Source organism: Aeromonas sp. s2 (assembly GCF_040907935.1).
GTDB classification, from domain to species: Bacteria; Pseudomonadota; Gammaproteobacteria; order Enterobacterales; family Aeromonadaceae; genus Aeromonas; species Aeromonas dhakensis.
Genome location: NZ_JBFOCR010000002.1, coordinates 1 through 113,237, shown reverse-complemented (window position 1 = coordinate 113,237; position 113,237 = coordinate 1). Strand labels below are relative to the sequence as shown.

Below are 113,237 nucleotides of genomic sequence, written 5' to 3'. Positions count from 1 at the left end.
ATGCGATAGCCCAGCTGGTTCGCCTCCTCGTCACGGCCGTAGCGCTCCGGCAGATTCTCCTTGTCCATCAGAAGGTTGACCGCCTCGGCCATGCCGTAGATACCAAACATGGGCACGAAGCGCCCCTCCTCCAGCAGCCCCTCCTGCACCAGGAAGCTGTCGAAGAAGCCGGACTCCTGGTGCAGGAAGGCGGCGCGCGCCTCGATCAGACGGGAGGCGAGGCGGCAGTAGTGGGGCAGCAGGCAGCCCAGGAAGTCGTCGATGCCGTGGGCCTGCTCGGCCACCCGCTTGAGGGAGACCCGTACCAGGGTGTTGGCGCCGCCCGCCTGGGGCAGGGCGTTGTAGCAGCTGACGATGCCGAAGCCGCGCTCGTCGAAGGTGTTGCGATGCAGCGGGTAGTTGGCGATGTGGGGCTTGCTGCAAGCCGCTATGTTCTGCACCCCCTGCAGCAGCAGGCTGTCCGGGGTCTGCGCCGGATCGTGGAACAGGGTGAGGTTGGGGGCCACCTGTTTGAGCTCGCCGTCAATGCGCAGGATCAGCCGGCAGAGACGGTTGTCGTCCGGCCCTATGTTGACGTGCATGAAGGCATCCGGCAGCACCCGGTCCAGATAGATCCAGAACCCCTTCAGCTTGCGATGGAGCGCCTCGTCATCCAGCTCACCGACGAAGGGCAGCAGCAGGTGGTCGAGCCGGCCCAGCCAGACCGGCATGCCGGTGACGGAGGGCACGTGGTGGTAGAGGATGCGCAGGGCATCGAGCGCCTCGTCAAAATCCTGCGGCGGTGCCAGCTCCAGCCAGGCGGAGCCCTGGCACAGAAACTTCTCGTAATCCGGCAGCACATAGCGCGGCTTGTAGGGGGCGTGCCCCTCGAACATGTCGCAGACAAAGCCCTTGGCCATCGCCTCGCTCACCTCGGCGGGCAGCGCGGGATAGGGCAGCGCATTCTCGGCGGCCAGCGCCAGGGCATGGCTCTTCTGGGCCGGTGACAACAGGGGATCGCGCACGATGCGCTGGCAGGTTTCGGTGAAGGACATGGCTCGCTCCTCGACGGATGGGAGCTAAATCCTCACACTTGAGAGGTGTTTTTTGAAGTGACATTCACAACATGGCGGATATCCAATGAAGACATCCGCCATGCAGGATCACGGGCCTAGCCCAACCAAGGCAGCAGCTGGGCCACGCCCCCCTGCCAGCGCAGCAGGAAGAAGCCCCCCATGCCGACCACCACCACCAGCAGGGTCGGCAACCGCAGCAGGGTCAGCGCCGTCACCAGCAGGGTGGCGACCAGGTAGTCCGGATCCCAGCTCAGCCCAGTGCCCGGCTGGTAGCTGAAGACGATGGGCAGCCAGATGGCGGTCAGCACCGACTGGGCCGAGAAGCTGAGGAAGGCCCCCATCTCGGCGCCCGGCTGATAGCGGGTCAGCCGCGAGAAGAAGGCGAAGCGGTTGAAGAAGGTGATCAGGGCCAGCAGGCCTATCATCAGCCAGCTCATGATTACCTCCTCATCCGGTGCAGCACATAACCCACCAGCATGCCGGAGAGCGCCGAGATGATGATGTAGACCTCCGCCAGCAGCGGCTTGGTGAGCAGCGCCATGGCCCCGCTCACCAGGGTGGCCGCCACCATGGGCAGGTTCTTCATGGCGGGAATGGTCATGGCGATGAAGGTAGCGGCGATGGCGAAGTCCAGCCCCATCTGATCCAGCCCGTCGATATACTGGCCGGCGGCGATGCCGAGCAGGGTCGCCACATTCCAGAATAGATAGAAGACGAAGCCGGCAATGAGCGCGTAGGCCGGATCGAAACGGCCGCTGCGCTCCCTGTCTTTGAGCGCCACAGCGAACATCTCGTCGGTCAGGAAGAAGGCGAGACTGGCGCGCCAGCGCAGGGAGAGCGGCAGCACGTCGCGGCGAAAGGTGAAGCCGTAGAGCAGGTGCTGGGAGGTGATGACGAAGGTGGAGCCCATGATGGGGAGCAGCGGCGTACCGGCCCCGAACAGGGTGGTGGCCGAGAGCTGGGCGGCGCCGGCATAGACCAGCAGCGACATCAGCTGGGCCTGCAGCGGGCTCAGCCCCACCTGCAGCGCCAGGGTGCCGCACAGGATCCCCCAGGGGATCACCGAGATGGAGAGCGGCAGAATATCGATGGAGGCGCGCCACCAGAGCGCGCGGGTACTCTCGGCCCCGACGGACGGAGAGAGGGTTGCTGACGGCATGGGATCATCCTTGTTGCGGCCACGGCGAGCCGGAAAAACTAGCACAGCACGGGGACGGATACCAAGAGGCTGCGGGTAAAGAAAGGAGGGAGCCAAAAAACAGAACGCCACCCGAAGGTGGCGCGCTGCAGAGAGTCAGGGCTGAATGATGATGGGAGTGCCGGGTTCGATGGCGTTCCACACTTCGTCCAGATCCTTGTTGAGCATGGCGATGCAGCCATTGGTCCAGTTGGACGGCTGCAAACGGGTGTTGCCTATGCTGTTGCGCTGACCGTGGATCATGATCATGCCGCCCGGTCGCACACCCATCTCGTTGGCCGCCTTGATGTCGTCCAGATTCGGGTAGTTGATGTGGATGGCCTTGTAATAGTTGGAGTTGGTCTTCTTGTAGTCGAGGATGTAACGGCCTTCCGGCGTGCGCTGATCCCCTTCCCGCTGCTTGTGCCCCTTGGGAGCCGGGCCCAGAGCGATCCAGTAGCGTTTGACCTCCTTGCCATCCTTCATCAGGGTCAGGCTATAACTCGATTTCTTCACCACCACCATATCGGCGGACAGGGTGGCAAAACTCAATGCGGGCCACAGCCCCAGCAAACACAGTAATACGGCTCTCATTCCATCCCTCGGCAAGCCTCTGGTAAGGGCTTTTCTGTTACCAAATCATCTGAACTGCACCGCCTGGTGTGGCGGGCGAGCGCCATCATATTGGATCGCCATCAATACTCAATATATCCAGAGAAACATATCCCGCGCCATCTTTTATAGATTGTTACAATTAACTGCCAAAACAACGGGATAACCCCCCTATCTCGGGATAGTCCCGGGCGGGACATTGGGGGAAGATAAGGCGCTTTTCACCTCTCAGGAACCTCACGATGCGATACCGACTATCCCTGCTGCTCTTGCTGATCTGCTCCCCCCTGCAGGCGGCCGAGCCACTCTGGCTGCGCGAGCCCGCCCTCTCCCCCGACGGCAAGCAGCTTGCCTTCACCTGGCAGGGTCGCATCTACCTGAGCGCGGGGGATGGCGGCCCCGCCGTGCCCCTCACCGACGGCAGCTATCTGAGCCAGCGCCCGCTCTGGTCGCCGGATGGCAAGCTCATAGCCTTTGCCGCCAACCTCTACGGCAACGAAGACGTGTTCGTGGTGCCGAGCCGCGGCGGCGAGATGGTGCGGCTGACCCGCGATTCGCGCCCCGATCTGCCCCAGGCCTTCAGCGCCGATGGCAAGCAGCTGCTGCTGAGCAGCCAGCGCCTGACCAACCCCGACGCCGATCACTTCGTAGCGGAGGGGTATCGGGCCAGCAACCTCTACTGGACGCCGGTTACCGGCGGCCCGCTGACCCCGGCCCAGCCCCTGCCCGCCACCCTGGCCCGCCCCCACGGCAACCAGCTGGCCTACCAGATGCCGGGCATGGATCAGCCGTTTCGCAAGCATCAGCATTCGTTCGCCGTCTCCCGCCTCTGGCTGTTTGACGGCAAGCAGCATCGCCAGCTGACCGAAGACAGGGTAGCCGCCAGCGATCCGGTCTGGGATGAGCAGGGCAAGCAGCTCTACTACCTGAGCGAGCGCAGCGGCGACTTCAACGTCTGGCAACGGGATCTGGCCAGCGGCCAGGATCGCCAGCTCACCCACTTCAAGGGTCACCCGGTGCGCGGCCTCAGTGCCTCCCGCCAGGGGGATCTGGTCTGGTCCTGGCAGGGGGAGCTCTACCGCCTCGATGCAGGCAGCGACACCCCGCACAAGCTCGCCATCCAGCCGCTGTTCGCCAAGGTGCCGGCCGAACAGAGCTGGCAGCCCGGCCCCATCGACGAGGCCATCGCCCGCCAGGACGGAGAAGAGGTGATCCTGGTCAGCCAGGGGGATCTCTACGCGGTCGACACCCGGCGCGAGCGGGTACGCCAGCTCACCCGCCACCCCAGCGAACAGTCGGCGCCGCGCTATCTGGATAAAGAGCAAGAGCTCATCTACCTCTCCGAACAGGAGGGGCCGGCGGCGTTGTATCGCCTCAAGAAGGAGCAGCCGGACACCCTGTTCAGTGCCCCCGGCACCCTGATCGAGGAGAAGCTGCTGGCCATCCCGGGCGCCGCCATCAGCGTGCCGACCCTCTCCCCCGACGGCAAGCAGCTCGCCTTCGTGGTGGATGGCCAGGCCGTCCATCTGCTGGATCTGGCCAGCGGCAAGCAGCGCCAGCTGGTCGCCGCCGAGTTCAACCCCTCCCGCCATGCGGTGGAGCTGGCCTTTGCCCCCGACTCGCGCCACCTGGCGCTGACCATCCAGCCCGACTCCAGCCAGCAGGAGATCGCCGTCATCGACACCCGGGATGCCAAGGCCAAGCCGGTCAACGTCAGCCTCAACGGCTATCGGGATGGTGAGCCGGCCTGGAGCCAGGATGGCGGTATTCTCTATTGGCAATCAACCAAGTACGGCGTGCTGGGGGCCGATGGCGAGCCCCTCGGCGGCAGCCTGCTCGGCCTCTACAGCAGCCGCGCCGCCAGAAGCGACTTCCTTGCCGAACAGGTGCCGCCCAAGACAGGTTACGGCTTCGAAACAGACCGGCTGGCACACCGGGAGGCGCTGCAGTTGCAGCCAGAAGGTACCGTCCTCGCCAGCCGCATCGTCGACGATCACCTGGTCTATCTGGTGGAGACCAGCGGGGCCAACGGCGAGAGCGAGATCAAGGGCTACGCCCGGGATCTGCGCAAGGGCGAGACCAAGCTGCTGTTTGCCGAACAGCCGGGGCCGGCGCTGGCCAGCCTCAACCAGGATGCCAGCCTCGCCACCCTGGTGCGGGAGGGGGAGATCGCCCTCATCGATACCCGCTCCGGCGAGGCCAGCAGCCACCCCTTCAATCTGCTGATCACCGCCAGCTGGCAGGATCGGATGACCGCCGCCTTCGACCAGATCACCCGCCTCACCCGGGACGAATTCTACCGGGCCGACATGAACGGGGTGGACTGGGACGGCTACGTGGCCGCCTATCGCCGCCTGCTGCCCAGCATCAGCAACGAGCGTGACTTCGGCAACCTGCTGGCGGAGCTGGCCGGCGAGCTCAATGTCTCCCACACCTGGGGCAGCGTCCCCGACTCCTCCCAACGCATGCCGGACGACACCGCCAGCCTCGGCGGCTACTGGCGCGAGCGGCAAGGAGCGGTCGAGCTGACCGCCCTGCTGGCCGGCGGCCCGCTGGAACAGGAGACGGATCTGGCGCCGGGCGCCCGCCTGCTGGCCATCAACGGCACCGAGCTACACAGCCTCAACGAGCTGGATGCCCTGCTCAACCATCAGGCCGGCCAGCGGCTGGCCCTCACCCTGTTGCCCAAGGGGGCCAAGGAGCCGCACCAGCTGGAGGTCACCGCCATCGACCAGCAGCAGGAGTATCAGCTGCAGCTCGACGGCTGGGTCGCCAAGCGCCGCAACCAGGTGGAACAGTTGAGTCAGGGGCGGGTCGGCTACGTCTATCTGCCGGAGATGAGCAGCGCCGTCTATGAGGAGGTGGTGGCCGACGCTCTCGGTCGCCAACGCAACCGCGAGGCGCTGATCGTCGACGTGCGCTTCAACAAAGGGGGTTATCTGGCCAACACCCTGGTGGAGTTCCTCACCGGCAGCGGCAGCGCCCAGGGCATGGCCAGCAGCTGGCCGCGCCTTGGCAAGGGAGAGACGGACGCCGCAACCCGCCAGTGGACCAAGCCCTCGGTGGTGCTGGTCAATGCGGGCAGCTACTCGGAAGGCTCGGCCTTTCCCCAGTACTACCGCACCCTCAAGGTGGGTCCCATCGTCGGCGAACCGGTACCGGGCACCGGCACCATGGTATACGGCCACACCTCCAGGCTGATCCCGGGCCTCGCCTACGGCATCCCGACCCTGGGGCTGCGCAACCCCGACGGCACCCTGTACGAGAACCAGGAGCTGATCCCGGACGTGCAGGTGGCGCTGACCCCGGCCGACATGGTGGCGGGGCGCGATCCCCAGCTGGCAGCCGCGGTGCAGGCCGCCCTCGCCCAGCTACCGGCGGCCAGATAAGCCCGCCATAAAAAGAGGAGCCGGCCGGGCTTGCCCGGTCGGCTCCTTTGACAGACAGACATCAAGGGCGCCCCGCCTGTTGCGGGGCGCCCTTGATGCATCAGGCCGGCTGCGTCTCGGCCGGCTGGCGGGCCAGCGCCAACTGATACCTGTGCTCGGCCAGCTCCAGCTCGCGGCGCGCCTCATCCACCTTGCCGTCGGCGCTCTTCACCGCCGCCACCAGCTGGTTGTAGCGATCCCAGCTGCCGTTGTACTCCTTCACCTCGGCCTGGTAACGCTGGCTGATCTCGTTGGACTGGCGAATGATGGCGTTGTTCTCATCGTGCAACTGATCGATGCGGGTGCTCAGGCCCGCCTGGATGACTCGGATCCGGCGATACTCTTCCGGGCCGTAGCTGCCGTTGTAGCTGTTGTGCTCGCGCACCAGCCGGTTGATCTCCTGCACCGTCTGGCGGTTGCGCTGGTTCAGCTGGTTCAGCTCGCGCTGGTAGCGATCAAAGTTGCCCTTGAGCGTCTGCTGGCGATCCTGCAGGGCGGTTCTGGCCGCCACCTGCTGGCTGTAGTGCTCCTGGGCCGCCGCCAAGTCCTGGCGCCGGGTTTCGAGGGAGCGTTCCAGCTCGCCCAGATCCGGCAGCGCTTCCGTCACCATGGTGGGGTAGAAGGCGGCGATCTGCGGCGTGGTCACCTTCAGCGCCCGCACCGCATCGGCCCCGTTGGCCTGATCCCGGTAATCCACGCCGCACGGCTGCCCCTTGCAGACCAGGTCCGGGCTGGAGAACTTGTACTCGTGGCTGTAGACCCCGAAGCTGGAGGGATAGGCCATCACGGTGGCGAAGGAACCCCGCACCCCGTGTCCCAGCGCATAGTGGTAAGTGCCCCCCGTGCCATCTTGCAGGCGGGAGTGGTTGAGCCCCATGTTGTGACCCAGCTCGTGTGCCAGCACCACGTCGCCACAGCCGGTGGCCGTGACATGGCTGAACATGCTGCCGGCATCCTGGGAGACATCCCCGTCGGCATACGCCTTGCGGCCATCGCTATAGGTCGCGGAACCACCAACCCAGGCCAGCCCGCAGCTGCCGTGGTCACCGGTCTGGGGGCGCATCAGCACCACCATGTCGGCGCCATAACGGGTGCGCAGGGTCGGTACCTGCTTGAAAGCCGGATCCTGCTGGTAGGTCACCGCGTTGAGCGCGGATTCGTCGGTGCCGCCATCCGGGTAATTGACCTGCTGGTCGTGCACGCTCCGCACCGTCAGATCCAGGCCGCTGGCGGCATAGATCTGGTTGGTGACGTTGATCATGTGCTGGATCCGGGTCTGCGCATCCCCCTGATAGCGGGCCGCCAGCCCCGGGCTGTGCAGCACCATCAGGTCGATGGTTTCCGCCAGCACGGGGGTCGCCCCGAGCAATCCCGCAATCATGATCCCCAAGGTAGTTTTCTGCATGTGATCTTCCTTTTCTGTTGTTATTGGTGAGTCGGGATCAGGGCGTCATCGCCGCCATGACCCAGATCCAGCGGCGGGTTCTTGTAAACCCAGCCCTTGCCTCCCAGGGTCTCGACGGAGTAACTGCCTTGCGGCGTGCCGATGAACCCGAAAGTCGCTTGCTTGCCGACGGTGAAATTGACCGGATAGCTGTCACCGTCGACCCGAATCTCCCCTTGCCAGTTGCGCTCCCCGCCCCGCTGCAACTCGACCTTGGTCACCCTGGCCTGCAGGGTACTGCCATCCGGCAGCGGCAGGGCTACGCTGTCACCCACCTGGGCCCGCTCCAGATCGCTGCCCTGCAGGGCGATCGGCTGGGGTTGCTCGACCGCATCGCCGGGCTCCGCCAGCGGAAAGTCCGCATCCACCTCGGCCGCCTGCCAGGGGATCTCCAGCTGCTGGCTGCCATCTTCCCGCAGCCGATCCGGCTTGGCGGGGGGCGTGACCGGCGCCGGCTTGAGCGCGGGTGCCGGCATGGCGGCGAGTGGCGTCAGCTCCACCAGCGGGGCCGACTCTGCCGCACGCGCCTCATCCCCTACCATCATTGCGCCGGGCGCCACCGGCTGCGGCCACAGCCACCAGCCGATCACCCCGGCCAAGAGGGCACACAACGCCAGCCCAAGCCCCCATTTCGCTCTCTTCATACTGATACTCCAGTCAAAAACAATCCTTATAAAACAATGAATTGCATTCAAAGTGAGGGGGCATGCTAGAAACTGGCGACAAGGCTGGCACCCCCCTATATGGGGCGTCTGAAAAATCGACGCTGGTGTTTGCACACATCCATTTGAGTCGACAAAGCCAGCGCTGGCGGGGGCTGAGGAAGGGTTCGAATGATGCTTTTTTGCTGCAGCAAAACGTCCGTGAAAGCGACCGGCATGACTCCCTTCACCCCATATGGGTTAAGCAAATTTGGCTGTACCGGGAGGCGGGCTGCGGCGTACCCTGATGGCATTGATCAGGTCAAGGATGTTGCATGAACGGTTTGCGAATAACGGCGCCAGCACTGGGCTGGCTGGCAATTTCATGGCTGGCGGCGCCGCTCGCCGCCGCCCCTCTGACCCTGCAAGGCGGGACTCAAAGTTACAGCATTGATCCCGATACCCTGGCCATTGCGGTGAACCGGATCCCGGTCAGCGCGGGCCAGCCCGCCCGCCAGGTCGATCAGCTGCAGCAGGATGACCAGCAGGCCAGCTGGCGCTGGCCCGCCCAGGAGGCCAGGGTGGAGGTCAGGCTGGATGGCGACGACCTGCTGCTGACGCTTGCCAGCGACAGTCCCCGTCAGCTGACCTGGTACAGCCTGCCGAGAAACCAGACCCACCTCTCCCTCGCCATCGGCGAGGGCAGCCGCTTCTCGGTGCGCGACAGCGACTGGCTCGGCTATGTCGGCGACGAGCTGGCCGAGCTCAACACCCACTACGACCTCAAGCTGCCGCTCTGGAGCCAGGATGCGGGCAAGCAGACCTACAGCTGGATCCTGCTGAGCCCCTACAACAACCAGCTCAAGTTCAGCCGCCAGGGGGGCCGGCTGCAGCTGAGCGCCAGCCACGAGTTCAGCAGCTTCAACGCTCAGGCGCCCATGGTGGTGCGGCTGAGCGTGGGGGATGACTGGCTGGCGGGGGCGCGCCGCTACCGAGAGTGGTTGCAGAGCGAGGGGGCCTGGCAATCCCTTGCCGACAAGATTGCCCGCGTCCCGGCCGGCCGGCGACTGATCGGCGCCAGCCATGTCTACCTATGGGGGGATGCCCTGCTCGATCGGCAGGACGTGAAGGCGTGGCCCGCTCTGCAGGCCAGATTGCAGCAAAAGCCGGAGTGGCTGCAGACCTTCAACGCCGAGGAGCGGGAGGCGCTGGCCGCCGCCCATCCCGAGGTCTGGCAACAGACCCTGATCATGGCCGGCCTCAACCGGCTGATTGCCAGCCAGCTGCCGCTGCCTGCCCAGCAGGGCCCGCAGGCCCAGAGCAAGGTGCTGGCCCTGCGCCAGCAGTGGGTCAAGGGTCAGCTGGGGGATCTGCTGGTGCCTCAGGAGCGCTGGGGCCAGGGGCTGTCGCTGCCGGTGATCGAGGCGCTGCAGCAGGCGGGACTGCGCAAGCTGTGGCTCGGCACTCCGCAGTGGACGGCGGCCCTGCAGCAGGGCTATGCCCTCACCGCCGCCCAGCGCCAGGGCTATCTGGTGGGCAGTTATGACTCCTACGACACCGCCATCGCGCCCGGCACCAACGACAGCTGGCTCACCGCCCAGCTGCCGCCGGAGATCGGCAAGCGCTGCGCCATCGTCGAGGCCAACGGCAAACCCAAGCCGGGCTTTGGCGGCGAAGGGGTCTATCTCAACCCCGGCTGCACCCTGCCCTTTGCCAAGAGCCGCATGAGCGAGCTGGCCAAGGCCAGCGGCATCAACAGCCTGTTCCTCGACGTGGATGGCACCGCCATGGCCTCCAACGACTACAACCCGGCCCACCAGCAGGGCAGTCAGGCGATGATCGCCGATCGCAACGCCCGCATGAGCTGGGTGGGGGAGCACCTCGGTCTGGTGCTGGGCTCAGAGGATGGCAACGCCCTCACCAGCAAGCCGCTGCTGTTTGCCCACGGCATCCAGAGCTGGGGCTTTGGCTGGGAGGATGCCGCCATGCGCAAGCAGGCCAAGTCCCCCTACTACCTCGGCAAGTGGTGGCCGGACGAGGCGCCGCAGGTCTTCTTCCAGCCCGCCCGGCTCAAGCCGCGCTACCTGAAGACGGTGTTCAATCCGGCGGATCGGCTGCCCCTCTATCAGGCGGTGTTCCACGACTCCGTGCTCAACAGCCACCACTGGCTGCTGGACAACCTGAAATTCCCCGGCATCAAGGAGGAGCGCGCCCTGCTCGGCCTGCTCTACAACACCCCGCCGCTGGTCAACCTGAGCCGCAGCACGCTGGCCAGTCGCCTGCCGGAGCTGACCCGGCTGAGCGAGCAGTTCGCCCCGCTGCACGAGGCGCTGTGGGACAAGGCGCTGGTGGGCTTTCGCTGGCGTGACGGGGTGGGCCGGGTGCAGGAGACCCGCTTCTCCGACGGCAGCCGGCTGGTGGCCAACTTCAGCCACAACTCCATCATGATCGACGGCCACAAGCTGGCGGGCCGGCAGCTGCTGGTGGCGCTCAAGGGCAAACCGGTCAGCGTGCTGAAGATCCAGGGCTAGGCCCGGCGGGGTGACGGGGGATCAGAAAGGGGCAGCCCCGCCGAGCGAGACGGAGGGCTGCGCATGGAGGTTGAGCCAGCGCCGGCGCAGGGTCTCCAGCGAGCCATCCTGGCGCATCTGGTCGAGGGCCTGCTGCAGGGCCTGCACCTTGGCCGGCTCCGTCGCCAGGTTGAGGGCAAAGTAATACTGCTCGCTGTCGTCATAGACAAACAGCGGGGTGAGCGCCTCGAAGCCGTGCCCCAGCTGGTGCATGTGGAAGGCCGCCCCCAGATCCAGCGCCGTCACCAGCTCCACCCGACCGCGCAGCAGCATGCGAAACTTGTCCTCCTCGCTGTTGACGCTGACCGGCGCCAGCCCCTGGCGGATCAGCTGCTGGGCCGAAGCCGAGTTGCGTACCACGGCGATCCGGTAGTCGCTCGCCTCCTGCAGGCTGCGGGGCTGGATGTCGGTGCGCGAGCTCAGCCGCCACACCCTGATGGTGCGCGGCCCGACCGGCCCCACCCACTGGAACTGGTGCTCCCGCTCCGGGGTGCGCGCCACCGAGAAGAGGATGCTGCCCGCCCGATAGCGGGCATTCTGATAGGCCCGCGCCCAGGGCAGCAGCTGGATGTCGCCGCGCAGCGTCAGGCCGCTGCGCGCCAGCAGGGCCTGCAGCAGATCCACCGAGAAACCGCTCACCGGCTGGCCGGCCAGCTGGTAGTTGTAAGGGGGCATCTGCTCGGTCAGCGCCTGCAGTGCCCGGGCCGGCTGCGCCAGCGACCCCGTCAGCAGCAGCGTGGCCAGCTGCCACCTCCACCGCGCTCTTGTTCCCACCCTCGACTCCTTCCCATGAAAAACAGACCCCTGCCGTGGCAGGGGTCTGACATAACACATGTTCACCGGCTTGCGCCTCAGTGACTGGTGGTCGCCTCCTGGTAGTGGTGGCGGATCCAGCGTTCGAAGCCGGCCAACATGGCTTCCTCTGAGTCGCTATTGTCGGCGATAAGCTGGTCGCCGTGAACTACCCGAATGCGGGCATCGAGCGGAGCCCCCTCGCCGGCCGGCGGACGCTGACGGGCCGCCGCCATGCAGGCCTCGGCCTGTTGCCACGCCTCGGCCACGCTCTGGTTGCACACCGCGGCCAGCGGGCCGGCGCTGAAGCCCTTGCCGGTCAGGCTGCGCAGGGTCTCGTCATGGGTCATGCCGTTGCCCGGCCCCCAGTAGTGGGCGGCCAGATCCGGCCCGATGCGCGGGTTGTCGGTGAGGTAGCCGTCGCGCTTCAGGAAATAGGCGCGGGTCTGCTCCACCGCCATCAGCGCCAGCAGGTAGCCGTGGTAGGCACAGGCCGACTCCTGGTTGAGCAGGTGCGGGATGGCCAGCAGCGGACGCGGGCTCTCTACCCCCAGGATCTGGCGCTCCCAGCGGCGGGCCAGCGCCAGCACGGCGGCCGGGGTGCGCTCAGCTTCGTCCATGGCGTAGAGATCCCGCTCGAAGTAGGCCACCAGCGCGATCTGGCGCTCGTTGAAGGCGCGAAACGGCTGGCGTGCCTCGATCATCGCCTTGATCAGCGCATCCGGGATCGGCTCCCCCGCCGCATTTCTGGCGTAGCGCTTGAGCCAGTCCGCGTCATCCAGCAGGCTGTCGCAGAACATCGACTGGGTCTCGGCGTAGGCCATGGAGGTGGGCGGGAACTCCTGGGAGAAGCAGGGGGCGTTGCCGGTGACATTGGCAAAGTGCGCCGCATGGCCACCCTCGTGGAACAGGGTGTTGAGCCCGCTCCAGCCGCTGCCCACCTGGGCCGGGTCGGCCAGGCTGGTGAAGTTGACCACCGCCGGCACCCACTCCCCCTCCTGCCAGAAGCTCGGCACCGGGCCGTGGCAGAAGCCGTTCTCGTATTTCCCCTCCCGGGTCAGCAGATCCAGAGTGAGGCTGGCGCCGCGGTACTGGATGCCGAGGCGGCGGAAACTCTCGACCCAATCCTGCAAAGCGCGGGAGAAGGGTACGTACGGATCGAGCTGGCGAGTCACGTCGCCGCTCACGCTGTAACGCAGGTTGTGGGGCAGCAGAGCCGCCTCCCCCTTGGCCGCTTTCAGCTCGGCCAGGCTCTGGTGCAGCCGCTGCTCGGTGCCGGCGATGAAGTCGTCGAGGATGGCGAACAGCTGCGCCGGGCTCATCTGCTCGTTCTTGTGCACCTTGTAGTCGAAGTAGTCGCGATACCCCATGGCCCGGGCAAAACGGTTGCGCAGCGCGACTATGGCCAGATAGCCGTTGTCGACCACCCAGTTCTCCAGGGTGTGGAACATGGCGAGCGCGCTCTGGCGCACCGCCTCGTTGCTACTGGCGGCCAATGCCGTGCTGGCGGCGGGCAGACTGCCGGCCACCTCGCGGCCCTGCTCGTCCAGCAAGGTCAGCTTCAGCTCCCGACGGCGGGCGAACAGCGCCGCCTCGGCGGCCACCAGCTCGTCCATCAGGGCGGCAGCGTCCGGCGCCTCGATGACGTTGCATTCGAAGAAAGCGATCCAGCCTGCCAGACCGCGCTTGAGCTCGGTCTCCTCGGCCATGGCATGCATCTCCCGCAGCACCGGCAAGCGCGTCGGGTCGGCGCAGAAGGCCTTGTAGGCCTGCTCGGCGGCGGTGAAACCGTCCTGATCGTCACTGGTGCCCATGTAGGTGGACCAGAACAGATCCTCCTTGCGCCTGTGCACCTGCAGGTAGTCGGCGTTGAGCTGGTTGAGATAATTCCTGGCAATGGAACTCATAAATTCCCTCTTGTTATGGGGCAGCACGGGGTGCCCACTCCTTTATTGGTGAAATGCTGACTCATTCACATTTTCTGCAAATAATCCGGCAAATGGTGCGCCGGGATGCGCGCGAACACGCTACCAAAAGCGAGGGTTTCTGTCTGCTGGCTATACTGGTGTCAAACTTCTCAATTGGCGTGCTGTCGCGCCAAGCCTTTGAAAGTTAATTAAATGTTAAATGAAAAATAATCAGGGCCAGCCGACAGACTGGTCACCACCAGACCCGCATGGGAAAGTTAAGGAAGAGACTATGTTCAAGCTCGGTGATATTGCCGTGAGCCGCAAATTGATGCTGTTGCTCTCACTGGCGCTGGTCGGCTTCATCGCACTGCTGCTCATCTCCGCCAGTGCCCTGCAGCGCAATCTGATGAGTGAACGGGAAGCCAGGCTGCAGGCCGTGCTGGATCTGGCCATGAGCCGGATCCAGGCGCTGGCCGCCACCCTGCCCGCCCCGCAGGCGCAGGCCGAGGCCAGGGCCATGCTCAACAGCATGCGCTTTGACGGTGACAACTACCTGTTCGTGCTGGACGAGAACCGCCGGATGCTGGTGCACCCCGTCCGGCCCGAGCTGGTCGGCCAGCAGATGGGCGAGAGCGGATCCGCCACCGCCGGCGCGCACTGGCAGCGGATGGTGGATCTCGGTAGAGGGGGTCAGCAGGGTCGGCTGGAGTACCAGTGGGTCTCCCCCTCCGGCGAATCGGCCCAGAAACTGTCGCTGGTAGCCGGCTATCAGCCCTGGGGCTGGATCCTCGGCTCCGGCGTGCTGCTGCAGGACATCCAGGCCACCATCTGGTCCCAGTACCAGCTGATGGGGGGCGCTACCCTGCTGGTGACCCTGCTGATGGGGCTGCTGGGCTTTGCCATCAGCCGCTCCATCGTCAACCCGCTGGCCGAGATCAACCGGGCCATGCAGCAGGTGGCCGCCGGCGATCTGGTGGTGAGCATCCCGGTGCACGGCAAGGATGAGCTGGGGGCCGTCGCCAGCTGCACCAATCAGGGGCTCAGCGCCATCCGGCACGCCCTGCTGGAGGCAAGCCAGGGGGCCGGCAACGTGGCGGATGCCGCCCTGCGCATCGCCGCCTCCGCCGAGCAGACCAACCAGGCGGTCAACAGCCAGCGGGATCAGCTGGCCCAGCTCGCCACCGCCATGAACGAGATGAGCGCCACCATCGCCGACGTGGCCGGCCACGCCGAGAACACCGCCCGCGACACCCAGGACGCCACCAGCGAGGCCGGCCTCGGCAACCGGGACGTGCACGCCAGCGTGCACGGCATCCAGGCGCTGGCCAGCGAGGTGGAGCAGGCCACCTTGCAGGTCAACCAGCTCAAGGAGGGGGTGATGCAGATAAGCGAGGTGACGGCGGTCATCAGCGCCATCTCGGAGCAGACCAACCTGCTGGCCCTCAACGCCGCCATCGAGGCGGCCCGGGCCGGCGAGCAGGGCCGCGGCTTTGCCGTGGTGGCCGACGAGGTTCGCCAGCTGGCAAGCCGCACCCGCCAGTCCACCGAGGAGATCCAGAGCACCATAGCCCAGCTGCAGCAGCGGGCGGTGAGTGCGGCCGACGCCATGGACGCCAGCCGCAAGCTGGCGGAGAGCAGCGTCGGCCAGTCAGAGAAGGCGGGCCAGGATCTCTCCCTCATCGTCAACCACATCCAGCACGTCAGCGACATGGCGACCCAGATCGCCACCGCGGCGGAGCAGCAGAGCATGGTGGCGGAGGACATGAACCGCAACGTCAGCGGCATCAACGACTCGGCGCTGGAGATGTCCCAGTCAGCCTCCCAGCTGGCTCAGGAGAGCGAGCTGCTGGCCGGACTCTCCCGCAGCCTGGACGAGCGGCTGGCCCTGTTCAAACTGGGCTCGGCCAGCCACCAGCCGGCAACCCAGCCACGGATGCCGCAACCGCCGCGGCAGGAGGATCACCCGCGCATCCGCCACTGATCCGTCCTGGCTTGTCGCAGCGCACGCCCCCGCCAGATCGGCTGGCGGGGGCGTTTTTCATTGCGAAAAAATGCCAAATATTTGCATCTTGTCGACCTGTTCGACGAACTTGATGCCGTGGCGCCGAGTTAATAGCCATTTAAAAACAGAAAGTTAAGTGTTTGCTCTACTCCGATGAGGTCAAGCTGTAAAGATTTACACTTAATTATTTAATCAAAAATAGTCATGATGAGTTGTCGCCAAACGCGACACCATGACCCTTTATGTAGTCATTTGGCAAACTGGTTGAAAGGCCAGGACGCAAAGCCTCCGGTCTAAAGACATGTCGTCCAGGATAGCGGGGTTGCCACACAGTGTTTCGGGGAACGCCCCTGCCAACTTGACTGCCCACATCTGTCGAACAGAGGAATGTATGGCAGCAAAAATCCAACTCAATCACGTCGCTGCGACGCTGGCCCTGCTGGTCAGTGGCAGCGTGCTCGCCCACGGCTACATCAGCCAGCCGGAATCGCGCAACTACCTGTGCAAGACCGGCGGCAACAGCCAGTGCGGCGCGGTGCAATGGGAACCCCAGAGCGTGGAAGGCCCCTCCGGCTTCCCGAATGGCGGCCCTGCCGACGGCCAGATCGCCTCGGCCGGCAGCGCCAGCTGGGGCGAGCTGAACGCCCAGACCAGCGACCGCTGGACCCGCCGCGAGGTACAAGCCGGCCCCTTCGCCATCAGCTGGACCTTCACCGCCAACCACGTCACCCGCAACTGGCGCTACTACCTCACCAAGCAGGACTGGAACCCGAACCAGCCGCTGACTCGCGCCTCCTTCGAGCTCACCCCCTTCTGCGTGGTGGACGGCAACATGACCCAGCCGCCCAAGCAGGTCACCCACCAGTGCAACCTGCCCGAGCGCACCGGCTATCAGGTGATCCTGGGGGTGTGGGAAGTGGGGGACACCAGCAACAGCTTCTATAACGTGATCGATGCCAACTTCAAGGGTGGCACCCAGCCACCGCTGGAATGGAGCCAGGGCGGCACCATCTACCCCTCCACCGAGCTGGCGGTCGGCGACAAGGCCAGAACTCTGGTGTTCGACGCCAACGGCGTGCGCCCCGATCTGCAGACCGAGCTGACCATCGCCAGCCCGGAGCAGGGCCAGAAGAACAACTGGACCCACGCCCTGGCGAGCAAGATCAATGCAGAGCAGAGCCAGATCCGCGCCGGCCAGCAGAGCGGTGAAGGCCAGTTCAACCCCGTCTATGGCCAGAACCCGGTCTACTTCAAGGCCGGCAGCGCGCTGGAGCGGGTCGAGATCCAGCTTGAGCAACAGCAGCCGCCAGTGAGCAACGGCGTCAGCGTGAGCGGCCTGGAGAGCGACTACCTGCTCGACGAGGGCAAACTCACCCTCAACTTTACCGTGGCCGCCGAGGGTGATCTGACCGTCACCAACACTCTGTATGATCACGGGGGGGCCGCCAAGGGACAGACCAGCGCCGACATCAAGGACAGCAGCCACAGCTTCACCATGCCGCTCACCGGGCTCAGCGCCGGTCACCACCAGCTGGTGATCGAAGGCAAACCCAAGGCCGGTGGCGATGCGGTGCAGCAGACCCTGGACCTGATGCTCAAGGATCCGGCCGCCGGCGGTGACTACCAGTTCACCTTCCCGGAGGGGCTCAAGTCCTACACCGACGGCACCAGGGTGCTGCAGCCCAAGAACGGCAAGATCTACCAGTGCAAGCCCTTCCCCTATCGCGGCTGGTGCAGCCAGTGGTCGGCCAGCGCCACCCAGTATGAACCCGGGGTCGGTAGCAATTGGCAGGATGCCTGGATCCTGGTCAACTGACCCGCAGGCGCAGCACGATGCCATCAACAAAACGGGGAGCCACTGGCTCCCCGTTTTCTCTGCTGTGACAGCTCAGATCTGGAAGTCGATGGCGGGCTCGCCACCCATGGCGCGGGCCTGAATGTCCGCCAGCGCCAGCTCAGGGTTGCAGAGCTGGATGAACTGCCAGGCGAAGTTGTGCTGGAACTGCCCCTGCTTAAGGCCGATCCAGGCGGTGTGGGGCGCAAACAGCCGGCTGCCGTCCAGCTGCACCAGTCCCTTGTCGCGCTGGGTGTCGAACGCCATGTCCGCCAGTATGCCCACCCCCATCTCCAGCTCGACATAGGTCTTGATAACGTCGGAGTCCTGCGCGGTCAGCAGGATCTGCGGGGCGATACCGGCCTCGGCAAACGCCTCGTCCACCCGCGCCCGCCCGGTCAGCCCGGCCTGATAGGTGATGATGGGCCACTGGGCCAGCGCCGCCAGGGTCAGCTCCTGCTCGGCACTGAGCGGATGCTGCTCCGGCACCACTATGTTGTGGTGCCAGCGGTAGTAGGGAAACGCCACCACCCCTTCGCTTTTGTCGAGCTGCTCGCTGCTGATGCCGATGTCCACCTCGCCGGTCTGCACCAGCCGCACTATCTCCTCCGGACCGCCCTGGCGCAGCTCCAGCTGCACCAGCGGGAACTGCTCGCGAAACGCCTTCACCACCCGCGGCAGGGCGTAGCGGGCCTGGGTGTGGGTGGTCGCCACCAGCAGCCGGCCCGAGTCGCGGTTGGCAAAGGTGCTGGCCAGCTTGCGGATGTTCTCGGCATCCCCGAGGATGCGCTCTGCGATCACCAGCAGCTCCTTGCCCGGCTCTGTCATGCCGAGCAGCCGCTTGCCGTAGCGGATGAACAACTCGATCCCCAGCTCCTCTTCCAGCTCGCGGATATGGCGGCTGACCCCGGACTGGGAGGTAAACAGGGCATTGGCCACCTCGGTCAGGTTGTAATCCCGCCGTGCCGCCTCCCGAATGATTCGCAACTGCTGAAAATTCACGTCATCGCCTCCTGCGCTGACCGGCCGGTCGGGGCTCTCCCCGCCGCCTTGTTGTTATCTTGTCTGGCTACCCGAGTCTGAACTCTGGCCGCCATACTGACCCTGTTGCATCCCAGGCGGGCAGACTCCGCCCTGGTCACGCAGCTTGCCTGCGCGGCCCCCCAGGGGCCTGCCACTTAAATCTGGTAATCCGGGTAGAGCTGGGCCTGTCTGGCCACCAGCCGCACCCCCTGGCCCGGGCTGAAGGCGCGGGCCGCCTCCTTGCTCAGCTCGGCCTCGAAGTGTGCACCGTTTGTATCCCCATTGCCACGCAGTTCCACCCGGATGCGCGGCCCCATGGGCAGCAATCGGGTGATGGTGGCGCTGATGCCGCCCGGCGCATCTGCCGGCACTATTTCCAGCTCGTGGGGACGCACATAGGCGACGGCCGCGCTGCCCTCCGCCAGCTGGGAGCTGATGGGCCCGCCCAGCAGCTGCTCGCCGATGCCGAACCCCTGCCCAGCCACCCGGCCGCGAAACAGGTTCACGCTGCCGAGGAAGCTGTGCACGAAGGAGCTGGCGGGCTGGTCGTAGACCTCGGCCGGGGTACCGATCTGCTCGACCCTGCCGGCGTTCATCAACACCACCCGATCCGCCACCTCCAGCGCCTCCTCCTGATCGTGGGTGACGAACAGGCTGGTGACGTGCAGCTCGTCGTGCAGCTCGCGCAGCCAGCGGCGCAGCTCCTTGCGCACCTGGGCGTCGAGGGCGCCGAAGGGCTCATCCAACAACAGCACCTTGGGCTGCACCGCCAGCGCGCGGGCCAGCGCGACCCGCTGACGCTGGCCGCCGGAGAGCTGGGTCGGGTAGCGCGCGGCCACGTGGCTGAGCTGCACCAGATCCAGCAGCTCCTTGACCCGGGCGCGGATCGCCGCCTCGGCCGGTCGCTCGCGGCGCGGCTTGACCCTAAGGCCAAACGCCACGTTCTCGAACACCGTCATGTGGCGAAACAGGGCGTAGTGCTGGAACACGAAGCCGACGTTGCGCTCGCGCACGTGCAGATCCGAGGCATCCTCGCCGCGGATGATGACGTGGCCGCTGTCGGCCTGCTCCAGCCCGGCGATGATCCGCAGCAGAGTGGTCTTGCCGCAGCCGGAGGGGCCGAGCAGCGCCACCAGCTCACCGTCGTGAAAGTCGAGGTTGATGTCGGCCAGCGCCGCGTACTGGTTGAAATGCTTGTTGAGTCCTTGTACCTGAATGCTCATGGCAGCCTCTTGAATTCGGTGATCAGTGAGAGTGAGTGGGCTGGGCACGCAGCCGGGCCAGCAGGGTTTCCCCCAGCAGGGTGAAGATCCCGAACAGGGCCAACAGGCTGGCTACCGCGAAGGCCGCGCCGGTCTGGTACTCGTTGTAGAGGATCTCGATGTGCAGCGGCAGGGTGTTGGTCTGGCCGCGAATGTGGCCGGAGACCACAGACACGGCGCCAAACTCCCCCACCGCCCGGGCGGTACAGAGCAGCAGGCCGTACATCAGGCTCCAGCGGATGCCGGGCAGGGTGACCCGCCAGAACATCTGCAGGCCGCTCGCCCCCAGCATGATGGCGGCCTCCTCCTCTTCCGGGCCGCGCGCCTCCATCTGGGGCAGCAGCTCGCGCACCACGAAGGGCACGGTGATGAAGGTGGTGGCCAGGATGATGCCGGGGGTGGCGAAAATCACCTTGATGTCGTGCTCGCTCAGCCATTCGCCGAACCAGCCGCGACTGCCGAACATCAGCACGAACATCAGCCCTGCGATCACCGGTGACACGGAGAACGGCAGATCGATGAGGGTGATGAGCAGTTGCCGGCCCGGGAAGCGGAAGCGGGCGATGGCCCAGGCGGCGGCGACCCCGAACAGCAGGTTGAGGGGTACCGAGCAGAGGGTCACCAGGGCGGTGAGGCCGAGGGCACTGAGGGCGTCCGGCTCGCTGATGGCGTGCCAGAAGAAGTTCAATCCGGGGGACAAGGCCTGGATAAAGACGGTGGCCAGCGGCAGCAGCAGCAGGGCGGCAAACCAGCCGAGGCCGACCGTGATCAGCAGCCACTTGACCCAGACCGGCTCGCGGATGACGGGGGGCTGGCGCACCGAGGTGGTCGGCGCCGCCTCGCCCGTTGCCAGCGCCAGGCTTGCGTTGGATGCGTTCATATCCGGCTCCCTCCGATACGGGCCCAGCTCCAGGCCTGCAACTTGTTGATAAGCAGTAACAAAATGAAAGAGATCAGCAGCATGACCACGGCGATGGCGGAGGCGCCGGCGTAGTCGTACTCCTCCAGGTGGCTCATGATCATCAGCGGCGCGATCTCCGATACCATCGGCAGGTTGCCGGCGATGAAGATGACGGAGCCGTACTCCCCCACCGCCCGCGCGAAGGCCAGGGCAAAACCGGTGAGCAGGGCCGGCACCAGGGTCGGCCACAGCACCCGGATGAAGGTCTGCCAGCGATCGGCGCCCAGGCTGGCGGCGGCCTCCTCCTGCTCGGTTTCGGCTTCCCGCAGCACCGGCTGCAGGGTGCGCACCACGAAGGGCAGCCCGATGAAGGTGAGCGCAATCACCACGCCGATGGGGTTGTAGGCGAGCTCGATGCCAAACGGGGCGACCCACTGCCCGATCCAGCCGTTGGGGGCGAAGATGGCGCACAGGGCGATGCCGGAGACGGCGGTGGGCATGGCGAACGGCAGATCGATCAGGGCATCCACCAGTCGACGACCGGGGAAGGTATAACGCACCAGCACCCAGGCCAGGATCAGGCCGAACAGGGCGTTGAGCAGTGCCGCCACCAGGGCGGCCCCGAAGCTCAGACTAAAGGAGGCGAGCACCCGCGGTGAACCTATCACCTGCCAAAACTCGGTCAGGGTCAGATTGTTCACCGCAAACAGCACCAGCGCCGAGAGCGGTAGCAGCACCAGCACGCCCAGATAGAGCAGGCTGAAGCCGAGGGTCGGGCCGAAGCCCGGCAGCACGGAGTAAGAGCCAAATCGCATAACGCATCCGTTTGTTATGAAAAACATTAGATACAGCGATTCTGCGCACTCCTGTCAGGGGCAACAAACACCAATAACGCCTTTGCTAAGCACTTTTTTATCTAACAACGACATACAAGGCTTTTAGAGCCATAAAATGAAAAAAAGGTATTTTATATAAATAAAAGACCTAAAAATGGAGCGTCGTGCAATGTACCAAGCTATCCAAATCAGACTGTCGTGGTATCGGCTGCCTGCCCTCCTTCTCTATTCCAAACCTGTGAGATCAACGCTCGCCGCTTAGCGAAAACTCAAGGCCGCCCGCCGCTCCCACACCGCCGGCGTCGGCGCCACCACCATCTCGGCCCGCCGATAGAGGGTGCCGAGCAGGTTGAGCCCCTGGTGCCAGTCGCCGTGGCCGGACTGGGCATTGAGGTGGCTCACCTCGCCGGCATCAAACAGCGGCACCTGCCACTGCCGGCTCCAGTATTCGGCCCGCTCGAAGCTCATCCAGGGATCGTTGCGGCTGGCCACCAGCTGGGCCGACACCTTGAGCGATCCTGCCAGCAGCTCGTCTGGCAAGCCGAAGCGAGCCGGATCCGCCGGCGCCACGATAAACAGCGAGGCCACCTTGTCGGGCTGCCGGCGCGCCGCCGTGATGGCTGCCAGCGCGCCGAAGGAGTGGGCCACCAGGTGAGCCCGCCCGCGCCGGCTTTTGAGCTTGCTCGCCAGCTTGGCGCTCCAGACCGTGAGGTCGGGCCGATCCCACGGCAGCCCCACCATCCGCTGCCAGTGGGGGAATTGTTGGTGCCAGCGGCTCTGCCAGTGATCCGGCCCGCTGTTGTGCAGACCGGGAACCAGGAGGATCTTGTTCATCTTGGTGCTCCTATCAGCTGGCACAGGGGCCAGTTTCAGTTGACGATGGCCGGTCGCTCAGCGACCCGGCTGATAGATCTGGTCAAACAGGGCGCCCTGGGCGAAGTGCTTCTTCTGTGCCTTGTCCCAGTCCCCTTCCAGATCCTTGACAGTGAACAGGGTAAGCTGCGGGAACTGGGCTGCGGTCTCCTTCAGGATCGCCGGATTGCTGGGGCGATAGTGATATTTGGCGACGATGCGCTGCCCCTCGTCGGAATAGAGGTAGTCGAGGTAAGCCTTGGCCACCGCCTCGGTGCCGTGCTTCCTGGCCACCTTGTCCACCACCGCCACCGGCGGCTCGGCCAGGATGGAGACCGACGGCACCACCAGCTCGAACTTGTCGCGATTGCCGGGCTGACCCAGCACCAGCAGGGCTTCGTTCTCCCAGGCCAGCAGCACATCGCCGAGGCCGCGCTCGATGAAGCTGGTGGTGGCACCGCGGGCACCGGAGTCCAGCACCTTCACGTTCTTGTAGAGATCGCCGACGAACTGCTTGGCCCCCTCCTCGCTGCCGCTCTTCTTCAGGGCGTAGCCCCAGGCAGCCAGGTAGTTCCAGCGCGCCCCGCCGGAAGTCTTGGGGTTGGGGGTGACGATGGCCACGTCCTTGCGCACCAGATCATCCCAGTCCTTGATCTGCTTGGGATTGTCCTTGCGCACCAGGAACACGATGGTGGAGGTGTAGGGCGCCGCATTGTTGGCCAGCCGGCTCTGCCAGTCGGCGCCAATCAGCCCCTGCCTGGCCACGGCATTGACGTCGTAGGCCAGCGCCAGCGACACCACGTCCGCCTCCAGCCCGTCCACCACGGCGCGCGCCTGCTTGCCGGAGCCGCCATGGGACTGGCTGACCACAACGTCGTCGCCGGTCTTCGCCTTCCACTCCCTGGCGAAGGCGCCGTTGTACTCCTGGAACAGTTCGCGGGTCGGATCGTAGGAGACGTTGAGCAAGCGGATCTCGGCGGCATTGGCCTGACCGAGGGCCAGCAGGGAGAGCAGGGTCAGGGCGGTCGTTCGCAGTTTCATGGGGATACTCCATATCTCGTTGGGTTGAGTTCAGCATGCCGCGGGCTTGTTATGCCGAGAACCAAGAAATAACGCTTTGCTTATCTCATTTGCTCATATCAGGAGGCCGTAGGCGCCATTCGCGCACTCTGTGAGCCAGGCCGCGCTGGCCCGATGCCGGCTGTGCCATCATGGAAACAAGGCAGTCTGATGACGAACAGGAAGTCGTTATGTGGATCAACGCAGAACCCGTCAATGGTGCCCTGGTGTCGCTGGCCATCGGCCTCATCATAGGGCTGGAGCGGGGCTGGCAGGTGCGCCAGCTGGGGGACAACCAACGCATCGCCGGGATGCGGACCTACGGTCTCATCGGCCTGCTCGGCGGGGTCTGCGCCCTGCTGCTTCCCACCCTGGGCCCCTGGCTGCCGCTGCTCGGCCTGCTGGCGGTGGTGACGGGCTGCGGCCTCTCGGTCTGGCTGGCCCAGCGCTGGCAAGGGGAGTTCGGCCTCACCAGCTCGGTGGCCATGCTGCTCACCTATCTGCTGGGGCTGATGTCGGTGCTGCTGAGCCCGAGCGAGGCGGTGGCCTGCGCCGTGCTGGCGGCCCTGCTGATGGGGCTCAAGGGCAAGATCCAGCAGGGGATGCTGTTTCTGAGCGAGACCGAATTTCACGCCACCCTGCGTTTTTTGCTCATCTCCCTGGTGCTGTTGCCGGTGCTGCCCAACGAGGAGATGGGCCCGCTCGATGCCTTCAACCCCTTCAAGATCTGGCTGATGGTGGTGGTGATCGCCGGCATCTCGTTCTGCGGCCACTTCGCGGTGCGCCTGCTCGGCACCCGCGCCGGGCTGGTGCTCACCAGCATGCTGGCCGGGCTCGCCTCCTCCACCGCCCTCACCCTGCAGTTTGCCCGCCTCAACAAGGAGCAGGGCGGGCTGGAGCGGCTGCTGGCCACCGGCATCCTGCTGGCGGGAGCCACCATGTGGCTGCGACTGCTGGTGCTGGTGCTGCTCATCCACAACGAGCTGGCGATGCGCCTGGCGGCGCCCCTGCTGCTGCTGGCGGCCACCGTCTACGGCTTCGCCTTCTGGTTCTGGCGCCAACGCGAGGAGCTGACCGACGGCCCGGTGCAACCCCAGACCAGCAACCCGCTCGATCTCGCCACCGCCATCAAGTTCGGCCTGCTGCTGGCGCTGATCGGCTTCATGGCCACCCTGTTGCAGAACAAGGTGGGCAACTCCGGGGTCTATCTGCTGTCGCTGGTCTCCGGCATCACCGACGTAGACGCCATCACCTTGTCGCTCTCCCAGCTCTCCCACAAGGAGCTGGCGCTGGAGGTGGCAGCCCGCGGCATCCTGCTGGCCGGGCTGGTCAACTCGCTGGTGAAGGGGCTGCTGGCCCTGGGGATCGGCGGCCGCCGGCTGGGGCTGCGGGTGCTGCTGCCCTACTTCGTCTCGGCCCTGCTGATCCTGCCGCTGATCTGGCCCGGCGCCTGATCTTGCAGCAAGTGACAGCCTGACGCCGCCAAAGTGCTCGCGTATACTGGCTCCTCTTGGCACATGAGAGGAGCGGTAGCATGGCAAGCGATTGGGACAAGGTACTGGCGGGCGGTGCCCTGGACAGCCAGAGCGAGGAGATAGCGAACGACCGGATCCGCGGTCAGGCGCTGCTGGCACAACTCAACGCCTCCCCGGCCGGTGACCAAGCCCTGCGCCAGCGCCTGTGCGGCGAGCTGTTCGGTCACTGCCCCGACTCCTGCTGGATCAGCACTCCCTTCACCTGCGAATTCGGCCGCAACATCCACATCGGCGAGAAGACCTTCTTCAACTTCAACATCACCATTCTCGACGTGGGCGAGGTGCACATCGGCAGCCATGTGCTGCTGGCCCCCAACGTGCAGATCTACACCGCCACCCACACCATGGACTATCTGGAGCGACGCAACTGGACCGCCTACAACAAGCCGGTGCGGATCGGCGATGACTGCTGGATTGGCGGCGGCGCCATCATCTGCCCCGGCGTCACCATAGGACCCCGTTCCATCATAGGGGCCGGCGCCGTGGTCACCCGCGACATCCCGGCCGACTCGGTGGCGGTGGGCAACCCGGCGCGCGTGATCCGCAGCCTGAGCCCGGACGCCCCCCGCGGCTGGGAGCTGGCCCTGTGATCTGGCTCGCCCTGCTTCCCCTGCTGTGGACGGCCTGGCTCGGCCTGGCCGACGCCAACTGGTGGCCGCTCGCCATCGTCACTACCATGAGCCTGCTGACGATGCTGGCCTACGCCCACGACAAGCGCCAGGCGGTGCGCGGCGGCTGGCGCATCCCCGAGTCCCGGCTCCACCTGCTCGAGCTGTTCGGCGGCTGGCCCGGCGCCCTGCTGGCCCGCCACTGGCTGCGCCACAAGACCCAAAAGGGGAGTTATCGCAGGGTATTCTGGTTCATCGTGCTGCTGCACCTGACCCTGTGGGGGCTCTGGCTCGGCCGTCCGCTCTGGCAAACGGTCTGACGCGGGCAAAACGGCCCCTCGACATTCCCGTCCACCCCCTTGCCGGCCATTGCAGCCGGCAATCGGGTATGAGACAACAGATGGCAACAAGGCTGTTTTCTCGTTTATTCATCGGCAAGGAGTCATTCATGACCATGTGGACCGGTATCGTGCTGATCGTCTTCATCAGCGCACTGTTCGGCTTTCTCAGCAAGCGGGCCCGCTACCAGTTGGGGGATGCCCGCATCACCGATCGTCTCGGCAAGCAGGACATGCTCATCAACGAGCTGCAGGAGCGCATCGCCAATCTGGAAGCCATCGTCATCGAGGAGGAGAAGCGCCGCCCGTTCAAGGAGCTCTGATCCGGCAGGCCGGGCGGCAAACCGCCAGCCCCCGGGCTGCAAGGGTTTGCCGCCGCCCTCTCTCGCACTCGCCCGCCCTCTGCCTGGCCAAAACTAAATTCACCGCAGGATCAGTCCCCTGCCACTCTAAGACTAAATTTTCGCCAAATTGGCCCGTTCCCTGCTCCGTCATGACATCAGTAGTACGGAGAGTGACATCATGATCGCCATCGGCACCCTGCTTCCCCTCGCCTCCCTCGCCCTCAAGCTCGGCAGCAAGCTGCTTGGGGACAGCACGCAACCGGCCCAGACCGAGCCCCCCGTGCAGGACGAGCGGCTCGCCCCCACGGTACAGAGCCTGTTCCAGCGCCTCGGCGTCAAGGATGCCAACAGCGAGCAGAACCGTCCCGCCATCAACCACTTCATGGGGGCGCTGATGCAGACCCTGGGGCAGGAGTTCTCGGGCCAGTCCCTGCCCCAGGCCATCGACGCCGCTCGCACCCAGCTGGCAAACGGCACCCAGAGCACCCGCCTCGATGCCCTGCAGGGCGAGCTCGACACCTTCAAGGGCTCCCTTGGCAACAGCGACCTCAGCCTCGATCAGCTGCTCTTCGCCTTCAAGCAGACCCTGCCCAATGGCAAGGGGGAAGGCGTAGGCAAGCTGCTCAATGCCAGTGCGTGAACGGCGGTGAGCAATAAAAAACGGCAACCTCCTGGTTGCCGTTTTTGCCGGGCCGAATCCCATGATGCCACGCTAGGGTAGTGAGGAAGGTGGAGTCAGCATCGCCTCTGCCAGCGCGCTCTGTCCGCGCTCCTGCAGGGCATTGGCTGCGCCCAGGCGATCCGCCGCCTCCTTGTTCTGACCCAGCTTGAACTTGCCGACCAGCCCGGTTATCTCGATTTCGATGCCGACGACCGCCTGCACCATGGCCTCGAGATAGTCTCGCGGCGCATCCGCCATCTTCCAGGGGGTCGTCTCCCCGGCCTCATGATGACGAGTCAGATTTGCCAGCAGCCGGCGCACGAAGCGGGCATCGTCGCGGATCTGGATGCGACCGTGAGCATGCACCACGCTGTAGTTCCAGGTCGGCACCAGCTTGTGATGCTCCTGCTTGCCCGGATACCAGCTGGGAGAGATGTAGCCATCTGCAGCCTTGAAGATCACCAGCACCTCGTCGCCGTCTTTCACCTCCTGCCAGAGTGGATTGTTGCGGGCAACATGGGCACGCAGGACGCCATGTTCCCCTGCTCCAGCATCGAATTCGAACGGCAGGTGGTTGGCATCCAGCCCCCCTTCACCATGGGTGATCAGAGCCCCCAGCGGATAGGCCCGGATCAGCTGGTGCAGCACCTCGGGATCGGTAACGGCAAAATGGGGTGGTTGATACATAAGGGCTCCTTGAGCGAGGTATTGGCGTCCATGCAGAAGCCCATTCTTGCGCAATCGGGAGTGGCAGGCGATGGCATAGACATAAAAAAGAGGGCCTGAGCCCTCTTCATTTCATTCGGCTTGGCAATCAGCCGCGCTTGGCCAGCCAGGCCTCGGCGGCGGTGAGGGCAGACTCGATCTGCTCGCGAGCGACGCCGCCCTTGGCGACCCGCTTGGCCAGAGTCGCCTCCAGCTCCAGGTTCGGGTAGACATCCTCCCCCACCACGGGGCTGAAGCGCTGGAACTCGGGGAGGGAGAGCTCCTCCAGGGGTTTCTTCACGCCGATCGCATAGACCACGGTTTCGCCGACGATATGGTGCGCCTCGCGGAACGGAATGCCCTTGGCCACCAGATAGTCCGCCAGCTCGGTGGCGTTGGCGTAGCCCCCCTGCGCCGCCGCCATGGTGCGCTCGCCATTGACCTTCAGATCGATCAACACCAGGGCCGCCATGTCGAGGCAGTCGTGCCAGGTGTCGAGGGCATCGAACAGCCCCTCTTTGTCTTCCTGCATGTCCTTGTTGTAGGCCAGCGGCAGCGCCTTCAGGCTCATCAGCATGCCCATCTGGGCGCCGACCACCCGGCCGGTCTTGCCACGGATCAGCTCCAGCGCATCCGGGTTCTTCTTCTGCGGCATCAGGGAGGAGCCGGAAGTGACCGCATCGGAAAGCTCCACAAAGCCCGCCTCGCCGGTGTTGTAGAAGATAAGGTCTTCGGCAAAGCGCGACAGGTGGGTCATGGAGAGGGACGCCACGTGCATAAGCTCCACCACGTGATCCCGATCGGAGACCGAATCCAGGCTGTTGCGGGTGGCACCGCTAAAGCCCATGTCCAGCGCCAAGGCTTCGCGGTCGATGGCGTAGGCGGTGCCCGCCAGCGCGCCGCAGCCGAGCGGGCTGGTGTCGAGGCGCTTGAGGGCATCCTGCAGCCGGGAGTAATCCCGCTCCAGCATCTCTACATAGGCCAGCGCCCAGTGGGCGTAGGTGACCGGCTGGGCGCGCTGCAGGTGGGTGTAACCCGGCAGCACGGCGGCCTGATTGGCACGGGCAGAGGCCACCAGCCCCTGTTGCAGAGCGGTGATGGAGCCGAGCAGCAGCTCGCCCTGTGCCTTGCACCAGAGTTTCAGGTCGGTGGCGACCTGATCGTTGCGCGAGCGGCCGGTGTGCAGCTTCTTGCCAAGATCGCCGACGGCGGCGATAAGCTGGCTCTCGACCCAGGAGTGGATATCTTCGGCGTCCGAGCTCAGGATCTGCTGGGGATCCTGCTGCACAGAGGCGAGCAGTACTTCCATCGCCTGCTGCAGCTTGCCCTGTTCACCCTCGGTCAACACGCCCACCTTGACCAGCGCTTTGGCCCAGGCCATGGAGCCCTGAATATCCTGCTCCGCCAGCCGGTAATCGAACCGCAGCGAATCGTTGAACTGCTTGAACCGGCTATCGGCTCCCTGACTGAAGCGTCCACCCCAAAGTGCCATACTGCTCTCCTTGAATGCGTTGTCGGCGGCGCCCTTGCGCCTGCCGTACTGGCGCAGCCCCTTGGCCTGCGCGCAAAAATCTTGCCCTGTATTTTTCTGCATAACAGTGCGGTGGTGAGCGACGCTGTTGCCGTTAAACATGTCACATCCAGCAACTACGAACCGATCCCCTCTCCCTCTGGGAGAGGGCTAGGGTGAGGGTAATTCCCCCTCATCCCCGCCCCTTCTCCCCTTGTTTTTCAAGTAGGCGGGAGAAGGGAGAAAATCCGTCAGCATCATATTCACACAGCCCCTGTTATCGCACAGAAGCGGCCGGGGCGCTGCCGCTCTTGTCACACCACCGATGATGGCTCAGGGGCCATGCCCTCTGCCTATAGAAGAGGGGGCCATGCCCCCTCAACGGAATCAACGGGTTATCGCGCTTGCTTAGCCGTGGGTATGATCACCACCGATGGCCTGGTGCTGCTCCTTCATGGCGCGGATCCGGCTGGCCAGGGTGTAGAGACGGATAAAGCCTTCGGCATGGCTCTGGTCGTACACCTCGTCGGCACCGAAGGTGGCGAAGTCTTCGGAGTAGAGGCTGTTCGGCGACTTCTTCTGCACCGCGGTGACTTGACCCTTGTACATCTTCAGCACCACTTCACCGTCGAGATCTTCGGCGATGGCGTTGGCAGAAGCGACGATGGCCTTGCACAGCGGGGTGAACCAGCGACCGTCATAGACCAGGTGGGAGAACTCGGCACCCAGCTTTTCCCGCCAGGCGCGGGTCGGGCGATCCAAGACCAGCTCTTCTACCGCGCGCAGTGCGGCGACCATCACGGTACCGCCCGGGGTCTCGTAGCAGCCGCGGGACTTCATGCCCACCATCCGGTTTTCGGTGATGTCGATGCGGCCCACGCCGTGCTTGCCGGCACGCTCGTTCAAGGTGGTCAGGATCTGGTGCGGGCTGAGCGGCTGGTCGTCAACGGCCACCACTTCACCCTGGGCCACGGTCAGCTTGACGTACTCCGGCTGATCCGGTGCCTGTTCGGCGGAAACGGTCCACTGCCAGACCGCTTCGGACGGCTCGTTCCAGGTGCTCTCCAGCTCGCCACCCTCGGTGGAGATGTGCCAGGCGTTGGCATCGCGACTGTAGATCTTCTTCAGGGTCGCCTTGCAGGGGATCTGACGGGCTTCCAGGTAGGCCAGCAGATCTTCCCGGGAGCGCATGTCCCACAGACGCCAGGGGGCGATCACTTTCAGCTGGGGCGCCAGCGCGGCCACCGCACCTTCGAAACGCACCTGATCGTTGCCCTTGCCGGTGCAACCGTGGGAGATGGCGTCAGCCCCTTCCGCCAGCGCCGCCTCGACCATCGCCTTGGCGATCACCGGACGGGCCATGGAGGTACCCAGCAGGTAGGTGCCCTCATAGACGGCGCCGGTCTTCAGGGTCGGGTAGACGTACTCTTTGACGAACTCTTCCCGCAGATCCTTGACGATGCACTTGGTGGCGCCGGAGGCGATGGCTTTTTGCTCGATCCCTTCCAGATCGTCACGCTCCTGACCGACGTCGGCAACGAAGGCGATGATCTCCGCATCATAGTTTTCCTTCAGCCAGGGAATGATGGCCGAGGTATCCAGTCCGCCCGAGTAAGCCAGTACGATCTTGTTGATTCCGCTCATTTACTTCTCTCCATGATGATTCGATAAAAGGGTGTGATTTGGGGTCGGTTGCCGTTATTTGTGCCCAAGCAGGGTCAGCAGCACGGCGTTCTGGATATGCATCCGGTTTTCAGCCTCGTCCATGATGAGGGAGCCAGGCCCGTCCATGACCTGAGAGGTGATCTCCAGCTCCCGGTGCGCCGGCTGGCAGTGCAGCACGTGCTGGATGCCGGTCCGGTCGAGCAGGGCCTGGTTGATCTGATAAGGCATAAAGATATCTTTTACCTGCTCCATTGGCGTGTTGTCACCCATGGAGACCCAGGTATCCGTGTAGGCCACGTCAAACCCTTCGATGGCCGCCACGTCGTCGCTGATGTGGATGGTCGCCCCCGACTGGGCCGCCAGCGCCTGGGCCTGCAGGAAGATCTGGGTATCCGGGCCGTGGCCTTTCGGGCAGACCAGGGTCACGTCGGTGCCCAGCGTCGCCCCCAGCAGCAGCAATGAGTGGCTGACGTTGTTGCCATCGCCGAGATAGGCCAGCTTCACCTTGGACAGATCGCCGTAGTGCTCGCTGATGGTCATGAAGTCCGCCAGCCCCTGGCAGGGGTGGTAGAGGTTGCACAGGCTGTTCACCACCGGCACAGTGCCGTGCTCCGCCAGCTCGACCAGAGTCTGGTGATCGAACACCCGGGCGACGATGGCGTCGCACCAGCGCGACAGGTTGGCGGCGAAATCCTTCACCGATTCGCGCTTGCCGAGCGCGCCGTTCTGCTGATCCAGATAGACGCTGTGGCCGCCCAGCTTGGCGATGCCGATGTCGAAGGTGACCCGGGTGCGCAGGGAGGGTTTCTCGAACAGGGTTACCACGCTCTTGCCCGCCAGTGCCTGGCCGTACTTTTTCGGATCGGCCTTGACCGATTTGCCCAGGGCGATCAGCGCCTCGATCTGGGCCTTGCTCAAGTCGCTGTCTTTCAGAAGATGTTGCATCGGATGTTCCTTGTTCCGGTGGAGATCAGAGAGATACCTGGGTGCCAACCGCACCGCCAGCCAGCAGCTTGAGCAGCTGATCCGGGTAGCGCCAGCTGGCGACACAGACCGGTTTGCCCAGGGTCTCGGCGGCATGCAGGGCGGCTTTCACCTTGACCGCCATGCCGTCGCTGATCACCCCCTTCTCCATCAGATCCAGCGCGGTCACCTTGTCGAGCTGGGGCACCAGCTTGCCCTTGCCATCCAGGATGCCGCTCACGTCGGAGAGCATCACCAGGTCGGCGCCGAGCGCCTCGGCAATGGCGGTAGCCGCCTGATCCGCGTTGACGTTCATCAGCTGGCCGTCTGCGGTGATGCCGATGGAGCTCACCACCGGCAGGAAGCCCTGAGCGAGGATCCCCGCCACCAGCGCCGGGTTGCCCGGCTGGCAGTCACCGACCGCGCCGAGTGCCGGGTCGAGCTGGGTCACCTGGCACAGACCGCCATCCGCCAGACAGAGCCCCACCGCCGGGATGTCGGTGGCGATGGCCTTGGCCATCATCATCTTGTTGGCGGTACCGGCCAGCGCGCCGGCGATGAAGGGGATCTGTTCGAATGGGGTCACCCGCAGACCGTTCTTCTTGGTGGAGGTGAGACCCAGTCCCTTGAGCAGGTCATCCACCAGGCAGCCGCCGCCGTGCACCAGCACCAGGGGTCTGTGCTGCTCGTCCAGAAAGGTCTTGAGAGTGGCGAACAGGGCGGTCAGCGCCTCGTCGTTCTCGATCAGTGCGCCGCCCAGCTTGATTACCAGAGTCTGCTTGTCCATCGTTGCGATCCTTCCTTGAGTCCTTAAATCAGGCCGGTGGCCGGTTCAAATCCAAATTTGATATTTATGCACTGCATGGCCTGGGAGGCGGCGCCCTTGAGCAGGTTGTCGATGGCGGATACCACCACCAGCATGTTGCCCTGCTGTTGCCAGGCGAGGTCGCAGTAAGGGGTGCCCGCGACGCCACGGATGGAGGGCATCTGGCCGGTCAGACGCACCAGCGGCTTGCCCTCGTAGGCCTTGAGGTAGGCCTGATCCACCTGGGTCGGCGTCACGCCGTCTGCCAGCTGCACATAGATGGTGGCCAGGATGCCGCGCACATAGTTGCCAAGGTGAGGCTGGAACAGCACCTCCTTGCCCAGGTGGTGGCTGATCTCCGGCTGATGCCTGTGATTGAAGGTGCCGTAGGGGTTGAGGCTCACCTCGCAGAAGCTGGTGTTGATGGCCGCCTTGCGACCGGCACCGGAGACCCCGGAGACGGCGTTGATGATGGGCTGCCACCCCTTGGCGATAAGACCGGCCTGCTGCAGCGGCTTGAGGGCGCAGAGGGAGGCGGTCGGGTAGCAACCTGGCACGGCAATCAGCTGGGCCGCCTTGACCGCTTCGGCATTCCACTCGGCCAGGCCGTAGGCGGCCTGATCCAGCCACTGCTCGCTCTCATGGGTGAAGCCGTAGTAGGAGGCGTAGAACTGCTGATCCCTGACCCGGAAGGCACCGGAGAGATCGAACACCGGCAGCCCCTTGGCCAGGAACTTGGGCGCAAGTTCCGCACTCACCTCGTGGGCGGTGGCCAGCAGCACCAGATCGGCCTGGGTCAGGATCCGGGTCATGCCATCTTCGTCCAGCGGCAGCAGCGGCTGATCCAGGGCGCCAACCCACTGGGGATGCAGGGAAGAGAAACGCTTGTGGGCGTCCTGACTGCCGGCGGAAACATAGAGGCCGAACAGCTTGAGTTGTGGATGGTTCTGGACCAGGGCGGCCAGCTCGGCTCCCGCGTAGCCACTGGCACCGACGATAACGGTGTTAAGCATGTTGAGTATTCCAAGTCAGAGTTCGAGATTCACAGCATGGTGCTGCGGTGCACAAGGGGGTTCGATGCCCCCTGCACGAGTGCGGAGGGGCAATTCAGGCGGGTGTGTGTCGTCGGTTATAGATCAGGTGACAGAACATTAACTTTCCCTTACAACTAGAAGCCTTGTCGATGAGCCACGTATTCAGGCAAACTTACAGAATATTCATGCACTCACTTTGCATTTGTATTTTCTAACAGAAACATTCCGGGGAAGCAAGGAGGAGCAGGTGGCCAATCTGGATTTTTTTTCACTCTACAAGAATATTATTGCGATTCCGTCCATCAGCAGCACGGATCCCCGCTGGGATCAGAGCAATGAGGCGGTGATCCGGCTGCTGGCCGACTGGTTCGGTCAGCTCGGCTTTCAGTGCGAGGTGACCGCCCTGCCCGATCTGCCGGGCAAGTTCAATCTGGTGGCGACGATAGGTCAAGGCGAAGGGGGGCTGCTGCTGGCGGGCCACACAGATACGGTGCCGTTCGACGAGGGCGCCTGGCGCAAGGATCCCTTCAAGGTGACCGAAGAGGGCAACCGCCTATATGGCCTCGGTACCATCGATATGAAGGGCTTCTTCGCCTTTATCGTCGAGGCGCTCAAGGAGATCGACCTCAAGACCCTCAACAAGCCGCTGCGCATCCTGGCTACCGCCGATGAAGAGACCACCATGGCGGGGGCCCGCGCCATCGCCGCTGCAGCCGAGCTGAAACCCGACTACGCGGTGATCGGCGAGCCAACCGGGCTGGTGCCGGTGGTGGCCCACAAGGGCCACATGTCGGAAGCCATCCGCATCACAGGCAAGAGCGGTCACAGCTCGGATCCCGCCAACGGCGTCAACGCGCTGGAGATCATGCACCAGGCCATGGGCCAGGTGCTCAAGCTGCAGCACAGCCTGAAGGAGAAGTACGCCGATCACAGATTCGCCGTGCCGCAACCGACCCTGAACCTCGGCTACATCCAGGGGGGCGACAGCCCGAACCGCATCTGCGGTTGCTGCGAACTGCACATCGACATGCGTCCCACCCCGCAGGTGGGCCCCGACGAGCTGATGGGCATGCTCAAAGAAGCGCTCTCCCCCATCGAGATCCACCAGCCTGGCTGCCTGCATCTGCAACACCTGCACGAGCCCATCCCCGCCTACGCCTGCGCCGATGACTCGGAGCTGGTGCGCGAGGCCGAGCGGGCCAGTGGTCGGGCCGCCGAATCCGTGAACTATTGCACCGAGGCCCCCTTCATCCAGCAGCTCGGTTGTGAAACCATAGTGCTGGGCCCCGGCCACATCGCCCAGGCCCACCAGCCGGACGAATATCTCGATCTGTCGTTCGTCAAACCGACCACCAGCGTATTGCAGCACCTGATCCGCCGTTTCTGCCTCTGAACTGACGGGAATGTAAGTAAGTTACATGACATCGCACCTCGGGACAGGTGATGGAAATACATGTTCTGAATCGGCCTGTTATTTGACCTTGCGCAGACAATCTGGGTAGATTGTCACCCTAAGATGACGGAGCATATGTTGTAATCGCACAACAATAAGTGAGGTCGTCTCGCACCCCGGATGGGTGTCAGGCACCAACAAGATAAGGATGTGGAATGAACGAAAAGTACGCCGCACTACGCGCCAACGTAGGCATGCTGGGTCAACTGCTGGGCAAGTCCATCAAGGATCATCAGGGACAGGCCTTCCTCGACAAGATCGAAACCATTCGCCAGCTGGCCAAATCCTCCCGCAAAGGCAATGAGACGGACCGGGAACGTCTGCTCGACACCCTGCGCAACCTGAGCGACGACGAGCTGCTGCCGGTGGCCCGCGCCTTCAGCCAGTTCCTCAACCTGGCCAACGTGGCCGAACAGTTCCACACCATCTCCCGTCGCTGCGAAGAACAGGTCTGCACCCCGGATCCGCTGGAGCAGATGTTCGACAAGCTGAAAGCCTCCAACCTGTCGCAGGAGGCCATCATCCAGGCCGTGCGCGAGCTGGACATCGATCTGGTGCTGACCGCCCACCCCACCGAGGTGACCCGTCGCACCCTGATCCACAAGCACGTGCAGCTCAACGACTGCCTCGAGGCGCTGGAGCTCTCCGATCTGCTGCCCCGCGAGCGGGACAAGATCCTCAATCGCATCGAACAGCTGGTCAACCAGGCCTGGCACACCAACGAGATCCGCGAACAGCGCCCGACCCCGGTGGACGAGGCCAAGTGGGGCTTCGCCGTGGTGGAAAACAGCCTGTGGCCGGCCATCCCCGAATTCATGCGCAATCTGGACGAGCGGCTGCAACACCACCTGGGTGTGCGGCTGCCGCTGGATGCCGCGCCGGTCAAGTTCACCTCCTGGATGGGCGGTGACCGCGACGGCAACCCCTTCGTCACCGCCAAGGTGACCGCCGAAGTACTGGAGCTGAGCCGCTGGATGGCGGTGAGCCTGTTCTACAAGGACATCAAGGAGCTCACCTCCGAGCTCTCCATGTCCGACTGCACCGATGCCGTGCGCGAGCGAGTCGGTGATCACCCCGAGCCTTACCGCGCCCTGGTGCGCGAGCTGCGCGAACAGCTGCGCGAGACCCAGGAGTTTCTCACCGCCAAGGTGCAGGGCCAGGCGAGCGAGAGCCGGGATCTGGTCAAGACCACCGCCCAGCTGCGCGAGCCGCTGGAGCTCTGCTACCACTCCCTGCACGCCTGCGGCATGGGCAACATCGCCGACGGCATGCTGCTGGACGTGCTGCGCAAGCTGGCCTGTTTCGGCATCCATCTGGTCAAGCTGGACATCCGCCAGGATGGCGAGCGCCACGGCCAGGTCTTCTCCGAGCTGACCCGCTACCTCGGCATGGGCGACTACGCCGAGTGGAGCGAGGACGACAAGCAGGCCTTCCTGCTCAACGAACTGAACTCCCGCCGCCCGCTCATCCCGAGCGACTGGGCGCCGAGCGACGAGACCCGCGAGACCCTGGATACCTGCAAGGTCATTGCCCAGCACGACCCCGATGCCTTCGGCATCTACATCATCTCCATGGCTGGCGCGCCGTCCGACGTGCTGGCGGTGCAGCTGTTGCTGAAAGAGGCCGGCTGCAAGTTCCGCATGCCGGTCGCCCCGCTGTTCGAGACCCAGGAAGACCTGATGGCGGGCACCGCCGTGATGGAGCGGCTGCTGTCGGTGGACTGGTATCGCGGCTACATCCAGGGCCGTCAGTACGTGATGATCGGCTACTCCGACTCCGCCAAGGACGCGGGCATGATGGCCGCCGGCTGGGCCCAGTACGCCGCCATGGAATCCCTGGTGGCACTGGCCGAGGCCAACAACCTGCGCCTCACCCTGTTCCATGGCCGTGGCGGTACCGTCGGCCGCGGTGGCGCGCCTGCCCATCAGGCCATTCTGTCGCAACCGCCGGGATCCCTGCGCGGTGGCCTGCGGGTGACCGAACAGGGCGAGATGATCCGCTTCAAGTTCGGCCTACCCAAGGTGGCCATCCAGAGCCTCAACCTCTACACCAGCGCCGTGCTGGAGGGGAACCTGCTGCCGCCGCCCAAGCCCAAGGAGTGCTGGCGCGCCGTGATGGAGCAGCTGGCGTCTGTCTCCTGCGATCACTACCGCAGTATCGTGCGCGGTCATCCGGACTTCGTGCCCTACTTCCGCGCCGCCACCCCGGAGATGGAGCTCGGCAAGCTGCCGCTCGGCTCGCGCCCCTCCAAGCGCAAACCCAACGGCGGGGTCGAGAGCCTGCGCGCCATCCCCTGGATCTTTGCCTGGACCCAGAACCGGCTGATGCTGCCGGCCTGGCTCGGTGCCCACAAAGGACTGCAGCAAGCCATCGCCGACGGTCAGAAGGGCGTGCTGGAAGAGATGAGCCGTCAGTGGCCCTTCTTCCGCACCCGCCTCGAGATGCTGGAGATGGTGTTCCTCAAGGCTGACGTCTGGCTGGCCGAGTACTACGACACCCGGCTGGTGCCCAAGGAGCTGTGGGGCCTCGGCAAACAGCTGCGTCAGGAGCTTGCCGACTCCATCCAGGTGGTGCTGGAGCTGCGCCCGCAGGGCGACTTGCTCGACGACCAGCCCTGGATCAAGGAGTCCATCAAGCTGCGCAACCCCTACACAGACCCGCTCAACGTGCTGCAGGTCGAGCTGCTGGGCCGCTCACGCAACCACCCGGAGACCCTGCATCCCGAGCTGGATCAGGCGCTGATGGTCACCATCGCCGGTATTGCCGCCGGTATGCGCAACACCGGTTGATAGTCTCGGGGCTATCAAGCTCCCCTCAATGACAAAGGGCGCCTCGGCGCCCTTTGTCATATCTACAGGGCATGCTGGAGCCATATTGCCGGAGAATCCTTGGTCGTTAGGCGTTGCCATGGAATCGCAGGGTCGATTAACTATCAGGCGCAATCGCCCGCTTTACAGCTTTAGAGGATGGTGGATGCAAGCCTGCCGGTCTTGAAGGGGTTTCGCCCGCCCTTCGGGCTGGGGCGAGTGACTTTGGAAAGACCCAAAGTCACCAAAGGTCTTCTCCCCCGCTTCTTCGCCCGACTACGTCGGGTACCTTCGGCTCACCAGCATGTCCGACGGCACGCGCCGACGGGCCATCCATGGCCCGGCGCCACTCGCTCGACATCCTGTCTCGCGACCTGGACAAGCGTACTCGCCTCAGCGAATAAGAGGGGGAACCAATACCGTGCCCGTTCTTGACCAGTCTGTGCGGGCGCAATATCCGCTCATGCTACCTGTGCAACTCCGGTTACTACCTGACTCCTGCCTGCAACCTGTTGAAGAAGCTCAAAACGGGCCGCTTACGGGATAGGGAAATCAACCGGCAGACCTGCAGCTAAACAATAAAAAGAGGCGCCACTGGCGCCTCTTTTGCTGAACGGCTTGTCCGCTGTTACAGGCTGGCACAGATCTGCCAGAGATCGTACTGGATGGCGGCGGCCGTCACTTCCCGGCCAGCGCCCGGGCCCTGAATGACCAGCGGGTTAGTGCGATAGCTGTCGCTCTCGATGGCGAAGATGTTATCGCACGGCAGCAGGTTGGCGAACGGGTGGTGGGGCTCCAGCGCCTCCAGCCCGACCCGCGCCTTGCCGTCGTGTTCGAAGCGGGCGACGTAGCGCAGCACCTTGCCGACCCGGCGCGCCCCCTCGAAGGCGGTCTGGATCGGGTCATCCAGTTCCTTGAGCCTGTCCATGAACTGATCCGTGCTCACCTTGCGCAGGGAGACGGGCACCAGGTTCTCCAGCTCGATGTCGGCGGAGTCAAGCTCGAAACCCGCCTCTCGCGCCAGGATGAGCAGCTTGCGGCGCACATCCTGGCCGGAGAGATCCTCGCGGGGATCCGGTTCGGTCAGGCCGTGCTGCCACGCCTCGTCCACCAGCTCGGAGAAGGGGCGAGTGCCGTCATACTGCTGGAACAGCCAGGAGAGGGTGCCGGAGAAGATGCCGGAGACCCCCTGAATGCGGTCGCCGCTCTGGCGCAGCATCTGGATGCTGGACTGGATCGGCAGCCCGGCACCCACGGTGGCGTTGTAGCGCCACTGCACCTGATGGTCGCGGCAGGTCTGCTTGATGCGCTGGTAGAACTCGCTGTCGGCGGCGCCGGCAAACTTGTTGGCGGCGATGATGTGAATGCCGAGCTGGGCAAAATCCGGGTAGTAGCGGCTCACCGTCTCGCTGGCGGTCATGTCCAGCGCAATCAGGGTATCGAAGCCGTGCTGCTCCAGCTGGGCCAGCAGCTCGGGCCAGATCAGCGGCTTGGGATTGAAGTTGTCCTGCACCTTGAGCGGATCCAGCCCCTCTTCATCGAGCAGGCCCCCTTCCGAGCTGAACACCCCGTAGAGGGTGAGCGCCAGGTTCAGTTCATGCTCGAGCCGCGCCTTCTCGCGAGCGTAGAGATTCAGCCAGTGACCGCCGATGTTGCCCTTGCCGAACACCACCAGCCCGACCCGGTTCGGGCGGCTGAACAGGGCGCTGTGCAGGGCGATGAGCAGCGGCTCCAGCACCACCTGGCGCAGCACTGCCACCAGGCTCAGGCCGTCTTTGGCCACCTGCACGAACTCCAGCGGCTGATCCGCCAGCAGCTGGTAGAAGCGGTGGCACTGCTCGGCGTTGTCGGTGACGCCGGCCCCCACCAGCGCCACCAGGCTGTAGCCTTCACGCTGGATAAGAGCGGTGAAGCTGCCCTGCAGCTGGAAGTCGCGCAGCAGCTCGAACGCCCCCTGCGCCACCTCGAGGGTGTAGGCGAGGCGCAGGATCCGGCGATCCGGCTGGCGCTGCAAGGTGAGCGGGTTGAGGCGATGGCGGGTCAGATGGGCCTCGATGGTGGCCACCGTCTGCTCATAGTTTGTCTGCGGCAGTACCTTGAGTTCGATGAGGGCGATCTGATCCACCGAGGAGACGATGCGGGCACCGCCGGAGCGGGGGGCGCGGCGCAGGATGTGGGTGCAGCCCTCGTCCGGGTTGTAGCTGCAGCGCAGGGTGAGCCGCTGGCGACTGTCGGCCACCGGTTGCAGGGTGCGCGAGTGCAATACCGAGGAGCCGAGGCGGGCCAGCTCGTTCGCCTCGGCCAGGCTCAGACGCTCCAGCAGGCGAGCTTCTTTCACCCGGCGCGGGTCGGCGCTGTAGACCCCGGCCACGTCGCTCCAGATGGTGGTGGATTCGCCGTCCGCCAGCAGGGCCAACAGGCTGGCGCTGTAGTCGGAGCCGTTGCGACCGAGCAGCAGGGATCGTCCCTCCATGTCGGCGGCGATAAAGCCGGTCACCACGATGCGGCCGGCGTGTTCCGCCAGCCGCGCCTTGAGCAGTTCGCTGGAGAGCGCGGTATCCACTTTGACCAGGGCGCCATCCTCGGCGCGCAGGAAACTGCGAGCATCGAGCCAGATGGCCTTGTCGCCGCGACTGGTGAGCAGGGCCGCCAGCAGGCGCGCCGACCACACCTCGCCAAAGGCGAGCATGCCGTTGCGCTCGAAGCGGTCAAACTGCCCCTCCAGGGTCTTGGCGATGAGCTGCATGTCGTCGGCCAGCTGCTGGCTCAGTTCGAGGTGAAGCTCTCCTTCCAGCAGACCGTCGATCAGGCTCTGCTGATAGGCCTGCAGGGCCGAGATGGCCTCGCCGGCGGCTTCATCCCCGGCTTCGGCCAGCTCCACCAGCTGGATCAGCCGGTTGGTGGTCTTGCCGGCGGCGGAGACCACCACCAGCTCTCGCCCGCCCCCCTGCTGCTCGGCTTGTTGTTCGAGAATACTGGCGACCCGGCGGTAACAGACCGGATCCGCCAGGCTGCTGCCACCGAATTTGTGGACGTGACGTCGCTTCAAGCCTGCTTCTGTTGCCACCGCGATCTCTCCTTGTTGCTGCTGTTCCATTACTTCGCCACCTGCTGTGCCTGCTGTGCTTGTGCAAACGCCTGGGCCAGATCGGCCACCAGATCCTCACCGTGTTCGATACCGACCGACAGGCGCAGCAACTGGCTGCTGATGCCTGCCGCCTGCTGTGCGGCCGGGGTCATGGCCCTGTGGGTCATGCTGGCCGGATGGGCCACCAGACTCTCCACCCCGCCGAGGGATTCGGCCACCGAGAAGAGGGTGAGGGCCGCCAGGAAGGCGCGAATGCCCGCCTCGCTGCAATCGAGCTCAAAACTTAGCATGGCGCCGAAACCGGACTGTTGACGGCGCGCAATATCGTGGCCCGGATGGCTCGGCAGGCTGGGGTGATAGATGCGTTTGACCAGCGGTTGCTGCTGCAGAAAGGCGAGGATGCGGTCTGTGTTCTCCTGATGGGCGCGCAATCTGGGGGCCAGGGTGCGCAGACCGCGCAGGGTGAGGTAGGAGTCGAACGCCCCGGAGGTGAGCCCCAGACAGTTGGCCCACCACACCAGGGAGTCGGCCAGCTCGGGTTCCTTCGCGATCGCCACCCCGCCCACCACGTCGGAGTGGCCGTTGATGTATTTGGTGGTGGAGTGCACCACCAGGTCCGCCCCCAGCGCCAGCGGCTGTTGCAGCAGAGGCGAGAGGAAGGTGTTGTCCACCGCCACCTTGGCGCCCGCCGCGTGGGACGCCTCGGCGATGGCGGTGATGTCCACCACCCGCAGCAGCGGGTTGGAGGGGGTCTCGACCCACACCAGCGCCGGCTGCTGGGCCAGCGCTTCGGCCAGTGCCGCCGCATCCCCCTGATCAACGAACTGCACCCGGTAGTGGCCCTTGGCCGCCAGGTACTCGAACAGGCGCCAGGTGCCACCGTAACAGTCGTGGGGGGCGATCAGCAGATCCCCCGCCTTGAGCAGAGCGGTGGTGACCAGATGGACGGCCCCCATGCCGGTGCCGGTCACCACGGCGCCGGCGCCCCCTTCCAGCGCCGCCAGCGCGTCCGCCAGATTGGTGCGGGTCGGGTTGCCGGAGCGGGCATAATCGTATTGACGAGGCTCGCCAAAGTCGGCAAAGGTGTAGTTGCTGGAGAGGTAGATGGGCGGCACCACGGCACCGTGTTGCTGGTCAGTCTCAATCCCGGTGCGCACTGCCTGGGTGGCCTTGTGGGTCATGTCACTCTCCTTGATGTCTCTTCACACGCTGGCATCTTGCTGCCACGCGTCATCCCGCCATTGCAGGCTCATGGTGAACCACACTACGCCAGCTTAAAAAGGCCGTCAACACTTCTAGACGTCTAAATGGCTTTGCTGTTGGATTGCCATTGATTTCCTTAAGGGTTAAAATCCGCGCTCACGGCTAAACGAGAACAGGTGGATCATGGGTACAGAGTGGAACGGCGACTACGTCAGCCCCTACGCGGAGCACGGCAAGAAGAGCGAACAGGTCAAGAAGATTACCGTCTCGATCCCGCTCAAGGTGCTGAAGGTGTTGACCGATGAGCGCACCCGCCGTCAGGTGAACAACCTGCGTCATGCGACCAACAGCGAGCTGCTCTGCGAAGCCTTCCTGCACGCCTTCACCGGTCAGCCGCTGCCCTGCGACGAAGATCTGCGCAAGGATCATCCGGACAGCGTCCCTGCCGAGGCGCGTGCCATCATGGAAGCGCTGGGCAAAGAGATCGAAGATTTCGACGCCGAGTAATCCAGCAGCAGATGCCAGACAGCAAACCCCCTTCGATGACGCGGCCCCTGGCCGCGTCATCGCTATCCGCCCCTTTCAGCCTGCGTCGCTACCAGAGCGACGTCTGCAGCCACAGCCACGACCATGCCCAGCTGGTGATCCCCCTCGACGGTCCCATCGAGATCGAGGTGCAGGGCCAGGGGCGGCGGCTCGCACCCGGTTTTGCCTGCATCATCGCCCCCGGTGAGCGGCACGACTACGCCGCCGATCCGGCGCTCTCGTTTCTGGTGCAGGAGAGTCACTGGCTGCCCGGCGAGCTGGGCGAACGCCCCTTCATCGAGCTGGACGAGGCCCAGCGCCACTACCTCGCCTTCCTGCACCGCATGGTGGCCGAGGGGCGCCACGTGGCCGGCATGGAGCAGGTGTGGCTGGGTCTGCTGGCAGACGCGCAGCAGGCAGGCTCGCGCGGCCGTGCCCGCCTCGCCCCGCGCATCGGCAAGGTGCAGCGTCATATCGAGGCGCATCTCGCCGAACCTCTCAGCAACGAGCGGCTGGCCGCCATCGCCTGCCTCGGCCAGAGCCAGTTCAAGCACGCCTTCCAGCAGCAGGTGGGGATGAGCGTCTCCCACTACATCCGGGCGCGGCGCATGGCACTGGCGCGTACCCTGCTCGCCCACACCGCCCTGCCCATCGGCGACGTGGCCAGCCGCTGCGGTTACCAGAATCAGGGGGCCTTCGGCGAGCGCTTCCTGGCCGAAACCGGAGTGACCCCTTCCCTCTGGCGCCAACAAAACGGCCGCTTGCCGTAACCGGGCGGCCGTTTGCCGAAGACGGCGCAGGTGGTTTCGAGGCATGCTGAGGCTCATGCAAGGTATGGGCAACGAGGAGCCAAGATGCAGAGCATAAGCTGGCAGGATTTCGAGATGGTGGAGCTCAGGGTGGGCACCCTGGTGCGGGTCGAACCCTTCCCCGAGGCGCGCCGCCCGGCCTACAAGGTGTGGGCGGATTTCGGCCCCGAGCTCGGGGTGCGCAAGAGCAGCGCCCAGATCACCGACCTCTACCGACCGGAGGAGCTGGTAGGTCGCCAGATCGTCGCCGTGGTGAACTTTCCCCCCAAGCAGATAGGGCCGATCCAGTCGGAGTTTCTGCTGACCGGCTTCTACCGGCCGGATGGCGCCGTGGTGATCGCCATCCCCGAGCAGGCGGTGGAGAACGGCGCCAAGCTCGGCTGAGGCCACCACCGGACAGATACAAGAGAGGCGACCCAGGGGTCGCCTCTCTCTTTTGCGGCTGGTTGCTCGCCGTTACTTCAGCAGGCTGAAGATCAGCGCCGACACCGCCAGCGAGCCGGTCAGCAGGATGAAGCCGTTGGCCCAGCGCTGGCGGAAGCGGGCCAGCGCCTCCACCTTGTAGATGGCCACCACCGGCATGATGAACAGGATCATGGCGATCACCGGGCCGGAGAGGGTCTCCATCAGCCCCAGGATCCCCGGGTTGATGATGGCGGCGCCCCAGATGGAGAAGAACATCAGGGCGATGCCGAGCTTGTCCGCCTTGGCCAGCGACAGGCCGGTGGGCTTGGCGATCAGGCTTTTCAGGCTCTCGCGGGCACCGAGGAAGTGACCGAGGAAGGAGGAGCTGATGGCGATGAAGGCGATGAGCGGCCCCAGGGTCACGATCACCGGGTTGTCGGTGATGTTGGCGAGATAGGAGAGTACCGAGACGTTCTGGGCCTTGGCCTCGGCCAGCTGGGCCGGCGAGAGGCTCAGCACGCAGGAGAAGACGAAGAACAGCACGAAGCCCACCAGCATGACGGTGGTGTTGCGCAGGATCAGACTGCTCTTGGCTTCCGCCTGCTCGCCGTACTCCCGGCGCTGCACGTTGGCAAAACCGGAGATGGCGGCGGCGTGGCTGAAGGCAAACACGGTGACCGGCAGCGCCAGCCAGACGGTGTTGAGGAAGCTGCCGCCCTCCAGGCTGCCCAGCTGTGGCCACTGCCACTGGGGAATGAGGTAGCAGGAGAGGGCCGCCAAGATGGCCGCCAGTGGATAGACCATGACGGCAAAGGCGCGCAGCATCGCCTTCTCACCGGCCAGCATCACGGCGATCATGGCGAACACCAGCAGGCCGGAGAGCATCACCCGGTTCGGGGTCGCCATGCCGAGCTGATTGATCATGAAGCTCTCCACCGTGTTGGTCAGCCCGACCCCGTAGATGAGCAGGATCGGGAAGATGGAGAGGAAGTAGAGCGCCGAGATGAGGCGGCCGGCCATCTTGCCGAAGTGCTCCTGGGCCACCTCGGTGAAGTCGGCGTGGGGGCGCGAAGAGGAAAGCACGAAGCGCGCCAACCCGCGGTGGGCCAGGAAGGTCATGGGGCCGGCCAGCACGGCGACTATGATGAGGGGCCAGATCCCGCCCAGACCCAGGTTGATGGGCAGGAACAGGATGCCGGCACCGACGGCGGTACCAAACAGGCTGATGACCCAGTGGGTGTCGTGGCGGCGCCAGGGGGTGGCGCTGACGGTGGTGGAGCGGGAACCGGACAGCTCCCCTGTGACGTCTACAGATAAACTCATTACTAATTCACTTTTTGTCAGTGTTTTAATCTGAGTTCATTGTGGTTTATCGGGATTTAATTCTCAAAAATCCCCCCTGAAACATATCACTACCATTACGGGCTTCAGCCAGTGAGATTGGGAATGGAATCGGGATCACATAAATGAGTAAAACTAAATTCAGTCAAATTAACGAAATTTAAAACCAAATTTTCATTCATGGTCAATTTTTTATTTTGGCCAAATGATCGTTTGCAGAATTACCTGAAAAATCGTGCCATTCCGCCGCCCTCTCTTGTGATGATTCACTGTCATTCCCGCGCTTTGCCAGCGGATATTCCTGTTCATCCCCGATAAAACCAGCGGATCACACCATGCAATCAGGCGGCCATGGGGCCGCCTGATTGCCGTCAACGATGAGATATTCACCCGCTCAGTGAGCCAGAATGCTGCCCCAGGCGAGATCCGGATCCCCCATCACGATGAAGTCCGGGTTCTCCAGCGACTCCGTCTCGTTGTAGCGCAGCGGCTGCAGCGCCAGGCTGAGGATGCGGCCACCGGCCGCCTCGACGATGCACTGGGCGGCGGCGGTGTCCCACTCGCCGGTGGGGCCGAGCCGCACGTAGCAGTCGGCCGCCCCTTCCGCCACCAGACAGGACTTGAGGGAACTGGAGCCGAGCGGGATCAGCTCGTAGTTGATGGCCGGGTTGAGGCGGCGGGTCAGGTTCTCCAGCTTCTGGCGGCGGCTGATGGCCACCACCAGCGAATCGGGCTGATCGTGCTCGTGGTGCATGGCGCTGATGGGGTGCACCTCGCCGTTCGCCTCCTTGAAGGCGCCATGACCGCGTACCGCCCAGTAGAGCACGTCCGACTCAGGGGCATAGATGACACCGAGTACCGGCACATTGTCCTGTACCAGGGCGATCAGGGTGGCGAAGTCGCCGCTGCCGGCGATGAATTCGCCGGTGCCATCGAGGGGATCCACCAGCCAGTACTGGCGCCAGTTGGCGCGCTGACTGAAGGGGATGTCGGCCGCCTCTTCGGTCAGCACGGGCACGTGGGGAGTGAGCGCCGACAGCGCCTGTTTGAGGTAGGCATCGGCAGCAAGATCGGCACTGGTGACCGGGGTCGCATCCTCCTTCAGCTGACGCTCGAACTGACCGCCGTGATAGATTTCGTGAAGGATCCGGCCCGCTTCGCGCGCGATCTCCTTGACCCCCGGCACCCAGGCCAACAACTCCTGCATCTTGTCATCCTCTGTATTCAAACTGCCCCTGCGGGCTACTCTGCCTGCTCCGCCAGCCAGCGTTGGGCCAGCAGCAGCGCACTGATGCTGCGCGACTCGGTGAAGTCGGGGCGCGCCAGCAATTCGTCGATCCGGTTCAGCGGCCAGGGGATCACCTCGAGGGGCTCGGGCTCATCGCCCACCCGCTGCTCTGGGAAGAGATCCCGCGCTAGCAAGATGTCCATCCGGCTGGAGAAGTAGCCCGGCGCCAGCGACACCTGCTTGAGCAGGGTCAGGCTGTTGGCCCCGAAGCCCGCCTCCTCCATCAGCTCCCGGTTGCCCGCCTCGAAGGCATCTTCACCCGGGTCGATCAGCCCCTTGGGAAAGCCCAGCTCGTAGGAGTGGGTACCCGCCGCGTACTCGCGCACCAGCAGCAGGGTGTGGGCATCAAACAGCGGCACCACCATGACGGCGCCCCGGTTGCCGCCGCGCATCCGTTCGTAGACCCGCTCCTCGCCGTTGGAAAACTTGAGGTGGAGCGACTCCACCTTGAACAGCCGGCTCTCGGCCACGATCTCGGCCTTGAGGATCTCCGGCTTGCTCTTGTCGTGCGCCATGGTCTCGACGCTGAGGTGGACGGGTTTGCGTTGGTGGTGATCACTCATCGGGGCTGGCTGCTCGTTAAAAAATCGTGTTTCAAGAGTAAACGACTCCCCTCTCGAACACCACGGGGCAAGGGTGGGAAAGCGGCGGGAAAAATCCGTTATAATGCCCGCCCGTTTCGACCCGACCACCGAGGCCCCATGCCGACCCCACTGCCCTGGCACCAGATAGACACTGTCCTGCTCGATATGGATGGCACCCTGATCGATCTCCATTTTGACAACCACCTCTGGCAGCAGCTGGTCCCCGAGCGCTATGCCGAGCGACTCGGCCTGCCGCTGGCCGAGGCCAGAGTGCAGATCGAGGCGCACTACCAGGCCGTCAGCGGCACCCTCGACTGGTACTGCGTGGATTACTGGAGCGATACCCTGGGGCTCGACATCCGCGCCTTCAAGCAGGAGATCCTGGAGAAGATCCAGTGGCGCCCCAACGTCATCCCCTTCCTGGCCGCGCTCAAGGCCGCCGGCAAGCAGCTGGTGCTCTTCACCAATGCCCACCCCGCCAGCCTGTCGGTCAAGGATGCGCACCTCGGCCTCGCCGAGCACCTCGATCTGATGGTGAGCACCCACGAGCTGGGCTGGTCAAAGGAGAGCCAGCGCTGCTGGCAGGCACTGGCCGAGCGGCTGGCGTTCGACCCGGCTCGCACCCTGTTCGTGGATGACAGCGAGCGGATCCTGCGCGCCGCCGCCGATTACGGCATCGGCTACCAGCTCGCCATCCAGAACCCGGACAGCCGGCAGCCCGAGCAGCGCATCACCGCCTTCCCGGCGATCCGCGACTACGCCGAGCTGTTGCCCCTCGGCACCTGATACGCTCAAGGCCCTCATCGCGAGGGCCTTGTCATATCGGCTCAGCAGCCAGTCCGCTGATTAAAGCCCTCAGGCCGCATCGCGCGGGGCCAGTACCCCCATGCCGGCCAGGTAGTCGAGGGCGTTTGGGGTGAAGCCGATCTCGGCGAGGTGCGCCGCCGTGAAGGGCGCGCGCTGCAGGGGCAGGCCGCGGCTCACCCGTTCCATCCAGTCCGGATTGCCGATCGCCGCCGTGCCCACCGCCACCAGATCGGCGCCGCCGGCCAGGGCCAGCTCGGCCGAATCTGCGTCGCGAATCTTGCCCGCCACCATGAGCGGCACCCGCCCGGCCAACCCGACCCGCACCGCCTCCAGCAGGGCGCCGCCATCGGGATCCCCCGCCACCGCCTTGAAGCTGTCTCCCATGGAGAAATGCAGGTAGTCGATCCCCTCGTCCACCAGCAGGTGCGCCACCGCCAGCTGATGGGGCAGCGCTATGCCCTGGATATGGGCATAGTTTTCGGGGGAGAGGCGCACCCCGACCAGAAATTCCCGGGGCAGGCGGGCGCGGATGCCGCGCACTATCTCCACCAGGATCCGCGCCCGGTTGGTTATGCTGCCGCCCCAGCGGTCGGTGCGACGGTTGTGCAGGGGGTTGAGGAAGTTGCAGAGCAAGAAGTTGTGGGCCCCGTGCAGCTCGACCCCGTGCAGGCCGGCGCCATGGGCCCGCTCGGCGGCGCCCACGAAGGCCTCGATCAGCGTAAGAATCCCCTCCTCGCTCAGCCCCTTGACCCCGAGCGGGTAGCGCCCACCCGGCGCCAGCTCGCACGGGCCGACCGGCGCCCCGTCGTTCAGTTCGGGCAGGGCCCGCATCCCGCCGTGATGCAGCTGCACCACCGCCAGCGCCCCGGCCTGCCGCACACTGTCGGCCAGGGCCGTGAAGGCCTGCTGCTGGGTGTCGGTCATCAGGGCCGGCTGCCCCGCCCAGCAACGTCCGCCGGGCTGTACCTGGGTAGCGGCGGCGATGAGCAGGCCGAAACCGCCCCGGGCGCAGCGCGCCAGCCAGTCGAGCTCGGCCTGACCGGGATCGCCGCCTGCCCCGCTCATGTTGTGGGTCAAAGGGGCCAGCACGGCCCGGTTCTTGAGCCGCAATCCGGCCCGTTCGAAGTGGAAGCTGTCGCCAAGTGCCTTGTTCATCGCCCTCTCCTGGGATCGCAATGGAATGTCGCCACTATAAACCGGGACAATCAGGATATAATCAGGCACACAAGCAAGGCATTCATTCCCAGCAAGACACAATAGGCCGCCACACATGAGTCACCACAAGCTCGACACCCTCTACCTGATGCGCCTGCTGGTCGCCATCGTCCGCTGCGGATCCTTTGCCGCAGCGGCGGCCCAGCTCGGCATCACCCCGAGCAAGGCGTCAAAGGATCTGCGCCACCTGGAGCAGAGCCTCGGCAACACGCTCCTGAGCCGCACCACCCGCCGGGTGCAGCTGACCGACGCGGGGGAGCTCGCCTACCGCCAGGCTGACCAGATGATCGCCCTGCACGAGCAGTTGCTGGACGGCCTGCAGCGCCGCCGCTCAGCCCTGTGCGGGGAGCTGCGCATCACGGCGCCGGATCTGTGGGGCGAGGTGGTGCTGACCCCGGTGCTGCTGCGCTTTCGCGCCGACCACCCCGAGGTGCGGATAATCGCCGATTTCAGCAATACCCCGGCCGACCTGCTGCGCGACAACCTGCACGTGGCGTTTCGCAGCACCGAGCTTGGCAGCCAGCCCTACCTGGCGCGCCCCATCGCGGTGGACGATCTGGTGCTCTGCGCCAGCGCCGACTACCTGGACCGCCACCCGCCCTTGAGCGAGCCGCAGGATCTGCAGCAGCACCCCCTCATCACCCGCTGCCAGGAGTACAGCCGCCACGAGCGCTGGACCCTGCTTGCCCAGGGGCGCGAGATCCCGCTGGAAGTGGCAGGCGAGCTGGCCTTCAGCAGCAAGAAGGCGATTCACCAGGCGATGCGCCAGGGGCTGGGGATCGCCCGCCTGCCGCGCTACTTGGTGGCGGCCGAGCTGGCCGAGGGGGTGGTGCGCGAGGTGCTGCCCGACTACCGTCCCAAGGGGGCCGGCTTCTATGCCCTCTACACCCAGCGCCGGGCCGAGTCTGCCTTGGTCGGCCACTTCCTCGACTACGTCATCGAGGCGCTCACCCCCTCATGAGCGGATCACCAGGTGGTACTGCTTCTTGCCCCGGCGCAGCAGCAGATAGCGGCCGAACAACCAGTCGCCGTCGGTCACTGGCTCATCCTGGCGGATCGCACCGTTGAGGCTGACCGCCCCCGCCGCCAGCAGCTCGCGAGCGATGCGCCTGGAATTCGCTAGGCCGCACTGCACCAACAGGGTCACCAAATCCGTTTCCCCCTCGATGGGGCTGCTCGGCAGGCCATCCTGGGCCAGCTGGGCCAGATCGCTCTCGCCAAGGCGAGCCACGTCGCCGCTGAACAAGAGCTCGCTGATGCGCCGCGCCGCCGCCAGCGCCCCCTTGCCGTGCACCAGCTCGGTCAGCTCGTCCGCCAGCACCTGCTGGGCCAGCTTGCGCCCCTGCCGCTTGGCATCCTCCGCCTCCAGCGCCTCAATCTCGGCCAGCGCCATAAAGCTGTAGTAGCGCAGGAAGCGGTAGACATCCTCGTCCGCGGTGCCGAGCCAGAACTGGTAGAAGGCGTAAGGGGAGGTGAGCGCCGGATCGAGCCAGATTGCGCCCCCCTCGGTCTTGCCGAACTTGGTGCCATCGGCCTTGGTGATGAGCGGCAGCGTCATGCCATAGACCTGGGCCTGATTGAGCCGGCGGGTGAGATCCATGCCGCTGGTGATGTTGCCCCACTGGTCGTTGCCGCCGATCTGCAGGGTGCAGCCGAGCCGCTGGTTGAGCACGGCGAAGTCCTGGGATTGCAGCAGGGCGTAGGAGAACTCGGTAAACGAGATCCCCTGATCCGGGCGGGCGAGGCGCTGGCGCACCGATTCGCGGGCCAGCATGGCGTTGACCGAGAAGTGCTTGCCGATGTCGCGCAGAAAATCGAGGGCCGACATCTGCCCCATCCAGTCGGCGTTGTTGACCAGCAGTGGCACCGCCAGCCCTTCGCTGGCCGGCAGCAGCGCGCTTATCTGGGTCGACAGGCTGGCTACCCAGCCCTGCACCGTCTCGGCGCTGTTGAGGCTGCGCTCGCTTGCCTTGAAGCTGGGATCGCCGATAAGGCCAGTGGCACCGCCCACCAGCGCTACCGGGGTATGGCCCGCCAGCTGGAAGCGGCGCAGCATCAACAGCGGTACCAGATGGCCGATATGCAGGCTGCCGGCGGTGGGATCGAACCCGCAGTAGACGGTGCGCGGGGTGGCTAGATGATCGCGCAGCGCCACCGGGTCGGAATTCTGGGCCACCAGGCCGCGTCGGGTCAGCTCATCGAGTAGGTGAGGATTTGTCATGGAGGGTTCCAACAGCAGGGGAAAAGGCCACATCCTCGCCGCTCTGGCCTGCGCCGAATATGTCCCCCAGGGGACAGTTTTGCCACTCTCGTGCTAGCATCCGGCTATCGTGTGACCATCGCACAACCATCGCGGGAAGCCCGCCACCCGGAACTTATCGCCATGACCCAACGCCCATGACCCAGCCCCTCGCCACAGATGCCCTGACCCGCAGCATGACCGAGGTAGTCGATGCCCTGCATGGCAGCGGCTTCCCGGCAGCCCTGGTGCGCCTGATCCAGCAGCAGGTGGCGTTCGACTGCGCCCTGCTGCTCGGGGTGGGGCAGCGCCCCGTCTACCTCTACGACAACCTGCACCACCAGCGGGCCCTGCTGTTCGATCGCTACCTCACCCGTCACTTCAGCCAGGATCCCTTTATGCAAGCGCTGGAACAGGGTCTGGGGGCCGGAGTCTGGACCCTGGCACAGGTGTCGCGGGGGCGGCTCGACCCCGAGTATCGCCACCACTTCTATCAGGCCACCGGCTGGCAGGAGGAGGTGGGGCTGATCCTGCCGGTACGCGACGGCCTCACCCTGATGCTGTTTCTCGGCCGACTCGACAAGCGCAGCTCCCTCAGTCGTGACGAACTGGCGAGGCTGGAGGCGCTGTTTCCGCTGGTGCATTCGCTGTGCCGCCAGCACTGGCGGGAGGGAGCCGCGTTGCTGGCCCAGAGCCCGGCACTGCCGGGTGGCGCCGATCTCAAGGCGACGGTGGAGCAGGCCATCGCCAGCGTGGGGGGCGCAAGCCTCACCCGCCGCGAGCGCCAGGTGGCGGGATTGCTGTTGCAGGGGCTGGATACCGAGGCCATTGCCGGTGCGCTCGGCATCGGCAGCGGCACGGTGAAGAATCATCGCAAGCACCTCTACGCCAAGCTGCACCTGCGCTCGCGGGCCGAGCTGTTCAGCTTCTTTCTCAATCATCTCATCACGGCGCCGGCCGCCGCGGCCCCATAACGACACCACCCCGCCGGGGCGGGGTGGTGTCGATGCTTGCCAGATCAGACGGCAACGCCGTCAGATGCGGCCCTGGTAGCGCAGCGGGAAGCGCCCCTGCCCATCGGGCTGGCCGAGGAAGGGGAGCCCCTGCTTCATCTGCTCCGGCAGCTCGGGCCCGGGTTTCAACGTGCCCTGGAACAGGTACTGGCGATTGGCCTGCAGCTCCAGCTTGCCCTGCACCTGTACCGCCTCCGAGCCCTGCTTGAGCTCGGCTACCAGCCGGGAGTCGATGCAGGTCAGCTTGATCTCGGGATCCCCCAGCACCAGCTTGCCGGCCGGGGTATCGGCATCGGCCCCGTACCAGTAGAGGTTGCCGTAGAGGTTGTCGCACCAGGGGTTGCCCTGGGCAAACTGATCGAGCTTGAGCTGCAGCTGGCCAGCCACCGTCACCGGCACGGGCAGTTGCATCGGCACCCGAGCCAGCAGCCAGGGGGCCGGCACGTTGAGGGTGATGTCGCGGCCGAAGGCGGCGCCGCTCCAGCCGACCACCCCCTGCCCATTGAGGCCGCTGCGCTCACCAAAGCGCAGGGAGACCTCAGGGGCAAAACGCAGCAGCGACCAGCCGTTGAGCTCCCAGCGCAGCTGGGTCAGCGACTCGCTGGCGTATTGCAGGCGGGCAACCTGGCCGCTCCAGAGGGTGCCGCTCACCCCTTCCAGCTGCACCAGGGGCGGCAGCGGCAGATGGCGCACCACCAGAGAGGCCGGCAGCTTGGCCAGCAGGAAAACCAGATAGGCCGCCAGAAACAGCACGGCAATCAGCACTCTTTGCTTCATAGAAAACGACTCGACTGCAAACGCCCGATCAGGCGCGAGGCTCTGCTCGGGACGCGTTGTTTCATTGGGGACGGCTCAGCTGCAAGCGGCGTACCTTGACCAGACCGGGCGCCAGATTCTCGCTGGCCAGCTCGATCACCTGTACCTGCACGCCATGGCGATCCGCCAGGGTCGCCAGCCAGATCAACAGATCATCGAACGCCACCGTGTCGATCCATACCTGCAGCTCCTGGCCCTGGGGCTGCAGCCGGGCAATCTTGATCTTCTGGTTGAAGGCGGTGCGGTTGACCACCCCTTCCAGGGTACCACTGGTATCGAGCTGGCGGCCCTGGCCACCCTGCAGCGCCAGCACCTCTTCACCCTTCTCTTTCAGCCAGGCGAGCGTCTGCTGCTGGCTCAATACCTGCCGCTCGCGCTCGTCGATGCGGTTGCCGATGGGCTGCCAGATGACCCAGTAGCAGAAGCCGATCAACAGTACGCTGCCGCCCACCGCCACCAGCCGCTGCTCGCGGGCACTGATGCTCCGCCACCAGCCTTGTAGTTTGTCCATCATGATGATTTACCCTTCAGCACCAGTGCCCCTTCGACCTTGCCTTCGGTGCTGCGCACCTCCCCCTGCTGCACCTCGAAGCGCTTGCCGGCCAGCTCGCGAAAACGCTCGATCTCGGCAAAACCGGGGGCCGTCACCTGCAGCCTGAGCTCGCCGCGAGCCGCGTCGAAACGCAGCACCTCGGGCTTGAGGCCGGGCACTTCGGCAAAGGTGGGGGCCAACTCGGTCAGCACCATCAGCACCCCGTCCTGGGGCGTCTGCCCCAGCTGCTGGAGGTGCTGGGTCATCTGGCTGCGCACGTTGACGATGCGGCTCTCCCCCGGGAAGATCCGGGTGTAGACCTGCCGGATCTCCGCCTTGAGCGCCTTGTCCTGCTCCGCCAGCTGGTAGAGCTGCACGCCGCGCTGGGCGAACGCCACCACCAGCAGCGCTCCAGCCACCACCGCCACCTTGCGCCACTGCTGCCAGTAGCGGGAGTATTCGGTCTGCGGCCGGTAGGGGCCCTGCAACAGGTTTGCCTGACTGGCGAGCGCGCCCCGGGCCAGCAGCAGCATGGGCAGCTCGGGATCGGCCGCCTGCCAGCTGGCCGCCGCAATGGCCGGCGGCGGGGTATGGCTGTGAATGGTCACCGGCGCCGGCTCCGCCGCCAGCAACATGGCCAGCAGCGGCTCGTCGGCGACGATGCCCTGACAGGGCCCCTGGCGCAGCAGCCACTCCTTGCCCAGCTGCAGCGCCGACCAGCCGTCGGTCGCCTGCGGCAGCGCCAGCACGTCCGGCAGCAGCTGCCGGCTCTTGAGACCGGCCTGCTCCAGCCAGCCGAGCCAGGTCTGCATCTTCTCCTTGTCGACCGCCATCAGGTCCACCTCGTGACCCTGATGGCCCAGCACCACCAGGTGCAGCTCATCCACGTCGGAGGCGATTTGCTCCTCCAGCAGATAGGGAAGCGCGGCCGCACTCTGGCGGCTGTATTTGCCCGGCAGGCTCACCCGCCGGAAGATAAGATCGCTGCCGGGCACCAGCACCACCGCCGGGCGGCCACCGGCCCGCTCCTGCAGTTCGCCAAGGGCATGGGCCGAAGCCAGGGTACCGGAGGCGATCACCTCCTCTTCCCCGCCCGACCACACCAGCCACTCGACCGGCTGCTGCGCATTGGTCCCCAGACGGATGACCAGACTCTCGCTCACTAATGTCTCTCCTGCCATGCTCGCTCGCATCCCTCGGGATGGGCGGGCGCGCAGCCATGGGCTGCAGTCCAATCGGGGGATGGCGCGGGCCGGCCAACGACCGTCACCCGCCTCCCTTGTTATTCGGCGCCGCCGTTCAGACGGCGCAGCATCACCAGCTTGTTGTCCTTGCCGCGCACGAAGACGCTCTCCAGCCTGGCCCGGGTGTCACCCACCTCGGCAAGCAGCCTGGCCTCGAAATAGCTGCTCTTGACGTCCAGCGCCGCATCCAGCCCCGGAATGGAGCTCACCTGCAGCGGCATCTGGTCCGTCATCTCCTTCTTGTTCTTCCACCCCTTCTGGGGGCGGCTGGTCAGCACCCGCTTGGCATCGTCCAGCCCCACCTTGTCCAGATAGAGCGCCACCAGCAGGGCCGACTGCTCCGGCCGGATGGTGTTGACGTTCACCACCAGCTTGTCGTTGGGTAGGGCGCACACATAGGGCGCCAGCCGGGCATACAGTTTGGCGCTCACCCCGCGCACCGCCCGCAGCTCGTCGGTGCCGAGCATCCACTGGTTGGCGGTCAGATAAGGGGGGGTGAGCCCTTCGTAATAGGCATCCTCGGCGCCGTAGCTCGACACCAGCACGGTATCCTTGTCGGTCCAGTCGCGGATGGCATCGGTCAGCTGCACCGCCTCGTAATCTTCCACCTCGAGCTGCTTGAGCAGCGCCTTGAACACCTTGACCGGATAGGGCTGCTTCTCCAGATCGTCGCCGCTGATCCCGTCCTTCAACGGCACGCTCAGGCTGTTGAGGTTGAAGCAGGATTGCAGGTCCCGCACCCGGCCGGTGAGCTTGCCGTCATCCACCGGGAAGACCGCATCCTGGCGCGCCCAGTTCTGCCCCAGGCTGACCACATTGGGGTCATCCTTGAAATCCTGGGCCAGCACCTTGCTCACCAGCGCCTCCGCCGACATGGCATACCACCAGGCCTGCTTGCCGGCGGTGAGGTTGGCGGTGCGGCGCAGCTCCAGCTGCAACCGGCCGCTCATGTTGCTGGCGATGATCACCATCACCGACAGGATGAGCAGCACCACCAGCAGGGCCATGCCCCCCTGGCGGCCAGGTGTGGTGCGGGATCGGCCCCGGCCGCACTTAATTGCCATTGTCCGCTCGCTGGCCGCCGGCACCGATCAGGAACTGGCGGCGTCGAATAGTGCCGTCATCTTCCATGACGGACAGGGGAAACTGACGATCAGTTACCATTATCTGCCCTCTGACCACCGGCACCGATCAGGAACTGGCGGCGAATGGTACCGTAGTCTTCAAGATCCAGCTCCACCGCCAACCCGTAGGGCAGCACGTTGCGCTGGGTCCACTCCTCTTTCCAGCTGCCCTTGTCGTAGAAGTAGAGTCGCAGCGCCGTCACCCGCTCCAGCATGGGCTGGATGCGCGGCTCGGTGCCGATCACCGGATCCGGGTAGAGGTAGCTCAGCCGCTCCAGCTTGTGATCCTTGAGCCGCCAGCCGACCCGCTGCAGGCCGGAGCGCGGCAACATGCCATCCGGGTTGAGCCAGCCGCCGCGCATGAAGGCCATGCCCCAGTCGTCGCTCTGCTGGCCAAAGCGGGAGGCCGCCAGCAGCACCTTGTTGTTCTCGCCGTCGATGCGGCCGCTACGCGGCACCATCTGGGTGACGTCCCGCTCCAGCACGGAGAAGGCCAGTTGCAGCTCGGAGAGACGAGCCTCCTTGCGCTTGGCCACCTCGTCGCTGGTGAGCACCCCTTGCAGCACCTGATAGGCGCCCAGGCTCAGGCCGGCGAAGATGGCGATGGCCACCAGCATCTCCAGCAGGGTAAACCCCGCCTGACGCCGGCTCCGGATCATGGAGAGACGTTGGTGAATGTTCATCGGCTGATGCCGGCTCCGGCTTATGGAGACACCTTGATGCAGGTTCATCGGCTGATATAGGTCCGGATCATGGCCACCGGGCTGTCGGCCTTGGGCGCAGTGCGCACTTCCATGTCCAGCGCCTTGAAGTTGCTGTCGGCGGTGGCGACCCCGCGATAGCGCCAGTACCAGGTCTGGCCCGCCATCTGCTCGTCCCCCTCCACCCAGCTGTCACCGGGCCACTTGGCTTCGAGCTTCTGCTGCACCAGCTGGTTCTCCACCACCCAGGTCGCCAGGGTCTTCTGTTCCAGATAGTTGAGGCCAGAGAGGTGCTCGCTGGCGGTCTTCATCACCGCCAGCCCGGCGATGGCGAACACCGCCAGCGCCACCATGACTTCCAGCAGGGTCATGCCGCGGGCGTTCATTCCTCTTCCTCCTCGTCCTGCAGCAGGCGCAGGCGGCCGAACTCGTCCGCCTTGACCGTGCGCACATAGCGCTGATCGTCGTCCTGCTGGGTCAGGGTCAGCACGAAGGGGGTCAGCTCGCCACCGGGAAAGATGAACACCTGAGGCGTGCGCTCCTTCTCGTCGCGCCCCTTCTCGTACTTCTCGTCGGAGTCGGTCCGCCAGCTGAAACCCTCGAGCTCGATGGCCAGCTGCATGTTGTCGGGCAGCTCGACCCGATCCAGCAGCTTGTCGCCGCTCATCACCTGCCACTTGCGATCCTTGGCCGCGCGCTGCATGAACTGCCAGCCGTTGTCCTCGACACGCAGGCCCACCAGCCGGCCATCCATCACCGAGTACTCCTGCGCCTGCTGCAGCACGGCCATGAAGCGGCGCGCCTGCTTGTCGAGCTCTCTATCCCCCCTGGCGCCACCCATGCTGAGGGTGACGGCAGTGGCCACCAGACCCATCAACATGGCCACCAGCAACACTTCCAGCAGGGTAAAACCGGCCTGGCGACGGGCAGAAGAGGCCACCTTCATTCAGGCAGCCTCGGCATGTCTCGGTGAGCGCGACGCGGCGGGATCACTTATTGGAAGTCCTTCAGGTTCCAGTTGCCGATGTCGTCATCGGTACCGGCTTCGCCATCCAGCCCCATGGAGAAGATGTCGATTTTGCCGAACTGGCCCGGGCTCAGCATCTGGTACGGGTTGCCCCAGGGATCCTGCGGCAGGCGCTTGATGTAGCCCCCTTCCCGGTAGCTGCGCGGCTCAGGTGCGGCGGTCGGCTTGTTGACCAGCGCGTCCAGCCCCTGCTCTGTGGTCGGGTAGCGGTTGTTGTCCAGCTTGTACATGTCGAGGGCGTTTTCCAGCGCCACTATGTCGGAGACCGCTTTCTGCTGGTCCGCCTTCTCCTTGTTGCCCATCAGGTTGGGCACCACCAGGCTGGCCAGGATCCCCAGGATCACGATGACCACCATCACTTCCAGCAGGGTAAAACCCGATTGACGACGCTTTTGCATGACTTACTCCCTCACGAAATGAGATGGCATGAACCATCAACGATTAACTGTTAAACCGCGATCGTTCGATTACGCCTGTCGGCTAATCGAACCTACGGGTTCGACTGGGTTTGTAGGTTCGAATAGCGAAGCGTATTCGGACACCCTCACCTACAGATTCACCATATTGTTGAGCTCGAGGATCGGCTGCAGGATCGACATCACGATAAACAGCACCACCCCGGCCATGGAGACCACCAGCATGGGTTCGAACACCCCGAGGGCGATGTTCACCTGGGTTTCAAACTCCCGATCCTGGTTGTCCGCCGCCCGCTCAAGCATATTGTCGAGCTCGCCGCTCTGCTCGCCGGAGGCGATCATGTGCAGCATCATGGGCGGAAAAATTTTGGTTTCATCCAGCGACTTGCGCAGGCTGGTCCCCTCCCGCACCCGCTCGGTGGCTTCACCGATGCGCATGCGGGCAAAGTCGTTGGAGAGCACTTCGCCGGAAATCTTCATCCCCTCCAGCAGCGGCACGGCGCTGGCGTTGAGGATGCTCAGGGTGCGGGCGAAACGGGCAGTGTTGAGACCCCGGCTGACCCGGCCGATCACCGGCAGGCGCAGGATCAGCTGGTGCCAGTGACGGCGACGCTTGTCGTCGGTCAGCCACCAGCGCCAGACAAAGCCACCCACCAGCAGCAGCAACAGGAACCAGAGGCCGTAGTGCTGCATCAGCTCGCTGGTACCGATGAGGAAGCGGGTGGTGGCCGGCAGTTGCTGGCCCATGTGTTCGAACTGGGCCACCACCTTGGGCACCACGGCGGTGAGCAGGATGGAGATGACGCCGATGGCGACGCAGGTGAGGACGATGGGGTAGATCATCGCCTGCAGCAGCTTGGTGCGCATGTGCTGACGCTGCTCGGTATAGTCGGCGAGGCGGTTGAGCACCTTCTCCAGGTGACCGGACTTCTCGCCGGCCGCCACCATGGAGCGGAACAGCTGATCGAACACATGGGGGAAGGCCCCCAGCGAATCGGCCAGCGAATAGCCCTCCACCACCTTGCTGCGCACCGTGGCCACCATGCTGCGCAGGTGGGCCTTCTCGCACTGCTCGGCGACGGCCTTGAGCGCCTCCTCGATGGTGAGGCCTGCCCCCACCAGGGTCGCCAGCTGGCGGGTTATCATCGCAAGCTCGGCGGTGCTGGCACCACGGCGGAACAACACGAAGCGGTTCGCCTCGCGCTTGGCCTTCTCGGTGGTCTCGTTCACCTCGAGCGGGGTCAGCCCCTGCTCACGCAACAGCTGGCGTACCTGACGGGCGGAATCCCCCTCCAGTACGCCGCTCTTGTTGCGTCCCTTGCCGTCGAGGGCCTTGTATTCAAATGCCGCCATCTCAGTCTTCCCGGGTCACGCGCAGCACCTCTTCGAGGCTGGTCTGCCCCTTGAGTACCTTGTCGATGCCGTCGCGGCGGATGCTGGGGGTATGGCCCCGGATCAGTCGCTCGATGGCCAGCTCGCCGCTGGCGCTGTGGATCGCCTCGCGTACCGCCTCGTCCACCACCACCAGCTCGTGGATGCCGGTCCGGCCGCGATAGCCGGTGTGGTTGCACTGCTCGCAGCCCACCGGCCGCCACACCTGCTGATCCGGCGCCAGCTCGATGCCCATGGCAAGGCGCTCCTGCTCGGTGATGGGGCGCGGTGCGCGGCAATCGGGGCAGAGGGTGCGTACCAGCCGCTGGGCCAGTACCGCCAGCAGCGACGAGGAGAGCAGGAAGGGCTCGATGCCCATGTCCCGCATCCGGGTGATGGCACCGATGGCGGTGTTGGTGTGCAGGGTCGACATCACCAGGTGGCCGGTCAGCGACGCCTGCACCGCGATCTGGGCGGTCTCGAGGTCACGGATTTCCCCCACCATCACCACGTCCGGATCCTGACGCAGAATGGCGCGCAGGCCGCGGGCGAAGGTCATGTCCACCTTGCTGTTGACCTGGGTCTGGCCCACCCCTTCGAGGTCATATTCAATGGGGTCTTCGACGGTCAGGATGTTGCGATCCCGCGAATTGATCTCGGAGAGGGCCGCGTAGAGGGTGGTCGACTTGCCCGAACCGGTCGGGCCCGTCACCAGAATGATGCCGTGAGGCTTGCGAATGAGTTCGCTGATGATGTTGCGGTTGGCCAGCGTCATGCCGAGCTGCTTGAGCTCGAGGCGCACGTTGTTCTTGTCGAGCAGTCGCAGCACCACCCGCTCGCCATAGCTGGACGGCATGGTGGAGACCCGCACGTCCACCGCCCGGCCGCCGATGCGCAACGAGATGCGGCCATCCTGCGGCACCCGCTTCTCGGCGATGTCCATCCGCGACATCACCTTGATGCGCGACACCAGCAGGGAGGCGAGTTTGCGATGGGGGCGCAGGATCTCCCGCAGCACCCCATCGATGCGAAACCGGATCACCAGGGCCCGCTCGAAGGTCTCGATGTGGATGTCGGATGCCTCTTCTTTTATCGCCTCGCTCAACATGGCGTTGATGAGGCGGATGATGGGGGCATCGTCGTCGGCATCCAGCAGGTCTTCACTCTGGGGCAGCTCTTCGGCCAGCGCGAAGAAGTCCATCTCGTTGCCGAGATCCTCCATCAGCTGGCGCGCCTCGGAGGAGTCGCGCTGGTAGTGGGCCATCAGCAACTCTTCGAAGGCCTCGCCGTCCATCTGCTCCACCGTGAAGGCGCAACCCGCCACCCGCCGCACTTCCAGCAGGGTTTGCGGCGTCACGCCCTGGCGGCAGAGCAGCACCGGGGCCCCCTGCCGCTCGGTCAGGATCACCCCGAAGTTGCGGGCGAAGGCAAACGGGAGCTCGGGCAGGGCTGCCGGCATGTCGACGCCATCCAGCTGGTATGCCGCCATTACTTGTTACCCACGAATGGCTGGGACCCACCGTTCGTCTGCGGGGCCGACTGTGTCTGCTGGAGCTGTTTCTGCACCTCGGGCGAGACGGTCACGTCCTGGCCGTACTGGGGCAGCACCTGGCGCTTGGGCGAGGTGAGGTACCCCTCCTGCGCCGCCGCATCCAGTTGTTCGGAGCGGAACTGGGAGTACTTGTTGCCGGAGATGCCGCTGTAAACGTCGGAGTCACGCAAGATGGTGGGCCGGATAAACACCATCAGGTTGCGTTTGGAGGTGGTATTGGTAGTGGAGCGGAACAGGTAGCCCAACACAGGGATGTCGCCCAGCAGCGGCACCTTGGAGACCTTCTCCTGGGTCTTCTCGTCCATCAGGCCGCCCAGCACCACTGTCTCGCCACTCTTCACCAGCACGGCGTTCTTGATGGTGCGGGTATCGAAGGTCGGGCCCAGAGTGGCGGTCCCGGTCGCCTGGGTCTGCGCCACGCTGGAGACCTCCTGCTCGATGTTGAGCAGCACGGAGTCCCCTTCGTTGATCTGCGGCGTCACCACCAGCTTGGTCCCCACCGTCTTGCGTTCGATGGTGTTGAACACCTGATCGCTGGTGGTGGAGCTCTGGGAGCCGCTCTGCACCGGCACTTCCTGGCCGACGTTGAAGGAGGCTTCCTTGTTGTCCATGGTGACGATACTCGGGGTGGAGAGAATATCGTTCTTGGTGTTGGTCGACAGGGCCGTCACCAGCGCGGCCCAGTTGCCCTTGTAGAAGCCGGCCGCCATGCCGTTGAACTCTTTGGCCAGCGAGGCCAGGCCTGTGGTGGTCCCGTTGTCCTTGTAATCCTTGGCCGCGATGGCCACCGAGCCGATGGGCAGGTTGGTGTCGGTGAACTGGGTGCCGCCGCCATTGGTGTTGGCCCACTGCACCCCGAGGTTGAGGCCGTCGCCATCGGCGATCTCGACGATGATCGCCTCCACCAGTACCTGGGCACGGCGGATGTCGAGCTTGGCCACCACCTGCTCCAGCTCGGACATCACGTCCGGCTGGGCGGTGATCACCAGCGCATTGGTGGTCTCGTCGGCGGAGATGGCCAGCTTGCCACCGCCGATGCTGGCACCGCCACCGCCTGTGGTGGTAGCCGCGCCGCCCTTCTTGTCGGCCTCGATGCTGGAGCTGACGCCCTTGAGCACCTCTACCAGATCCTTGGCCTTGCCGTATTTCAGATAGAAGACCCGGGTGTTGCCCTGGCTCTGCAGGTCACGGTCGAGCTGGTGCACCATCTGGATGATGCGGGCGCGCGCCTTGGGCTCGCCGCTCACCACCACGGAGTTGGTGCGCTCGTCGGCCACCACCTTGGGGGCCAGCAGCAGGGAGGTGTTGGCCCCCTGGTTGTTGCCGTCCTTGTTGAGGTTGGTCACCAGTCGCACCATTTCACCGGCGGAGGCATACTTCAGCTTGACGATGTCCACTTCCTGGTCGCCCGCCTTGTCGACCCGACGCACTACTTCCACCAGCCGGTTGACCACGGCGGCGCGGCCGGTAATCAGCAGCACGTTGGAGGGATCGTAGTGGACCACGTTGCCGCCGCCCGCGTTGTCATTGAGCTGGCGCAGCAGCGGCGCCAGCTCGCGCACCGAGACGTTGCGCACCGGCACGACCCGGGTCACCATCTCGTCACCGCTGCCGGGGTTGCTCTCGTCCACCACCGGGATGGCGGAGGTCTTGGCATCCTTGGAGCGCACCACCTTGAGCACGCCGTTGTCCATCGGGACCACGGCGAAGCCATAGACGTCGAGCACGCTCAGGAAGAACTGGTAGTACTGGTCTTCGTTGAGCAGATCATAGCTGCGGACGTTGATCTTGCCCCGCACCGACGGCTCTATGATGATGGTCTTGTTCAGGTTCTTGCCGACCGTGTTGATGAACTCTTCGATGTCGGCATTCTTGAAGCTGGCGGAGTATTCGGTGGCCCAGGCTGAGCCTGCCATCATCAACGCCGCGGCCACGGTGGCCAGACGCCAGCCCTTCCCTTTATTTGTCATTCTTGGTGCTACTCCAATTCATTATTCTGACAAGCCGACATAAACGTCGTAGAGCTGTCCTTGCCGCTCGACGGTGACGGTCATTTCCGTTGCGCCAGCCACCTGCTGCATCGCCTGCATGGCCTGAGCGTTATCCCGCAGATCCAGCCCGTTGATGCTGACCGCCATATCGTTGGCGACCAGCCCGAGTTGATTGAACAGTTCCGGATTGCGACCCGGATTGAGGCGATAGCCGACCATGCGACCATCGACCCGGACCGGGGAAATATTGAGGTAATCAGTGATCTTGCCGGGGTTGCCCATCAGTTCGTTGCGCACCGAGGAGAGCTTGTCGTCCTGCTTGCCCTGCTGGGGCAGCGGCTTGCCGTACTCCTCCCCGTCCAGCATCAGGGTCTCGTCGCGCCCGTCCCGCTCGATGATGACACGGTCGGCAAATACCTGGCGGATCTTGGCCTGGGTGCCGTCGATGAGATCACCGATGCCATAGGAGTTCTGCAGCCCGTTGTGGGCGATGATGGCGATGGACTTGGCGGGATCCGAGCTCGCCAGCACGCCATTGAGCTGGGCGTTGAGCTGGGTCTTGGGAGCATCGGCTGCGACAACATCGGCCGCCTGGGCCTGCTGCTTGGCCTTGCCGAACAGCGCCAGCCGGCTGACGCCGCTCAGATCGAGCCGGTTTGAACCCTGGCCCTGACTGGCTACCACCGACGGCTGCCAGGGCTGACTGACGGGACGGCTGCCGAGATCCAGCAGACGCCAGGTGAGACCGGCACACTGGTGGGCCAGCAACAGCAGCAGAAGCCAGAACAGAGGCTGGCTGAAACGGGAGAGTGGCACGGTTTTACAACGGGCCAGAAGGGAGCTCAACAAGTCATCCCTGAACGGTAGCGTCATGTTTATCAATATTTTCTGGCATCCAAATCGGTTGGCTATTGTGTACGGCAATGGACCCAGAGACAACCGACCGGATGGGAGTAAGCTGCGAAAATTGACATTCCGTCACACCCTTGGGCCCCCTGTTTCTATCCCGGGGCCTGCCTCTGGTATAATCAGGCACCCCTTTCAGCCATTCCGGAGTCGATTCATGCCGAACCCCGCAGAAATCCCAACCCAGGTCCGTCTCGACAAGTGGTTGTGGGCGGCACGTTTTTACAAGACCCGCAGCCTGGCCCGCGACCTGATTGAAGGGGGCAAGGTGCACTACAACGGCCAGCGCAGCAAGCCGGGCAAGCATGTCGAGGTCGGCGCCCTCATTCGTTTCTGGCAGGGCCAGGACGAGCGGGAGGTGCGGGTGGTCGAGGTGAGCGAGCAGCGCAAATCCGCCCCGCTGGCCCAGCAGCTCTATGAAGAGACCGAGGCCAGCCTGAAACGACGGGCGGAAAACAGCGAGGCACGCCGCTTCAACAGCCAGTTTGCCCCAAGCCCCGAGCGTCGCCCCGACAAGCAGGAGCGGCGCCAGCTGATCAAGGTCAAGCAATATTGACCCGCCAAGATGGCCCTTTTATGACGACAGATGGCGGAATAAGTTCCTAACCACCTGTTTATTAATGTTTTTATCTATTTACCCCACCGAAGAACCCAGGAATGCATGATGAGTAACCAAGATCTCCTGTATCGCTATCTGTTCGAAGAGTACGAAGTCCGGGGCGAGCTGGTCCAGCTGGACCACACCTACCGCCACGTGGTGGAGGCTCAGAACTACCCGGTACAGGTGCAAAAACTGCTGGGTGAACTGCTGGTCGCCACCAGCCTGCTGACCGCCACCCTCAAGTTCGAAGGCTCCATCACGGTACAGCTGCAGGGCAACGGCCCGGTACGGCTGGCCGTCATCAACGGCGACAACAACCAGCAGCTGCGTGGCGTGGCCCGCTACGAGGGTGAACTGCCGAGCGACGGCAAGCTGCAAAGCCTGATCGGGGAAGGCCAGCTGGTCATCACCATCACCCCGGAGCAGGGTGAACGCTATCAGGGCATCATAGCGCTGGACGCCGACACCCTGGCCGGCTGCCTGGAGCAGTACTTTACCCAGTCCGAACAGCTGGCGACCAAGCTCTGGATCCGCACCGGCTACCACGAAGGTGCGCCGCGTGCCGCCGGCATCCTGCTGCAGGAGCTGCCCGCCCAGAGCGAGGATCACGGCGACGACTTCGAGCACCTGACCCAGCTCACCAGCACCATCAAGGATGAAGAGCTGTTCGGTCTGGAAGCGGAAGAGATCCTCTACCGTCTCTACCACCAGGACAAGGTGCGGGTGTTCGATCCGCAGGCGGTCGAATTCCGCTGCACCTGCTCCCGCGAGCGTTGCGAAGGGGCCCTGTTGCAGATCGAGAAGGAAGAGGTAATGGAGATGGTGCAGGAGCTCGGCAAGATCGGCATGCACTGTGATTATTGTGGCGCCCAGTACGAATTTGACGGGATCGATGTCGAAACCCTGTTCAGCGGGGCTCCCGGTAATGATGCAAACAAGTTACACTAATTGAAGGCGGGCAAAACCCGCCTTTAACTTAAATAACAAAAAAATACCCTATTTTATAAAGTTTGATGGCGATCGCTAAACTCTACCACCTAAGTGATAGGATGAACGCCAGATAGAACCCTACCAACCTCTGAACCCAGGAGAATACAATGACAATCGTGGCAGAACCCACCCTGGCCCAACAATTAGGACTGGACCAGTACGGTATCAAGAACTCCACTGAAATCCTGCGCAACCCTTCCTACGACCAGCTGTTCGCGGAAGAGACTCGTGCCGACCTGGAAGGGTTCGAGCGCGGCGTGGTGACCGAACTGGGGGCCGTCAATGTCAATACCGGCATCTTCACCGGCCGCTCCCCGAAAGATAAATATATCGTCAAAGATGCCACTACCCAGAATACTGTGTGGTGGTCTGACCAGGGTAAAAACGATAACAAAGCCATCAGCCCGGAAGTGTGGTCACATCTGAAATCCCTGGTGACCAAGCAGCTCTCCGGCAAGCGCCTGTTCGTGGTGGACGGCTTCTGCGGTGCCAACCCGGACACCCGCCTTGCCGTGCGCATCATCACCGAGGTGGCCTGGCAGGCTCACTTCGTGAAAAACATGTTCATTCGCCCGAGCGATGAAGAGCTGAAAACCTTCAAACCGGACTTCGTGGTGATGAACGGTGCCAAGTGCACCAACCCGAACTGGAAGGAGCAGGGTCTCAACTCCGAGAACTTCGTCGCCTTCAACCTGACCGAGAAGATCCAGCTCATCGGCGGCACCTGGTACGGTGGCGAGATGAAGAAGGGGATGTTCTCCATGATGAACTACTTCCTGCCCCTGCGCGGCATCGCCTCCATGCACTGCTCCGCCAACGTGGGTCAGGACGGCGACGTGGCCATATTCTTCGGCCTCTCCGGCACCGGCAAGACCACCCTCTCCACCGATCCCAAGCGTCAGCTGATCGGCGATGACGAGCACGGCTGGGACGACGACGGCGTGTTCAACTTCGAAGGGGGCTGCTACGCCAAGACCATCAAGCTCTCCAAGGAAGCCGAGCCGGACATCTACAACGCCATCCGTCGCGATGCGCTGCTGGAAAACGTGACCGTGGCGGCCGACGGCACCATCGACTTCGACGATGGCTCCAAGACCGAGAACACCCGGGTCTCCTACCCCATCTATCACATCGAGAACATCGTCAAGCCGGTCTCCAAGGCGGGTCACGCCACCAAGGTGATCTTCCTGACCGCCGACGCCTTCGGCGTGCTGCCCCCTGTCTCCAAGCTGACCAAGGAGCAGACCAAGTACCACTTCCTGTCTGGCTTCACCGCCAAGCTGGCCGGTACCGAGCGCGGCATCACAGAGCCGACCCCGACCTTCTCCTCCTGCTTCGGTGCGGCCTTCCTCTCCCTGCACCCGACCAAGTACGGTCAGGAGCTGGTGAAGCGGATGGAAGCGGCCGGCGCGGAAGCCTACCTGGTCAACACCGGCTGGAACGGCACCGGCAAGCGCATCTCCATCAAGGATACCCGCGCCATCATCGACGCCATCCTGGATGGCTCCATCGAGAAGGCCGAGACCAAGGTGCTGCCGATCTTCAATCTGGAAGTACCGACCGCCCTGCACGACGTGAATCCGGCGATCCTCGACCCGCGCGACACTTACGCCAACAAGGCCGAGTGGGATGCCAAGGCGCAGGATCTGGCCCAGCGTTTCATCAAGAACTTCGAGCGCTTCACCGACAACGACGAAGGCAAGCGTCTGGTAGCGGCGGGTCCGCAGCTGTAACAGCGACCCCGTTCACAACCAATCTCATACCGGTCAGCCCAGCTGACCGGTATTTTTTTGAGCAGAGCGCGGCGTTTGACTCCCGCCAAACCTTGCCTTGTGGGCCCTTGCGCGTTAGATTCAGCCCAACTTTATACAATATACAATTTTGTAACGATTCCCCTGTGACCCGATCATGACCCCACCCTACAAGACCCGTACCCAAATGGTGATGGAAAACCTCCGTGGCCGGATCCTGCGCGGTGAGTTTCCCGCCGGCGCCCCCCTGCGCCAGGACGCCATCGCCAAGGAGCTGGCGGTGAGCCGCATTCCGGTGCGGGAGGCCCTGATGCAGCTGGAAGCCCAGGGGCTGGTGAAGTTCGAGGCCCACCGCGGCGCCGTGGTCACCATGCTGGACGCCGCAGCCATAGAGGAGCTCTTTTATTTGCGAGCCCTGCTGGAAGCCGATACCCTGTTCCACGCCGTCGACCTGATGACGGAGGAGACCTTCGCCAAGGCGCAGGCGATCCTCGCCCAGTTCGACCAGGCCCTCGAGTCGGGCACCCAGATCGAACGCTGGGCCGAACTGAACCACAGTTTTCACGCCACCCTCTATCAGGCCGCCGGCCGCCCCCAGGCACTGGAGCTGATCGCCCAGATCAATCTGAGCTGCGACCGCTATGTGCGCTTCGAGCTGCTGTTCGCCAGCGATGGCGTCGACAAGGCGGAGCGGGAGCACGCTCAGCTGCTGGAGCTGTGCCGCGCCCGCCGCAAGCACGAGGCGGTGGTGCTGCTCAAGCAACATATCGAGGCGGCTGGCCAGTCAATCAAGCGGATCCTGGACAGCGGCCACAACCACTGAACACTCACATCACTACAATCTGGCATTAACGACATGAATCATTTCGAGATTATTGAAACCCGCGTCGCCCAGGTCAGGGCCGAACTGGCCATGATGGAGCTGGACGCCTTCATCGTCCCCCATGACGACGAGCACCTGGGGGAGTACATTCCCGCCTACGCCGAGCGACTGGACTGGATCACGGGTTTCAACGGCTCCGCCGGCCTCGCCATCATACTGGCGCAGCGGGCGGCCCTGTTCATCGACGGTCGTTACACGGTGCAGGCCCGCATGCAGGCACCGGCCGAGCTCTTCGAGTTTCTCCACCTGAACGAAGATCCCCACGTGCAGTGGCTGGCCGAGCAGCTGCCTGCCGGTTCCCGGGTCGGCTTCGATGCCCGCCTGCACAGCCTGGCCTGGTATCGACACGCCAAAGAGATCCTGACCGAGCGCGGCATCGAGCTGGTGCGTGTGGAGCAGAACCCCATCGATCTGCACTGGAGCGATCGCCCCGCTCCCACCAAGAATCCGGCCATCCTCTACAGCGAGGCGCTGGCGGGCCAGTCCAGCCAGGCCAAGCGCGAGCTGCTGGCCAGCGATCTGCGCAAGCGCGGGCTGGATGCTGTGCTGCTGACTCAGGCCGAGCCCATCAACTGGCTGCTCAACCTGCGCGGTCGCGACGTGGAGCGGCTGCCGGTGGTGCTGGGCTTTGCGGTGCTCTACGCCAACGCCACCATGGATTTCTTCGTCGACACCGACAAGATCGACTGCTTCGCCTTCAGCCAGCACGTGGGGCAAGATGTCTCCGTCTACCCCATCGACAAGCTGGGTGACGTGCTCAAACGCATCGGCGAGGATCAGCAGAAGGTGCTGGCCGATCCCAACACCGCCAACGCCTGGACCCAGCTGGTTATGGAAGAGGCGGGCGCCATCCTGGTGGCCGGTCAGGATCCGACCATGCTGCCGAAGGCGTGCAAGAACGAGGTGGAGCTGGCCGGCATGCGTGCCGCCCATCTGCGCGACGGCGTCGCCGTCACCCGCTTCCTGGCCTGGCTGGATCGGCTGATCGCCAGCGGCGAGTTCGACGGGGTGGATGAAGGCACCCTGGCCGACCAGCTGGAAGCCTTCCGCCGCGAGCAGGAGCACTACGTCGAGCCGAGCTTCGACACCATCTCGGCGCTCGGCCCCAACGCCGCCATGTGCCACTACCGCCACACCAACGGCACCCCGCGTACCTTCGGTCAGGACAGCATCTATCTGGTGGACTCCGGCGCCCAGTATCTGGACGGCACCACCGACATCACCCGCACCATCAAGGTGGGTGAGGTCACCGACGAGCACAAGGCGATGTTCACCCGGGTACTGCAGGGTCACATCGCGCTGGATCAGGCCCGCTTCCCGCGCGGCACCGCCGGCATCCAGCTCGACGTGCTGGCCCGCATGCCGCTGTGGCAGGCAGGTTACAACTACGACCACGGCACCGGCCACGGCGTCGGCCACTTCCTCAGCGTGCACGAAGGCCCGCAGCGCATCGCCCCCAAGGGCAGCCTGGTGGCCCTGCAGCCGGGCATGGTGCTCTCCAACGAACCCGGCTACTACCGGGAAGATGCCTTTGGCATCCGCTGCGAGAACCTGGTGGTGGTCACCGAACAGGAGCAGATCGGCGAGCTGCCGATGCTGGGCTTCGAGCGGCTGACCTATGTACCGTTCGATACCCGCCTCATCGATCGCAGCCTGCTGAGCCCGGCCGAGTTCCGCTGGATCAACGAGTACCACGTCGAGGTCTACCGCCGTCTCAGCCCGCTGCTGGAGGGTGAGGATCTCGCCTGGCTGGAGCAGGCAACCAGCCTCATCTAAGCGCAGACAAGCAGAGTTGTTTGATGAAACAGGGCCTGCGGGCCCTGTTTTTTTGCCCGCCGGTTTGACCTGTATCAAGACCCCGCCGCCCCAGGTCAGGACAATGCCCCTCATGACGACCCATCACTCCCACCCCGCGCGCCCGGCCCGCGCCGACAAGGCGCCCATGCACCCCAGGCTCAAGCGGGAGCAGCAGACGGTCAGCGCCATGATCCGCCTCTACTGCGACCACCATCACCAGGACCCAGCCTGCCGGCACTGCCAGCAGTTGCAGGAGTTCGCCCACCAGCGGCTGCGCCGCTGCCGCTATGGTCACGGCCACAAACCCACCTGTGCCAACTGCCACATCCACTGCTATGCCCCGGCCATGCGCAAGCAGATCCAGCTGGTGATGAAGTGGAGCGGCCCGCGCATGCTGTGGCATCACCCCTGGCTGGCCCTGCGCCACCTGCTGGACAGTCGTCGCAAGGCCCCCAAGCGGCCGGGCAGCCGCCCTCTGCCGCCCTGAGCCGGGGCCGCCCTGCCGCTCAGACCCGCTTGCATCAGATCGGCGGGCCCACTACCCTGTGGCTCCTTTTTGACTGCCGCCCGGCAGCACGTACGACATCACAGGAGCCCGGATGCACCAGCCCCCCGTTTTGAGAGTGGCGCGCCACACCGACATGCACGCCATCTGGCAGATCGACGTCAATGTATTCGGGGAGGATGTCTATCCCGGCTTCTTCTTCCGCCAGGCCATGGATCTGTGGCCCGAGCTGCTGCTGGTGGCCGAGCTGGACGGCAAGCTGCTGGGCTATGCCCTGGGTGGACTGGGACAGGATCGGTCGCAGGGCTGGCTGCTCTCCTTGGCGGTGCTGCCGGAGGCGCGCGGCTTCGGCCTGGCCGAACGCATGATGCTGCAGGTGGAGCAGTCACTGCTGAGACTGGGGATCGAGCGGGTCAGACTGACGGTGGATCCGGCCAATCCGGCCCAGCGCCTCTACTTTCGACTCGGTTATCAGCAACTGGCCGAGGAGCGCGACTATTTCGGCCAAGGCGAGGATCGCCTGCTGCTGGAAAAATGGCTCGACTGAGCCGGTGGGGACGGGGTTTGCAGGGTCCGGGCCTTATAATTGGTTACACTTTGCTGGTTTCATGCTCAATCCGGTTGGCGTAGAGTTGAATCACTGACCGAACAAACCAGATTAGATGCCAGCCCAGGAGGCCCATCATGTTGAAACGCATTACCCTCATCGCCCTGTTGGCCACCACCACCGCCACCACCCTCAGCGGCTGTGCCAACAGCGATGTCTACTCCGGCGATGTCTACACCAAGGATCGCGCCAAGCAGGTACAGACCGTCAGCTACGGCACCATCCTCTCCACCCGCCCGGTCAAGATCCAGGCCGATGAGAACTCGCTGATAGGCACCATAGGTGGCGCCGTGGTCGGCGGCCTGCTCGGCAGCACCATCGGCGGCGGGCGCGGCAGCGACATCGCCGCGGCCGGTGGCGCCATCGCGGGCGCGGCAGCCGGCAAGGCGGCCGGTGACAAGCTCAACCAGGTGGATGGCGTCGAGCTCGAGATCAAGAAAGAGAACGGCGAATCCATCGTGGTGGTGCAAAAGGCCAGCCCCACCTTCGTACCGGGCGCCCGGGTCCGCATGACCCAGGGCAACGGCACCATCAACGTGGCCGTGGTCAACTAAGCCCTCCGCCCATGAAAAAGCCCTCGCAGTGCGAGGGCTTTTTTTATTGCCATGTCGGCCGGAAATTACTGACGGATCAGCCGGAAGATGGCGTAGCCAGGGTGCTGGGCGTCATCCATCGGCAGGGTGGACTTGTATTCCAGATCCGCACCGGCCAGCTGTTTGGCCTCCTCGCGGGGCGAGGAGTAGAGTCGCACGTCCACGTTGGCCGGCAGGGCCTTCATGTGCCAGTTGTTGTTGGCCGCCGGGCTGAAGCCGGCCGGGTTGTCGGCAGACTGGGCCTTCAGGTACTGGGCGATGATCTCGCGCGTCTCGAAGGGATCTTCATGGACGATGTTGCTGCCGTCGATACCCGGGAAGTGGCCGCCGCCGCTGGCGCGGTAGTTGTTGGTCACCACGTAGAACTTCTGGGCCGGATCGATGGGCTGACCATTGAAGGTGAGGCTGCTGATACGCTGGCCGTCGCTGACCTTGGCCCCTTCCTTGTTGTAACGGGCCGGCTGGGTGATATCCACCTCGTAGTTGACCCCGTCGATCACGTCGAAGTTGTAGGTGGGGAACTTCTCGTTCACCAGCCACTGCACCTCGGTCTTGCCGGTGTCGATCTGGTTGAACTGGCCGGCACTCATCTCCAGCCACTCCTTGACGGTGGCCCCGTTCACCTCGACCACCTGCAGGGTGTTCGGATAGATGTAGAGGTCGGAGACGTTGCGCAGGGAGATGTCGCCCTGGGCCACGTAGGTGAAGTCATTGATGCCGTTGCGACCGCCACGGAACGGTGCCGCCACCGACAGGATGGGGTAGGACTCCTTGAGCAGGCCGTCTTTTTGCAGCTGCTCGGCATAGCGGCGCTGGGCATCGCTCACCAGCTGCACCGAAGGATCATCCTGCACCAGGGCGAAGAAGCTGTGGATGGAGGAGGTGATCTTGCCGAGCGGCTCATCCAGCCACTGGTTGGTGGCGTCGTGGTCGGCCTGTACCAGGTCCACCACCCGTTGATCCACCGCGCTGCCTTCGCTGGAGTCGATCTTGCGCAGGCTGGCCTGGCTCTGTTTCACCTGCCACTTGCCGTCCACCTGCTCCAGCTTGAGGTCGATGATGCCGAGGTGGTTGCCCCAGTAACCCGGCATCACGGTCGGAATGCCGCTCAGGGTACCGGCCTGGTTGTCCACCTCCGGCAGATCCGGGAAGTCACCCGGGAAGTTCTTGTGGGCGTGGCCCAGCATCAGGGCATCCACCCCCTTCACCTTGGCCAGGTGCCAGGCGGAGTTCTCCATCATGGCTTCGTAGCTGCTGGCGTTGATGCCGGTGTGGGCAACAACGACGACCACGTCGGCGCCCTTGGCGCGCAGCTCGGGCACATAGTGGTTGGCGGTCTCGACCATGTCGGCCACCACCACCTTGCCTTCCAGATGGCGCTTGTCCCACTGCAGCACCTGCGGCGGGGTCAGCCCCAGGATGCCGACCTTGACGGTCTGCAGCTGGCCCTTGTCATCCTTCACCTTGCGCTCCAGCAGCAGGTAGGGGGTGAACTTGTTGCCGCTCCAGTCAATCTGCCCCTTGGCATCCCGCTTGAAGGCGCCCGCCTCGAACACGTTGGCGTTCACATAGGGGAACTTGGCCCCCTGCAGGGTCTTGGTGAGGTAATCCAGACCGTAGTTGAATTCGTGGTTACCCAGGTTGCCGGCGTCGTAGCCGAGCTCGTTCATCGCCTTGAACACCGGGTGGGCCTGCTTGTCGAGGTAACCGGCACCGGACTGCTCGAAGATGTAGTCAGCCAGCGGCGTGCCCTGGATCAGGTCGCCGTTGTCGAGCAGCAGGTTGTTGGGGTTTTCGGCGCGGGCCGCGCGGATCAGCAGCGCGGTGCGGGAGAGGCCGAACTTGCGATCCTCCTTGTTCTGGTAGTAGTCATACCCCAGCACGTTGGAGTGGATATCGGAGGTCTGGATCAGACGCAGGGCAACCTCGCCCGGTTGCGCCTTGCTGTCGTTTTCATTGCTACAGGCAGACAACAGCACGATGGCTGCAATAGCACCCAGCTTCATGGATTTATTCACTGTCTTGTCCCTTTTATTAGAGTGTCGCTTTACCAGCGACGGGAATTTAACAGACGAATATGTCAGCGGATGAAGCCGGGGTGAATTTTTATGAGGTGCGGCACAAAAATAGCCTTATGACGCCAGCAAAGCCCCGCTCGCCAGCTGCAACGCCAACCCCAGCATGATGAAACCAACAATAGTATCAATAGCTTGCTGTACCCTGCCGCGGGCGAGCCAGGGCGAGAGAGCGGCCGCCCCGAACGCCAGGCTGTAGAACCAGACCAGCGAGGCCAGCATGGCCCCCGCCGCAAAGGCGGGCCGCAACTCTTCGGCAAACTGGCTGCCGAAGGATCCGAGCAGCATCAGGGTGTCCAGGTAGACGTGGGGGTTGAGCAGGGTCACCCCGAGCGTCATGGCCAGCACGCTCTTGACCCCCATCAACTGGGGTGAGTCCGCAAGCGAAGCCCCCTGCCCACGCCAGGCGCTGCGCAGGGAACGGATACCGAACCAGCCGAGGAACAGCACGCCGCCCCAGGTCAGCAGGGCCAGTCCGATCGGGCTGGCCGCCAGCAGGTTGGCCCCGCCGAACACCCCGATGCCGATCAGCACGAGATCGCACAGGCAGCAGAGGGTCGCCGTCAGCAGATGGTGGTTGCGGTGGATACCCCGGCTCAGCACGAAGGCATTCTGGGCACCGATGGGGATGATCATGGCAAGGCCGAGGGTGAAGCCTTGCAGGGTGGTAGCAAACATGGATGAACCGTCCAGCAGAGTGATTGGACGGCACTATAAGGGGCGGCCAGACGTTTAGAGAAATTCATTAATCTGCTGAGCAATTTGTTTTGCTAATGACAGAGGGCTCAACCCAACCCCTTCGAGGTAGAAGGGGCTAGACCCGTTCATGGCTGTCAATTGCAGGATCTGACAATTGTTAGCCAGTCACTCTGCCCCGAGAATCATCGGGTTTTATTGCATCAGCTTGGGGAAGTTGGTGACCACGACCTGCTCGAGATTGGGCAGCAAGATGCCACTGCTCACCCCCTTGGCGATGGCCTGGTAGCGATTCATCGACCCCGTTTTACGGGTGACCTGATTGAGGTGGTAGTTCACGGTTCGCTCCGTGATCCCCAGGATGCAGGCGATTTCACTCGACGTTTTCCCTTCACTGGCCCAGAACAGGCATTCGGTCTCCCGGTCAGTCAGGGCCTCCTGAGGGTCATCGTCCCGCAGACTGACCCGCACAATCCGGATCGCCGCCTCGAAGATGTAGTTGGACATCCAGGAGAGGACGGGCGAGGACTCCAGCAGCAGATCGCTCGATGCCCGCTCGGCGGTGATGAACGACAGTATGCCGTTTTCCCCCGCCGCCCCGTGCAACGGAAACGAGATACCGTTGCGCAGCCCGAACTCCGCCGCCAACCCCATCACGTCCAGACTGCCCTCTTGCAGAAAACGTGCTCGCTCATCCAGCCGGTTCCAGTAAATGGGCAAGGTCTGCTTGCGGGCCAATTGAATGATGGGATCACAGGCCAGCATATGGTTTGCCGTATAGGCCTGCACCCAGGAGTCGGGGCACTGATTGAACAGCACCACCTTGGGTCTTTGCATCGACATGGGAATGATCAGCGCAAACCGGTAGTAGTCGTAACCCATACCGAGCGTGAACCGACCGATCAACTCGGCCAGACGATCCCCGTCCGTTACCGAAGTGAAATGTTCGAGGTACTCAAGCAGTTGGTCTTGTTTCATAGGCTAGCCCCCCTGGCCAGGGCCTCGATTATAGCGCCGAACACTGAAATGGAGACATCTGAATGCTTGTTTTCAAAGGAAAATTAAAAGAACACCCCAGATGGGAGGTAGAAAACGAGCTTTATCGCTTTCGCAATCGCGTCTTCTCCGATCGCCTCGGCTGGGATGTGGAATCTCACCGTGGTCTGGAGCAGGACAGTTTCGATACTCCGGACACCCACTGGGTTCTGATTGAGGACGAAAAAGGCCTGTGCGGCTGCATCCGTCTGCTCAGTTGTGCCCAGGATTACATGCTGCCCAGCATCTTCCCCACCGCCCTCGCCGGCGAAGCCCCGCCACGCAGCAACGACGCGTGGGAACTGACCCGCCTCGCCATCGATGCCGAACGGGCGCCGCGCCTGGGCAACGGGGTCAGCGAGCTGACCTGCGTCATCTTCCGCGAGGTCTATGCCTTCGCCAGGGCGAAGGGGATCCGCGAGCTGGTTGCCGTGGTCAGTCTGCCGGTAGAGCGGATCTTCCGCCGCCTCGGCCTGCCCATCGAGCGGCTCGGTCACCGCCAGGCGGTGGATCTGGGCGCCGTGCGCGGGGTGGGGATCCGCTTCCATCTGGACGAGCGTTTCGCCCGTGCCGTCGGTCAGCCCCTGCAGGGTGCCTATGACGAAGCCCGCGAGCTGGTCACCGAATAAGGGTGACGCAAAAAAATCCCGGGGTAAGACCCGGGATTAAAAGTTCTCGCTATGGCCCGTTTCCACCCCATGCAAAAACGGACGCAAAAGAGTATCTCCTGAATACCTTTTGACCACCACTGTCACATCTCACAGTGACAAACCCGCTTTGACCCCACAGCCCTTGTCCCGCCTGCGCTGCCGACATTTTCAGCGCTCTCAGGTTGTTCTCTCGCCACCACTTGAGTAGCATCCCTTCTCAATCTCCCTGCTGATAAGGAATGCTGATGAAGGCGTTGGACTACAAGCTGCTGCTGGCGCTGGATGCGGTGATGCAGGAGCAGAACTTCGAGCGCGCCGCCCAGCGCCTGCACATCACCCAGTCCGCCATCTCCCAGCGCATCAAGCAGCTGGAGCAGCAGTTTGCCGAGCCGCTGATCATTCGCGGCCAGCCGCTGCAGGCCACCACGCTCGGGCAGAAGCTGCTGGCCCACTACCGCCAGGTACGCCAGCTGGAACTGGAGCTGGCCGGCGAGCTCTCTCCCGCCGAGCCCCAGGCGCCGATCCGGGTCAGCATAGCCGTCAATGCCGACAGCCTGGCCACCTGGTTTCTGCCCGCCCTGGCGCCGCTGCTGGAACAGCACCCCATCGAGCTCAACCTGCTGGTGGATGACGAGAGCCGCACTCTGGATCGGGTGCGCGAGGGGCAGGCGTTCGGCGCCGTCAGCCTGCACGGCCAGCCACTGGCGGGCTGCTGCGTCGACGAGCTCGGCGAGATGCGCTACCTGCTCACCGCCAGCCCCGCCTTCGTCGAGCGCCACTTCCCGCAGGGGTTGACCCTGGCGGCGCTGGCCAAGGCGCCGGCGGTAGCCTTCGATCAGCGTGACGACATGCACGTCAGCTACATGGCTCGCCACTTCGGGCTGGAGCCCGGCGGCTACCCCTGCCACACGGTGCGCTCGTCGGAGGCCTTCGTCGCCATGGCCGAACAGGGGCTGGCCTGCTGCCTCATCCCGGAACTGCAGATCCGTCGCCAGCTGGCGGAGGGGTCATTGCTCGATCTCAACCCGAAACAGCACCTGATAGAGCGACTCTACTGGCACCGCTGGGTGCTGGAGCGCGGGCTGCACAAACAGATATCCCAGCGCCTGATCGAGCAGGGTCGCCGAGCGCTGCAACGCCCCTGACAGGGCCATTCACCTTGGCTTTGGAGGGGTAAAAACGTATAGTGCTGGGCGATTAACCACCAGGTCTCCACTCAGGTTCCCCATTTATGTTCCAAGACAATCCGCTGCTGGCCCAGCTCAAGCAACAAATCCGCGAAAACATCCCCAAGAAAGAGGGTGTGATCCGCGCCTCCGATCGGGGCTTCGGCTTCCTGGAGGTCGATGAGAAGACCAGCTATTTCGTGCCGCCTCCCTACATGAAAAAGGTGATGCACGGTGACCGGGTGACCGCCCTGATCCGCACCGAGAAAGAGAAGGAAGTGGCCGAGCCGGATGAGCTGCTGGAGCAGTCCGTCACCCGCTTCGTGGCCCGGGTCAAGATGTTCCGCGACCGCCTCAACGTGGTGGCCGACCACCCGCTGATCAAGGATGCCATCAAGGCCCGCGTCAAGAAGGGTCTGGACGAGAAAGAGTTCAAGGAAGGGGACTGGGTGGTCGCCACCCTCAAGCGTCATGCCCTGGTGGACGGCAACTTCTCCGCCGAGATCACCCAGAAGATCGCCGCCCAGGAAGATCACAACGTGCCCTGGTGGGTGGTGCTGGCGCGCCACAACCTGGCCCAGGTCGAGCCGGCGGATCTGCCGGAGTGGAAGGTGATCGAAGAGGAAGAGCTGCCCCGCACCGATCTGACCGCGACCCCCTTCTTCACCATCGACGGCGCCAAGACCAAGGACATGGATGACGCCCTGGCCATCCGCAAGCTGGACAACGGCTGGGAGCTGCTGGTCGCCATCGCCGACCCGACCGCCTATGTGGCCGAAGGGAGCGAGCTGGACAAGGAGGCCGCCCAGCGCGCCTTCACCGTCTACATGCCGGGCCGCAACGTGCCCATGATCCCGCGCACCCTCTCCGACGAGCTCTGCTCCCTGAAAGAGGGCGAGGAGCGCAACACCCTGTGCGCCCGCCTGCTGATCGCCGAGGATGGCCTGCTGCTGGAGGAGACCGAGTTCTTCGCCGCCCGCATCTGCTCCCACGCCCGCCTCAACTATGACGACGTCTCCGACTGGGCCGAACACGGCAAAGCGCTGGATATCGACGCAGGCGTGCTGGCCCAGCTGCCGCTGATGAAGGCGATGACCGAGGCGCGCATCAAGTGGCGCACCGAACACGCCCTGGTGTTCCCGGACCGCCCCGACTACGACTTCGAGCTGGGCGAGAACGGCGCTGTGCTGGCCATTCACGTCGAGCCGCGCCGCATCGCCAACCGCATGGTGGAAGAGTCGATGATCGCCGCCAACATCTGCGCCGGCCGCGTGCTGGGCAAGAGCGTCGGCTACGGCATCTTCAACGTCCACACCGGCTTTGACGAGGAGTCCCTCGACGGCGCCATCGATCTGCTGAAGAGCGCCGAGGCCCCGTTCGAGAAAGAAGAGATCGCCAGCCTGTCCGGCTTCTGCGCCCTGCGCCGCTGGATCGACAGCCTGGACACCCGCTGGCTGGACGGCAAGATCCGCCGCTTCCAGAGCTATGCGCTGATGTCCGCCGAACCGGGCGCCCACTACGGCCTGGGTCTGGATGCCTATGCCACCTGGACCTCCCCGATCCGCAAGTACGGCGATATGGTCAACCATCGCCTGCTCAAGGCCGTCATCGCCGGCAAGACCCCGGGTGAGCGCCCAAGCCTGGAGCTCACCGAGCATCTGACCGCCTGCCGTCGCCTGCACCGCATGGTGGAGCGCGACATCGGCGACTGGCTCTATGTCCGCTACCTCAAGGCCGATGCGGGTACCGACAAGGTGTTCAACGCCGAGATCATCGACGTGATGCGTGCCGGCCTCAAGCTGCGCCTGCAGGAGAACGGTGCCGTGGTGTTCATGCCCGCCCGCCACATCCTCGACAACAAGGAGCGGCTGGAGTGCAACTGGGACAACGGCCGCGTCTATCTGGACAAGACCGAGGTGGTCTACGAGCTCGGCCAGATCATCGAGGTCAAGCTGACCGAAGCGGTGGAAGAGACCCGCTCCCTCATCGCCAAGCCGGCGGTAGAGCTGGTGCCGGGCCCAGCGCCGGTCGCCCCGGTGAGCGAAGCCGAGGCCGCACCGGCCGCGGAAGCTCCCAAGGCCGAATAAGCCAGATCTTCCCTCCTTGCAAAAGCCCGCACCCTGCGGGCTTTTTTATTGGGTCATGCCGCCCGCCGAGTCAGCAGATCACTTTTTGTACGCCCCGAGCTTGCCAGTGGCTCGTCACAGGCATAGAGTGAATCCACAAATGAACGAACGTTCGCTCATGAGCGATTTTCAGGCAAGAGGCATCCCCATGACCACCAACAACCTGCGGCTGGAGCAGCGCCGCGAGCAGATCATCCAGGCGGCGCTCGGCTGCTTCATCGAGCGAGGCTTCCACCAGACCGGCATGCGCGACATCGCCGCCGCCGCCGGGGTGAGCCTCGGCAACCTCTACAACCACTTCGCCCGCAAGGAGGAGCTGATCGCCCACATCGCCTCGCTGGAGGCGGCCGAGCTGCAACCCCTGCTGGATGAGCTGGTTCAGGGGCCGGCCCAGGCGGCGCTGGCCCGCTTCGCCGCCGGCTACCTCGCCTGGTCGCTGACCCCGGAGAACCTGCTGCTCGGCACCGAGATCCTAGCCGAGCTGGCCCGCCACCCCGAGATGGCAGCCACCTTCGCCAGCAACCAGCGCCAGCTGTGCGATGCCCTGGCGGCGACGGTGCGCCGTGGCCAGCAGGCTGGGGAGCTGGCCGTCCACCTGCAGCCGGATCTCACGGCTCAGCTGCTGCTGGACGCGCTGGAGGGGCAGGCCCTGCGCCATGCCCTGGCCCTGCATCCAGAGCAGGCGCCGGTGGAGCAAAGGTTGCCAGCCCTGCTAGACCAGTTGTTGGGCCCGGCCCGCTGACACGCTGATCACCAAAGGAGTCGCTCCCATGACAGCCCTGCACAATCGACTGGAAGGACTGGATCTGGCCCGTGCCATAGCCCTGCTCGGCATGGTGCTGGTGAATTTTCGCATCGCCATGGGGGTGTTGGCGGGGGGGCCCACCTGGCTCAAACCCCTGCTGGATGCACTGGAAGGGCGCTCCGCCGCCAGCTTCGTGGTGCTGGCCGGCATCGGGCTGGGGCTGTCGACCCGCAAGCTGGCGTGGTCGGCGGCCATGACCCACACCGCCAAGCGGGCCCTGTTTCTGCTGATCGTGGGGCTGCTCAACTACCTGGTGTTTCCGGCCGACATCATCCACTACTACGCCGTCTACTTTCTGCTGGGGGCCTGCTGTCTCCGGCTTGCCTCCCCCTGGCTGCTGACCCTGATCCCGCTGCTGGCGGCAAGCTTCGTGGGCCTGCTGTTCCTGCTCGATTACGATCGGGGCTGGCAGTGGCACAGCTTCAGCTATCCCGAGTTCTGGACCCTGGCCGGCTTCGTCCGCAATCTGCTGTTCAACGGCTGGCACCCTGTGGTGCCCTGGCTGGGCTTTCTGCTCTACGGCCTCTGGCTGAGCCGCCAATCTCTGGCCAATCCGCTCACCCAGCGCTGGCTGCTGGCCGGTGGTGTGAGTGCCATGGCGCTGGCCAGGGGGCTGTCGCTCTGGTTGCCGACCCTTTTGCCGAGCCCAGAGCTGGCGCCGCTGCTGGCGACCCAGCCCATTCCCCCGGCGCCGCTCTACCTGCTGTTCGGCATGGGCGCGGCCAGCACTCTGATCGCCCTCTGCCTCTGGCTGGGACGCGCCCTGCCCGAGGCCCGCTGGTGGCGAGTGTGGCTGCCGGTCGGTCGGCAGACCCTGACCCTCTATCTGGCCCACATCATGCTCGGCATGGGGATGCTGGAGGCCATCGGCTGGCTGCAGGGGCAGGATCTGCCCGAGGTGGTGCTGGCCGCCGGCCTCTTCGCCCTGGCGGCGCTGCTGTTTGCCAATCTCTGGAGTCAGCGCTTCGAGCGAGGCCCACTGGAGTGGCTAATGCGTCGCCTCTGCGGCTGAAGGAGATCATGAAAAACTGAAAGTGGGTTACAAAATAATTGATTCATTGGTTACTTTAGTATTGATTCAACCAATCCATCGTCAACACCCTCACTTTTCAGGTCAGGCGAATTGCTCCAATTGAATACAAATAATGAAAGTGAGAAATGGATCACATTGACATCAGGTTTGCGCAAACAGCAAAGAGTGATTCGTGTCACATAAAAACGATACTGGCGGCAGCAAAGATCGAAATGTAGCCGAAATACAGAGAGTGAATGTGATCGACGTCACTGTGAAGGGAGGGGGGTGGTCGGGGTATTTGAGAGCTGCGTCACAAGACACCCCGTTTTCAGCCTAATTTGATCACAAGCTGGTAGATTGAAGTTGCTTAGACGACAGGGATGGCGGTTCGGCAAAACCGGCCAGCCCGACTACCACTTTTAATCAAACAGGCTTAAAACGGGGTCCCGACATGTTATCACCGGATACCAAAGTCAAGATACAGAATTTTGGACGCTTCCTGTCCAATATGGTCATGCCCAACATAGGCGCCTTCATCGCCTGGGGCTTTATTACCGCCCTCTTCATCCCCACCGGCTGGCTGCCGAGCGAAACGCTGGCCAAGCTGGTCGGCCCCATGATCACCTACCTGCTGCCGCTGCTGATTGGCTATACCGGCGGCAAGCTGATGGGCGGTGAGCGCGGCGGCGTGGTCGGTGCCATCACCACCATGGGCGTCATCGTGGGGACCGACATTCCCATGTTCATGGGCGCCATGATGGTCGGCCCGCTCGGTGGCTGGGCCATCAAGCGGTTTGACAAGGCGATGGAAGGTCGCGTCAAGAGCGGCTTCGAGATGCTGGTCAACAACTTCTCCGCCGGCCTCATCGGCATGCTGCTGGCAATCCTCGCCTTCTTCGTGATCGGCCCCTTCGTCAAGGTGCTCTCCGGCGTACTGGCCGGTGGCGTCGGCTTCCTGGTGGACAACAACCTGCTGCCGCTCACCTCCATCTTCGTCGAGCCGGCCAAGATCCTGTTCCTCAACAACGCCATCAACCACGGTATCTTCTCACCGCTGGGGATCCAGCAGGCCACCGAGCACGGCCGCTCCATCTTCTTCCTGATCGAAGCGAACCCGGGCCCGGGCATGGGCGTGCTGCTGGCCTACATGGTGTTCGGTCGCGGCGCCGCCAAGCAGTCCGCTGCCGGTGCCTCCATCATTCACTTCTTCGGCGGCATCCACGAGATCTACTTCCCGTACGTGCTGATGAACCCGCGCCTGATCCTGGCGGTGATCGCCGGCGGCATGACCGGGGTGTTCACCCTGACCCTGTTCAACGCAGGTCTGGTCTCCCCCGCCTCACCGGGTTCCATCTTCGCCGTGCTGTTGATGACACCGAAAGCCTCCCTGATCGGGGTCGCCCTCTCCATCATCAGCGCCACCCTGGTCTCCTTCCTGGTCGCCGCCGTGTTCGTCCGTGCCCAGCAGCCGGAAGCCGACGAGGCCGATGCCCTCGGTGAAGCCACTCGCAAGATGAAAGCCATGAAGGGTGCCAAGCCCGAGACCGCAGCGGCCAAGAAGCCGGGCGGTGAACTGATGGCGGTACGCAACATCGTCGTCGCCTGCGATGCGGGCATGGGCTCCAGCGCCATGGGCGCCGGCCTGCTGCGCAAGCGGGTGCAGGCCGCCGGCCTCGACATCAGCGTCACCAACCGCGCCATCGATCAGCTCGACGATCAGGTGGACTGGGTCATCACCCACAAGGATCTGACCGAGCGGGCCCGTCGCCACGCGCCGCACGCCCACCACATCTCGCTCACCAACTTCCTCGACAACGGTCTCTATCAGGAGCTGGTACAGAGCCTGACCCAGGCCGCCAACGATGACGTCGCCAACCCGCAGCTGCTGGTGGCCGCCAACGACGACAGCTATGAGCCGCAGGCCGCCGAAGTGTTCACCCTGAGCCGCCATGACGTGCACCTGGGGCTCAAGGCCGACAACAAGGAGGCCGCCATCCGGGCTGCCGGCAAGCTGCTGGCGGAGCGGGGCTACGTGGCGCCCGACTACGTCAACGCCATGCTGGAGCGCGAACAGCTGGTCTCCACCTACCTCGGTGAATCCATCGCCGTGCCGCACGGCACCATCGCCGCCAAGGAGTTTGTGAAGCGCACCGGCATCGTCATCTGCCAATACCCGGCCGGGGTTGCCTTCGGCGAGGCGGCCGATGAAGTAGCGCGGCTGGTGATCGGCATCGCCGCCCGCAACGACGAACACATGCAGGTGATAACCCGCCTGACCAATGCACTGGACGAACCCGGCCTCATCGACCGGCTGGCCAGCACTCAGGATCCCCAGGAGTTCCTGGATCTGCTGGGTGCCGAACAGGCTGCCTGATCGTCCTTCATCGTCTTTGGTTCAAGAGGTTAATATCATGAAAACATTGCATTTTGGTGCCGGCAACATAGGTCGCGGCTTCATCGGAAAATTGCTGGCGGATGCCAGCCATCAGGTCACCTTCGCCGACGTCAACGAGACCCTGATCGACCAGCTCAACCACCGCCAGGAGTACAAGGTGCACGTGGTGGGAGCGGATCAGAAGCTGGACGTGGTGCGCAACGTGGCGGCGGTGAGCTCCGCCGGCCACGAGGTGATCGCCCGCATCATCACCGCCGATCTGGTCACCACCGCGGTCGGCCCCAACATTCTGGACAAGATTGCCAGCACCCTGGCCCAGGGGCTGCAGGCCCGCTTCGATGCCGGCAACCTGACACCGCTCAACGTCATCGCCTGCGAGAACATGGTGCGCGGCACCAGCCACCTCAAGCAGGAGGTACTCAAGTACCTGCCGGTCGCGTATCATGCCACCCTCGACGCCTGCATCGGCTTCGTCGACTCGGCGGTGGACCGCATCGTCCCGCCGGCCGCGGCCAACGATGATCCGCTGGAAGTGACGGTGGAGAGCTTCAGCGAGTGGATCGTCGACCAGACCCAGTTCAAGGGCGAGCTCCCCCAAGTGGCGGGCATGGAGCCCACCGACAACCTGATGGCCTTCGTCGAGCGCAAGCTGTTCACCCTCAACACCGGCCACATCGTCACTGCCTACCTCGGCAAGCTGAGGGGCTATCGCACCATTCGCGAGGCGATCGAGGATCCGCTGATCCGCAGCAAGGTGCGTCGCGCCATGGAGGAGAGCGGCGCCGTGCTGGTGCAACGCTACGGTTTCGACCCGCGCCTGCACGCCGCCTACATCGAGAAGATCCTGGCCCGCTTCGCCAACCCCTATCTGGTGGACGAGATTGACCGGGTCGGCCGTCAGCCGCTGCGCAAGCTGGCGGCGGGGGATCGGCTGGTGAAACCGCTGCTCGGCACCCTGGAGTACGGCTTGCCGAACGATCACCTGCAGGAGGGGATCGCCGCGGCGTTGCACTATCGCAATGCCGATGACCCGCAGGCGGTGGAGCTGCAACAGCTGCTGGCGGAGCTGGGCCCGGCCCAGGCCCTGGCGCGCATCACCGGCCTGGCCGCCGACAGCGACATCGTCAGCGCCATCGTCACCCGTTATGGCAATTTGAAGTGACCTGATGAGGCGCCACCGTGCCGGCCCGCGCAGGCCGGTCACCAAAGCGCCTCATACGATAAAAACCGGGAGAGAGGCCCACTCTCTCCCAGTCAGCTGGACCCAATGCACTTATGACCACACACCAGGAAGATGAAGTACTGGAACGACTGAACGAGCAGGATGGCCCCCGCGGCTTCTTTCTCGAAGTCGTGACCATCCTGGAAGAGGCGGTCGACTCCCTGATGCGACGCGCGTTCCGTCAGGAGGAGTATGCCGTCAAGTACGCCATCGAACCTTTGCTCAACCAGAGCGGCCCCCTCGGCCAGCTGGAGGTGCGCCTCAAGCTCATCTTCGCCCTCGGCCTCATCTCCCTCGAGCGCTATCAGGATCTCGAGGCTTACCTGAAGATCCGCGATTTTCTGGTGCGCGACCCCAAGGATTACCGCTTCAGCGACAAGCCGATCCGCGATCTGCTGGCACGTCTGCACGGCGTCAGCCAGGGCGGCATGATGCCGCAGGAGGCCCCCGCCAACGAGGAGGATTGGCCCTTCTACCAGATGCAGCTGAACCGGCTCGATCAGGTGGTGCGCTCGGCGCTGGTGCTGGCGGTGGCCGACTGCGTCACCGAACTCCACAAAGAGAGCCCCATCTAATCCGGCTGGTGGCCGCAGTCAGCGGCCACACCCCGCTCCTCTCCCACAGCAGGTAACCCGTGACGCCCGCTGTCGCGCGATCCGCTTCCCCCCTTGTTCCCGCCGCCGGCTGGTGTCAATCTGACCATCTTCCCCACTACACTTCCTCCAGGTCCATTGCCCCAACCGAGGTCTGCATGATCGCTCTCTCCCTGGCCGGGATCGCCCTGGTCTCAGTGCTGGCCCAGTGGCTCGCCTGGTCGCTGCGGGTGCCCGCCATCCTGTTTCTGCTGCTCACCGGCCTGCTGCTGGGACCGGTCGGCGGCCTGCTCGACCCCGATGCCCTGCTCGGCGACCTGCTGTTCCCGCTGGTCTCCCTGTCGGTCGCCATCATCCTGTTCGAGGGGGCGCTCACCCTGCACCTGGCCGAGCTCAAGGGGATCGGCAAGGTGGTGCGCAACCTCTGCTCCACCGGCATGCTGGTGAGCTTCGCCGTCATCGGAAGCGCCGGCTACTTCCTGCTGGGGCTGGACTGGCGGGTCGCCATGGTGCTCGGCGCCGTGCTGGTGGTGACCGGCCCGACCGTGGTCGCCCCCATGCTCAACGTGATCCGCCCGACCCGGGAGGTGGACCGCATCCTGCGCTGGGAGGGGATCGTCATCGATCCCATCGGCGCCCTGTTTGCGGTGCTGGTGTTCGAGGCGGTACGCCTCGGCAGTCAGGGGGATCTGGTCGGTCACACCCTGCTGGCGCTGGCCAAGACGGTGGGGGTGGGCTCCCTCATCGGGGTCGGTGCCGGCTGGCTCACCACCCTGCTGATCCGCAAGGACTGGCTGCCGGTCAGTCTGCACAAGTTCGGGGTGCTGGCGCTGGTGCTGGTCACCTTCAGCCTCTCCAACTGGCTCAGCCACGAATCCGGCCTGCTGGCGGTGACCGTGTTCGGCATCTGGCTCGCCAATCAGGAGGGGCTGGATCTGGAGGAGGTGCTGGCCTTCAAGGAGGATCTCGCCATCATCCTCATCTCCTCCCTGTTCATCCTGCTGGCGGCCCGCCTCGATCTGGCCCAGCTCTGGCAGCTCGGCCCCATGGTGCTGGCGTTGTTGTGCGTGGTGCAGTTCGTGGCGCGTCCGCTCTGCATCCTGGTCTCCACCTGGGGATCCGATCTCTCCTGGCGGGCCCGCGCCCTGCTCGGCTGGATCGCGCCGCGCGGCATAGTGGCGGCGGCGGTCAGCGCCTCCTTCGCCATCAGCCTGCATGAGGCCGGCATTGCCGATGCCGACAAGCTGGTCCCCCTGGTGTTTGCGGTGATCATCTCCACCGTGGTGCTGCAGAGCCTCACTTCGGCACCGCTGGCCGGGCTGCTCAAGATGCGCCAGAGTGCCCCCAACACCTGGCTCATCATAGGAGCCAACTCGGTGGCGCGGGCCATCGGCCGGGCACTGGCGGATCAGGGGGTGCCGGTCCAGCTCTGCGATCCGGCCTGGGAGTTCTGCCGTCAGGCGCGGATGAGCAACCTGCCCTGCTACTTCGGCAACCCGCAATCCGAGCACGCCGAGCTGCACCTGCCGCTCACCAGCATCAGTACCGTGCTGGCCCTCTCCCCCAACCGCCACAACAACGCCCTCGGCGTGCTGCACTTCGCCCACCTCTACGGCGAGGAGAAGGTCTACTCGTTGCGCTCCAGCGAGCAGCACGGCAAGGCCAACCGGGAGAGCGCCACCTTCCGCGCTCGCCAGAACCTGTTCGGCCCCGACATCAACTACGCCCGGTTGAGCGGCCTGCTGAGCCGGGGCGGCCAGATCAAGGCAACCCGCCTGAGCGAGGCGTTCGACTGGGCCCAGTACCAGGAGGCCAACCCGGGCGCCATCCCGCTGTTCGTGCTGGACGGCAAGGGGCGGACCCGCATCGTCACCGGACCCGTCGAGCCGCTGGCCGGGGAGCTGCTGATCGCCCTGCAGCCCCCCAAAGAGGGGGCCGGCCAGTGAACTCTGCCGAATCGACCGCCAACCCGCTGCTCGCCCCGCTGCTGGCACTGCTCAGGCAGGCCAGCGGCAGCTACAAGGTGCACGAGCTGCTGGCCGAGCTGCGCCGCCAGGAGCTCATCCCGCCTCTGCCGGGGGACGAGCAGCAGCAGCTGTTTCGGCTCAACTTCCTCATCATGAACGCCCTCTACCAGCTGCAGGCCGAGCTCCACGATGAAGGGTGGTGGCTGCTGATCAGCACCCTGGATATCCGGCTCGAACCGCTCGCTCCTCGCAACACGGCAAGCGCCCTCGCCCAGGGTGAGGCGCTGCGCAGTTACTACCTCGACTGGCAGGTGTTCTGGCAGACAGACCGGGAGGAGGTGGAAGCCCTGCTCGGCAGCTTCTGGCGGGCCTGTGAGCGGGATGAACACAGGGCCGAGGCGCTGACCCTGTTCGCCCTGCCGACCGGGGCAGGGCCTGACGCCATCCGCCGCCGCTGGCGTGAGCTGGCACTGCAACACCATCCGGATCGGGGGGGCGATGCCGACACCTTCATCCGCCTGCGCTGGGCCTGGGAACACCTCAAGACGGCCAAATGAGCCGCCTGATGGCGGCCGCAACCACTAGACTTGAAGTGGCATCAAGCGTCACGGGAGGATGTCATGACAGTCAATGAACTTCGTCTGCTCTACCAGCAACAAGCCTTCAAGGAAGCCGAGATCCTGCAGGATGCCATCCTGCCCGGCTGGATCGTGGAGTTCAGGGGACAGGACGGCAAACTGTACGAGATGACCGACACCCTGGGTTGCCCCCTCAGCTTCGGCTCGGTCGAAGAGGCCCGCCAGCACGTGCATCTGGTGGCGGACTGCCCGATCCAGATCGAGCACCTCTACCGCTTCTTCGAACGCTGAGAAGCTGGCAGGCGCAAAAAAGGCTCCCACGGGAGCCTTTTCTCATTCCGGTTGCAGGGGTTCCGCCCCCTTGCCCTCCAGCCGTCTGACCGGCTTTTGCAGGATCAGGTTGGCGGGATAGGTGACCAGATCGCCGTTGTCATCGCGCACCCGCACGTAGAAGAGACCGATCTCGGTGATGACGCCGGTGACGGAATCATCCTTGTCGAGGATCCGGATCCGATCGCCAATCCGGTAGGGGAAGGCGAAGAAGATGGTGATGCTGGCGGTGATGTTGGAGAGGATCGACCACTGCGCCACCATGGCGACCCCCAGCACCGCGAAGAAGGAGGAGGCCAGCACCACCAGCCGCGAGAAGTCGAGCCCCCACACCCCGGCCAGGATCAGCAGGGTGGCGCAACCGAGCAGGAAGTGGAACACGTGCTCCACGTAGAGCACCCGGTTCTCGCTCACCTGCCGGCTCTGGCCGAGGGCCATCAGGCTCTTGTGAATGAGGCCGCGAATAAGGGTGTGGCCCAGCAACAGCAGCAGGGTCACGCCAAAAGATTCCCATGTGGTCATGTCGGCTCCTTACCACCAGCGTCTGTGTTTGAGCCAGACCGCCAGCCCGGCGGCCAGCGCCACCAGGGATCCGCAGAAGATCCAGAAGGCGGTCGGGCTCTCGGCCCCGGGAATGCCCCCCAGGTTGATGCCGAACAGGCCGGTCAGGAAGCTGGCGGGCAGAAACAGCAGCGCCATCACCGACATCTGATAGGCACGGCGGTTGGTCGCCTCCGCCATCAGGTTGTTGATCTCGTCCGCCAGCACGGCGGTGCGCGCCACCCCGGCATCCAGATCGTCGAGCCAGCGCCGCAGCCGGTCGGCGATGTCGAGCAGGCGGCGCCGGTCGTCCTCGTCCAGCCAGCTGATCTTCTCGTTGGCGAGGCGCGCCACCAGATCCCGCTGGGGGGAGAGGTAGCGGCGGATCATGATGAGCTGTTTTCGGATCAGCGCCAGCCGGCCGTTGGCAGGCAGGTCGCGCATCAGCACCTGCTCTTCCAGATCTAGGATCTGGTCGTGCAGCTCCTCGACGAACTCCCCGGCCCGATCGGTCAGGGCGTCGCAGATCTCCACCAGCCAGTCGGCCGGGGTGTCGGCGCCACCCCCCTGCTTCAGCTGCTCGAAGACATCTTTTTCCGACAGCAGTGGCCGCCGCCGACTGCTGATGATGAGATCCGGCGTGATGAAGATCCGCAGCGCCACCATCTCTTCGGGCCTGTGATCCTTGTTGTGGTTGATGCCGCGCAGGATCAGCAGCACCGTCTCGCCCATCCGCACCAGCTTGGGGCGATTGCTCTGGCCGAGCAGGGATTCGCGTGCCGCGTCACCCAACAGTGGCGTCTGCAACAGCCAGCGCGCCGCCTCCGGGTTGCCATAGTCCAGATGCAGCCAGCCCGGCTGCGCTGCCGGAATCTCGCTGCCCGCCGCCAGCGGCTGCATGCCCCCCCTGCCATCCAGGGTCAGGCCATAAATCACGTCACTGGGCACCCGATCCATCTGCTCGTCCTTCTCGCTCATGTTCATCGGCCCAGCTTACACCAAAGCCGGACCCGACTCAGCCCCGGGGCAGCCGGCCGCCCCCGGCCGTGCTAAGATGCTCCACTCGTTTCAGACACAGGAAACCATGCCATGCCCATCTGGGTTGATGCCGATGCCTGCCCCATTCCGGTCAAGGAGATCCTCTACCGTGCCGCCCACCGCGCCCAGGTGGTGACCACCCTAGTGGCCAATCAGGGGCTGCGGGTGCCCCCCTCCCCCTTCATCAAGACCCAGCAGGTGGAGAAGGGCTTCGATGTGGCAGATCATGTCATCGCCCAGCAGGTCAAACCCGGCGATCTGGTGATCACCGGCGACATCCCCCTCGCCGCCCTGGTGATCGATGCCGGCGGCGAGGCGCTCAACCCCCGCGGCGAGATCTACACCCGCGAGACCATCAAGGCGCGGCTCGGCATGCGCAACTTCATGGAAGAGCTGCGCTCGGCCGGGGTCCAGACCGGTGGCCCGGCCCCCCTCAACGCGGCCGACAAGCAGCGCTTCGCCAACGCGCTGGACAAGTGGCTGGTCAGGGGCAAGCTGAGCTGAGCCCGCTCCCCGGCGCCCTGTCGGGGAGACCCGTTCGTCCCCTTCTGCGCTTAATTCTTTCTTAAGGGAGCTGAACTAACCTTGTGGCTGTTGACCCAACCACCCGCAAGGAGCAAGCAATGAAACTGACCCCCCTGTTGTTACTGATCCCTCTGTTGAGCGGCGCAGCCCTGGCCGATCCCCAATGCACCCAGGCCGACAAGAGCAAGTGGATGAGCGAAGCCGACGCCCAGCAGAAGATCAAGGCGATGGGCTATGACATCAAGAAGTTCAAGGTCACCGAGACCAACTGCTACGAGATTTACGGTTGGGACAAGGAGAAGCGCAAGGTCGAGATCTACTTCGACCCGACCGATCTGAAGAAAGTGAAAGAAGAGATCGACGAATAACGCCGCGTTGGGCCGGCAATGCGCCGGCCCCAGCCTTGGAGCCTTGCCATGACCCCTACCTCTGAAGTGAAAGTCTGGGATCCCCTCATCCGGGTGTTTCACTGGGCTACCGTCACCCTCTGCCTGCTCAACTTCTTCATCCTGGAAGAGGGGAGCAAGCTCCACAAGTACGCCGGCTACGCGGTGGGTATCCTGCTCATCATCCGCCTGCTGTGGGGACTGATCGGCCCTCATTACGCCCGCTTCGGCCAGTGGTGGCCGACCCCGGCCCGGGTACGCTACTACCTGCGCCAGCTGGCCAGCGGGCATCACCCCTACTACCTCGGCCACAACCCGGTCGGCGCCCTGATGATCTGGCTGCTGCTGCTGTCGCTGGTCGGCACCGTGGTCACCGGCTGGCTCACCACCTGGGATGCCTTCTGGGGCGAGGACTGGCTGGAGGAGCTGCACGGCATCCTTGCCAACACCCTCATGGCCGCCGTCGGTGTCCATGCGGCCGTGGTGATCCTGACCGATCGCCTCACTCGCAGCGACCTGGTACGCGCCATGGTGCTGGGCAAGAAACGGGTGCCCGCCGACACCAAGGTGGAAGATCCGCGCAGTTAATGACCGGGCCGCCCGCCGGGCCCCGGTTTTTTGCTGCAATGGCCCGCGACACTGGTAAGATGCGCCGCCATTTTCCCATGTCGTAGCCATCATGACCGCCCAAGGGCACCTGCTGTTTTCCGTTACCTGCACCCTGATCGCCCACAAACTCCAGCTGACGCCGGCCCTGGCCGACGCCAGCCTGTGGCAGACCGTGCCCGCCGCCCTGGCCAGCGCCCTGCTGCCGGACCTCGACCACCCCAAGTCGGTATTGGGGCAGCGGCTGCCCTGGATCTCGAAACCCCTCTCTCGCCTGTTCGGTCATCGCGGCTTCACCCACAGCCTGCTGGCGGTGGCGGTCGCCATCTGGGGACTCAACCAGCAGCTGCCACCCGACACCCTGCCGGTCGGGGTCAAGGATGCCCTCATCATCGGCTACCTCAGCCATCTGCTGGGGGACTGGCTCACCCCGGCCGGCATCCCGCTCTTCTGGCCCAGCAAGCGCCGCTACCGGCTGCCGGGCTGGCCACTCAGAAGCGGCGGCGCCCTCGAGACCGGCTTTTGTACCCTCACCCTGCTGGCCGCCGGTTACTGGGCCCACTGGCCCGGCTAGGCAGTCAGCCGCCAAAAAAACAAACCCCTGCCGAGGCAGGGGTTTGTCGTGGTGAGGGCGGGTGGATGGCTTACAGCATCACACCGGCGATCACGGCGGAGAGCAGGCTCACCAAGGTGGAGCCGTACACCAGCTTCAGACCGAAGCGGGAGACCATGTTGCCCTTCTCTTCGTTCAGCGCCTTCACCGCACCGGCGATGATGCCGATGGAGCTGAAGTTGGCGAACGACACCATGAAGATGGAGAGGATGCCGACGGTGCGCGGAGAGAGCTGGGCCGCTATCTTGCCCAGATCCATCATGGCCACGAATTCGTTGGTCACCAGCTTGGTCGCCATGATGGAACCGGCCTGCAGCGCTTCACTGCCTGGGATACCCAGGATCCAGGCGATGGGGTAGAAGATATAGCCCATGACGTGCTGGAAGTTGACACCGAACGCCATCTCGAACAGGTAGTTGATGAGGGCGATCAGGGCGATGAAGCCCACCAGCATGGCACCCACGATCACCGCCACGGTGAAACCGGCCATGATGTACTCGCCCAGCATCTCGAAGAAGTTCTCTTTCTTCGGGGTGTGGTGCTCGTCACCCTCGGACAGCGCCTTGGCGTCAGTCACGGTATTGTCCGGCTCGTAGGGGTTGATGAGGGACAGCACGACGAAGGTGCTGAACATGTTGAGCACCAGGGCGGCAACCACGTAGCGCGGCTCGATCAGCTGCATGTAGGCACCGACGATGGACATGGAGACGGTGGACATGGCGGTGGCGGCCAGGGTGTACATCTGCTTCTCGTTCAGGTGCGGCAGTATGTTCTTGAGCGCGATGAAGTTCTCGGACTGGCCGACGATCATGGAGCTGATGGCGTTGAAGGATTCCAGCTTGCCCATGCCGTTGATCTTGGCCAGCACGGTACCGATGCCGCGGATCACCAGCGGCAGCAAACGGATGTACTGCAGGATGCCGATCAGCACAGAGATGAAGACGATGGGCATCAGCACCATCAGGAAGAAGGAGAAGGCCCCTTCATTGACCAAGCCGCCGAACACGAAGTCGGTCCCCTGCTTGGCAAACTCCATCAGCTTGGTGAAGCCGGCGGCAAAGCCACCCACTACTGCCAGACCCACTTCGGAGTTCAGCATGAACCAGGCCAGCGCCAGTTCGACCACCAGCAGTTGGCCGATATAACGCAGTTTGATCTGTTTCCAGTTGTGGCGGTTGGCCAGCAAAGCAAGAGCGAGGACCATCACGAGTCCGAGCACAAAGTGAACGTATTCCATACCAGTAGCACCTGAGTAATTTGTAATTTTTTGACCGGCGCCATCATAGACATTTGCATATTTAAAAATCAGATAGCCATCACAATCTGCGGTAAAAATATGCATGTTGGATAATACAAACGTTTTTAAATTAATTAAACGCTCACGCAAGCATCTAATCGTTGTTCAATAAACATAAAAATCATTAACAAACAGCAAGTTAAAAATAAACCACTCCGTCTGGCAGGGCTATTTTCACAGCTTGCTCACATTTATTTAAAACCTGGCGAATGGCGTCATAGCGGTGAGGTTAAATTTACGACGAATTTATTTAATCAAATCAAAATGACAAACGTTTATCTTATTTGCGATGAATGGCCCGGCCTCTTTCAGCTAATTCCCGAAAGGCAGTGGGGTATTTTCAGGCGAGCCGGACAACATGCCGCCACCGTTTTTCTCCGGCGGCGGCCCCGCCATCGTCGCCGTCCAGTCGTTCAAAAATCCGCCACACCCGGCAGCGCTTTCTGATACAATGCGCGCCCTTGCGCACGGCGCAGCCCGTTTTCTCCGATATAGAGTCTTTTTGTGAACAACGAATTTAGCAGCCTGAACCTCTCCCCCGCCCTGCAGGACAACCTCGCCAGCCTGGGTTATCTGCAGATGACCCCGATCCAGGCCCAGAGTCTGCCCCTGGTACTCGATGGCAAAGACCTGATCGCCAAGGCAAAAACCGGCAGCGGCAAGACCGCGGCCTTCGGCCTCGGCCTGCTTGCCAACCTCGATGTCAACCGGCTCGAGGTGCAGGCGCTGGTGCTCTGTCCGACCCGCGAGCTGGCCGATCAGGTTGCCACCGAGATCCGCCGTCTCGCCCGCACCCTGCCCAACGTCAAGCTGGTCACCCTGTGCGGCGGCACCCCGACCGCACCGCAATCCGCCACCCTGAGCTTTGGCGCCCACATCGCCGTCGGCACCCCGGGCCGGATCCTCAAGCACCTGGAGCAGGGCACCCTCGAGCTGGACGGCCTCAAGACGCTGGTGCTGGACGAAGCGGATCGCATGCTGGACATGGGCTTTGGCGAAGACATCAACCGGGTCATCAGCCACGCCCCGCGCGACCGCCAGACCCTGCTGTTCTCCGCTACCTATCCGGAGGGGATCGCCCAGATGAGCCGCGGTGTGCAGCGCAACCCGGTCGAGGTGAGCGTGGAGTCCCTGCACGAAGACAGCGCCATCGAGCAGAAGCTGTATGAAGTGCCGGCCGGCCAGCGCCTCGACGCCCTCGGCTGGTTGCTCAGCCACTACCAGCCGAGCTCCTGCGTGGTGTTCTGCAACACCAAGCGCGCCTGCAACGACGTGGCCGACCACCTGGCCGCCAAGGGCTTCTCGGCGCTGGCGCTGAACGGCGACCTGGAGCAGCGCGAGCGGGATCAGGTGCTGGTGCGCTTCGCCAACGGCAGCGCCACCATCCTGGTGGCCACCGACGTGGCCGCCCGCGGTCTCGACATCAAGGAGCTGGGCGCCGTCATCAACTACGAGCTGACCTACGATCCCGAGGTGCACGTGCACCGCATCGGTCGTACCGGCCGCGCCGGTCAGCAGGGCCTGGCCCTGAGCCTCTACCAGCCGAACGAGGCCCAGCGCGTCAACATCATCGAGGAGTACCAGCAGGCCCCGCTGCCGCTGGGGGATCTCGATGCCATCGGCCGCGCCATCAAACCCATAGCCCCGCAGATGGTGACCCTCTCCATCGATGCGGGCCGCAAGAGCAAGGTGCGCGCCGGTGACATCCTGGGCGCGCTGACCGGCGAAGGCGGCATTGCCGGCAGCGACGTGGGCAAGATCCAGATCGCCGAGCAGTACTCCTACGTGGCGGTCAAGCAGGGCGTAGCCAAGGCGGCGCTCAAGCGACTGCAGGAAGGCAAGATCAAGGGGCGCAGCTACCGTGCCCGCAAACTGGGCTAAGGTTCAGACCACAGGCGCCCCAGCGGCGCCTGTTTCATATTTATCCGTGCCCATGAGAACAAGGCAGGTGCCATGACGACCCCAGAAGTGAGCTGCCAGAACTGCGAGGCCTGCTGCTGCCGCCTCGAGGTGATGCTGTTTACCGATACCGGCGTGCCGGATCGCTATGTGGAAGAGCGGGAAGGCGAGGTGCCTGTGATGCACCGGCTGGAAGATGGCTGGTGTGCGGCGCTCGATCGCAACACCATGATGTGCCGCATCTACGAGGTACGCCCCCTGATCTGTCGTGAGTTCGAGATGGGTGAACCGGACTGTATCGACGAACGGGACAAGTGGTTTATCAGGCTGGATTGAACTGCCCACCAGCATCAGTCGCATTGCGGTCTATTTCAGGCTAGCCCGGCCAGTTGCTGCTCCAGCCAGTGCAGTGCCTCGTCGGTCTGCTCGAAGTAACGGATCCCCTGAAACGGCAAGCCGCTGAACACCTGATCCGCCAGATACTGCTTGAAACTGCCCGCCAGCACCACCGCCAGAAAGGCGCAGCCATTGTTGGCGCACCACTCGAACTGACGGCGAAAACGGGCAAGCACCTCGGGCCCTGCCGCCTCGAATTCGGTCGCCACCTCGACTATGCCCCAGGGCCCGGCACTCAGGCTGGCGATCTGCTGGCTGAACTGCGCCTCATAGGCCATGGCCCCCGCCAGATTGAAGGGGCCGCTCGGCCGGCAGATCAGCACCTGGCCCTGTCGCTGCATCTCGAAATGGCCGTGGGGTCGCAACTTCACGTCTGCCTCCTTCCCTGGATTCTTCGCCGTGCAAGCACTCTCTTATGTTGCAACAAGGTAATGATCTCTCTGCCAAAAGTCCATTTTGACAAGGTTCGGCCAGAGGGGATTGCGCCACCTTCTGACTGGTGGCAAAGCGGTTCGGCGTGCACTCGGCGACCCCATCGGCCAGCCATCATGTTCTGTTGCAGTTAACAAAACGTTGCTGTTATCATCCGCGCCGCCACCAACATTCCACCAACTGAAACGTTAACCCAAGGCGCAAGGAACAGAGATGAAAAATCGGGACGCGAACCACTATCAGCGCATCTGGCGCTGGCACTTCTATGCGGGTCTCTTCGTCGCCTCCTTCCTGATCCTGCTCTCGCTGACCGGGATCGTCTATCTGTTCAAGCCCCAGCTCGACAACCTCATGTATCCCGAGCTGATGAAGGTCGCCTCCGTCAGCCAACCGCTCAGCGCCGACCAGCTGCTGGTAAAGGCGATGGCGGCCATGCCGGACGCCAGCCTGAGCAAATACCTGCCCCCCACAGGCCCGGAGGCCAGCGCCCAGTTCATCGTCCGCCAGGGCGGCAGCGAGCTGACCCTGTTCCTCGATCCCGCCAGCGGCGCCCTGCTCGGCACCATGGACAACAAGTGGAATCTGCAGGCGGTGGCGCGCGCCCTGCACGCCGATCTGCTGCTCGGCACCACCGGAGATAGGCTGATCGAGCTGGCCGCCGGCTGGGGCATAGTGCTGCTCCTGAGCGGGCTCTATCTCTGGTGGCCACGCAAGGGGCCAGGGGTTAGCGGCATCCTGTGGCCGCGCTGGAGCCAGCGTGGCCGGCTCTGGTGGCGCGACCTGCACGCCGTGGTCGGCCTCTGGGGCGCCGGTTTCCTGCTGCTGCTGCTCTTGAGCGGCATGACCTGGACCGGTTTCTGGGGCGATCAGTTTGCCGCCGTCTGGAACCGCTTCCCGGCCGCCATGTGGAACGAGGTACCCAAATCGGCGCCCCTGGCCCGCAGCCTCAACCATGCCCACCAGCAGACCGTGCCCTGGGCGGTGGAGAACACCCCCATCCCCAGCTCGGCCGAGCCCAAGGCCCACGACCACAGCGCCATGGGACACGGTAGCGAGCACGACGGCATGATGATGGCGGAGCACCGCATCCCGCTGCAGCAGGTGGTGGAGATCGCCGCCGCACGCCGGGTCACGCCGGGCTACAGCATCACGCCGCCGGCCGGGGCGAGCGGTGTCTACACCATCGCCATCTTTGCCGATGATCCGCGCAACGACGCCACCCTGCACATCGATCAATACAGCGGCAAGGTGCTGGCTGACGTGCGCTGGCAGGACTACGGCCCGGTCGCCAAGACGGTGGAAACCGGCGTCATGCTGCACATGGGCAAACTCTACGGCTGGCCCCATCAGCTCGCCATGCTGCTCATCTGCCTGCTGGTGCTGCTGAGCTCGGTGAGCGGGCTCTGGATCTGGTGGAGCCGTCGTCCGCAGGGCCGCCTCGCCGCCCCGCCGCTGCCGACCAGCCTGCCCCCCATGCGCGGCGCCCTTGTCCTGCTGATCCTGCTTGGCATCTGCTTCCCGCTGGTGGGCGGCTCCATGCTGGTGATCTGGCTGCTGGACAGCTTGCTCTTCGCCCGCCGTCGGGCTCCCAGGCTGGCACGGGCCAGCTAGCGTTACCTCAACCTGACGCACCAGCCAGCGGGCTCCCGAATGGGAGCCCGCTGGTTTTCAACCCGTCTTTACTCCTGCTCCACCAGCTGGAGGATCTTCCTCGCCTTCTCGAAGTGATCGAGGCGCTGGGTCTGGATCCACCAGGTCGCCGCCTCCATCAGCAGCTCGGGGTCGTCATTGCGGTTGGCAAAAAACCCATAGAAGGAGACCCCGACCGTCTCCCCCTTCTGGGCAATCTTATGCTGGCACACCTGGATGATCTTCTGCTTGAGCGAGTCGCGCATGGCGGCCCTCCTGCCCGATGAGTGAATGGCCGGACAGCATACCTCAACCAGCAAAAAGGCTCCCCTGCGGGAGCCTTTCTTCATTGCCAGACAAGGTCGCGACTCAGGAGAGTGCCAGTCCGATGGAGAGCAGCAGGCTGTAGAGGAAGGCGCTGATGGCGGTCTTCTTGAGCGAACCGGTCAGCACCTCGCCATCGAAGCTCTGGCGCAGGGTTCTGGCGGCATCGGTGAGCGGCTTCATGGCGGGCAGGAAGATCCAGGGCCAGAAGCTGGCAGTCTGGGTCAGGATGAAGGCGATGGTCGCCAGCAGCGCCGCTCCCAGCAGCACCCAGTGATAGGCGATGGCCCGGTTGCGGCCGAGCCGCACCGCCAGGGTGATCTTGCCGCTGGCGGCGTCGGTCTCGATGTCGCGCACATTGTTGATGTTGAGCACGGCGGTCGCCAGCAGGCCGCAGGCGGTGGCCGGCAGCAGCAGATCCCACTGCAGGGTCTTGGTGAACAGGTAGTAGGAGCCAAGTACCCCCAGCAGACCGAAGAAGAGGAACACCGAGATGTCGCCGAAGCCGCGATAGCCGTAGGGGGTCTTGCCCACTGTATAGGTAACGGCGGCCACGATGGCGGCGCCACCGAGCAGCACGAAGGTGAGGATCTGCAGCCACTGATCGCCGAAGGCGCAGCCCAGCAGGGCGAGGCCGCTGACCACGGCGGCCAGGGCGGTCAGCGCCATGGCCACGCACATCTGCTTGCGGGTGATGAGGCCGGAAACCACGGCGCGCTGGGGGCCGATCCGCTCGCCATTGTCCGCCCCGGATACCGCATCCCCATAGTCATTGGCCAGATTGGAGAGGATCTGCAGCAGAATGGCGGTCAGCAGGGAGAGCGCCATGATGGTGCCGTCGAAGGCGCCGCGGCTGGCCGCAAGCCCGGATCCCAGCAAAATGGAGGAGCACGCCAGCGGCAACGTTCGCAAACGCGCCGCCAACAACCAAATAGATAAGGTATTTGTCATATTGTGATGGCCAAACAATCAGATATTGATCGTGTTAAGGGTTATCGAACCGGATTTCGGTATACTTGGCCCCTCGGGAGTTGGCTCCCCGGGCGATTTACATGGACGAATGGGCAGATAATATATAGGAATAATCGCTCCTTTGGCATAAACCAACGGCATCCTTCTGCAGGATGGACCGTCACTATCGGCTCATAGACGAAATCCATGTTGGCTCAGACCCATATCAAGCAACAACTGGACGCCCTGCGTCATGGCAATGCCAGCGGCTTCGTGCGACTGCGCGTCGCGATCGAGGTTCGCTCCTTTCTGGGCTGGCTGACGGCGCAGACTCTCTATCCCCGCATCTATTGGCATGCCAGAGGACAGGACAAACCCGAATACGTGGCGCTGGGCTGCCTGCGCGAGCTGACCGAGCCCAGGGCGATCCGCCAGGTCTGCGAGCACACCAGCCAGCCCCATGACGACAGCCCCCGCTACTATGGCGGGCTGGCATTCGACCCGACCCAGCCCGGCTGGCAGGGGTTCGGCCCCTGCCGTTTCGTGCTGCCCCGCATCGAGCTGGTGCGCCGCGGCGAGTGCATCACCCTCTGCCTCAACCTCTGGCTGCCGGAGCAGACCGGCAGCGACGCCTTCGAGGCCGAACTGCAGGCCGCCGCCGCCGCCCTCGACGCCCTCCAGCCGGAGTCGCCCCTGCCCCCGCTGGCCCGCCACCCGTGGCAGCGGGAAGATTGCCCGAGCCAGCCCCAGTGGCAGACGCTGGTCGAGCAGGTGACCGCCCCCGACTTCCAGGCCCACACCCCCAAGGTGGTGCTGTCGCGCCAGAGCCGGCTCACCCATGAGGGTGCGACGAATGCCACCGAGCCGCAGGCCGTCGTCCCCTGGTCGCTGCTGGCCCGCTGGGCACAGCACGGCCAGGACTGCTTTCACTTCGGCTTCCAGTTTTCCCCCGAGCAGAGCTTCATCGCCTGCTCCCCCGAGCGGCTCTATCGCCGCGAACAGCAGCACCTCTTCACCGAGGCGCTGGCGGGCACCATCCGCCGCTCCGGCGACGAGGCGACCGACGCGGCGCTGGCCGCCGAGCTGCTGGCCGACAGCAAGAACCGGCTGGAAAACCGGCTGGTGCACGCCGACATCCTCAGCCGGCTGGCGCCGCTCACCACGGATGCCACTCTGACCGAGCCGCGCATTCTCAAACTGCGGCTGCTGCAGCACCTCAAGTGCGACATCGAGGCCGAACTCAAGCCCGGCGTCTGCGACTGGCAACTGCTGGAGGCGCTGCACCCCACCCCGGCGGTGGGCGGCGCTCCGCGCGAGGCGGCGCTGGCCTTCATCCGTGAACGCGAGCCCTATGATCGCGGCTGGTATGCCGGCGCCTGCGGCATGCTGAGCCGGGAGACCTCCGAGTTCTCGGTCGCCATCCGCAGCGCCCGCATCACGGCGCAGGCCATTACCCTGTTTGCCGGCGCCGGTATCGTCGCGGGATCCGAGCCTGCCGCCGAGTGGGCAGAACTCGACAACAAGATCGCCAATGTGCTCTCCCTGCTGGGATAGCGTTTCTCATCGACTCCTCACCACGAGAGCCTCATGTCTGCCAGCCAAGCGTTCGCCAGTCACCATGCCACCTTCAACCACGTCTGGTCTTCCCTCTTGCTGGAGGAGCTCTTTCGCCTCGGCGTGCGCGACATCGCACTGGCCTCCGGCTCGCGCTCGGCACCGCTCACCATGGCAGCCGCCGCCCACCCCGGCTTTCGCCGCCATCTTCACTTTGACGAGCGCGGTCTCGGTTTCATGGCGCTGGGGCTGGCCAAGGGCAGTGGCCGCCCGGTGGCGGTGATCATGACCTCGGGCACCGCGGTGGCCAACCTCTGGCCAGCGGTGGCCGAGGCCCAGCTCACCGGCGTGCCGCTCATCATTCTCTCGGCCGACCGGCCGCCCGAGCTCATCGACAACGGGGCAAATCAGGCCATCGATCAGCAGGGGATCTTCGGCCGCTACCCCGTCTATCAGCAGAACCTGCCGAGCCCCACCGCCACCATCCCGGCCGCCTTCGTGCTGAGCTCGGTGGATCAGGCGCTGGCCCAGCAGGCACGCACGCCGGGGCCGGTGCACTTCAACTGCATGTACCCGGAGCCCCTCTATCCGGGCGATGAGTACCTGGATTTCTCCGCCTATCTGGCCCCCCTCGGCGACTGGCTCCGCTCGTCCGAGCCCTGGAGCCCCTGGCAACTGGCGCAGGCCCCCTGCCCCCGTCAACCCGACTGGGACGAGCTGCAGGGCAAGCGCGGCCTCATCGTCGCCGGCCGCATTCAGGATCCCGCCCAGGCCAAAGCTGTCGCCGCCCTGGCCGAGCGGCTCGGCTGGCCCCTGCTGGCCGACCTGCAGAGCCAGTTGCGCTTCGATGGCCGCAACCTGGTGCACGCCGATCTCGCCCTGCAGCACAGCGGCTTCGTGGCCGAACTGGCCCGCGCCGAGGTGCTGCTGCAATTTGGCGCCCGTCTCATCTCCAAGCGGCTCGGTCAGTTCATCAAGCAGCACTCCTGGCAGGATTACTGGCTGGTGGATCCGCAGCCGGCCCGACTCGACCCGGACTACCGGCTGCGCCGCCGCCTGCTGTGCGAACCCGGCGCCTTTGCCGCCGCCCATCCGGTGGCGCACCCGCACCTGCCCTGGCACCGGCTGGCGGAGCGCCAGCAGTCCGTCAGCCAACAGGTGCGCAGCGCCTGCGAGCGCTTCTCCGAACTCGGGGTGTGCCATCGCCTGAACCAGCTGATCAGGGGCCAGCTGTTTGTTGGCAACAGCATGCCGGCCCGGCTGATGGACATGCTCGGCGAGGCGGGCAAGGGCCCCAGCCGGGTGATGACCAACCGCGGCGCCTCCGGCATCGACGGCCTTATCGCCACCGCCTACGGCTTCGCACAATCGATCGAGCCGGACAGCGACGAGCCCACCACCCTGCTGCTCGGCGATCTCAGCGCCCTGCACGATCTCAACAGCCTGGCCCTGCTTGGTAAGTCGAGCCGGCCGCTGGTGGTGATCCTGCTCAACAACGACGGCGGCAGCATCTTTCGCATGCTGCCGGTGCCGACCCAGGACGCGCTGCTGGAGACCTACTACTGCCTGCCCCACGGCCTGCACTTCGAACACGCCGCCGCCATGTTCGGCCTCCACTACCGGGCGCCGGCCACCCTCGCCGACTTTGAGCGGGACTACGCCGCCGCGCTGGAAAAGGGGGTAACGCTGATTGAAATCAAGGTCCCCAGCAGCGAAGTCGCCGAGGATCTGAAGGCACTGGGAAGCGCGATCCGTGGCAGCTAGTGCCGACCAGCCGACGCTGGTGCTGCTGCACGGTCTGCTCGGGGATGCCAACGACTGGCAACCCGTGCAGGCAGCCCTGGCCGACCTCCCCAGCCTGGCGCTGGATCTGCCGGGTCACGGCAGCAACCAGGCTGTGTGGGTGAGCGGTTTTGACCAGGCTCACCGCTGGCTCTGCGACGAGCTGGCCGCACGCGACATCGACCACTACCGGCTGGCGGGCTATTCGCTGGGGGGGCGGCTCGCCCTCTATCACGCCAGCCAGGCCCCGGCTGGGTTGCAGGCCCTGCTGCTGGAGAACTGCCACCCCGGCCTACCCGCCGAAGAGCGCGCTGCGCGCCTGACCCACGACGAAAGCTGGGCCCGGCGCTTCGAGCAGGAGCCCCTGGCGAGCGTGCTGGCGGACTGGTATCGGCAGGGGGTGTTCGCCGATCTGGACGACGCAGCCCGCGCCCGCCAGATATCCCGCCGCCTTGGCAACGACGGCAAGGCCGTGGCCGCCATGCTGCGCGCCACCTCCCTTGGCAAGCAGCCGAACCTGGCCCCCTGGCTGGCGCAAGGCACGCTGCCGGTCACCTGGGTGAGCGGCAGGCGGGATCACAAATTCCATCAGCTGGCTTGCCTCATGGCGAGTCAGCAGAGCAAAATCAACCACTTGGAGCTGGATGGCGGCCACAACCTGCATGCCCACCAGCCTGAGGCCTTTGCCCGGCTCCTCGCGGAGTGGGTCAACCAACAACAAGAAGAGAAGCGTCATGATTGAAGCAATGACTGAAGCGGAACTCTATGCCCCCGTCGAGTGGCGTGATTGCTCCGCCGGTTACGAGGACATCCTCTATCACAAGTCCGGCGATGGCATTGCCAAGATCACCATCAACCGCCCCCAGGTGCGCAACGCCTTCCGCCCCCGCACCGTCAAAGAGATGCTGCAGGCGCTGGCCGATGCTCGCTACGACGATCAGGTCGGCACCATCATCCTGACCGGCTTCGGTGAAAAAGCCTTCTGCGCCGGTGGCGACCAGAAGATCCGCGGCGACTACGGTGGCTACCGCGATGACGAGGGCACCCATCACCTCAACGTGCTCGACTTCCAGCGCGACATCCGCACCTGCCCGAAACCGGTCGTTGCCATGGTGGCCGGCTATGCGGTCGGTGGCGGCCACGTGCTGCACATGATGTGCGATCTGACCATCGCCGCCGACAACGCCCAGTTTGGCCAGACCGGCCCGAAAGTGGGCTCCTTCGACGGCGGCTGGGGTGCCTCCTACATGGCGCGCATCGTCGGCCAGAAGAAGGCCCGCGAGATCTGGTTCCTCTGCCGCATGTACGATGCCCGGCAAGCCCTCGACATGGGGCTGGTCAATACCGTCGTGCCGCTGGCGGAGCTGGAGCGTGAAACCGTGCGCTGGTGCCGCGAGATGCTGCAGAACAGCCCGATGGCGCTGCGCTGCCTGAAGGCCGCCCTCAACGCCGACTGCGACGGCCAGGCCGGCTTGCAGGAGCTGGCAGGGAATGCCACCATGCTGTTCTACATGACCGAAGAGGGTCAGGAAGGGCGCAACGCGTTCAACGAGAAACGCCGTCCCGACTTCTCCAAATACAAGCGGAATCCCTGATGACACTCGCTCTCTATCGCTACCAACTGCCTTTTACCCAGCCCCTGACCTTTCACGGCAAGGTGGAGGTGGCGCGAGAGGGCCTGCTGGTCCGCGTTGACGACGGCTGGGGGGAAATCGCCCCCCTGCCCGGCTTCTCCCGCGAGAGCCTGGCCGAGGCGCAAGCCGAGGCCATCGTCTGTCTGGAACGGCTGGCGGCGGGGCAAGATATAGCCCCGCAGCTCCCTTCGGTGCAATTCGGGCTGGACTGTGCCCGCCGCTGCTGGCCTGCCCAGACAGCCCCGCTGCCCGAACCCTATCCCCTTATTCAGGGCTCCCCCCAGGAGCTGCTGAAGAACTGGAAGAACTGGCTGCACAAGACCCCGAACAAGGCCAAGCTGAAGGTGGCCCGTTACCCCATGCGCGACGAGCTGGCGCTGATCCGCCTGCTGTGCGACCGCATTCCCACCCTCAAGCTGGTGCTGGACGCCAACCAGGGCTGGACCCGCGAGGAGGCCTGGGCCTTCTGCGGTCATCTGGATCCAAACCGGATCGAATATCTGGAAGACCCCTGCGCCGACTTTGCCGACATCGCCTTCGTGGCCAATCGCACCGGCATGCCGGTGGCCATCGACGAGCTGCTGGCCCAGGGCAAGCCGTGGGAACCCATTCCCCAGCTGCGCGCCCTGGTGCTCAAGCCGACCCTGCTCGGCTCGCTGGCCCATTGCGAGGCGCTGGTAGCCCGGGCCCACGAGCTGCGCCTCAAGGTCATCGTCTCTTCCTGCTTCGAATCCGGCGTCGGTCTGAACCAGCTGTTCCATCTGGCCGGCGAATGGGCACCGGAACAGGCCCCCGGCCTGGATACCCGGCGCTGGCTGGCCGCCGATCTGCTGGACGCCGCCGGCAAACCCGATCCAAGCCTGCTGGAGCCCCTGTTTCACCACGATTGAAGGGGCCTGCATGCCACCCTTGTCTGACCATCACTCCCATCCCGAACCCTGCCCGGTGCGTCACTGGGCGCGATCCACTCCCGCTCGCATCGCCATTCATGCCGCCATCCCGTTCACCTACCGGCAACTGGACGCCAGGCTCAACAGCCTGTGCCAACAGCTGGCCATGGCCGGCCTGCAACCGGGAGATCGCCTCGCTGCCGTGGTACGCGGTGCGCTGGAAGATGTGCTGCTGGCCTGGGCCTGCGTGCGCAGCGCCATCGTCTTCTGCCCGCTCAACCCCGCCTTTCCGCTGACCCGGCAAACGGAGCTGGCGACCCTGCTCGACGTCAGGGCCTGCTGGTCGGCGGGCGAGATCCCGGCCGGCAGCTGGCAACCGCTACGGCTCGACTTCACCCGTGAGCTGGTGGCGGACGAAGGCGACTGCATGCTGGATCCTGACCGGCTCAACAACATGATCCTCACCTCGGGTTCCAGCGGCACCCCCAAGGCCGTGGTGCACCGGCTGGCCAACCACCTGGCCTCGGCGCGAGGCTCCACCAGCCAGATCCCGCTCGATGCCGAGTGCGGCTGGCTGCTCTCCCTGCCGCTGTTTCATGTCGGCGGCTACGCCATCCTGTTTCGGGTCTTTCTGGCGGGCGCAGCCCTGGTGCTGGACGATCGCAGCCGCCCGCTCAGGGAGCGGCTCGAACAACAACCCATCACCCATCTATCCCTGGTGCCGACCCAGCTCTGGCGACTGCTGGCGCAGGGCTTCGATCCCGCTCGCACCCGGCTGCGCGAGCTGCTGCTCGGCGGCGCCGCCATCCCCCTGCCGCTGGTGCACAGGCTCACCGCCATGGGACTGGTGCCCAAGGTGAGCTACGGCCTCTCCGAGATGGGCAGCCAGGTCTGCACCGGCCGGCCGGCCGCCGCCGGCGTGGTGGGCAAGGCGCTGCCGGGGCGGGAGGTCTGCATCCGCCAGGGGGAGATCTGCGTGCGCGGCGAGACGCTGTTTGCGGGCTACTTCAAGGAAGGGGGGCTGGCGCGGCCACTCGACGAGGACGGCTGGTTCCACACCCGCGACAAGGGGCATTTCAATGCAGATGGCGAACTGGTGGTGGAGGGGCGGCTCGACAACCTCTTCATCTCGGGGGGCGAGAACATTCAGCCCGAAACCATAGAGCAGCGGCTGGTGGATCACCCTGCCGTGGCACAGGCGCTGGTGGTGCCGGTGCCGAGCGACGAGTGGGGGCAGAGGCCGGCAGCCTTTATCGACTGGCATGGCGAGCCGCGCCCTTATGCCGAGCTGGCGACCTGGATCCGGCAGACCCTGCCCGGCTTCATGGTGCCAGATCAGTGGCATCCCTGGCCCGATCTCGGGGGGCAGCTCAAGCCGCAGCGCAGGCAATATCAGCGCATGCTGCAGGAACAATGATCAGCCATGCGACAATTTCAGACATGGTGGAGCCATCCAAATACACACTTTATTCGAAAGAAAATGCTGGCGGCGTCAAAATACCCCTCACAGGCAGGGGGAAGTGAGAACGATTACATACACGACCCTCTTTTTGCGTGTTTTTTGAACTGAACGAGCCGCCTGTAGTACCATATTCCCCGCCATGCATTTAAACGCAAAGGTAACTAGTTGATAGTTAAAGATATTGCCAATTTCCCATTATTTGAACAAAGACTGCATGGTGGTAAAATGCTCTCCTTGGCAGTAAGACGAGTCACACATGAGTAACAAAAATTATAAAATTGCAGAGGATATCTTTTTCTCCGCTGCAATATTCCGACTCTCGAAAGGAGACAAGGACATCAAGCTCAGCAACAAGGAAGCCGAGCTGCTCGAGATGCTGTGTGATGAGGCAGGCAGTGTCATTGCCAGAAGCAAGCTGCAGGATGCCTTGTGGCCGAACCAGGACAATACCGACACCAACCTGAACCGGCAGATCCTCTCGTTGAGACGAAAGCTGGAATCATTCGGTTTGATGGATGCGATCGATACTATCCCGCGGGTGGGATATATCTTCTGCGCCCCCATTGAAGTGGCCGGAGAGACCGAGGAGGCAGTGCCGAATGAAGAAATTCAGACGGTCGCAACCGCCAATGTGCCCCAGGTCAGACGGCAATATACCCGCCGTAAATATGATCGCTATTTCAGCCCGCAGCGTATTTTGCTGGTTGCGCTCTTGCTGGCATCGCTGACCGCGCTGGTCATCAGCATATATCACTATGCCACGGCCAATACGCTGCGCACCATCAATCTTGGCCATGTTTCTCTTTATATGACCAGTGATACCGAGCAAGCATTGAAGGTAAAGATCGATGCGCTCTCATCGTTGGTCCAGAAAATTTCGCGCAAGGATGATGAACAGGTATCCCTGCTGGTCGGCAAAGAAGCCATCAGCTATTTCTCCATCGACAACAACAGTCGCCAGCTGTCAGAAAATGTCTTTTTATTGCGCAATGGTCATCCGCTTGCCGAAGAGGTGCAATGCGTTATTTCCACCATGGCCCAGCAGGGAAAGAATGTTTCCCACAACTATTACAACAATACCGACACCACAGTTCGATATCACAGCAATTGCCAGGCGCCGGACAACTGGGTTGAGCTGACCAGAAAAAACAAGTTCATTGTTACGCTGAGCAGAGAAATAGTCGTGGCAACCATTATAGCTACCGACAGCCAGGGTCAGACGCTGTTCAATCTGGATTCCGTCGGGGATCTGGAGCGGGATGATGGCGATATTTCGGTAGAGGTAAAAAATACCATCGTCAATTACATCGATCAAAAGGCACTGACCAATAACGGCATGGTGGCAACCCTGGTGGCCGCCTTGACCCCCCCTAAACAGAAAGCACAGTTTGTGCAGTTGCCGGGGGGCATTTACCTCTCCAGTTATCTGGGCGGCGTCATCAACTGGCCCAGTCTGGGTAATTCAAAGGTCATTCAGCGCAATGACTTCTGACCTTATTCATAGGCAACGATAAAGTTGGCCACGGCGGAATAATCCCCGGGCTGGATGGTCTTGGCAGCCAGCGCGTCCGGATGCGCTTCCACCCGGGCAAAGAACTGCAGCTCATTGTCTGCCGCACCGCCCAGCAGATAACCGCGGGAGGGGGTGCCCAGATCCAGCGGTGACTGGGTCACGTCATAGAGGCGGATCCCGACGCCCTTGGCCATCCCGGCGGTAAACGCCAGCCCGCCGCCGAGCTGGGGATCCTGCGAGCCGGTAAAGGTCACCTTGGCCATGCGAAAGATCCCCGGCTTGCAGTTGGTCAGCCGGATGGAGAAAGGCACCTGGACCCCGGCCCCGTTGGCATAGAGCTCCTTCACGTCGACCACCCCCATCTCGACCTCCTGCTCGATGGATTCGGGAGCAATCTCGCACGGCTGATCGATGATCCGGCCATGGAGATTGAGCTCTCCTCCAAGAAGTTCAAGATCATCAGCAGCCGCATTGACCCACAGCGGGAGTATCAGCAACCCCAAACAGCCTAAGCGCAACATATCGACTCCTACTGGAATGAGGCAACAATTGTACCGGTTGCATAGAAGTCACCTGCAGCAACTTCAGCACCGGCAGGACTTATCGGGGCGGCAATAAAACCCCAGTCACCGATATTTCCCTGCATGGAAACCGGATACCAATCATTCAGATTCAGTGTCGAGCCATCCAGCTGTTTGAATTTGATGCCAAGATTATTGATAACATCACCACCTTTATATCCGTCTCGAGTCGTTCTGAGATAACTCTGACTAAACGATGTCGGTTTACCAGAAATGGCGAGGTTAATTTTTAATGAGGCATCTTTATCAAATACCCCACCACTGCACACGAAGTTAAGTGGTACAGTTTTCTCAAAATTGTTGCCATCCAATCCCGTCCCTGGCAAATCGCCAAACTCGACCTCAATCGTCTGCCCTCCGTTGATGGTGCATTTTTCTGGCACATACAACACCGAGGACTTGATGACGATTCTGGACATGACCTCGTTATTGAATCCGGAATCCGTTCTGCCCAGACGACCAAACATCTCGACTATTTCATGGTCGTCGATTTGTACGCCATTGATGATGGGTTTACGAACGCGAAACGTCACAATGCCCTTGCTACCACTTCTAAAACCAAAATCTGCAGAGCCCTTGCTCTTGTAGCAAGTAAACTGACCCTGATTGGATTCTTCAGTAAAAGGGGCAGTCACATATGCCCGACGATTACCTTCAATCCAGATATCAACTTTGAGATCCAAAAACTCGTTTAACTTGACAAATCCACCACCAACACTGGGTAACCCTGCACTCATTACTGCCTTGTAATAAATAGGCTGATTTCTAATATCCTGATCTGGACAAAATGCCGTACCAGGATAAGTACTATTAAGATCCCACTTGAACTCTTTTTTTGCATTAACCTGGTTGTCTATGTCTTCTTTTTTAAGTTCAATGTCATAGGTTTTTGTGGCAGCCCTAATCTCACCATTAATAGCCATCACTGGCATGGACAAAAAAATGATACCAAGTACCCCCGTACGCAATATCATCTTTATCTCTCCTTCACGGCTTTACAGGCATTGCCTGCACACTGGTATTTGATATCCATATATCCGCCATAGTCATTGACGTAGCTGATCACAAATTCATTGCCCAGCGCTTCCGGGATGTTGACCGTCTGCTCGGACTTGGGTGCCACCATAAAGGCGGAGAAGCCCTTGATGGCGGTTCTCCCCTTGCCCTGCGGATGGCCGAGGCCCACGTAGGTGATGTAGTAAGGGGTGGGGTTGTTCACCTGCAGGGCCTTGCCCTGCTTGGTGATCAGCACCTGATCCTGCCAGATGGCGCCGCGCTCGGGCAAAATGGCCTCGGGGCGGTAGAACAGCTTGATCTTGGACTGCACGGCAATCTGCATCACGTTGCTCTTCTCGCTCTTGGGCGGGATCTCGCGCAGGTTGAAGTAATAGATCGACTCGCGATCCTTGGGCAGGCTGTCGATGGCTGGCACGCTGGCGATCCGCACGATGGACTTCTGGTTGGCATCCACCCGCTGTACCGGCGGCAGCACCACGAAGGGTGAAGAGATCTTCTGCCCCTGGGCATCTTCAATCCAGGACTGCGCCAGATAGGGCAGCTTCTGGTTCTCGTTCTTGATGTTGAGGCTGATGGACTTGGCACCACCCGGATAGACGGCGCGAGTACGGTCCAGCACGATGGCAGCGCTGACGTTGAGCGAGGTCATGCCCAGCACAGCCAGACAGGTATAAGAGAGCAGCTTTTTCATCGGTATCCCATTACTTGCAAGTGAGAGTCTTCATCGACAGATCGGTTACTTGTTGCGGTGCCACTATCTTGCACTGGCGGGCGCCGCCCCAGGAGAGTTCAAACGCTTCATTCGGTTTCACCCCGGTCAGATAGACCAGGCCATCTTCATCCACCACCGAGAGCACCCGGCCGGAATCCCTGACGACGGTGGCACCAAACGGCGGCACTGAGCCATCGGACAGCTTGACGTTGGCCAGCAGCTTGAACCCTTCGGCGATTTCGAAGGCATTATACCCAATTGCCCCCTCGGTCAGGGTCCCCTGCTTGATGGCGTTCATCGCATCGATGTCGTCGCTCAGCTGATCCACGTCGACCCGGGTGTCGCTCTTGCGATAGTCGGTCATGTCGCTGATCACCGCGACGCCAAAGCGGTTGGTCACTGCGCGGCCGTTGTTGAAGGAAACGCCGGAGGTCTTGTCGGTATCCACCATCATGCGGGTGCCGCCACGACGGGTCGCCTGATGCAGGGCCGCCCCGTGCTCGGTCGCCGTCAGGCCACCGCGCAGGCTGGCACCGACCGAGGTGTACTCGCTCTGCACGCTGTAGGCATTGAGGCTGACCGCCCCGATGTCGCTGTTGTGGTTGTAGTAACCCCGCGCCACGGCGTGGCCATTGCTCTGCACGCCCGCCCCCAGCTGATAGGTATCATCCGGCCGGCTGTAGTCCTGATAGGTGGCCAGGTGGGTCACCTTGCCGTTGGAGGACTGCACGCTGTATCCCGCGCTCTTTCGGTCTCCGATCGGCATGCTCAGGGTCAGCATGACGCTCTTGTCATCCTCGTAGTTCTCGGTCTTGGTCTTGTAGGCCGACACATAGACGGAGACATCCTTGAAGCTGCCGATGTTCACGTTCTTGTTGATGGTGAGGCCGTAGCGATCCTCGGCGTCATGTTCCCAATAGGTTCTGTGGGTGTAGTCCAGGTAGACGGTCAGCGCCTTGGCCGCATCGTCCGCCCAGAAGGTCTTGTTGGCGGTGATGGTGTAGAGCTCCTTGTCACCCCAGTTGTTGTAGTCATCGCTCGAGGTATTCTCTTTCTTCTCCAGCCGATCCTTGTTATTGAGGAACTGCGACATGGTCATGAAGTCATGCTGGGAGAAGCGATAGCCGGCGAAGGTGATCGAGCTGTTGTATTCATCGAACTGCTTGGCGTAGTTCACCCGCACCGACTGGCCAATCTTGGTCGACAGGCCGGGCAGCTTGGAAATGGATTGGGTCAGGTCGGCGGAAATGGCACCGAAGGCATAGAGATCGCGACCGATACCCAGCCCCATGGAGTTGTATTCACCCGCAACCAGACTGCCGCCATAGAGCGACCAGGAGTTTGCCACCCCCCAGGAGAAATCACCGGTGACGAAGGCAGGGCCGTGCACGTCATGCACCGAGTCCGTCTGTTCGGAAGGGGCGCCGACCGCCAGGTTGTATCTGACATAGCCGGGACGGGTCAGATAGGGCACGGTCGCCGTGTCGACCTGGAACGAGTTGACGCTGCCATCCTGCTCTTCCACCCGCACATCGAGACGGCCGCGCACCGAGCTGTCCAGCCCCTGGATGCGAAACGGACCGGCCGGTACGTTGGTCTCATAGAGGATGCGACCAGACTGGGAGACGGTCACCTTGGCATTGGTCTTGGCGATGCCGCTCACTTCCGGCGCATAGCCCTGCAGGCTCGGCGGCAGCATGCGCTCGTCATTGGCCAGGTTGACGCCGGTATAGCGAAAACCGTCGATCAGCTGGGAGTTGAGCTGCTGCTCGCCCACCGTCAGCTTGGCGGCCATGTTCGGCAGCGGACGATAGGCGTAGATGCGGTTCAGCTCGGAAGTGGTCCGATCGTTGTCGCCCCAGTAGGCATTGGCCTGATAGTCACCGCGCAGGCGCCAGGCACCGTAGTTGAACCCCAGGGTGCCGTAGCTGCTGATGTTGCGGTTGGAGTAGCCATCGCCCTCGTTGATCTGGGCGTTGATGTTGTAGTCCAGCATCATCCCCGGGATCCCTTCATCCCACTGCTCGGGCGGAATCCAGTTGGGATCGCTGTACTTCATCCACGCCTGGGGCACGGCGATGCGCAGCAGGCCGTTGCCGATGTCGTTGGCGATCACCACGCCGTCCAGCGCCAGCAGGTTGGCACACTGACCGTCGTGCCAGCTGTCGATCTTGGCGATGGCCTCGTCGGTCAGCGCCAGCTTGGGGATCACCTCTTGCGGCAGGCAGGCCACCCCGCCCTTTCCCTTGCCGGTGTCGGTCTCGTAGAAGGGGATTTTCTGCAGGGGCAGCTTGTTCTTGTTGACCTCGATCTCGAGGTAGTAGTCGCCGGGCAGGATGTAGCCTTCGTCGGCAAACTGGGAGAGGTCGATCTTGGTTCGTTCGTCCAGATCGAGCGCATCAATATTAAACTCCGTCTCTGCCCATGCATGATTCGCCACCGCCATCAGGCCGGGCACGCACAGCATAAAAGCCATTTTGGAATAATGTTTTTTTCTCACAGAGTCTGATGTTGAAACGCTCATATATTTACTCTAGGAATTGCATAACGGTCTCACGTAATGAGGTATCTACACTAAGCAATTGGCTTGCTTACATATAATTGAGTTCAAACAGCGTCGTACTGTCCGGAAAAAACAGTTGACTGCTGGTCAGACCCAAATTGAATTCCAGATCACTGTTGACGATATCCGAAATAATAAAGCTCTCGCCGGACACCTTGTGATATTGGCCGTTGTTGAGAATGCCAAGCTCATCGCTCATGGCACCGCGCACAGACATGGAAATAAAAGGCAGTGATGCCTCTGCTGCTCCTTCAACCTGACAGCCGCTGATTTTCAACGTGCCCGGTTGCCTGGCCTGCAAAGGAATACTGCGCTGCACGTCCAGCGTACAGCCCGACTCGGCCAGCCCATCCGAAATCTCGTTGGCGTGGACTGATCCCGCCATCATCACCAGCTGCAGCACCATGGCTGCCATCATTGAAGTTTTCATGATCAAGGTTCGATGTGAGGAGACAGAAGGTGTGAAGTTGTGGTGGCATCAGCCACCACA

103 protein-coding genes and 1 riboswitch (1 of these 104 running past the window's edge) are annotated in these 113,237 nt (G+C 63.9%); of the genes, 50 read left to right on the top strand and 53 right to left on the bottom strand.

The window, feature by feature from the left end:
* From AB5Y81_RS00730 to AB5Y81_RS00715, 4 genes are all read right to left on the bottom strand, one after another.
* On the bottom strand, positions 1–1,034 hold the 5' portion of the coding sequence (locus tag AB5Y81_RS00730; RefSeq protein ID WP_279484892.1) for a YjjI family glycine radical enzyme. The gene continues 493 nt to the left of window position 1, outside the view; 1,034 of the gene's 1,527 nt are visible here — the first part of the coding sequence; its start codon is at positions 1,032–1,034; its stop codon lies beyond the left edge, outside the window.
* 116 nt (positions 1,035–1,150) lie between these two features.
* On the bottom strand, positions 1,151–1,492 hold the full coding sequence (locus AB5Y81_RS00725) for an AzlD domain-containing protein (protein ID WP_010635181.1): 342 nt from the start codon (positions 1,490–1,492) through the stop codon (positions 1,151–1,153).
* A 2-nt stretch (positions 1,493–1,494) separates the two neighbouring features.
* Positions 1,495–2,214, bottom strand: a complete 720-nt coding sequence (locus tag AB5Y81_RS00720) for an AzlC family ABC transporter permease (protein ID WP_279484893.1) — start codon at positions 2,212–2,214, stop codon at positions 1,495–1,497.
* A gap of 135 nt (positions 2,215–2,349) precedes the next feature.
* The gene (locus tag AB5Y81_RS00715; RefSeq protein WP_005308598.1) at positions 2,350–2,826 is read right to left on the bottom strand and encodes a murein L,D-transpeptidase family protein; all 477 of its coding nucleotides are present in this window, start codon (positions 2,824–2,826) and stop codon (positions 2,350–2,352) included.
* A 260-nt stretch (positions 2,827–3,086) separates the two neighbouring features.
* On the opposite strand from AB5Y81_RS00715, the gene AB5Y81_RS00710 reads away from it, so the two are divergent.
* Positions 3,087–6,233: a S41 family peptidase gene (locus AB5Y81_RS00710; protein WP_279484894.1), complete on the top strand. Its 3,147-nt coding sequence runs from the start codon at positions 3,087–3,089 to the stop codon at positions 6,231–6,233.
* A gap of 100 nt (positions 6,234–6,333) precedes the next feature.
* Here AB5Y81_RS00710 and AB5Y81_RS00705 read toward each other — a convergent pair whose 3' ends face one another.
* Together AB5Y81_RS00705 and AB5Y81_RS00700 are read right to left on the bottom strand one after the other, a co-directional pair.
* Positions 6,334–7,677, bottom strand: coding sequence for a zinc-dependent metalloprotease (locus AB5Y81_RS00705; protein ID WP_279484895.1), 1,344 nt, complete (start codon positions 7,675–7,677; stop codon positions 6,334–6,336).
* A gap of 20 nt (positions 7,678–7,697) precedes the next feature.
* Positions 7,698–8,360, bottom strand: a complete 663-nt coding sequence (locus tag AB5Y81_RS00700; protein WP_041202933.1) for a hypothetical protein — start codon at positions 8,358–8,360, stop codon at positions 7,698–7,700.
* A 332-nt stretch (positions 8,361–8,692) separates the two neighbouring features.
* On the opposite strand from AB5Y81_RS00700, the gene AB5Y81_RS00695 reads away from it, so the two are divergent.
* Positions 8,693–10,888 carry a glycoside hydrolase gene (locus AB5Y81_RS00695; protein ID WP_279484897.1) on the top strand — a complete coding sequence of 732 codons (2,196 nt, stop codon included), beginning with the start codon at positions 8,693–8,695 and terminating at the stop codon, positions 10,886–10,888.
* A gap of 21 nt (positions 10,889–10,909) precedes the next feature.
* Here AB5Y81_RS00695 and AB5Y81_RS00690 read toward each other — a convergent pair whose 3' ends face one another.
* Positions 10,910–11,701 (bottom strand): ABC transporter substrate-binding protein, encoded by a 792-nt coding sequence (locus AB5Y81_RS00690; RefSeq protein ID WP_279484898.1) that lies wholly within the window; start codon positions 11,699–11,701, stop codon positions 10,910–10,912.
* 77 nt (positions 11,702–11,778) lie between these two features.
* Entirely contained in the window at positions 11,779–13,626 is a 1,848-nt protein-coding gene (locus tag AB5Y81_RS00685) for a M3 family metallopeptidase (RefSeq protein WP_279484900.1), read from the bottom strand.
* A 292-nt stretch (positions 13,627–13,918) separates the two neighbouring features.
* On the opposite strand from AB5Y81_RS00685, the gene AB5Y81_RS00680 reads away from it, so the two are divergent.
* Both AB5Y81_RS00680 and gbpA read left to right on the top strand, forming a co-directional pair.
* Positions 13,919–15,610 carry a methyl-accepting chemotaxis protein gene (locus AB5Y81_RS00680; RefSeq protein ID WP_279484901.1) on the top strand — a complete coding sequence of 564 codons (1,692 nt, stop codon included), beginning with the start codon at positions 13,919–13,921 and terminating at the stop codon, positions 15,608–15,610.
* A gap of 265 nt (positions 15,611–15,875) precedes the next feature.
* A riboswitch (cyclic di-GMP riboswitch) is annotated at positions 15,876–15,961 on the top strand.
* 61 nt (positions 15,962–16,022) lie between these two features.
* A complete protein-coding gene (gene gbpA, locus AB5Y81_RS00675) occupies positions 16,023–17,447 on the top strand; it encodes an N-acetylglucosamine-binding protein GbpA (RefSeq protein ID WP_026140984.1) in 1,425 nt (474 codons plus the stop codon).
* 72 nt (positions 17,448–17,519) lie between these two features.
* Here gbpA and cbl read toward each other — a convergent pair whose 3' ends face one another.
* The 6 genes from cbl to AB5Y81_RS00645 form a co-directional block, all read right to left on the bottom strand.
* The gene (cbl, locus tag AB5Y81_RS00670; RefSeq protein WP_005308577.1) at positions 17,520–18,467 is read right to left on the bottom strand and encodes an HTH-type transcriptional regulator Cbl; all 948 of its coding nucleotides are present in this window, start codon (positions 18,465–18,467) and stop codon (positions 17,520–17,522) included.
* Positions 18,468–18,643: 176 nt separating this feature from the next.
* Positions 18,644–19,711: a sulfate/molybdate ABC transporter ATP-binding protein gene (locus AB5Y81_RS00665; protein ID WP_208200177.1), complete on the bottom strand. Its 1,068-nt coding sequence runs from the start codon at positions 19,709–19,711 to the stop codon at positions 18,644–18,646.
* Between the two features lie 22 nt (positions 19,712–19,733).
* Positions 19,734–20,630, bottom strand: coding sequence for a sulfate ABC transporter permease subunit CysW (gene cysW, locus AB5Y81_RS00660; RefSeq protein WP_279484902.1), 897 nt, complete (start codon positions 20,628–20,630; stop codon positions 19,734–19,736).
* A complete protein-coding gene (gene cysT / locus AB5Y81_RS00655) occupies positions 20,627–21,466 on the bottom strand; it encodes a sulfate ABC transporter permease subunit CysT (RefSeq protein WP_279484903.1) in 840 nt (279 codons plus the stop codon). The genes cysW and cysT overlap by 4 nt, the downstream gene beginning before the upstream one ends.
* A 279-nt stretch (positions 21,467–21,745) precedes the next feature.
* Entirely contained in the window at positions 21,746–22,321 is a 576-nt protein-coding gene (locus AB5Y81_RS00650; protein WP_279484904.1) for an alpha/beta hydrolase, read from the bottom strand.
* A gap of 57 nt (positions 22,322–22,378) precedes the next feature.
* Positions 22,379–23,380, bottom strand: a complete 1,002-nt coding sequence (locus AB5Y81_RS00645) for a sulfate ABC transporter substrate-binding protein (protein ID WP_010635196.1) — start codon at positions 23,378–23,380, stop codon at positions 22,379–22,381.
* A 209-nt stretch (positions 23,381–23,589) separates the two neighbouring features.
* Between AB5Y81_RS00645 and AB5Y81_RS00640 the strand changes: the two genes are divergently transcribed.
* The 5 genes from AB5Y81_RS00640 (at position 23,590) to AB5Y81_RS00620 (ending at position 26,863) form a co-directional block, all read left to right on the top strand.
* On the top strand, positions 23,590–24,852 hold the full coding sequence (locus AB5Y81_RS00640) for an MgtC/SapB family protein (RefSeq protein ID WP_279484905.1): 1,263 nt from the start codon (positions 23,590–23,592) through the stop codon (positions 24,850–24,852).
* 80 nt (positions 24,853–24,932) lie between these two features.
* Positions 24,933–25,523 (top strand): sugar O-acetyltransferase, encoded by a 591-nt coding sequence (locus AB5Y81_RS00635; protein WP_010635198.1) that lies wholly within the window; start codon positions 24,933–24,935, stop codon positions 25,521–25,523.
* A complete protein-coding gene (locus AB5Y81_RS00630; RefSeq protein ID WP_005308559.1) occupies positions 25,520–25,861 on the top strand; it encodes a DUF1294 domain-containing protein in 342 nt (113 codons plus the stop codon). The genes AB5Y81_RS00635 and AB5Y81_RS00630 overlap by 4 nt, the downstream gene beginning before the upstream one ends.
* A gap of 128 nt (positions 25,862–25,989) precedes the next feature.
* Positions 25,990–26,202: a hypothetical protein gene (locus tag AB5Y81_RS00625; RefSeq protein ID WP_005308557.1), complete on the top strand. Its 213-nt coding sequence runs from the start codon at positions 25,990–25,992 to the stop codon at positions 26,200–26,202.
* Between the two features lie 199 nt (positions 26,203–26,401).
* Entirely contained in the window at positions 26,402–26,863 is a 462-nt protein-coding gene (locus AB5Y81_RS00620; RefSeq protein ID WP_279484906.1) for a hypothetical protein, read from the top strand.
* Between the two features lie 72 nt (positions 26,864–26,935).
* Here the strand turns inward: AB5Y81_RS00620 and AB5Y81_RS00615 are convergent, their stop codons facing one another.
* The 6 genes from AB5Y81_RS00615 to argC form a co-directional block, all read right to left on the bottom strand.
* On the bottom strand, positions 26,936–27,571 hold the full coding sequence (locus AB5Y81_RS00615; RefSeq protein ID WP_021469525.1) for an FMN-binding negative transcriptional regulator: 636 nt from the start codon (positions 27,569–27,571) through the stop codon (positions 26,936–26,938).
* Positions 27,572–27,698: 127 nt separating this feature from the next.
* On the bottom strand, positions 27,699–29,081 hold the full coding sequence (argH, locus tag AB5Y81_RS00610) for an argininosuccinate lyase (RefSeq protein WP_279484907.1): 1,383 nt from the start codon (positions 29,079–29,081) through the stop codon (positions 27,699–27,701).
* A 426-nt stretch (positions 29,082–29,507) separates the two neighbouring features.
* The gene (locus tag AB5Y81_RS00605) at positions 29,508–30,743 is read right to left on the bottom strand and encodes an argininosuccinate synthase (protein ID WP_005308541.1); all 1,236 of its coding nucleotides are present in this window, start codon (positions 30,741–30,743) and stop codon (positions 29,508–29,510) included.
* 54 nt (positions 30,744–30,797) lie between these two features.
* A complete protein-coding gene (locus AB5Y81_RS00600; protein ID WP_026139149.1) occupies positions 30,798–31,709 on the bottom strand; it encodes an ornithine carbamoyltransferase in 912 nt (303 codons plus the stop codon).
* A 25-nt stretch (positions 31,710–31,734) separates the two neighbouring features.
* Complete coding sequence (gene argB / locus AB5Y81_RS00595; RefSeq protein WP_279484909.1) at positions 31,735–32,514, bottom strand: acetylglutamate kinase; 780 nt, start codon at positions 32,512–32,514, stop codon at positions 31,735–31,737.
* Positions 32,515–32,537: 23 nt separating this feature from the next.
* A complete protein-coding gene (gene argC / locus AB5Y81_RS00590) occupies positions 32,538–33,545 on the bottom strand; it encodes an N-acetyl-gamma-glutamyl-phosphate reductase (protein ID WP_024942337.1) in 1,008 nt (335 codons plus the stop codon).
* A gap of 268 nt (positions 33,546–33,813) precedes the next feature.
* Here argC and argE point away from each other — a divergent pair, with 268 nt between their 5' ends.
* Both argE and ppc read left to right on the top strand, forming a co-directional pair.
* Positions 33,814–34,959 (top strand): acetylornithine deacetylase, encoded by a 1,146-nt coding sequence (gene argE / locus AB5Y81_RS00585; protein WP_024943617.1) that lies wholly within the window; start codon positions 33,814–33,816, stop codon positions 34,957–34,959.
* Between the two features lie 215 nt (positions 34,960–35,174).
* A complete protein-coding gene (ppc, locus tag AB5Y81_RS00580) occupies positions 35,175–37,808 on the top strand; it encodes a phosphoenolpyruvate carboxylase (RefSeq protein WP_279484910.1) in 2,634 nt (877 codons plus the stop codon).
* 646 nt (positions 37,809–38,454) lie between these two features.
* On the opposite strand, the gene AB5Y81_RS00575 is transcribed toward ppc, so the two are convergent.
* Together AB5Y81_RS00575 and metB are read right to left on the bottom strand one after the other, a co-directional pair.
* Positions 38,455–40,923: a bifunctional aspartate kinase/homoserine dehydrogenase II gene (locus tag AB5Y81_RS00575; RefSeq protein WP_279484911.1), complete on the bottom strand. Its 2,469-nt coding sequence runs from the start codon at positions 40,921–40,923 to the stop codon at positions 38,455–38,457.
* On the bottom strand, positions 40,923–42,095 hold the full coding sequence (gene metB / locus AB5Y81_RS00570; protein WP_279484912.1) for a cystathionine gamma-synthase: 1,173 nt from the start codon (positions 42,093–42,095) through the stop codon (positions 40,923–40,925). Before metB ends, AB5Y81_RS00575 begins: the two co-directional genes overlap by 1 nt.
* 205 nt (positions 42,096–42,300) lie before the next feature.
* On the opposite strand from metB, the gene metJ reads away from it, so the two are divergent.
* From metJ to AB5Y81_RS00555, 3 genes are all read left to right on the top strand, one after another.
* Entirely contained in the window at positions 42,301–42,624 is a 324-nt protein-coding gene (metJ, locus tag AB5Y81_RS00565; RefSeq protein ID WP_005308521.1) for a met regulon transcriptional regulator MetJ, read from the top strand.
* Positions 42,625–42,659: 35 nt separating this feature from the next.
* A complete protein-coding gene (locus AB5Y81_RS00560) occupies positions 42,660–43,412 on the top strand; it encodes an AraC family transcriptional regulator (protein WP_279484913.1) in 753 nt (250 codons plus the stop codon).
* A gap of 84 nt (positions 43,413–43,496) precedes the next feature.
* Positions 43,497–43,835, top strand: a complete 339-nt coding sequence (locus tag AB5Y81_RS00555) for a tRNA-binding protein (RefSeq protein ID WP_201980812.1) — start codon at positions 43,497–43,499, stop codon at positions 43,833–43,835.
* Between the two features lie 72 nt (positions 43,836–43,907).
* On the opposite strand, the gene AB5Y81_RS00550 is transcribed toward AB5Y81_RS00555, so the two are convergent.
* The 3 genes from AB5Y81_RS00550 to nudE form a co-directional block, all read right to left on the bottom strand.
* On the bottom strand, positions 43,908–45,179 hold the full coding sequence (locus AB5Y81_RS00550; RefSeq protein WP_005308516.1) for an aromatic amino acid transport family protein: 1,272 nt from the start codon (positions 45,177–45,179) through the stop codon (positions 43,908–43,910).
* Positions 45,180–45,591: 412 nt separating this feature from the next.
* On the bottom strand, positions 45,592–46,404 hold the full coding sequence (gene cysQ, locus AB5Y81_RS00545; protein WP_005308514.1) for a 3'(2'),5'-bisphosphate nucleotidase CysQ: 813 nt from the start codon (positions 46,402–46,404) through the stop codon (positions 45,592–45,594).
* Between the two features lie 35 nt (positions 46,405–46,439).
* Positions 46,440–47,048, bottom strand: a complete 609-nt coding sequence (gene nudE / locus AB5Y81_RS00540; RefSeq protein ID WP_005308512.1) for an ADP compounds hydrolase NudE — start codon at positions 47,046–47,048, stop codon at positions 46,440–46,442.
* Positions 47,049–47,186: 138 nt separating this feature from the next.
* Here nudE and yrfG point away from each other — a divergent pair, with 138 nt between their 5' ends.
* Positions 47,187–47,855 carry a GMP/IMP nucleotidase gene (yrfG, locus tag AB5Y81_RS00535; RefSeq protein WP_024942330.1) on the top strand — a complete coding sequence of 223 codons (669 nt, stop codon included), beginning with the start codon at positions 47,187–47,189 and terminating at the stop codon, positions 47,853–47,855.
* 69 nt (positions 47,856–47,924) lie between these two features.
* On the opposite strand, the gene AB5Y81_RS00530 is transcribed toward yrfG, so the two are convergent.
* Positions 47,925–49,031, bottom strand: a complete 1,107-nt coding sequence (locus tag AB5Y81_RS00530) for an NADH:flavin oxidoreductase (RefSeq protein ID WP_279484914.1) — start codon at positions 49,029–49,031, stop codon at positions 47,925–47,927.
* Positions 49,032–49,146: 115 nt separating this feature from the next.
* Here AB5Y81_RS00530 and AB5Y81_RS00525 point away from each other — a divergent pair, with 115 nt between their 5' ends.
* Positions 49,147–50,052: a LysR family transcriptional regulator gene (locus tag AB5Y81_RS00525; protein ID WP_201971563.1), complete on the top strand. Its 906-nt coding sequence runs from the start codon at positions 49,147–49,149 to the stop codon at positions 50,050–50,052.
* On the opposite strand, the gene tyrS is transcribed toward AB5Y81_RS00525, so the two are convergent.
* A complete protein-coding gene (gene tyrS, locus AB5Y81_RS00520; protein ID WP_279484915.1) occupies positions 50,047–51,312 on the bottom strand; it encodes a tyrosine--tRNA ligase in 1,266 nt (421 codons plus the stop codon). The genes AB5Y81_RS00525 and tyrS overlap by 6 nt on opposite strands.
* 176 nt (positions 51,313–51,488) lie before the next feature.
* On the opposite strand from tyrS, the gene AB5Y81_RS00515 reads away from it, so the two are divergent.
* Positions 51,489–52,304 (top strand): helix-turn-helix transcriptional regulator, encoded by an 816-nt coding sequence (locus AB5Y81_RS00515; protein WP_279484916.1) that lies wholly within the window; start codon positions 51,489–51,491, stop codon positions 52,302–52,304.
* A gap of 60 nt (positions 52,305–52,364) precedes the next feature.
* On the opposite strand, the gene exeN is transcribed toward AB5Y81_RS00515, so the two are convergent.
* From exeN to exeC, 12 genes are all read right to left on the bottom strand, one after another.
* Positions 52,365–53,120, bottom strand: coding sequence for a GspN family type II secretion system protein ExeN (exeN, locus tag AB5Y81_RS00510; protein WP_017783584.1), 756 nt, complete (start codon positions 53,118–53,120; stop codon positions 52,365–52,367).
* Between the two features lie 61 nt (positions 53,121–53,181).
* Positions 53,182–53,673 (bottom strand): GspM family type II secretion system protein ExeM, encoded by a 492-nt coding sequence (exeM, locus tag AB5Y81_RS00505; RefSeq protein WP_005308496.1) that lies wholly within the window; start codon positions 53,671–53,673, stop codon positions 53,182–53,184.
* Complete coding sequence (gene exeL / locus AB5Y81_RS00500; protein ID WP_124249421.1) at positions 53,670–54,854, bottom strand: GspL family type II secretion system protein ExeL; 1,185 nt, start codon at positions 54,852–54,854, stop codon at positions 53,670–53,672. Before exeL ends, exeM begins: the two co-directional genes overlap by 4 nt.
* A gap of 119 nt (positions 54,855–54,973) precedes the next feature.
* A complete protein-coding gene (gene exeK, locus AB5Y81_RS00495; RefSeq protein WP_279484917.1) occupies positions 54,974–55,999 on the bottom strand; it encodes a GspK family T2SS minor pseudopilin variant ExeK in 1,026 nt (341 codons plus the stop codon).
* 89 nt (positions 56,000–56,088) lie between these two features.
* A complete protein-coding gene (gene exeJ / locus AB5Y81_RS00490) occupies positions 56,089–56,718 on the bottom strand; it encodes a GspJ family T2SS minor pseudopilin variant ExeJ (protein WP_368146517.1) in 630 nt (209 codons plus the stop codon).
* 68 nt (positions 56,719–56,786) lie between these two features.
* Positions 56,787–57,146 carry a GspI family T2SS minor pseudopilin variant ExeI gene (gene exeI, locus AB5Y81_RS00485; protein ID WP_005308487.1) on the bottom strand — a complete coding sequence of 120 codons (360 nt, stop codon included), beginning with the start codon at positions 57,144–57,146 and terminating at the stop codon, positions 56,787–56,789.
* Positions 57,143–57,706: a GspH family T2SS minor pseudopilin variant ExeH gene (gene exeH / locus AB5Y81_RS00480; protein ID WP_017765227.1), complete on the bottom strand. Its 564-nt coding sequence runs from the start codon at positions 57,704–57,706 to the stop codon at positions 57,143–57,145. The genes exeI and exeH overlap by 4 nt, the downstream gene beginning before the upstream one ends.
* A 47-nt stretch (positions 57,707–57,753) precedes the next feature.
* Complete coding sequence (gene exeG / locus AB5Y81_RS00475; RefSeq protein ID WP_005308483.1) at positions 57,754–58,185, bottom strand: GspG family T2SS major pseudopilin variant ExeG; 432 nt, start codon at positions 58,183–58,185, stop codon at positions 57,754–57,756.
* Between the two features lie 150 nt (positions 58,186–58,335).
* Positions 58,336–59,556 carry a GspF family T2SS innner membrane protein variant ExeF gene (exeF, locus tag AB5Y81_RS00470; protein ID WP_017765226.1) on the bottom strand — a complete coding sequence of 407 codons (1,221 nt, stop codon included), beginning with the start codon at positions 59,554–59,556 and terminating at the stop codon, positions 58,336–58,338.
* Position 59,557: 1 nt separating this feature from the next.
* Positions 59,558–61,063, bottom strand: coding sequence for a GspE family T2SS ATPase variant ExeE (gene exeE / locus AB5Y81_RS00465; RefSeq protein WP_005308478.1), 1,506 nt, complete (start codon positions 61,061–61,063; stop codon positions 59,558–59,560).
* Positions 61,063–63,096 carry a GspD family T2SS secretin variant ExeD gene (gene exeD / locus AB5Y81_RS00460; protein ID WP_024942323.1) on the bottom strand — a complete coding sequence of 678 codons (2,034 nt, stop codon included), beginning with the start codon at positions 63,094–63,096 and terminating at the stop codon, positions 61,063–61,065. The genes exeE and exeD overlap by 1 nt, the downstream gene beginning before the upstream one ends.
* A gap of 21 nt (positions 63,097–63,117) precedes the next feature.
* Positions 63,118–63,966, bottom strand: a complete 849-nt coding sequence (gene exeC / locus AB5Y81_RS00455) for a GspC family type II secretion system variant ExeC (RefSeq protein WP_005308474.1) — start codon at positions 63,964–63,966, stop codon at positions 63,118–63,120.
* 214 nt (positions 63,967–64,180) lie between these two features.
* On the opposite strand from exeC, the gene hslR reads away from it, so the two are divergent.
* The 8 genes from hslR (at position 64,181) to AB5Y81_RS00415 (ending at position 71,711) form a co-directional block, all read left to right on the top strand.
* Positions 64,181–64,579 carry a ribosome-associated heat shock protein Hsp15 gene (gene hslR / locus AB5Y81_RS00450; protein ID WP_279484919.1) on the top strand — a complete coding sequence of 133 codons (399 nt, stop codon included), beginning with the start codon at positions 64,181–64,183 and terminating at the stop codon, positions 64,577–64,579.
* Between the two features lie 108 nt (positions 64,580–64,687).
* On the top strand, positions 64,688–65,572 hold the full coding sequence (gene hslO, locus AB5Y81_RS00445; protein ID WP_005308471.1) for an Hsp33 family molecular chaperone HslO: 885 nt from the start codon (positions 64,688–64,690) through the stop codon (positions 65,570–65,572).
* A 149-nt stretch (positions 65,573–65,721) separates the two neighbouring features.
* Positions 65,722–67,347, top strand: a complete 1,626-nt coding sequence (gene pckA / locus AB5Y81_RS00440; RefSeq protein WP_017765220.1) for a phosphoenolpyruvate carboxykinase (ATP) — start codon at positions 65,722–65,724, stop codon at positions 67,345–67,347.
* Between the two features lie 175 nt (positions 67,348–67,522).
* Positions 67,523–68,188 carry a GntR family transcriptional regulator gene (locus AB5Y81_RS00435; protein ID WP_010635235.1) on the top strand — a complete coding sequence of 222 codons (666 nt, stop codon included), beginning with the start codon at positions 67,523–67,525 and terminating at the stop codon, positions 68,186–68,188.
* 33 nt (positions 68,189–68,221) lie between these two features.
* A complete protein-coding gene (locus tag AB5Y81_RS00430; RefSeq protein ID WP_017780392.1) occupies positions 68,222–70,024 on the top strand; it encodes an aminopeptidase P family protein in 1,803 nt (600 codons plus the stop codon).
* A gap of 112 nt (positions 70,025–70,136) precedes the next feature.
* On the top strand, positions 70,137–70,532 hold the full coding sequence (locus AB5Y81_RS00425) for a nitrous oxide-stimulated promoter family protein (RefSeq protein ID WP_026141432.1): 396 nt from the start codon (positions 70,137–70,139) through the stop codon (positions 70,530–70,532).
* Between the two features lie 112 nt (positions 70,533–70,644).
* Positions 70,645–71,097 carry an N-acetyltransferase gene (locus AB5Y81_RS00420; protein WP_017780390.1) on the top strand — a complete coding sequence of 151 codons (453 nt, stop codon included), beginning with the start codon at positions 70,645–70,647 and terminating at the stop codon, positions 71,095–71,097.
* Between the two features lie 137 nt (positions 71,098–71,234).
* A complete protein-coding gene (locus AB5Y81_RS00415; RefSeq protein ID WP_005308463.1) occupies positions 71,235–71,711 on the top strand; it encodes a glycine zipper 2TM domain-containing protein in 477 nt (158 codons plus the stop codon).
* 65 nt (positions 71,712–71,776) lie between these two features.
* On the opposite strand, the gene AB5Y81_RS00410 is transcribed toward AB5Y81_RS00415, so the two are convergent.
* The 3 genes from AB5Y81_RS00410 to AB5Y81_RS00400 all read right to left on the bottom strand — a co-directional run bounded on the left by AB5Y81_RS00410 (position 71,777) and on the right by AB5Y81_RS00400 (position 75,499).
* Positions 71,777–73,756: a bifunctional 2',3'-cyclic-nucleotide 2'-phosphodiesterase/3'-nucleotidase gene (locus tag AB5Y81_RS00410; protein ID WP_042051486.1), complete on the bottom strand. Its 1,980-nt coding sequence runs from the start codon at positions 73,754–73,756 to the stop codon at positions 71,777–71,779.
* 126 nt (positions 73,757–73,882) lie between these two features.
* Positions 73,883–74,503 (bottom strand): L-lysine exporter, encoded by a 621-nt coding sequence (gene lysE / locus AB5Y81_RS00405; RefSeq protein ID WP_017780388.1) that lies wholly within the window; start codon positions 74,501–74,503, stop codon positions 73,883–73,885.
* Between the two features lie 213 nt (positions 74,504–74,716).
* Positions 74,717–75,499 (bottom strand): LuxR family transcriptional regulator, encoded by a 783-nt coding sequence (locus AB5Y81_RS00400; protein WP_005308457.1) that lies wholly within the window; start codon positions 75,497–75,499, stop codon positions 74,717–74,719.
* A 62-nt stretch (positions 75,500–75,561) separates the two neighbouring features.
* Here AB5Y81_RS00400 and AB5Y81_RS00395 point away from each other — a divergent pair, with 62 nt between their 5' ends.
* The 11 genes from AB5Y81_RS00395 (at position 75,562) to AB5Y81_RS00345 (ending at position 88,364) form a co-directional block, all read left to right on the top strand.
* Positions 75,562–76,185: an acyl-homoserine-lactone synthase gene (locus AB5Y81_RS00395; protein ID WP_279484920.1), complete on the top strand. Its 624-nt coding sequence runs from the start codon at positions 75,562–75,564 to the stop codon at positions 76,183–76,185.
* A gap of 266 nt (positions 76,186–76,451) precedes the next feature.
* The gene (locus AB5Y81_RS00390; RefSeq protein WP_017780386.1) at positions 76,452–77,351 is read left to right on the top strand and encodes a LysR family transcriptional regulator ArgP; all 900 of its coding nucleotides are present in this window, start codon (positions 76,452–76,454) and stop codon (positions 77,349–77,351) included.
* A gap of 86 nt (positions 77,352–77,437) precedes the next feature.
* Positions 77,438–79,459, top strand: coding sequence for an exoribonuclease II (locus AB5Y81_RS00385; RefSeq protein WP_042008632.1), 2,022 nt, complete (start codon positions 77,438–77,440; stop codon positions 79,457–79,459).
* Between the two features lie 187 nt (positions 79,460–79,646).
* Entirely contained in the window at positions 79,647–80,240 is a 594-nt protein-coding gene (locus tag AB5Y81_RS00380; protein WP_279484921.1) for a TetR/AcrR family transcriptional regulator, read from the top strand.
* Between the two features lie 28 nt (positions 80,241–80,268).
* Positions 80,269–81,315 (top strand): DUF418 domain-containing protein, encoded by a 1,047-nt coding sequence (locus AB5Y81_RS00375; RefSeq protein ID WP_279484922.1) that lies wholly within the window; start codon positions 80,269–80,271, stop codon positions 81,313–81,315.
* 454 nt (positions 81,316–81,769) lie between these two features.
* Positions 81,770–83,692 carry a PTS mannitol transporter subunit IICBA gene (locus AB5Y81_RS00370; protein ID WP_042008627.1) on the top strand — a complete coding sequence of 641 codons (1,923 nt, stop codon included), beginning with the start codon at positions 81,770–81,772 and terminating at the stop codon, positions 83,690–83,692.
* A 37-nt stretch (positions 83,693–83,729) separates the two neighbouring features.
* On the top strand, positions 83,730–84,875 hold the full coding sequence (locus tag AB5Y81_RS00365; RefSeq protein ID WP_010635246.1) for a mannitol-1-phosphate 5-dehydrogenase: 1,146 nt from the start codon (positions 83,730–83,732) through the stop codon (positions 84,873–84,875).
* A 113-nt stretch (positions 84,876–84,988) separates the two neighbouring features.
* Positions 84,989–85,510: an MltR family transcriptional regulator gene (locus AB5Y81_RS00360; protein ID WP_005308438.1), complete on the top strand. Its 522-nt coding sequence runs from the start codon at positions 84,989–84,991 to the stop codon at positions 85,508–85,510.
* Positions 85,511–85,686: 176 nt separating this feature from the next.
* Positions 85,687–87,474, top strand: a complete 1,788-nt coding sequence (locus AB5Y81_RS00355; protein ID WP_279484923.1) for a sodium:proton antiporter — start codon at positions 85,687–85,689, stop codon at positions 87,472–87,474.
* Entirely contained in the window at positions 87,471–88,052 is a 582-nt protein-coding gene (locus AB5Y81_RS00350) for a DNA-J related domain-containing protein (protein WP_010635248.1), read from the top strand. The genes AB5Y81_RS00355 and AB5Y81_RS00350 overlap by 4 nt, the downstream gene beginning before the upstream one ends.
* A 63-nt stretch (positions 88,053–88,115) precedes the next feature.
* Positions 88,116–88,364 carry a hypothetical protein gene (locus AB5Y81_RS00345; RefSeq protein ID WP_005308429.1) on the top strand — a complete coding sequence of 83 codons (249 nt, stop codon included), beginning with the start codon at positions 88,116–88,118 and terminating at the stop codon, positions 88,362–88,364.
* A 42-nt stretch (positions 88,365–88,406) separates the two neighbouring features.
* Here AB5Y81_RS00345 and AB5Y81_RS00340 read toward each other — a convergent pair whose 3' ends face one another.
* Both AB5Y81_RS00340 and zntB read right to left on the bottom strand, forming a co-directional pair.
* Positions 88,407–88,925: a mechanosensitive ion channel domain-containing protein gene (locus AB5Y81_RS00340; RefSeq protein ID WP_017780379.1), complete on the bottom strand. Its 519-nt coding sequence runs from the start codon at positions 88,923–88,925 to the stop codon at positions 88,407–88,409.
* Positions 88,926–88,934: 9 nt separating this feature from the next.
* A complete protein-coding gene (zntB, locus tag AB5Y81_RS00335) occupies positions 88,935–89,927 on the bottom strand; it encodes a zinc transporter ZntB (protein WP_010635250.1) in 993 nt (330 codons plus the stop codon).
* A 105-nt stretch (positions 89,928–90,032) separates the two neighbouring features.
* Here zntB and AB5Y81_RS00330 point away from each other — a divergent pair, with 105 nt between their 5' ends.
* The 4 genes from AB5Y81_RS00330 (at position 90,033) to AB5Y81_RS00315 (ending at position 92,072) form a co-directional block, all read left to right on the top strand.
* Positions 90,033–90,485, top strand: coding sequence for a YaiI/YqxD family protein (locus AB5Y81_RS00330; RefSeq protein ID WP_005308419.1), 453 nt, complete (start codon positions 90,033–90,035; stop codon positions 90,483–90,485).
* 119 nt (positions 90,486–90,604) lie between these two features.
* The gene (locus tag AB5Y81_RS00325) at positions 90,605–90,874 is read left to right on the top strand and encodes a PepSY domain-containing protein (protein WP_017765207.1); all 270 of its coding nucleotides are present in this window, start codon (positions 90,605–90,607) and stop codon (positions 90,872–90,874) included.
* 48 nt (positions 90,875–90,922) lie between these two features.
* Positions 90,923–91,480: a cytochrome b/b6 domain-containing protein gene (locus tag AB5Y81_RS00320; RefSeq protein WP_005308410.1), complete on the top strand. Its 558-nt coding sequence runs from the start codon at positions 90,923–90,925 to the stop codon at positions 91,478–91,480.
* A gap of 91 nt (positions 91,481–91,571) precedes the next feature.
* Positions 91,572–92,072, top strand: a complete 501-nt coding sequence (locus AB5Y81_RS00315) for a metal-dependent hydrolase (RefSeq protein WP_005308407.1) — start codon at positions 91,572–91,574, stop codon at positions 92,070–92,072.
* 70 nt (positions 92,073–92,142) lie between these two features.
* Here AB5Y81_RS00315 and AB5Y81_RS00310 read toward each other — a convergent pair whose 3' ends face one another.
* Positions 92,143–93,348 (bottom strand): NupC/NupG family nucleoside CNT transporter, encoded by a 1,206-nt coding sequence (locus AB5Y81_RS00310; RefSeq protein WP_279484924.1) that lies wholly within the window; start codon positions 93,346–93,348, stop codon positions 92,143–92,145.
* Between the two features lie 564 nt (positions 93,349–93,912).
* On the opposite strand from AB5Y81_RS00310, the gene dbpA reads away from it, so the two are divergent.
* The gene (gene dbpA, locus AB5Y81_RS00305; protein WP_279484925.1) at positions 93,913–95,289 is read left to right on the top strand and encodes an ATP-dependent RNA helicase DbpA; all 1,377 of its coding nucleotides are present in this window, start codon (positions 93,913–93,915) and stop codon (positions 95,287–95,289) included.
* A gap of 72 nt (positions 95,290–95,361) precedes the next feature.
* Positions 95,362–95,643 (top strand): YkgJ family cysteine cluster protein, encoded by a 282-nt coding sequence (locus AB5Y81_RS00300; RefSeq protein WP_024942310.1) that lies wholly within the window; start codon positions 95,362–95,364, stop codon positions 95,641–95,643.
* A 35-nt stretch (positions 95,644–95,678) separates the two neighbouring features.
* Here the strand turns inward: AB5Y81_RS00300 and AB5Y81_RS00295 are convergent, their stop codons facing one another.
* Positions 95,679–96,074 (bottom strand): hypothetical protein, encoded by a 396-nt coding sequence (locus AB5Y81_RS00295; RefSeq protein ID WP_024942309.1) that lies wholly within the window; start codon positions 96,072–96,074, stop codon positions 95,679–95,681.
* A 274-nt stretch (positions 96,075–96,348) separates the two neighbouring features.
* On the opposite strand from AB5Y81_RS00295, the gene AB5Y81_RS00290 reads away from it, so the two are divergent.
* Positions 96,349–97,746, top strand: a complete 1,398-nt coding sequence (locus tag AB5Y81_RS00290; protein WP_279484926.1) for a PepSY domain-containing protein — start codon at positions 96,349–96,351, stop codon at positions 97,744–97,746.
* A gap of 68 nt (positions 97,747–97,814) precedes the next feature.
* Here AB5Y81_RS00290 and AB5Y81_RS00285 read toward each other — a convergent pair whose 3' ends face one another.
* Positions 97,815–98,030, bottom strand: coding sequence for a DUF6500 family protein (locus tag AB5Y81_RS00285; protein ID WP_279484927.1), 216 nt, complete (start codon positions 98,028–98,030; stop codon positions 97,815–97,817).
* A gap of 103 nt (positions 98,031–98,133) precedes the next feature.
* On the bottom strand, positions 98,134–99,039 hold the full coding sequence (locus AB5Y81_RS00280) for a 1,4-dihydroxy-2-naphthoate polyprenyltransferase (protein ID WP_201892487.1): 906 nt from the start codon (positions 99,037–99,039) through the stop codon (positions 98,134–98,136).
* 207 nt (positions 99,040–99,246) lie between these two features.
* Between AB5Y81_RS00280 and AB5Y81_RS00275 the strand changes: the two genes are divergently transcribed.
* The 7 genes from AB5Y81_RS00275 (at position 99,247) to AB5Y81_RS00245 (ending at position 107,853) form a co-directional block, all read left to right on the top strand.
* Positions 99,247–100,593 carry an isochorismate synthase gene (locus AB5Y81_RS00275; RefSeq protein ID WP_279484928.1) on the top strand — a complete coding sequence of 449 codons (1,347 nt, stop codon included), beginning with the start codon at positions 99,247–99,249 and terminating at the stop codon, positions 100,591–100,593.
* Between the two features lie 33 nt (positions 100,594–100,626).
* Positions 100,627–102,357 (top strand): 2-succinyl-5-enolpyruvyl-6-hydroxy-3-cyclohexene-1-carboxylic-acid synthase, encoded by a 1,731-nt coding sequence (gene menD, locus AB5Y81_RS00270; protein ID WP_279484930.1) that lies wholly within the window; start codon positions 100,627–100,629, stop codon positions 102,355–102,357.
* On the top strand, positions 102,347–103,117 hold the full coding sequence (gene menH / locus AB5Y81_RS00265; protein WP_201989590.1) for a 2-succinyl-6-hydroxy-2,4-cyclohexadiene-1-carboxylate synthase: 771 nt from the start codon (positions 102,347–102,349) through the stop codon (positions 103,115–103,117). Before menD ends, menH begins: the two co-directional genes overlap by 11 nt.
* Positions 103,118–103,121: 4 nt before the next feature.
* Entirely contained in the window at positions 103,122–103,970 is an 849-nt protein-coding gene (gene menB, locus AB5Y81_RS00260) for a 1,4-dihydroxy-2-naphthoyl-CoA synthase (RefSeq protein ID WP_279484931.1), read from the top strand.
* Positions 103,970–104,899: an o-succinylbenzoate synthase gene (gene menC, locus AB5Y81_RS00255; RefSeq protein ID WP_024942303.1), complete on the top strand. Its 930-nt coding sequence runs from the start codon at positions 103,970–103,972 to the stop codon at positions 104,897–104,899. Before menB ends, menC begins: the two co-directional genes overlap by 1 nt.
* A 10-nt stretch (positions 104,900–104,909) precedes the next feature.
* Positions 104,910–106,316, top strand: a complete 1,407-nt coding sequence (locus AB5Y81_RS00250) for an AMP-binding protein (RefSeq protein ID WP_279484932.1) — start codon at positions 104,910–104,912, stop codon at positions 106,314–106,316.
* 301 nt (positions 106,317–106,617) lie between these two features.
* Entirely contained in the window at positions 106,618–107,853 is a 1,236-nt protein-coding gene (locus AB5Y81_RS00245) for a winged helix-turn-helix domain-containing protein (protein ID WP_279484933.1), read from the top strand.
* Positions 107,854–107,855: 2 nt separating this feature from the next.
* On the opposite strand, the gene AB5Y81_RS00240 is transcribed toward AB5Y81_RS00245, so the two are convergent.
* From AB5Y81_RS00240 to AB5Y81_RS00220, 5 genes are all read right to left on the bottom strand, one after another.
* Complete coding sequence (locus tag AB5Y81_RS00240) at positions 107,856–108,395, bottom strand: fimbrial protein (RefSeq protein WP_368146508.1); 540 nt, start codon at positions 108,393–108,395, stop codon at positions 107,856–107,858.
* A gap of 8 nt (positions 108,396–108,403) precedes the next feature.
* Positions 108,404–109,429 carry a fimbrial protein gene (locus AB5Y81_RS00235; protein ID WP_010635265.1) on the bottom strand — a complete coding sequence of 342 codons (1,026 nt, stop codon included), beginning with the start codon at positions 109,427–109,429 and terminating at the stop codon, positions 108,404–108,406.
* A 2-nt stretch (positions 109,430–109,431) separates the two neighbouring features.
* The gene (locus AB5Y81_RS00230; protein ID WP_010635266.1) at positions 109,432–110,163 is read right to left on the bottom strand and encodes a molecular chaperone; all 732 of its coding nucleotides are present in this window, start codon (positions 110,161–110,163) and stop codon (positions 109,432–109,434) included.
* Positions 110,164–110,173: 10 nt separating this feature from the next.
* A complete protein-coding gene (locus AB5Y81_RS00225) occupies positions 110,174–112,708 on the bottom strand; it encodes a fimbria/pilus outer membrane usher protein (RefSeq protein ID WP_341536314.1) in 2,535 nt (844 codons plus the stop codon).
* Positions 112,709–112,775: 67 nt separating this feature from the next.
* Positions 112,776–113,165 (bottom strand): hypothetical protein, encoded by a 390-nt coding sequence (locus AB5Y81_RS00220; RefSeq protein ID WP_010635268.1) that lies wholly within the window; start codon positions 113,163–113,165, stop codon positions 112,776–112,778.
* Positions 113,166–113,237 lie beyond the last annotated feature (72 nt).

Bases quoted from the DNA above. Each gene is read 5' to 3' on its own strand.
- AB5Y81_RS00240 (WP_368146508.1), bottom strand. From the start codon at position 108,395: ATGTTGCGCTTAGGCTGTTTGGGGTTGCTGATACTCCCGCTGTGGGTC.
- AB5Y81_RS00345 (WP_005308429.1), top strand. From the start codon at position 88,116: ATGACAGTCAATGAACTTCGTCTGCTCTACCAGCAACAAGCCTTCAAG.
- lysE (WP_017780388.1), bottom strand. From the start codon at position 74,503: ATGTTTGCTACCACCCTGCAAGGCTTCACCCTCGGCCTTGCCATGATC.
- exeK (WP_279484917.1), bottom strand. From the start codon at position 55,999: ATGGCAATTAAGTGCGGCCGGGGCCGATCCCGCACCACACCTGGCCGC.
- AB5Y81_RS00420 (WP_017780390.1), top strand. From the start codon at position 70,645: ATGCACCAGCCCCCCGTTTTGAGAGTGGCGCGCCACACCGACATGCAC.
- AB5Y81_RS00365 (WP_010635246.1), top strand. From the start codon at position 83,730: ATGAAAACATTGCATTTTGGTGCCGGCAACATAGGTCGCGGCTTCATC.
- AB5Y81_RS00705 (WP_279484895.1), bottom strand. From the start codon at position 7,677: ATGCAGAAAACTACCTTGGGGATCATGATTGCGGGATTGCTCGGGGCG.
- AB5Y81_RS00700 (WP_041202933.1), bottom strand. From the start codon at position 8,360: ATGAAGAGAGCGAAATGGGGGCTTGGGCTGGCGTTGTGTGCCCTCTTG.
- AB5Y81_RS00320 (WP_005308410.1), top strand. From the start codon at position 90,923: ATGACCCCTACCTCTGAAGTGAAAGTCTGGGATCCCCTCATCCGGGTG.
- AB5Y81_RS00230 (WP_010635266.1), bottom strand. From the start codon at position 110,163: ATGAAAAAGCTGCTCTCTTATACCTGTCTGGCTGTGCTGGGCATGACC.
- hslR (WP_279484919.1), top strand. From the start codon at position 64,181: ATGCCGAACCCCGCAGAAATCCCAACCCAGGTCCGTCTCGACAAGTGG.
- AB5Y81_RS00710 (WP_279484894.1), top strand. From the start codon at position 3,087: ATGCGATACCGACTATCCCTGCTGCTCTTGCTGATCTGCTCCCCCCTG.
- AB5Y81_RS00310 (WP_279484924.1), bottom strand. From the start codon at position 93,348: ATGGAATACGTTCACTTTGTGCTCGGACTCGTGATGGTCCTCGCTCTT.
- AB5Y81_RS00665 (WP_208200177.1), bottom strand. From the start codon at position 19,711: ATGAGCATTCAGGTACAAGGACTCAACAAGCATTTCAACCAGTACGCG.
- exeI (WP_005308487.1), bottom strand. From the start codon at position 57,146: ATGAACGCCCGCGGCATGACCCTGCTGGAAGTCATGGTGGCGCTGGCG.
- nudE (WP_005308512.1), bottom strand. From the start codon at position 47,048: ATGAGTGATCACCACCAACGCAAACCCGTCCACCTCAGCGTCGAGACC.
- AB5Y81_RS00605 (WP_005308541.1), bottom strand. From the start codon at position 30,743: ATGAGCGGAATCAACAAGATCGTACTGGCTTACTCGGGCGGACTGGAT.
- AB5Y81_RS00395 (WP_279484920.1), top strand. From the start codon at position 75,562: ATGCTTGTTTTCAAAGGAAAATTAAAAGAACACCCCAGATGGGAGGTA.
- AB5Y81_RS00285 (WP_279484927.1), bottom strand. From the start codon at position 98,030: ATGCGCGACTCGCTCAAGCAGAAGATCATCCAGGTGTGCCAGCATAAG.
- AB5Y81_RS00375 (WP_279484922.1), top strand. From the start codon at position 80,269: ATGACAGCCCTGCACAATCGACTGGAAGGACTGGATCTGGCCCGTGCC.
- AB5Y81_RS00625 (WP_005308557.1), top strand. From the start codon at position 25,990: ATGACCATGTGGACCGGTATCGTGCTGATCGTCTTCATCAGCGCACTG.
- AB5Y81_RS00650 (WP_279484904.1), bottom strand. From the start codon at position 22,321: ATGAACAAGATCCTCCTGGTTCCCGGTCTGCACAACAGCGGGCCGGAT.
- AB5Y81_RS00575 (WP_279484911.1), bottom strand. From the start codon at position 40,923: ATGGAACAGCAGCAACAAGGAGAGATCGCGGTGGCAACAGAAGCAGGC.
- hslO (WP_005308471.1), top strand. From the start codon at position 64,688: ATGAGTAACCAAGATCTCCTGTATCGCTATCTGTTCGAAGAGTACGAA.
- AB5Y81_RS00315 (WP_005308407.1), top strand. From the start codon at position 91,572: ATGACCGCCCAAGGGCACCTGCTGTTTTCCGTTACCTGCACCCTGATC.
- AB5Y81_RS00380 (WP_279484921.1), top strand. From the start codon at position 79,647: ATGACCACCAACAACCTGCGGCTGGAGCAGCGCCGCGAGCAGATCATC.
- argC (WP_024942337.1), bottom strand. From the start codon at position 33,545: ATGCTTAACACCGTTATCGTCGGTGCCAGTGGCTACGCGGGAGCCGAG.
- AB5Y81_RS00620 (WP_279484906.1), top strand. From the start codon at position 26,402: ATGATCGCCATCGGCACCCTGCTTCCCCTCGCCTCCCTCGCCCTCAAG.
- AB5Y81_RS00225 (WP_341536314.1), bottom strand. From the start codon at position 112,708: ATGAGCGTTTCAACATCAGACTCTGTGAGAAAAAAACATTATTCCAAA.
- pckA (WP_017765220.1), top strand. From the start codon at position 65,722: ATGACAATCGTGGCAGAACCCACCCTGGCCCAACAATTAGGACTGGAC.
- AB5Y81_RS00645 (WP_010635196.1), bottom strand. From the start codon at position 23,380: ATGAAACTGCGAACGACCGCCCTGACCCTGCTCTCCCTGCTGGCCCTC.
- AB5Y81_RS00330 (WP_005308419.1), top strand. From the start codon at position 90,033: ATGCCCATCTGGGTTGATGCCGATGCCTGCCCCATTCCGGTCAAGGAG.
- AB5Y81_RS00250 (WP_279484932.1), top strand. From the start codon at position 104,910: ATGCCACCCTTGTCTGACCATCACTCCCATCCCGAACCCTGCCCGGTG.
- AB5Y81_RS00360 (WP_005308438.1), top strand. From the start codon at position 84,989: ATGACCACACACCAGGAAGATGAAGTACTGGAACGACTGAACGAGCAG.
- AB5Y81_RS00640 (WP_279484905.1), top strand. From the start codon at position 23,590: ATGTGGATCAACGCAGAACCCGTCAATGGTGCCCTGGTGTCGCTGGCC.
- AB5Y81_RS00720 (WP_279484893.1), bottom strand. From the start codon at position 2,214: ATGCCGTCAGCAACCCTCTCTCCGTCCGTCGGGGCCGAGAGTACCCGC.
- AB5Y81_RS00235 (WP_010635265.1), bottom strand. From the start codon at position 109,429: ATGATATTGCGTACGGGGGTACTTGGTATCATTTTTTTGTCCATGCCA.
- AB5Y81_RS00300 (WP_024942310.1), top strand. From the start codon at position 95,362: ATGACGACCCCAGAAGTGAGCTGCCAGAACTGCGAGGCCTGCTGCTGC.
- cysT (WP_279484903.1), bottom strand. From the start codon at position 21,466: ATGCGATTTGGCTCTTACTCCGTGCTGCCGGGCTTCGGCCCGACCCTC.
- metJ (WP_005308521.1), top strand. From the start codon at position 42,301: ATGGGTACAGAGTGGAACGGCGACTACGTCAGCCCCTACGCGGAGCAC.
- AB5Y81_RS00685 (WP_279484900.1), bottom strand. From the start codon at position 13,626: ATGAGTTCCATTGCCAGGAATTATCTCAACCAGCTCAACGCCGACTAC.
- AB5Y81_RS00715 (WP_005308598.1), bottom strand. From the start codon at position 2,826: ATGAGAGCCGTATTACTGTGTTTGCTGGGGCTGTGGCCCGCATTGAGT.
- AB5Y81_RS00560 (WP_279484913.1), top strand. From the start codon at position 42,660: ATGACGCGGCCCCTGGCCGCGTCATCGCTATCCGCCCCTTTCAGCCTG.
- AB5Y81_RS00435 (WP_010635235.1), top strand. From the start codon at position 67,523: ATGACCCCACCCTACAAGACCCGTACCCAAATGGTGATGGAAAACCTC.
- AB5Y81_RS00385 (WP_042008632.1), top strand. From the start codon at position 77,438: ATGTTCCAAGACAATCCGCTGCTGGCCCAGCTCAAGCAACAAATCCGC.
- argH (WP_279484907.1), bottom strand. From the start codon at position 29,081: ATGGCACTTTGGGGTGGACGCTTCAGTCAGGGAGCCGATAGCCGGTTC.
- exeM (WP_005308496.1), bottom strand. From the start codon at position 53,673: ATGATGGACAAACTACAAGGCTGGTGGCGGAGCATCAGTGCCCGCGAG.
- menD (WP_279484930.1), top strand. From the start codon at position 100,627: ATGTCTGCCAGCCAAGCGTTCGCCAGTCACCATGCCACCTTCAACCAC.
- exeE (WP_005308478.1), bottom strand. From the start codon at position 61,063: ATGGCGGCATACCAGCTGGATGGCGTCGACATGCCGGCAGCCCTGCCC.
- AB5Y81_RS00410 (WP_042051486.1), bottom strand. From the start codon at position 73,756: ATGAAGCTGGGTGCTATTGCAGCCATCGTGCTGTTGTCTGCCTGTAGC.
- AB5Y81_RS00220 (WP_010635268.1), bottom strand. From the start codon at position 113,165: ATGATGGCAGCCATGGTGCTGCAGCTGGTGATGATGGCGGGATCAGTC.
- exeJ (WP_368146517.1), bottom strand. From the start codon at position 56,718: ATGATCCGGAGCCGGCGTCAGGCGGGGTTTACCCTGCTGGAGATGCTG.
- tyrS (WP_279484915.1), bottom strand. From the start codon at position 51,312: ATGACAAATCCTCACCTACTCGATGAGCTGACCCGACGCGGCCTGGTG.
- AB5Y81_RS00280 (WP_201892487.1), bottom strand. From the start codon at position 99,039: ATGACAAATACCTTATCTATTTGGTTGTTGGCGGCGCGTTTGCGAACG.
- exeF (WP_017765226.1), bottom strand. From the start codon at position 59,556: ATGGCGGCATTTGAATACAAGGCCCTCGACGGCAAGGGACGCAACAAG.
- AB5Y81_RS00550 (WP_005308516.1), bottom strand. From the start codon at position 45,179: ATGAGTTTATCTGTAGACGTCACAGGGGAGCTGTCCGGTTCCCGCTCC.
- AB5Y81_RS00325 (WP_017765207.1), top strand. From the start codon at position 90,605: ATGAAACTGACCCCCCTGTTGTTACTGATCCCTCTGTTGAGCGGCGCA.
- AB5Y81_RS00515 (WP_279484916.1), top strand. From the start codon at position 51,489: ATGACCCAGCCCCTCGCCACAGATGCCCTGACCCGCAGCATGACCGAG.
- yrfG (WP_024942330.1), top strand. From the start codon at position 47,187: ATGCCGACCCCACTGCCCTGGCACCAGATAGACACTGTCCTGCTCGAT.
- AB5Y81_RS00370 (WP_042008627.1), top strand. From the start codon at position 81,770: ATGTTATCACCGGATACCAAAGTCAAGATACAGAATTTTGGACGCTTC.
- AB5Y81_RS00635 (WP_010635198.1), top strand. From the start codon at position 24,933: ATGGCAAGCGATTGGGACAAGGTACTGGCGGGCGGTGCCCTGGACAGC.
- AB5Y81_RS00725 (WP_010635181.1), bottom strand. From the start codon at position 1,492: ATGAGCTGGCTGATGATAGGCCTGCTGGCCCTGATCACCTTCTTCAAC.
- AB5Y81_RS00525 (WP_201971563.1), top strand. From the start codon at position 49,147: ATGAGTCACCACAAGCTCGACACCCTCTACCTGATGCGCCTGCTGGTC.
- AB5Y81_RS00680 (WP_279484901.1), top strand. From the start codon at position 13,919: ATGTTCAAGCTCGGTGATATTGCCGTGAGCCGCAAATTGATGCTGTTG.
- exeH (WP_017765227.1), bottom strand. From the start codon at position 57,706: ATGAAGGTGGCCTCTTCTGCCCGTCGCCAGGCCGGTTTTACCCTGCTG.
- AB5Y81_RS00530 (WP_279484914.1), bottom strand. From the start codon at position 49,031: ATGAACAAGGCACTTGGCGACAGCTTCCACTTCGAACGGGCCGGATTG.
- AB5Y81_RS00290 (WP_279484926.1), top strand. From the start codon at position 96,349: ATGAAAAATCGGGACGCGAACCACTATCAGCGCATCTGGCGCTGGCAC.
- AB5Y81_RS00390 (WP_017780386.1), top strand. From the start codon at position 76,452: ATGAAGGCGTTGGACTACAAGCTGCTGCTGGCGCTGGATGCGGTGATG.
- exeD (WP_024942323.1), bottom strand. From the start codon at position 63,096: ATGACAAATAAAGGGAAGGGCTGGCGTCTGGCCACCGTGGCCGCGGCG.
- exeN (WP_017783584.1), bottom strand. From the start codon at position 53,120: ATGAAGCAAAGAGTGCTGATTGCCGTGCTGTTTCTGGCGGCCTATCTG.
- AB5Y81_RS00245 (WP_279484933.1), top strand. From the start codon at position 106,618: ATGAGTAACAAAAATTATAAAATTGCAGAGGATATCTTTTTCTCCGCT.
- argB (WP_279484909.1), bottom strand. From the start codon at position 32,514: ATGGACAAGCAGACTCTGGTAATCAAGCTGGGCGGCGCACTGATCGAG.
- zntB (WP_010635250.1), bottom strand. From the start codon at position 89,927: ATGAACATGAGCGAGAAGGACGAGCAGATGGATCGGGTGCCCAGTGAC.
- menB (WP_279484931.1), top strand. From the start codon at position 103,122: ATGACTGAAGCGGAACTCTATGCCCCCGTCGAGTGGCGTGATTGCTCC.
- cysQ (WP_005308514.1), bottom strand. From the start codon at position 46,404: ATGCAGGAGTTGTTGGCCTGGGTGCCGGGGGTCAAGGAGATCGCGCGC.
- AB5Y81_RS00415 (WP_005308463.1), top strand. From the start codon at position 71,235: ATGTTGAAACGCATTACCCTCATCGCCCTGTTGGCCACCACCACCGCC.
- exeG (WP_005308483.1), bottom strand. From the start codon at position 58,185: ATGCAAAAGCGTCGTCAATCGGGTTTTACCCTGCTGGAAGTGATGGTG.
- ppc (WP_279484910.1), top strand. From the start codon at position 35,175: ATGAACGAAAAGTACGCCGCACTACGCGCCAACGTAGGCATGCTGGGT.
- AB5Y81_RS00425 (WP_026141432.1), top strand. From the start codon at position 70,137: ATGACGACCCATCACTCCCACCCCGCGCGCCCGGCCCGCGCCGACAAG.
- AB5Y81_RS00355 (WP_279484923.1), top strand. From the start codon at position 85,687: ATGATCGCTCTCTCCCTGGCCGGGATCGCCCTGGTCTCAGTGCTGGCC.
- AB5Y81_RS00400 (WP_005308457.1), bottom strand. From the start codon at position 75,499: ATGAAACAAGACCAACTGCTTGAGTACCTCGAACATTTCACTTCGGTA.
- AB5Y81_RS00275 (WP_279484928.1), top strand. From the start codon at position 99,247: ATGTTGGCTCAGACCCATATCAAGCAACAACTGGACGCCCTGCGTCAT.
- AB5Y81_RS00600 (WP_026139149.1), bottom strand. From the start codon at position 31,709: ATGCAACATCTTCTGAAAGACAGCGACTTGAGCAAGGCCCAGATCGAG.
- AB5Y81_RS00555 (WP_201980812.1), top strand. From the start codon at position 43,497: ATGCAGAGCATAAGCTGGCAGGATTTCGAGATGGTGGAGCTCAGGGTG.
- gbpA (WP_026140984.1), top strand. From the start codon at position 16,023: ATGGCAGCAAAAATCCAACTCAATCACGTCGCTGCGACGCTGGCCCTG.
- AB5Y81_RS00340 (WP_017780379.1), bottom strand. From the start codon at position 88,925: ATGACCACATGGGAATCTTTTGGCGTGACCCTGCTGCTGTTGCTGGGC.
- AB5Y81_RS00615 (WP_021469525.1), bottom strand. From the start codon at position 27,571: ATGTATCAACCACCCCATTTTGCCGTTACCGATCCCGAGGTGCTGCAC.
- menC (WP_024942303.1), top strand. From the start codon at position 103,970: ATGACACTCGCTCTCTATCGCTACCAACTGCCTTTTACCCAGCCCCTG.
- AB5Y81_RS00430 (WP_017780392.1), top strand. From the start codon at position 68,222: ATGAATCATTTCGAGATTATTGAAACCCGCGTCGCCCAGGTCAGGGCC.
- metB (WP_279484912.1), bottom strand. From the start codon at position 42,095: ATGACCCACAAGGCCACCCAGGCAGTGCGCACCGGGATTGAGACTGAC.
- cysW (WP_279484902.1), bottom strand. From the start codon at position 20,630: ATGAACGCATCCAACGCAAGCCTGGCGCTGGCAACGGGCGAGGCGGCG.
- AB5Y81_RS00695 (WP_279484897.1), top strand. From the start codon at position 8,693: ATGAACGGTTTGCGAATAACGGCGCCAGCACTGGGCTGGCTGGCAATT.